General features: G+C 68.4%; 82 protein-coding genes and 1 pseudogene. 34 read left to right on the top strand and 49 right to left on the bottom strand.

The window, feature by feature from the left end; translation table 11 throughout:
• The 3 genes from BUB20358_RS11330 to BUB20358_RS11320 all read left to right on the top strand — a co-directional run.
• Window positions 1-799: FecCD family ABC transporter permease (locus BUB20358_RS11330; RefSeq protein WP_174905073.1), on the top strand; the 799-nt coding region annotated here is incomplete at its 5' end.
• 18 nt (window positions 800-817) lie between these two features.
• A complete protein-coding gene (locus BUB20358_RS11325) occupies window positions 818-1,639 on the top strand; it encodes a heme ABC transporter ATP-binding protein (RefSeq protein ID WP_006766574.1) in 822 nt (273 codons plus the stop codon).
• A 215-nt stretch (window positions 1,640-1,854) separates the two neighbouring features.
• A complete protein-coding gene (locus BUB20358_RS11320) occupies window positions 1,855-2,649 on the top strand; it encodes an aminoglycoside phosphotransferase family protein (protein ID WP_006766575.1) in 795 nt (264 codons plus the stop codon).
• A gap of 93 nt (window positions 2,650-2,742) precedes the next feature.
• On the opposite strand, the gene BUB20358_RS11315 is transcribed toward BUB20358_RS11320, so the two are convergent.
• The 6 genes from BUB20358_RS11315 to BUB20358_RS11290 form a co-directional block, all read right to left on the bottom strand.
• On the bottom strand, window positions 2,743-3,579 hold the full coding sequence (locus BUB20358_RS11315; protein ID WP_035974665.1) for a bifunctional allantoicase/(S)-ureidoglycine aminohydrolase: 837 nt from the start codon (window positions 3,577-3,579) through the stop codon (window positions 2,743-2,745).
• Between the two features lie 170 nt (window positions 3,580-3,749).
• Complete coding sequence (locus tag BUB20358_RS11310) at window positions 3,750-4,118, bottom strand: hypothetical protein (protein WP_123806745.1); 369 nt, start codon at window positions 4,116-4,118, stop codon at window positions 3,750-3,752.
• 296 nt (window positions 4,119-4,414) lie between these two features.
• The gene (locus BUB20358_RS11305; RefSeq protein ID WP_035974666.1) at window positions 4,415-4,849 is read right to left on the bottom strand and encodes a hypothetical protein; all 435 of its coding nucleotides are present in this window, start codon (window positions 4,847-4,849) and stop codon (window positions 4,415-4,417) included.
• A 378-nt stretch (window positions 4,850-5,227) separates the two neighbouring features.
• Complete coding sequence (locus BUB20358_RS11300; RefSeq protein ID WP_035974668.1) at window positions 5,228-5,887, bottom strand: methyltransferase family protein; 660 nt, start codon at window positions 5,885-5,887, stop codon at window positions 5,228-5,230.
• Window positions 5,888-5,975: 88 nt separating this feature from the next.
• Window positions 5,976-6,143 (bottom strand): hypothetical protein, encoded by a 168-nt coding sequence (locus BUB20358_RS11295; RefSeq protein WP_165802977.1) that lies wholly within the window; start codon window positions 6,141-6,143, stop codon window positions 5,976-5,978.
• Window positions 6,144-6,434: 291 nt separating this feature from the next.
• Window positions 6,435-6,854: an HIT family protein gene (locus tag BUB20358_RS11290; protein WP_006766580.1), complete on the bottom strand. Its 420-nt coding sequence runs from the start codon at window positions 6,852-6,854 to the stop codon at window positions 6,435-6,437.
• Window positions 6,855-7,125: 271 nt separating this feature from the next.
• On the opposite strand from BUB20358_RS11290, the gene BUB20358_RS11285 reads away from it, so the two are divergent.
• Window positions 7,126-8,649: a serine hydrolase domain-containing protein gene (locus BUB20358_RS11285; RefSeq protein ID WP_035974671.1), complete on the top strand. Its 1,524-nt coding sequence runs from the start codon at window positions 7,126-7,128 to the stop codon at window positions 8,647-8,649.
• 57 nt (window positions 8,650-8,706) lie between these two features.
• On the opposite strand, the gene BUB20358_RS11280 is transcribed toward BUB20358_RS11285, so the two are convergent.
• Window positions 8,707-9,330, bottom strand: a complete 624-nt coding sequence (locus tag BUB20358_RS11280; protein WP_035975391.1) for a glutathione S-transferase family protein — start codon at window positions 9,328-9,330, stop codon at window positions 8,707-8,709.
• A 249-nt stretch (window positions 9,331-9,579) separates the two neighbouring features.
• Between BUB20358_RS11280 and fabV the strand changes: the two genes are divergently transcribed.
• Window positions 9,580-10,782, top strand: coding sequence for an enoyl-ACP reductase FabV (gene fabV, locus BUB20358_RS11275; RefSeq protein ID WP_006766582.1), 1,203 nt, complete (start codon window positions 9,580-9,582; stop codon window positions 10,780-10,782).
• Between the two features lie 57 nt (window positions 10,783-10,839).
• On the opposite strand, the gene BUB20358_RS11270 is transcribed toward fabV, so the two are convergent.
• Both BUB20358_RS11270 and BUB20358_RS11265 read right to left on the bottom strand, forming a co-directional pair.
• On the bottom strand, window positions 10,840-11,544 hold the full coding sequence (locus BUB20358_RS11270; RefSeq protein ID WP_006766583.1) for an SDR family oxidoreductase: 705 nt from the start codon (window positions 11,542-11,544) through the stop codon (window positions 10,840-10,842).
• A complete protein-coding gene (locus BUB20358_RS11265; protein ID WP_123806744.1) occupies window positions 11,541-11,783 on the bottom strand; it encodes a hypothetical protein in 243 nt (80 codons plus the stop codon). Before BUB20358_RS11265 ends, BUB20358_RS11270 begins: the two co-directional genes overlap by 4 nt.
• 100 nt (window positions 11,784-11,883) lie before the next feature.
• Here BUB20358_RS11265 and BUB20358_RS11260 point away from each other — a divergent pair, with 100 nt between their 5' ends.
• Complete coding sequence (locus tag BUB20358_RS11260; RefSeq protein WP_035974673.1) at window positions 11,884-12,474, top strand: TetR/AcrR family transcriptional regulator; 591 nt, start codon at window positions 11,884-11,886, stop codon at window positions 12,472-12,474.
• Window positions 12,475-12,604: 130 nt separating this feature from the next.
• Here BUB20358_RS11260 and BUB20358_RS11255 read toward each other — a convergent pair whose 3' ends face one another.
• Together BUB20358_RS11255 and BUB20358_RS11250 are read right to left on the bottom strand one after the other, a co-directional pair.
• A complete protein-coding gene (locus BUB20358_RS11255; RefSeq protein ID WP_045552287.1) occupies window positions 12,605-13,198 on the bottom strand; it encodes a membrane protein in 594 nt (197 codons plus the stop codon).
• A gap of 75 nt (window positions 13,199-13,273) precedes the next feature.
• Window positions 13,274-13,804 (bottom strand): GNAT family N-acetyltransferase, encoded by a 531-nt coding sequence (locus tag BUB20358_RS11250; protein WP_006766586.1) that lies wholly within the window; start codon window positions 13,802-13,804, stop codon window positions 13,274-13,276.
• Window positions 13,805-13,968: 164 nt separating this feature from the next.
• Here BUB20358_RS11250 and BUB20358_RS11245 point away from each other — a divergent pair, with 164 nt between their 5' ends.
• The 4 genes from BUB20358_RS11245 (at window position 13,969) to BUB20358_RS11230 (ending at window position 16,276) form a co-directional block, all read left to right on the top strand.
• The gene (locus tag BUB20358_RS11245) at window positions 13,969-14,337 is read left to right on the top strand and encodes an ArsR/SmtB family transcription factor (RefSeq protein WP_035974675.1); all 369 of its coding nucleotides are present in this window, start codon (window positions 13,969-13,971) and stop codon (window positions 14,335-14,337) included.
• The gene (locus BUB20358_RS11240; protein WP_006766588.1) at window positions 14,309-14,794 is read left to right on the top strand and encodes an SRPBCC family protein; all 486 of its coding nucleotides are present in this window, start codon (window positions 14,309-14,311) and stop codon (window positions 14,792-14,794) included. Before BUB20358_RS11245 ends, BUB20358_RS11240 begins: the two co-directional genes overlap by 29 nt.
• 111 nt (window positions 14,795-14,905) lie before the next feature.
• The gene (locus BUB20358_RS11235; protein WP_006766589.1) at window positions 14,906-15,388 is read left to right on the top strand and encodes an SRPBCC family protein; all 483 of its coding nucleotides are present in this window, start codon (window positions 14,906-14,908) and stop codon (window positions 15,386-15,388) included.
• Between the two features lie 249 nt (window positions 15,389-15,637).
• Complete coding sequence (locus tag BUB20358_RS11230; RefSeq protein WP_035974677.1) at window positions 15,638-16,276, top strand: 2-hydroxychromene-2-carboxylate isomerase; 639 nt, start codon at window positions 15,638-15,640, stop codon at window positions 16,274-16,276.
• A gap of 67 nt (window positions 16,277-16,343) precedes the next feature.
• On the opposite strand, the gene BUB20358_RS11225 is transcribed toward BUB20358_RS11230, so the two are convergent.
• Window positions 16,344-17,327: a LysR family transcriptional regulator gene (locus tag BUB20358_RS11225; RefSeq protein WP_035974679.1), complete on the bottom strand. Its 984-nt coding sequence runs from the start codon at window positions 17,325-17,327 to the stop codon at window positions 16,344-16,346.
• A gap of 101 nt (window positions 17,328-17,428) precedes the next feature.
• On the opposite strand from BUB20358_RS11225, the gene BUB20358_RS11220 reads away from it, so the two are divergent.
• Entirely contained in the window at window positions 17,429-18,658 is a 1,230-nt protein-coding gene (locus BUB20358_RS11220; protein ID WP_035974681.1) for an MFS transporter, read from the top strand.
• 141 nt (window positions 18,659-18,799) lie between these two features.
• Here the strand turns inward: BUB20358_RS11220 and BUB20358_RS11215 are convergent, their stop codons facing one another.
• Together BUB20358_RS11215 and BUB20358_RS11210 are read right to left on the bottom strand one after the other, a co-directional pair.
• Window positions 18,800-19,459 carry a glutathione S-transferase family protein gene (locus BUB20358_RS11215; protein WP_006766592.1) on the bottom strand — a complete coding sequence of 220 codons (660 nt, stop codon included), beginning with the start codon at window positions 19,457-19,459 and terminating at the stop codon, window positions 18,800-18,802.
• A gap of 127 nt (window positions 19,460-19,586) precedes the next feature.
• Entirely contained in the window at window positions 19,587-20,657 is a 1,071-nt protein-coding gene (locus BUB20358_RS11210) for an MBL fold metallo-hydrolase (protein ID WP_006766593.1), read from the bottom strand.
• 25 nt (window positions 20,658-20,682) lie between these two features.
• Between BUB20358_RS11210 and BUB20358_RS11205 the strand changes: the two genes are divergently transcribed.
• Together BUB20358_RS11205 and BUB20358_RS11200 are read left to right on the top strand one after the other, a co-directional pair.
• Window positions 20,683-21,927 carry a glycosyltransferase family 25 protein gene (locus BUB20358_RS11205; RefSeq protein WP_223296956.1) on the top strand — a complete coding sequence of 415 codons (1,245 nt, stop codon included), beginning with the start codon at window positions 20,683-20,685 and terminating at the stop codon, window positions 21,925-21,927.
• 137 nt (window positions 21,928-22,064) lie between these two features.
• Entirely contained in the window at window positions 22,065-22,277 is a 213-nt protein-coding gene (locus BUB20358_RS11200; RefSeq protein ID WP_006766594.1) for a DUF1059 domain-containing protein, read from the top strand.
• Between the two features lie 108 nt (window positions 22,278-22,385).
• Here BUB20358_RS11200 and ltaE read toward each other — a convergent pair whose 3' ends face one another.
• Entirely contained in the window at window positions 22,386-23,399 is a 1,014-nt protein-coding gene (gene ltaE, locus BUB20358_RS11195; RefSeq protein WP_006766595.1) for a low-specificity L-threonine aldolase, read from the bottom strand.
• 396 nt (window positions 23,400-23,795) lie between these two features.
• Between ltaE and BUB20358_RS11190 the strand changes: the two genes are divergently transcribed.
• From BUB20358_RS11190 to BUB20358_RS11175, 4 genes are all read left to right on the top strand, one after another.
• A complete protein-coding gene (locus tag BUB20358_RS11190) occupies window positions 23,796-25,208 on the top strand; it encodes a cytochrome ubiquinol oxidase subunit I (RefSeq protein ID WP_035974687.1) in 1,413 nt (470 codons plus the stop codon).
• 34 nt (window positions 25,209-25,242) lie between these two features.
• On the top strand, window positions 25,243-26,250 hold the full coding sequence (gene cydB / locus BUB20358_RS11185; protein WP_006766597.1) for a cytochrome d ubiquinol oxidase subunit II: 1,008 nt from the start codon (window positions 25,243-25,245) through the stop codon (window positions 26,248-26,250).
• Window positions 26,222-26,401 carry a hypothetical protein gene (locus tag BUB20358_RS11180; RefSeq protein ID WP_006766598.1) on the top strand — a complete coding sequence of 60 codons (180 nt, stop codon included), beginning with the start codon at window positions 26,222-26,224 and terminating at the stop codon, window positions 26,399-26,401. The genes cydB and BUB20358_RS11180 overlap by 29 nt, the downstream gene beginning before the upstream one ends.
• Window positions 26,402-26,698: 297 nt before the next feature.
• Window positions 26,699-26,920 (top strand): hypothetical protein, encoded by a 222-nt coding sequence (locus BUB20358_RS11175; RefSeq protein ID WP_006766599.1) that lies wholly within the window; start codon window positions 26,699-26,701, stop codon window positions 26,918-26,920.
• Window positions 26,921-26,972: 52 nt separating this feature from the next.
• Here the strand turns inward: BUB20358_RS11175 and BUB20358_RS11170 are convergent, their stop codons facing one another.
• The gene (locus BUB20358_RS11170) at window positions 26,973-30,809 is read right to left on the bottom strand and encodes a DUF748 domain-containing protein (protein ID WP_035974689.1); all 3,837 of its coding nucleotides are present in this window, start codon (window positions 30,807-30,809) and stop codon (window positions 26,973-26,975) included.
• A gap of 151 nt (window positions 30,810-30,960) precedes the next feature.
• Window positions 30,961-32,397 (bottom strand): DUF1254 domain-containing protein, encoded by a 1,437-nt coding sequence (locus tag BUB20358_RS11165; RefSeq protein ID WP_006766601.1) that lies wholly within the window; start codon window positions 32,395-32,397, stop codon window positions 30,961-30,963.
• 357 nt (window positions 32,398-32,754) lie between these two features.
• Here BUB20358_RS11165 and BUB20358_RS11160 point away from each other — a divergent pair, with 357 nt between their 5' ends.
• Window positions 32,755-35,556 carry a heavy metal translocating P-type ATPase gene (locus tag BUB20358_RS11160; protein ID WP_081293624.1) on the top strand — a complete coding sequence of 934 codons (2,802 nt, stop codon included), beginning with the start codon at window positions 32,755-32,757 and terminating at the stop codon, window positions 35,554-35,556.
• A gap of 162 nt (window positions 35,557-35,718) precedes the next feature.
• On the opposite strand, the gene BUB20358_RS11155 is transcribed toward BUB20358_RS11160, so the two are convergent.
• From BUB20358_RS11155 to BUB20358_RS11130, 6 genes are all read right to left on the bottom strand, one after another.
• The gene (locus BUB20358_RS11155; protein WP_006766603.1) at window positions 35,719-35,955 is read right to left on the bottom strand and encodes a hypothetical protein; all 237 of its coding nucleotides are present in this window, start codon (window positions 35,953-35,955) and stop codon (window positions 35,719-35,721) included.
• Between the two features lies 1 nt (window position 35,956).
• Window positions 35,957-36,442 (bottom strand): tlde1 domain-containing protein, encoded by a 486-nt coding sequence (locus tag BUB20358_RS11150; RefSeq protein ID WP_081293625.1) that lies wholly within the window; start codon window positions 36,440-36,442, stop codon window positions 35,957-35,959.
• Window positions 36,443-36,655: 213 nt separating this feature from the next.
• Complete coding sequence (locus BUB20358_RS11145; RefSeq protein WP_006766604.1) at window positions 36,656-37,135, bottom strand: GNAT family N-acetyltransferase; 480 nt, start codon at window positions 37,133-37,135, stop codon at window positions 36,656-36,658.
• 180 nt (window positions 37,136-37,315) lie between these two features.
• Window positions 37,316-37,471, bottom strand: coding sequence for a hypothetical protein (locus BUB20358_RS11140; protein WP_006766605.1), 156 nt, complete (start codon window positions 37,469-37,471; stop codon window positions 37,316-37,318).
• A 174-nt stretch (window positions 37,472-37,645) separates the two neighbouring features.
• A complete protein-coding gene (locus BUB20358_RS28345; RefSeq protein WP_081293626.1) occupies window positions 37,646-38,086 on the bottom strand; it encodes a hypothetical protein in 441 nt (146 codons plus the stop codon).
• A 1,135-nt stretch (window positions 38,087-39,221) separates the two neighbouring features.
• Window positions 39,222-39,917: an MgtC/SapB family protein gene (locus BUB20358_RS11130; protein ID WP_006766606.1), complete on the bottom strand. Its 696-nt coding sequence runs from the start codon at window positions 39,915-39,917 to the stop codon at window positions 39,222-39,224.
• Between the two features lie 114 nt (window positions 39,918-40,031).
• Between BUB20358_RS11130 and BUB20358_RS11125 the strand changes: the two genes are divergently transcribed.
• A complete protein-coding gene (locus BUB20358_RS11125; RefSeq protein ID WP_006766607.1) occupies window positions 40,032-41,141 on the top strand; it encodes an AGE family epimerase/isomerase in 1,110 nt (369 codons plus the stop codon).
• Here BUB20358_RS11125 and BUB20358_RS11120 read toward each other — a convergent pair.
• On the bottom strand, window positions 41,114-42,742 hold the full coding sequence (locus tag BUB20358_RS11120) for a methyl-accepting chemotaxis protein (protein ID WP_035974693.1): 1,629 nt from the start codon (window positions 42,740-42,742) through the stop codon (window positions 41,114-41,116). The genes BUB20358_RS11125 and BUB20358_RS11120 overlap by 28 nt on opposite strands.
• A gap of 429 nt (window positions 42,743-43,171) precedes the next feature.
• Here BUB20358_RS11120 and BUB20358_RS11115 point away from each other — a divergent pair, with 429 nt between their 5' ends.
• Complete coding sequence (locus BUB20358_RS11115; RefSeq protein ID WP_006766609.1) at window positions 43,172-43,615, top strand: PaaI family thioesterase; 444 nt, start codon at window positions 43,172-43,174, stop codon at window positions 43,613-43,615.
• A gap of 94 nt (window positions 43,616-43,709) precedes the next feature.
• On the opposite strand, the gene BUB20358_RS11110 is transcribed toward BUB20358_RS11115, so the two are convergent.
• From BUB20358_RS11110 to prpB, 5 genes are all read right to left on the bottom strand, one after another.
• Window positions 43,710-44,777 carry a CaiB/BaiF CoA transferase family protein gene (locus BUB20358_RS11110; protein WP_006766610.1) on the bottom strand — a complete coding sequence of 356 codons (1,068 nt, stop codon included), beginning with the start codon at window positions 44,775-44,777 and terminating at the stop codon, window positions 43,710-43,712.
• 30 nt (window positions 44,778-44,807) lie between these two features.
• The gene (gene prpF / locus BUB20358_RS11105; RefSeq protein WP_035974698.1) at window positions 44,808-45,998 is read right to left on the bottom strand and encodes a 2-methylaconitate cis-trans isomerase PrpF; all 1,191 of its coding nucleotides are present in this window, start codon (window positions 45,996-45,998) and stop codon (window positions 44,808-44,810) included.
• A 26-nt stretch (window positions 45,999-46,024) separates the two neighbouring features.
• Window positions 46,025-48,622, bottom strand: a complete 2,598-nt coding sequence (acnD, locus tag BUB20358_RS11100) for a Fe/S-dependent 2-methylisocitrate dehydratase AcnD (RefSeq protein ID WP_094190716.1) — start codon at window positions 48,620-48,622, stop codon at window positions 46,025-46,027.
• A 74-nt stretch (window positions 48,623-48,696) separates the two neighbouring features.
• Window positions 48,697-49,869 carry a bifunctional 2-methylcitrate synthase/citrate synthase gene (prpC, locus tag BUB20358_RS11095; RefSeq protein WP_035974702.1) on the bottom strand — a complete coding sequence of 391 codons (1,173 nt, stop codon included), beginning with the start codon at window positions 49,867-49,869 and terminating at the stop codon, window positions 48,697-48,699.
• A 148-nt stretch (window positions 49,870-50,017) separates the two neighbouring features.
• A complete protein-coding gene (gene prpB / locus BUB20358_RS11090; RefSeq protein ID WP_006766612.1) occupies window positions 50,018-50,911 on the bottom strand; it encodes a methylisocitrate lyase in 894 nt (297 codons plus the stop codon).
• A gap of 169 nt (window positions 50,912-51,080) precedes the next feature.
• On the opposite strand from prpB, the gene prpR reads away from it, so the two are divergent.
• Window positions 51,081-53,072, top strand: coding sequence for a propionate catabolism operon regulatory protein PrpR (gene prpR, locus BUB20358_RS11085; RefSeq protein ID WP_006766613.1), 1,992 nt, complete (start codon window positions 51,081-51,083; stop codon window positions 53,070-53,072).
• Window positions 53,073-53,162: 90 nt separating this feature from the next.
• On the opposite strand, the gene BUB20358_RS11080 is transcribed toward prpR, so the two are convergent.
• The gene (locus tag BUB20358_RS11080; RefSeq protein ID WP_035974704.1) at window positions 53,163-53,780 is read right to left on the bottom strand and encodes a CGNR zinc finger domain-containing protein; all 618 of its coding nucleotides are present in this window, start codon (window positions 53,778-53,780) and stop codon (window positions 53,163-53,165) included.
• Window positions 53,781-53,906: 126 nt separating this feature from the next.
• Between BUB20358_RS11080 and BUB20358_RS11075 the strand changes: the two genes are divergently transcribed.
• The gene (locus BUB20358_RS11075; RefSeq protein ID WP_006766614.1) at window positions 53,907-54,290 is read left to right on the top strand and encodes a VOC family protein; all 384 of its coding nucleotides are present in this window, start codon (window positions 53,907-53,909) and stop codon (window positions 54,288-54,290) included.
• A 90-nt stretch (window positions 54,291-54,380) separates the two neighbouring features.
• Here BUB20358_RS11075 and BUB20358_RS11070 read toward each other — a convergent pair whose 3' ends face one another.
• Complete coding sequence (locus BUB20358_RS11070) at window positions 54,381-55,229, bottom strand: ureidoglycolate lyase (protein WP_035974708.1); 849 nt, start codon at window positions 55,227-55,229, stop codon at window positions 54,381-54,383.
• 664 nt (window positions 55,230-55,893) lie between these two features.
• Between BUB20358_RS11070 and BUB20358_RS11065 the strand changes: the two genes are divergently transcribed.
• Window positions 55,894-56,712 (top strand): IclR family transcriptional regulator, encoded by an 819-nt coding sequence (locus BUB20358_RS11065; protein WP_035975394.1) that lies wholly within the window; start codon window positions 55,894-55,896, stop codon window positions 56,710-56,712.
• 208 nt (window positions 56,713-56,920) lie between these two features.
• Entirely contained in the window at window positions 56,921-57,463 is a 543-nt protein-coding gene (locus BUB20358_RS11060; protein WP_035974710.1) for a hypothetical protein, read from the top strand.
• A 688-nt stretch (window positions 57,464-58,151) separates the two neighbouring features.
• On the opposite strand, the gene BUB20358_RS11055 is transcribed toward BUB20358_RS11060, so the two are convergent.
• The 5 genes from BUB20358_RS11055 to BUB20358_RS11035 all read right to left on the bottom strand — a co-directional run bounded on the left by BUB20358_RS11055 (window position 58,152) and on the right by BUB20358_RS11035 (window position 63,932).
• Window positions 58,152-60,527: a bifunctional acetate--CoA ligase family protein/GNAT family N-acetyltransferase gene (locus tag BUB20358_RS11055; protein ID WP_035974715.1), complete on the bottom strand. Its 2,376-nt coding sequence runs from the start codon at window positions 60,525-60,527 to the stop codon at window positions 58,152-58,154.
• A 570-nt stretch (window positions 60,528-61,097) separates the two neighbouring features.
• Complete coding sequence (locus BUB20358_RS11050; RefSeq protein WP_035974717.1) at window positions 61,098-61,391, bottom strand: H-NS histone family protein; 294 nt, start codon at window positions 61,389-61,391, stop codon at window positions 61,098-61,100.
• A 101-nt stretch (window positions 61,392-61,492) separates the two neighbouring features.
• Entirely contained in the window at window positions 61,493-61,777 is a 285-nt protein-coding gene (locus tag BUB20358_RS11045; protein WP_174484768.1) for a hypothetical protein, read from the bottom strand.
• A 61-nt stretch (window positions 61,778-61,838) separates the two neighbouring features.
• The gene (locus BUB20358_RS11040) at window positions 61,839-62,363 is read right to left on the bottom strand and encodes a hypothetical protein (protein WP_006766620.1); all 525 of its coding nucleotides are present in this window, start codon (window positions 62,361-62,363) and stop codon (window positions 61,839-61,841) included.
• A gap of 90 nt (window positions 62,364-62,453) precedes the next feature.
• The gene (locus BUB20358_RS11035) at window positions 62,454-63,932 is read right to left on the bottom strand and encodes a sigma-54 interaction domain-containing protein (RefSeq protein ID WP_035974719.1); all 1,479 of its coding nucleotides are present in this window, start codon (window positions 63,930-63,932) and stop codon (window positions 62,454-62,456) included.
• Between the two features lie 316 nt (window positions 63,933-64,248).
• Between BUB20358_RS11035 and BUB20358_RS11030 the strand changes: the two genes are divergently transcribed.
• From BUB20358_RS11030 to BUB20358_RS28340, 3 genes and pseudogenes are all read left to right on the top strand, one after another.
• Window positions 64,249-65,652 (top strand): GntP family permease, encoded by a 1,404-nt coding sequence (locus tag BUB20358_RS11030; protein WP_006766623.1) that lies wholly within the window; start codon window positions 64,249-64,251, stop codon window positions 65,650-65,652.
• 396 nt (window positions 65,653-66,048) lie between these two features.
• A complete protein-coding gene (locus BUB20358_RS11025) occupies window positions 66,049-66,300 on the top strand; it encodes a DUF4148 domain-containing protein (RefSeq protein WP_035975395.1) in 252 nt (83 codons plus the stop codon).
• A gap of 39 nt (window positions 66,301-66,339) precedes the next feature.
• Window positions 66,340-66,495 (top strand): annotated as a pseudogene (locus tag BUB20358_RS28340) (DUF4148 domain-containing protein); the annotation flags it as partial.
• Window positions 66,496-66,558: 63 nt separating this feature from the next.
• Here the strand turns inward: BUB20358_RS28340 and BUB20358_RS11020 are convergent.
• On the bottom strand, window positions 66,559-68,154 hold the full coding sequence (locus tag BUB20358_RS11020; protein WP_006766625.1) for a thioredoxin family protein: 1,596 nt from the start codon (window positions 68,152-68,154) through the stop codon (window positions 66,559-66,561).
• Window positions 68,151-68,342, bottom strand: coding sequence for a hypothetical protein (locus tag BUB20358_RS11015; protein ID WP_123806743.1), 192 nt, complete (start codon window positions 68,340-68,342; stop codon window positions 68,151-68,153). Before BUB20358_RS11015 ends, BUB20358_RS11020 begins: the two co-directional genes overlap by 4 nt.
• A gap of 440 nt (window positions 68,343-68,782) precedes the next feature.
• On the opposite strand from BUB20358_RS11015, the gene BUB20358_RS11010 reads away from it, so the two are divergent.
• The 3 genes from BUB20358_RS11010 to BUB20358_RS11000 all read left to right on the top strand — a co-directional run bounded on the left by BUB20358_RS11010 (window position 68,783) and on the right by BUB20358_RS11000 (window position 72,778).
• Window positions 68,783-71,092 (top strand): phosphocholine-specific phospholipase C, encoded by a 2,310-nt coding sequence (locus BUB20358_RS11010; protein WP_006766626.1) that lies wholly within the window; start codon window positions 68,783-68,785, stop codon window positions 71,090-71,092.
• Window positions 71,093-71,361: 269 nt separating this feature from the next.
• Window positions 71,362-71,631 carry a hypothetical protein gene (locus BUB20358_RS11005; RefSeq protein WP_006766627.1) on the top strand — a complete coding sequence of 90 codons (270 nt, stop codon included), beginning with the start codon at window positions 71,362-71,364 and terminating at the stop codon, window positions 71,629-71,631.
• Window positions 71,632-71,785: 154 nt separating this feature from the next.
• A complete protein-coding gene (locus BUB20358_RS11000) occupies window positions 71,786-72,778 on the top strand; it encodes a DedA family protein/thiosulfate sulfurtransferase GlpE (protein ID WP_006766628.1) in 993 nt (330 codons plus the stop codon).
• A gap of 52 nt (window positions 72,779-72,830) precedes the next feature.
• On the opposite strand, the gene BUB20358_RS10995 is transcribed toward BUB20358_RS11000, so the two are convergent.
• From BUB20358_RS10995 to BUB20358_RS10965, 7 genes are all read right to left on the bottom strand, one after another.
• Window positions 72,831-74,303: an OprD family porin gene (locus tag BUB20358_RS10995; RefSeq protein WP_035974724.1), complete on the bottom strand. Its 1,473-nt coding sequence runs from the start codon at window positions 74,301-74,303 to the stop codon at window positions 72,831-72,833.
• A gap of 141 nt (window positions 74,304-74,444) precedes the next feature.
• Window positions 74,445-75,488: an ABC transporter ATP-binding protein gene (locus BUB20358_RS10990; protein WP_035974726.1), complete on the bottom strand. Its 1,044-nt coding sequence runs from the start codon at window positions 75,486-75,488 to the stop codon at window positions 74,445-74,447.
• Window positions 75,485-76,477, bottom strand: coding sequence for an ABC transporter ATP-binding protein (locus BUB20358_RS10985; RefSeq protein WP_006766631.1), 993 nt, complete (start codon window positions 76,475-76,477; stop codon window positions 75,485-75,487). The genes BUB20358_RS10990 and BUB20358_RS10985 overlap by 4 nt, the downstream gene beginning before the upstream one ends.
• 1 nt (window position 76,478) lies before the next feature.
• Window positions 76,479-77,381 (bottom strand): ABC transporter permease, encoded by a 903-nt coding sequence (locus BUB20358_RS10980; protein WP_006766632.1) that lies wholly within the window; start codon window positions 77,379-77,381, stop codon window positions 76,479-76,481.
• Window positions 77,382-77,394: 13 nt separating this feature from the next.
• On the bottom strand, window positions 77,395-78,333 hold the full coding sequence (locus BUB20358_RS10975) for an ABC transporter permease subunit (RefSeq protein ID WP_006766633.1): 939 nt from the start codon (window positions 78,331-78,333) through the stop codon (window positions 77,395-77,397).
• A gap of 11 nt (window positions 78,334-78,344) precedes the next feature.
• Window positions 78,345-79,958: a peptide ABC transporter substrate-binding protein gene (locus BUB20358_RS10970; protein ID WP_006766634.1), complete on the bottom strand. Its 1,614-nt coding sequence runs from the start codon at window positions 79,956-79,958 to the stop codon at window positions 78,345-78,347.
• 179 nt (window positions 79,959-80,137) lie between these two features.
• Entirely contained in the window at window positions 80,138-80,719 is a 582-nt protein-coding gene (locus BUB20358_RS10965) for a cupin domain-containing protein (RefSeq protein ID WP_035974729.1), read from the bottom strand.
• 500 nt (window positions 80,720-81,219) lie between these two features.
• Here BUB20358_RS10965 and BUB20358_RS10960 point away from each other — a divergent pair, with 500 nt between their 5' ends.
• Window positions 81,220-82,737 carry a peptide MFS transporter gene (locus BUB20358_RS10960; protein ID WP_035974731.1) on the top strand — a complete coding sequence of 506 codons (1,518 nt, stop codon included), beginning with the start codon at window positions 81,220-81,222 and terminating at the stop codon, window positions 82,735-82,737.
• A gap of 115 nt (window positions 82,738-82,852) precedes the next feature.
• Entirely contained in the window at window positions 82,853-83,059 is a 207-nt protein-coding gene (locus tag BUB20358_RS10955; RefSeq protein ID WP_035974734.1) for a hypothetical protein, read from the top strand.
• Window positions 83,060-83,106: 47 nt separating this feature from the next.
• On the opposite strand, the gene BUB20358_RS10950 is transcribed toward BUB20358_RS10955, so the two are convergent.
• From BUB20358_RS10950 to BUB20358_RS10940, 3 genes are all read right to left on the bottom strand, one after another.
• The gene (locus BUB20358_RS10950) at window positions 83,107-84,231 is read right to left on the bottom strand and encodes an OpgC domain-containing protein (RefSeq protein ID WP_035975396.1); all 1,125 of its coding nucleotides are present in this window, start codon (window positions 84,229-84,231) and stop codon (window positions 83,107-83,109) included.
• Window positions 84,232-84,613: 382 nt separating this feature from the next.
• On the bottom strand, window positions 84,614-85,513 hold the full coding sequence (gene rarD / locus BUB20358_RS10945) for an EamA family transporter RarD (RefSeq protein ID WP_006766638.1): 900 nt from the start codon (window positions 85,511-85,513) through the stop codon (window positions 84,614-84,616).
• A gap of 17 nt (window positions 85,514-85,530) precedes the next feature.
• A complete protein-coding gene (locus BUB20358_RS10940; protein WP_006766639.1) occupies window positions 85,531-85,827 on the bottom strand; it encodes an acylphosphatase in 297 nt (98 codons plus the stop codon).
• A 211-nt stretch (window positions 85,828-86,038) separates the two neighbouring features.
• On the opposite strand from BUB20358_RS10940, the gene hpnA reads away from it, so the two are divergent.
• Together hpnA and BUB20358_RS10930 are read left to right on the top strand one after the other, a co-directional pair.
• A complete protein-coding gene (hpnA, locus tag BUB20358_RS10935) occupies window positions 86,039-87,046 on the top strand; it encodes a hopanoid-associated sugar epimerase (RefSeq protein WP_006766640.1) in 1,008 nt (335 codons plus the stop codon).
• A gap of 108 nt (window positions 87,047-87,154) precedes the next feature.
• Window positions 87,155-88,372 (top strand): phage tail protein, encoded by a 1,218-nt coding sequence (locus BUB20358_RS10930; RefSeq protein ID WP_174905072.1) that lies wholly within the window; start codon window positions 87,155-87,157, stop codon window positions 88,370-88,372.
• Between the two features lie 168 nt (window positions 88,373-88,540).
• Here the strand turns inward: BUB20358_RS10930 and BUB20358_RS10925 are convergent.
• Window positions 88,541-89,593: glycosyltransferase (locus BUB20358_RS10925; RefSeq protein WP_174905071.1), on the bottom strand; the 1,053-nt coding region annotated here is incomplete at its 5' end.

The raw sequence follows: 89,593 nt of genomic DNA, 5'->3' as shown, positions 1-89,593 counted from the left end.
GGCCGGCGCCGCGATGCAGGCGCTGTTCCGCAATCCGCTCGCCGATCCGGGGCTCGTCGGCGTGTCGAGCGGCGCAGCGCTCGGCGCGACGACCGCGATCGTGCTCGGCCCCGCGCTGTTCGCCGCGCACCTGCACGCGGCCGCACTGCCGGTCGCCGCATTCGCGGGCGCGCTCGCGGTCGCGGCGCTCGTCTACCGGCTCGCCGCATCGCGAGGCCGGCTCGCGCTGCCGTTGCTGCTGCTGGCCGGCATCGCGATCAACGCGCTGGCCGGCGCCGCGATCGGGCTGCTCACGTTCGTCGCCGACGATGCGCAGCTGCGCTCGCTGACGTTCTGGAGCCTCGGCAGCCTCGGCGGCGCGCAGTGGCCCGCGCTCGCGGCCGTCGCGCCGTGCGTCGCGATCGGCTGTCTGGTGCTCGCGCGGGAACGCGACGCGCTCAATGCGCTGCAACTCGGCGAGACCGAAGCGCTGCATCTCGGCGTGCCCGTGCAGCAACTGAAGCGGCGCGTGCTCGTCGCCGTCGCGCTGACCGTCGGCGCGCTCGTGTCGTGCGCCGGCATCATCGGCTTCATCGGGCTCGTCGCGCCGCACTGCGTGCGCCTCGCATGCGGCCCCGACCAGCGCGTCGTGCTGCCCGGCGCGGCGCTGCTCGGCGCGCTGCTGACGCTGAGCGCCGATCTCGCCGCCCGCACCGTGGCGGCACCCGCCGACATTCCGCTCGGCGTGCTGACCGCGCTGCTCGGCGCGCCGTTCTTTCTCGCACTGCTGTGGAAGAGCCGCGCCGCCGTCGGCGGATAACGATTCGTCACGACCATCATGCTCACTGCCCACCATCTCGACGTCGCGCGCCGGCACACCGTCGTTCTCCGCAATCTGTCGCTGTCGATCGAACCGGGGCGCGTGACTGCCTTGCTCGGCCGCAACGGTGCGGGCAAGAGCACGCTGCTGAAGGCGTTTGCCGGCGAATTGACCGGCCGTTCGGCGCCCGGCGGCGTGCGTGTGAGCGGCGACGTGACGCTGAACGGCGAACCGCTCGCGCACATCGATGCGCGGCGGCTCGCATGCCTGCGCGCCGTGCTGCCGCAGGCCGCGCAGCCGGCCTTTCCGTTCAGTGTCGACGAAATCGTCCTGCTCGGCCGCTATCCGCATCGGCGGCGCGGCGATACGGCGTCGCATCGCGATCGCGACATCGCGTGGCGCGCACTCGAGCGCGCGCGTGCCGCCGCGCTGGTGGGCCGCGACGTCACGACGCTGTCCGGCGGCGAACTCGCGCGCGTGCAGTTCGCGCGCGTGCTCGCGCAGCTGTGGCCGGACGATGAAGGCACCGCGCGCAGTGCGCGTTACTTGCTGCTCGACGAACCGACCGCCGCGCTCGATCTCGCGCATCAGCATCGGCTGCTCGACACGGTGCGCTCGATCGCACGCGAATGGCAGATCGGCGTGCTCGCGATCGTCCACGACCCGAACCTCGCGGCGCGGTACGCGGACACGATCGCGATGCTCGCGGACGGCACGATCTTCGCGCACGGCGCGCCGCGCGACGTGATGACGCCCGGCCATATCGCGCGCTGCTACGAATTCGCGGTGAAGATGGTGGACACCGGTGACGGTTCGGCGCCGGTCATGGTGCCGGCATAGTGGAGGTGCAGCTGCGGGCGCGTCGCGCATGGCCGGCGGGATCGCGGATCTTCCCGACGCCGGCGCGGTGATTCGGCTCGTTCGGCGCGATCCCGCCGGTTCAGGAGACCAAGCCGTCCGCTCCGATTCGCCCGCAACCGTATCGATCGGCCGCGATGACCGGATAGCCGGCGACGTCCCGCCTGCGGGCGCGCCGATCCCTGTACCATCTCCGCATGTTCGACACACACATCCGCCTGTGGAACCTCGTGCCCGACGGCGGTCCGATCCTGACCGCGAGCGGCGGCGTATTGCCCGTCGTCTGGCACGCGCGGCCCGCGATGCTGAAGATCGCGACGTGCGACGAAGAGCGTCGCGGCAACGCGCTGATGACGTGGTGGAACGGGCATGGCGCCGCACAGGTCTGGCTGCACGACAGCGATGCGATCCTGCTCGAACGCGCGCAGCCGGCGCCGACGCTCGCCGACTATTCCGCATCGGGCCACGATGACGATGCGCTGCGAATCGCGTGCGACGTCGTCGCGCGACTGCATGCGTATCGCGCGCCGGCGCCGCCTGCGCTCGTGCCGCTGCGCGACTGGTTCGGCGCGCTGCTGTCGTACGCGTCGAAGGACCGCATGCTGGCGCACGCAGCCGCGATCGCACGGCAACTGCTGGCCGGGCCGCTCGTCGATGAAGTCGTGCTGCACGGCGACATCCATCACGGCAACGTTCTCTATTTCGGCGACCGCGGCTGGCGTGCGATCGATCCGAAAGGTCTGCGCGGCGCACGCGCATTCGACTACGCGAACCTGTTCTGCAATCCGACGCACGACATCGCAGTCGATCCTGCGCGGTTCGAGCGACGCGTCGACGTCGTCGCCGATGCGGCGAAGCTCGACCGGCACACGCTGCTGCGCTGGATCGTCGCATGGTCGGGCCTGTCGGCGGTGTGGCTGATCGAAGACGATCTGCCGCCCGACACGCGCATGCAGGTCGCCGCATTGGCCGCGCACGCGCTCGGCCTGTAACGACGCGCATCGCGTCGCACGCTTCAACGAACGACAAGACGAAAAAAACCGCCGGCAACGACCGGCGGTTTTCGGTAGCCGACTGCCCGGCGCTCAGCGTGCCGGGTTCAGCGTCAGGTTCATGTGACGGTTCACGTCCTTGTACAGCAGATAACGGAAGCGGCCAGGGCCGCCCGAGTAGCACGCCTGCGGGCAGAACGCGCGCAGCCACATGAAGTCGCCGGCTTCCACCTCGACCCAGTCCTGGTTCAGCCGATAGACGGCCTTGCCTTCGAGCACGTACAGCCCGTGTTCCATCACGTGCGTCTCGGCAAACGGAATCACGCCGCCGGGCTCGAACGTCACGATGTTCACGTGCATGTCGTGGCGCATGTCGCTCATGTCGACGAAGCGCGTCGTCACCCATGCGCCGTTGGTGCCCGGCATCGGGATCGGCTCGATGTCCTGCTCGTTGGTCACGAACGCTTCGGGCAGCGGAATGCCGTCGACGGCCTGGTAGTGCTTGCGGATCCAGTGGAAGCGCACGGCCGCGTCGCTGACGTTGTGCAGCGTCCAGTCGGCGCCCGGCGGAATGAACGCGTAGCCGCCCGGCGTCAGCGTATGCTTGCTGCCCTGCAGCGTCAGCTCGGCTTCGCCTTCGACGACGAACAGCACGGCTTCCGCGTTCTTGTCCTGCTCGGGCTTGTCGCTGCCGCCGCCCGGGTTCACTTCGACGATGTACTGCGAGAACGTTTCGGCGAAACCCGACAACGGGCGCGCGATCACCCACAGGCGCGTGTGCGTCCAGAACGGCAGCCAGCTCGTGACGATGTCGCGCATCACTCCCTTCGGAATGACCGCGTACGCCTCGGTGAACATCGCGCGATCGGTCAGCAGATCGGTCTGCGGCGGATGGCCGCCATGCGGCGCGTAGTACTTTCTGTCAGACATAAGGCATCCAGGCAATGAGTTGGGCTTGACCCGACGCAAACGGCATTCGCGACGCGCGAGCGAGCGAGCGGGCGATGTACGCGTGCTGCGGCGAACGTCGTCGTCACGGGGAGCTCGAACGTGCTCGGGCGTTCGTTCGATCGGCCGGTTTCGCGGCGGACCGATCCGGTTCACCGCTCGACGCTGTCGACCTCGCTGCGTGCGCGGACCGAGTGGCGACACATGCGGCCGTCGACCGATACGCGCCCGGCGGCGCGGTCCGGTTCCGTACGCGGGCAGTTGACGATAGCGAAGCCGATTCCAATCGGCCAATTAAATGTTGCGATGCGCTCCATTCGATTTCGCACTGCGCGAGCGCGCGGCTCTCGACAGCCGATACGCGGCTGCGCGGCAATCGAATCTCGTGCGGCGATTCGTTTCAGTCGAGCGCGGATCGCCGACACGTGGATAAGCAAGGAAACGAGGAGCGAAGAAGCGAAGAAGCGAAGAAGCGAAGAAGCGAAGAAGCGAAGAAGCGAAGAAGCGAACGGATCGTACATCGCCGAACGCGCGCGGCGATGTCCGCCGATGACGTCAGAACGCCGATCCGGCAGCGCGGATCAAGTCGGTGTCGATCGGGGAAAGAGAAACGACCGGAGACAGATACGGGCTCATCCGAGCGCGTCGCTGGACTGCCGAACGTCGGCGAGAAAGGCCGAAGCCGAAAAGAAGCGTGGGCGTTGCCGAACGGATGTCGATATCGGCCCGGCTCAGACTGGCGGGCCGACCGTCGCGTCAAGTGCGGACGCGATGCGCGCCGGTGCGCGGCTCGCGCACCGTGCCGCGCACGCGGCGATCAGTCCCAGTCGCGATGATGATGGCGATGCTTGCGGTGGCGATAGCCGCGGTCGCCGCGATCGTACGAGTTGCGCGACAGGTTGCCGCCGAGCGCCGCGCCGGCGCCGCCGCCGACCGCCGCACCGAGCAGGCCGCCCGTACGGCCGCCCATCGCGTTGCCGGCCGCAGTGCCTGCGCCGCCGCCGAGTGCGCCGCCGATGATCGCGCCGGTACGCTCGCGACGGTTCGACGTCACCGCGCCGCCGGCCCCGCCGCCGATCGCCCCGCCGATCACCGAGCCCGTGCTGCCGCCGAGCGCACCGCCGACCGCTGCGCCGGCTACCCCGCCGAGCGCGCCGCCGAGCGCATTGTTCATGTCACCGGCCAGTGCCGGCAGCGCAGTCGCGCCGGTCACCGCGGCGACGACGAGAGCGGGTGCGATTTTCTTCCACATTCCCGTATCTTCCTTGTTCGCAATCTGGTTATCGAAGGTCCGCTCGCTATCGCGATCTGAATCGGTCGATGCCGATTCGGGGATTGTGCCGAATCCTGGACCAATTCATTTCAATGAGCTTGCGGCGAAGAATAGCACCGGTCCCGCGTCCTTGCCGTCGACATTCTGGTAACAAGTTGTTTACGGAAAACGATGCGGAAACTGGTCCGGGAGAACGGCCGGAAAGCCGCGTCGGCACGGCCTCCCGCGCGAATCCGGCCGCTCCGGAACCGTGCATCGGCAGCGGCCGGTATCGCGCGATCGCGACACACGCGGCAACACATCGGCACAGTCGCCGCAGCGCGTCGCCGAGCGGCGGCTTGCACGCAACGAGCGGGGTCAGTACACGCCGGGAAGCAGCCGCCAGCTACGTGCGCAGTAAGCGTCGTATTCGGCGCCGAACTGCGCACGCAGCAGCGCCTCCTCCGAGCGGATACGCACGATGAGCGGCACGAGCATCAGCGCGACCAGCAGCACGCCGACGATCGACCGGAACGCGAGCGCCCAGCCCACCGAACCGACGATCAACCCGAGATAGCTCGGATTGCGGACGCGGCGATAGATGCCGTCGGTGACGAGCGTGTGTCCCGGCTGGATCGCAACGAGCCCGCTGAAGCGGCGGCCGAGCACGAACACCGGCCAGATGCGCAGCGCGCCGCCGGCCACGTACAGCGCGACGCCGAGCCATCGCACCCTGTCGCCGCCGAACGTGCCGACATCGACGCGGTCGGTCAGCGCCGGCAGATACGCGAGCAGGAAGCCGAGCACCGCGAACGCGGCGAGCACCCAGCGGTTGCCGCGGTCCTCGCGCTCGCCGGCGCTCAGATTGCCTTCGGTGAACAACGCGACGACCGCCATCGCGAGCGTCGCGAGCGCGACGACGGTCAGCGGCGGATGCGAGAAAAACGCGGCGAATCCGCCGCTGCCGAGCACGGCAAGCGCGAGATAGACGAGCGTCGAGACGATCGACAGGACCGCGACCTTGGGCGCGATGGACATGGCTGCCTCACCGGATGCGTTTTCCCGTGAAGTATAGGAACGCAGGTGGCAACGCGCGGCCGACGGACGCGATTCGACGGCGGCCGGATCAGCGGATGTGGAAGTGGCCGCCGATTCCGACGCTGACCGGCGGCGCGTAATACGCGGGCGCATAGCCGTAATAGACCGGCGCGGGCGCGTAATAGCCGTAAGGCGGTGCGACGTAGCAGCCGGACAGGCCGCCGATCAGCGCGAACGTGACGAGAAGTCTGGACATGGGTCGATTTGCGGCGCGAAAGACCAGGGCACCTTGCGAAGGCCGCGCCGCCGAAGATCGCGGCGGCCGGCACGAAGAGGCAGAGGCGTCCGCCCTTTCCTGTCGCTCGATGAAGCAATGTGCGGAGTCTAGCGCCGCGTTTTGCGCCGCGCGTTTCGGCGGCCGTTACACGTGTTACGCGACGTGAACGGTGAAACGGCCGGTTTCGACGGCACTGTGCAGCGGCGGCGGCCGCCGCCGTTGCGCTGGCGCGCGTCATGCCGCGCGCGCCGTTCGCATCACATCGGACGATCAGACGAAACGAGCGCGAATGCGCTGCGCGACCGATTCGAGCGTCGCCGCATCGGCCACGTCGCGCGCATGCATCCGCAGCTCGACGCCCTCCCAGCGCGGGATCACGTGGAAGTGCACGTGCGCGACCGTCTGCCCGGCGGCCGCGCCGTTGAACTGGCCGATGAACAGGCCGTCCGGCTCCAGCGCCGAGCGCACGGCCGCGGCGACGCGCTGCGTCATGCGGATCGCGGCGGCAGCGGCATCGCCGGACAGCTCGAAGATCTGCGCGGCCGGCTCCTTCGGAATCACGAGCACGTGGCCGTCGGCCTGCGGCATCAGATCCATGATCGCGATCGTCGCGTCGTCTTCCGCGACTTTCACGCACGGCAGTTCGCCGCGCAGGATCTTCGCGAACGGGTTGTTGTCGTCGTAGGGCATGAGGTTTTCCGGTATCGGGTGGGCGGGAACATCGATGCCGGACGATTATCGGCCGACGGCGCGCACGATTTCAACTCGTGCGGGGGTGCGTGGGATGCGCGGATCGCCGTATCGCCGTGTCGGCGTGTCAGCGTGTCGCCGTGTCGGCGCCCACAGCGCGACACCGCGATCGATGGCCGCCACCCGTCACGCCGGCGCGATTGCAGCGCATCGCCCGAACCTGCGACACTGCCGCATCGTTGCCGACCGGCACGCCACAGGATGCCCGCGCATGACGCTCCCGCTCAGACCGTTGATCCGCTACGGCGTAGCAGTCGCGCTCGTCGGCGCGATCGGATACGCCGGCTACATGCTGTCGCGGCTCGCGCCGATCGCCACCGGCTATGCGGCGAAGGCGCTGTGTTCCGGCGTGTTCGTGTCGCGGCGGCCGCCGGCGTCGGTCATCGACGTCGACATCATGGCCGGCGTGCATCCGCTGCTGAACCTGGTGCGTCCGGCGATCGATCCCGAGCATCGTCGCGCGGTGGCCACCTTCGCCGGCTTCGCGCGACGCGAAGCCGACTTCCGGCCCGGCCTCGGCTGCACGCTGGCGCTCGCGCCGACAGACGGCGTGCTGCCGGCCGCGCTGCCGCCGTTCCCCGCTTCACCGGCCGTTTCGCCGACCGATTCGCCGGCCGGGTCTCCGGCTCCTTCACCGGCCGATCCGCCGGCCGTTTCGCCGACCGATCCGCCGGCCCGGTCTCCGGCTCGTCCGCCGGCCGATCCGCCCGCTGCACCGCCCGCCGACATCGACGCACGCAAATTGCAAACCGCACTCGACCGTGCATTCGACGAGCCCGACCCCGCGCGGCCGCGACGCACGCGCGCCGTCGTCGTGATGTGGCGCGGTCGGGTGATCGCCGAACGCTATGCGAGCGGCTTCACGGCCGACACGCCGCTGCCGGGCTGGTCGATGACGAAGACCGTGACGGCCGCGCTCGCCGGCGTGCTCGTCGCGCAGCACAAGCTGTCGCCCGACGCGTCGTCGCTGCTGCCCGAATGGCGCGGCACCGGCGACCGCCGTGCGGCGATCACGCTCGACGAGCTGCTGCGCATGACGAGCGGCCTGCAATTCAACGAGGACTACGACGACCCGCTGTCGGACGTCACCGTGATGCTGTTCACGCAGCCCGATACCGCGCGGTTCGCGTCGGCGAAGCCGCTCGTGGCGGCGCCCGGCACGCTGTGGTCGTATTCGAGCGGCACGAGCGCGATCGTCGCGCGCGTGATGCGCGAAGCGATGGGCGGCAGCGAAGCCGACTATCTGGCGTTTCCGCGCCGCGCGCTGTTCGCGCCGCTCGAGATGCGCAGCGCGGTGTTCGAGCCCGATGCATCGGGTACGCTCGGCAGCGCATCGTTCATGTATGCGAGCGCGCGCGATTGGGCGCGCTTCGGGCAGCTTCTGCTGCAGGACGGCGTATGGAACGGGCAGCGGCTGCTGCCGGAAGGCTGGGTGCGCTATCTGACGCGCGCGACGCCCGAAGCGCCGCGCGGCGAATTCGGCGCGCATCTGTGGGTCAAGGTGCCGGCGCCGTTCGACGATCGCGATCCGCACGCACGCGCACTGCCGGCCGATGCGTTTCATGCGGTCGGCCACGAAGGCCAGTTCGTCAGCGTGATACCGAGCCGCGAGCTGGTGGTCGTGCGGCTCGGGCTGTCGCGGCCGGAATCCGCGTGGAATCACGACGCGTTCCTCGCCCGCGTGCTCGATGCGGTGCCGGCGGCGCCCGCGGCCGGCGCGCGCGAAGGTATGTGACCGACGTCGGCAGCAGCAGCGCCGAGCGCGGAATCGCGCGTCGCCGCGCGTGCCGCATCACGGGTTCGCGCTGCCGCCGTACGTGTTGAAGCCGTCGCGCGTCGCGAGACGCTGCGCATAGCGCGCGACCGCCGGAAGATCGGGCCGCTCGAACGGCGTGCCGAACCAGCGGTTCACCGACAGGCCGATCGGGATGTCGGCGAGCGTGAAGGTGTCGCCGGCCACGAACGCGCCGGTCGCATCGAGTTGCGCGTTCAGCACGCGCATGTGCTTCGTCCATTCCGCAATCGATCGCGCGATCGCCGCCGGATCCTGATGATCGGGCGATTTCCGCACGAGGCCGAGGAACGCGCCGATCCACGCGCGGTTCAGGTCGGACGCCTGCCAGTCGATCCACTGGTCGACGCGTGCGCGCGCCTGCGGCTCGGCCGGATACAGCGCATCGCCGCCGTAGCGGTTCGCGAGATAGCGGATGATCGTGTTGGATTCCCACAGCACGAAGTCGCCGTCCTTGATGACGGGCACGAGCCCGTTCGGATTCAGCGCGAGATAGGCCGGGTCGTTCGTCGCCCGGAAGCCCGCGCCCCAGTCTTCGCGTTCGAACGGCAGGTTCAGTTCGGTGCACAGCCACAGCACCTTGCGCACGTTGATGGACGGGATCTTGCCGAGAATCTGCAGCATGCGGGCTCCTTGCGGGTCGGGATGCGGAGCGTCCGGCCGCACGATGCGCCCGAACGCGCTCACGCGAATTTATACACGAGCGCGCGGCAAACGACAGGACCGCCGAACGCGGCGCGCCGACGAAACGCCGTCCGCCGCGCGGCGGACGGCGGACGGCCTGCGATCGCCGCCGCCGTCGCCCGCTTCCTTTACAATGCGCGGGATTTTTCCGTTTTCAGGCCGTCTCCGCCTTTCAGACAAGAGGTTCCCATGATCATCAAACCGCGCGTGCGTGGCTTCATCTGCGTGACGACTCATCCCGTCGGCTGCGAGGCCAACGTCAAGGAACAGATCGACTACGTGACTTCGCACGGCCCGATCGCCAACGGCCCGAAAAAGGTGCTCGTGATCGGCGCGTCGACCGGCTACGGCCTCGCCGCCCGGATCTCGGCCGCATTCGGCTGCGGCGCCGACACGCTCGGCGTGTTCTTCGAGCGCGCCGGCAGCGAATCGAAGCCGGGCACCGCCGGCTGGTACAACAGCGCGGCGTTCGAGAAATTCGCGAAGGAAAAAGGGCTCTACGCGCGCAGCATCAACGGCGACGCGTTCTCCGACAAGGTCAAGCAGGTCACGATCGACACGATCAAGCAGGATCTCGGCAAGGTCGATCTCGTTGTCTACAGCCTCGCGGCACCGCGCCGCACGCATCCGAAGACGGGTGAAACCCTCAGCTCGACGCTCAAGCCGATCGGCAAGACCGTGTCGTTCCGCGGCATCGACACCGACAAGGAAGTGATCCGCGAAACGGTGCTCGAGCCGGCGACGCAGGAAGAAATCGACGGCACCGTCGCGGTGATGGGCGGCGAGGACTGGCAGATGTGGATCGACGCGCTCGACGCGGCCGGCGTGCTGGCCGACGGCGCGAAGACGACCGCGTTCACGTATCTCGGCGAGCAGATCACGCACGACATCTACTGGAACGGCTCGATCGGCGAAGCGAAGAAGGATCTCGACAGGAAGGTGCTGTCGATCCGCGACAAGCTGGCCGCGCACGGCGGCGATGCGCGCGTGTCGGTGCTGAAGGCGGTCGTCACGCAAGCGAGCTCCGCGATTCCGATGATGCCGCTGTACCTGTCGCTGCTGTTCAAGGTGATGAAGGAAACCGGCACGCACGAAGGCTGCATCGAGCAGGTGTACGGATTGTTCAAGGACAGCCTGTACGGCGCCGCACCGCACGTCGACGACGAAGGCCGCCTGCGCGCGGACTACAAGGAACTCGATCCGCAGGTGCAGAAGAAGGTCGTCGAACTGTGGGATCAGGTGACGAACGACAACCTGTACGAGCTGACCGACTTCGCCGGCTACAAGACCGACTTCCTGCGGCTGTTCGGCTTCGAGATCGCCGGTGTCGACTACGACGCGGACGTGAACCCGGACGTTCAGATCCCGGGGATCATCGACACGACGGCCTGACGGCGCCGGCCGTCGCGCGGGCCCGCACGCTGCGGCGGGCCCGCGGCTCGCGCGCCGTCAGAGCGGCGCCGCCTCGTTCAGATAGACGCTCGCCGACAGCGCGGCCTTCACCTGCCGCGTGAATTCGTCGGTCGACACTTCCTCCGCACCCGCTTCGATCGCATCGTATGCCTGGCGCACCACGTCGGCCGGCGTCGCCTTCGGCACGTCGAGCCCGCGCGTCAGGTCGGTGTCGATGAAGCCGGCATGCAGCCCGACGACCTGCGTGCGCTGCTCGCGCAGCGAGTGACGCAGCCCGTTGGTCAATGCCCACGCGGCCGATTTCGACACGCCGTACGCGGACAGAATCGGCCGGTTCACCCAGCTCGCGACGGACAGCACGTTCAGGATCGCGCCGCCGCCGTGGCGGCCGAGCGCCGGCGCGAATGCGCGCGACATCGCGAGCATGCCGAACACGTTGGTTTCGAGGTGGTCGCGCAATGCGTCGGGCGCGCCGTCGTCGGTCAGGCTGCCGAGCCGCGCGATGCCCGCATTGTTGATCAGCAGCGTCACGTCGCGCGCCGCGTCGGCCGCCGCGGCAACGGCCGCCGGGTCGGTCACGTCGAGCTTCACCGGCACGACGCCCGGCAGCGTGACGGCGGCCGGATCGCGCGCGCCCGCATAGACCTTCCGCGCGCCCCTTTCGAGCGCCTGCTTCGCGAATTCGAGGCCCAGCCCGCGGTTCGCACCCGTGATGAAAACGACAGCACCTTCGATCTTCATGATCGTTCCTTTCGCATGATGAATCGCGTGCGCGCCGGCTCGTCGCGCGCACCTGATCCGGTGGAAAAACTCGCTGCAACTGCGTACCGAACCGTTGCACCGCCGGCCAGCCTTCCGTTGCCGGTTGTCGGCTCGCCCGCGGCGCCGAAGACGCCGGTCGATTTCCACGGTGTCGTCGTGCCGGCCGCTTCGCGCGACGCGCGAAGTCGGCTACACTTGATCTCAATGTCGATCACCATCGTCTTTGCCGCGCATTGTGTCAGTGCGACATGCGCACGTCAATGGTGATCGCCATTGTGTTTTCCAATCGACGCGATTGCCGGAATGAGGGAGGAATCGATGGGCGTATCGAGACAGCAGGCTGCCGAGAACCGCAGCGCGATCGTCGCGGCCGCGGAACGGCTGTTCCGCGCGCGCGGCGTCGATGCCGTCGGGCTGACGGAGCTGATGAAGGAAGCCGGCTTCACGCAGGGCGGCTTCTACAACCACTTCAAATCGAAGGATGCGCTGGTCGCGGCGGTGATGGAGAAGGCGATGCAGGACCGCACCGACTCGCCGGCCGCCGACCGTCTCGACAAGCAAGTGGCCGCTTACCTGTCGCCGACGCATCGCGACAACGTCGCGGGCGGCTGCCCGCTGTCCGGCTTCGCGGGCGATGCGCCGCGGCTCACCGACGCGGCGCGCGCGTGCTACGCGCGCGGGCTGGCCGCGTATCTCGAGCGGCTCGAACGTCTGGTCGCCGCGGACGGCACCGCGCATGCGGATGCACGTCGCGACACGATCGCGGTATTCAGCCAGATGGTCGGTGCGCTCGTGCTGTCGCGCGCGATCGCCGGCACCGATGCAGCGCTGGCCGACGAGATTCTCGACGCGGCGCGGCACGCGCTCGTCGACGGGATCGGCGATCCGGCTGCGTCGGCGCAGGCGTAGGCGGCATCACGCGAACATCGGTGTCTGTGCCGGCTGCGGCGGCAGTCGAGTGGGCGGACGGGACGCAGCGGGCTGCTGACGCGGCCGCCTGACCCAGCCGCAACGCACGAACGACGCGATCGCCGCGCGGCTACTCCACCGCGCGTGCCGCATCCCACAGCGGCTGCGCGCCGAGCGCCGCCCGCCATCCGGCGAAGCGCGCTCGCCACGACTCGAACGGCTCCTTCAGCGGCTCGCGCGGATCGTCGCTCAGCGAATACGCCATTCCTTCGATCAGCCATCGCGGCTTCGTCATCACGGCGACGTTGCCGAGCACTTCCGCCTGCCGGTGATGAATCAGCTCGTGCACGACGAAATACGTGTGCCATCCGCGCGGCGCGATCGCGACGCCGACATTCCCGAGCGTCAGCGCCGCGCGTTCGCCGAGGCCGAACGCGTCCGCACATGTGCGCGTCGAGCAGAACACGACGTGCGGCGCCGCGTGAAACGGACCGACGGCCGCAGCCGCGCGCGCATAGCCGTCGCGGTACAGCCGCTGCGCGGCGTCGAGCTTCGTCGAATCGTCGATGCAGATGCCGGCGCGCGGGCACGTGACGTCGGGAACCAGCGCAGGCGCAACGACGCGCAGCGGCTTGACGACCCCATACGCCACGGTCGGCAGCGCGATCAGCACGCCGGCGCAGGTCAGCGCGACACGCGTACGGACGGGCGAACGACGTCGCATCGGCGAACCGTCCGGCCGACGCACCGCCGATGCCGGTCCGCGCGCAGGCCGGTCGTGCAGAAAGCGCAGCACCGCCTACGCAAGCTGCTTGTGAAAAAACGTCGTCGCGCACAGCGTGCCGTCGGGCATCAGCGCGTAGTTCGGCACGACGCCGACGCGCTGCCATCCCGCGCGCTCGTAAAGCCGTTCGGCGTCGCCGCCCGTCACCGTGTCGAGCACCAGCACCGTCTTGCCGGCATCGCGCGCGGCCGCGTCGGCCGCGGCCATCAACCGCGCCGCGATTCCCTGCCGGCGCGCATGCCGCGACACGAGCATCTTCGCGATGTCCGCGCGATGCGGCTGGTTTTCCGGCTGCGCGGTCACGACCTGCACGGTGCCGACGATCCGCCCCGCGGCGTCTTCGACCACCAGCAGGATGCGCTCGCGGTTCGCGACGCCTTCGGCGACGCGCGTCCAGAACGCGACGGCGGTCGACCGCTCGATCGGCAACATGAAACTGACGGACGCGCCGCCCTCGACGCAGTCGATCAGCACGTCGGCCAGCGCGTCGACGCAGTGCATCGCTTCGCTCGCGTCGACGCGGCGCACGGTAACGGGTTCGGTCATGCGGTCTCCATCCGGATCGGTCGTGCAGCGCGCGTTCGCTCGACGCGCGCGCTTCGGACAGCACGCCGATGCATCGCCGTTGCATGCGCAACGGCGGCCGGCGCGTGCAGCCGCCCTCATGCTACGCGATGAAAATTCCCGCTGCATCGCCTATACTTAGCCGCATGGCTAACTTTCAACCCGGCATCACCGACGTTTTCCACGCGCTGGCCGATCCGACGCGCTGCGCAATTGTCAGCGCGCTCGGCAGCGGCGAGCGCACCGTGTCCGCGCTGGCCGCGCCGTTCGATATGGCGCTGCCGTCGTTCATGAAGCATGTCGCCGTGCTGGAGCGCAGCGGTCTCGTGCGCACACGCAAAGCCGGCCGCTCGCGCACCTGCGAGCTGGTCGGCAGCCGCCTGACCGAGGCCGAGCAGTGGCTCGCCGCGCAGCGCGCGCTGTGGGAAGCGCGGTCCGATCGTCTCGTCGAATTCGTCGAACGCCGTCACCTGGAGGAGCAAGCGCATGTCAGCAAGCCACGTCGAACCCGCTGAAGCCGACGATCTCGTCATCACGCGCACGCTGCGCGCACCGCGCTCCGCGCTGTGGCGCGCGTGGACCGACCCGCAGCTGCTGAAGGAATGGTGGTGCCCGAAGCCGTGGACGACCGAAGTGCGCGCGTTCGAGCTGCGCGCGGGCGGCGCGTTCCACACGTTCATGCGCGGCCCGGACGGCGGCACGAGCGACAATCCCGGCTGCTTTCTCGAAATCGTGCCGGAGTCGCGCATCGCGTTTACGTCGATGCTCGGCGGCGGATGGCGGCCGCAGGTGCCGTGGCTCGGCTTCACGGCGATCGTCACGATGGCCGACGACGAAGCCGGCTGCCGCTACGAGGCACGCGTAATGCATCCGGACGCCGCGACGCGCGAGCGGCACGAGGCGCTCGGCTTCTTCGACGGCTGGAACATCTGCATCACGCAGCTCGACGACTTGGCCGCGACGCTGCGCTGACCGCGGCCGCACGTTGCATGCGCCGGCCGCCGCGCCTACGATTCCTGAACGGACCGCGACGGCGCGCCGGCATCCGGCGCCGCCGCCGCGCGCACTGCGCAGGAGGCGACCATGCTGCACATGCACACGCATTCGACCCGCGTCAGCCGGCACCTGAACGCGCCGCGTTCGCGCGTCTACCGCGCGCTGCTCGATCCGCACGCGGTCGAGCGATGGAAGGTGCCTGACGGCATGACGTGCCGCGTACATGCGCTCGATGCGCGCGAAGGCGGCGCGCTGCGCGTGTCGCTGAGCTACGACGAGCCGTCGGCCGGCACCGGCAAGACCACCACGCACACCGATACGTACCATGGCCGCTTCGTGACGCTCGTGCCGAACGAGCGGATCGTCGAGATCGACGTGTTCGAGACCGACGATCCGATGCTGCGCGGCGCGATGACGGTCACGATCACGCTGTCCGACGAAGCGGGCGGCACGCGCGTCGATGCGGTGCACGACGGCGTGCCGCCCGGTGTGCCGGCCGCGGACAACGAGAACGGCTGGCGCATGGCGCTTGCGAAACTGGCGGCGCTGGTCGAATCGGAGGCCGGCTGAACGCCGGCCGATCTGGAATAACGCGCGTCACGGAAGCGACTCGCAGCCGCGGGCGGAAGTCGTGCCGGTCGAACGGGCGACGCGCCCCTGTCGAGCGTCGCGGCCGTGTCGCAGCCTGCGCAGCAGCCGGCTCGCGCCAGCGCAAACGCGCCTGCATGCGACACTGGCCGCCGTCGCACGCACCGCGCGTCGCGTCGCACGACGCAGCGCCGCCGCCATTCAACCGGACATGCACGAGGGGACATCGCGATGAACGCCGCGCGCACCGCAACGTGGTACTTCGATTTCGTTTCGCCGTTCGCGTATCTGCAGCAGGAACGGTTCGACCGGCTGCCGCCGGCCGCGGCCTTCGAGCCGGCGCCGATCGTGCTCGGCGCGCTGCTCGCGCACTGGGGGCAGAAGGCGCCGGCCGAGATCGCCGCGAAGCGCGTCTTCACCTATCGTCACGCGCAATACCGCGCGGACAAGCTCGGCATTCCGTTCCGGATGCCGCCCGCGCATCCGTTCAATCCGATCCGGCCGCTGCGGCTCGCGATCGCGATGGGCGGCTCGATGGACGCGATCCGGCGGATCTTCCGGCACATCTGGCGCGACGGGCAGGACGTCGCGACGCCGGACGGTTTCGCCGCGCTGTGCGAAGCGGTCGGCTTTCCCGAAGGCGTAACGGCCGTCGACGCGCAGCCGGTGAAGGACGCGCTGCGTGCGAACACGGACCGCGCGATCGCGCACGGCGTGTTCGGCGTGCCGACCTTCGAGCTCGACGGCGATCTGTTCTGGGGCGAGGACGCGACCGACATGTTCGTCGACTGCGCGACGTCTCGCGCGTGGCTCGATTCGCCGGAGGTACGCCGCATCAGCACGCTTCCGGAAGGCATCCGCCGCGGCTGACCGCGGCCGCGCACGCGTCGACGTGGAGCGGCGCGGCGCGACACGGCTGCGGGCAGGCCCCGCTTCGCTACACGTCGCGCCCTTCGACGAGCGCCGGCACCGCGTCGCGCATCATCGCGACGAACCGCACGAGCCGCGACGGATAGAACTGCGCGTGCGGATACGTGATGTAGACCGGCAGCGGCGCGGCTTGCCAGTCCGGCGCGAGATGCACGAGTTCGCCGCGCGCGAGATGATCGGCGAGCATCCACGACGACCCGACGCACGCGCCGACGCCCAGCAGCGCCGCGCTGCGCAGCGCGTACAGGTTCGCGGTCGTGATGCGCGGACGGATCGCGATGCGCCGCGTGTCGCCGGTGACGGCGTGCGTGAGCGTCAGCTCGGTCCGGTAGTACGTGCGCAGCGCGAGCCACGGCAACGCGGCGAGCGCGTCCGGATCGGCCGGCACGTCCGCGCCGTTCAGCACCGACGGCGCAGCGACGACGAAGCGCGGCACCTTCGTCAGCCGGATCGCGACGACGCCCGGATCGGTCGGCTCGCCGACCTGGATCGCGCAGTCGATCCCGCTGCCGACGAAATCGCGCACGTCGTCCTGCAGCAGCCATTCGACCGACACGCGCGGATAGTCGCGCAGAAACTGCGCGAGCGGCGCGACGAAGCGCTCCTGCCCGAACGCATGCGGCACGGCGACACGCAGCAGCCCGTCCGGCTCCTCCTGCGCGCCGCGCAGATCGGCCTCGAACGCCGCCCAGTGCGCGAGCAGTTCCTTCGCGCGCGTGAAGCAGCGCTCGCCGTCGACCGTCAGCCGCATCGCATGTGTCGTCCGCTGCAGCAGCCGCATGCCGAGCGAGCGTTCGAGCGCCTGCAGCCGGCGGCTGATGGTCGGCTGCGTCGTGTGCAACTGCGCGGCCGCGGCCGACAGGCTGCCGGCCTCGACTATGCGCACGAAGGTTTCCATCAGCTCGAAACGGTAGCCGGCGCCGTCCAGCGGCACCGCCTGAACGCGCGCAGACCCGCCAGCAGCGGGCGAAGCGGAAGTTTTCTCGGTCATGCGCGAAGCGTATAACAAATCTGCGCGGCGCGGCACTACCGTCGCCGCCCGCGCGCCATCACACTCGCATCCATTCCATTACCCGAACTAGGATGCACGCCATGTCCACCCCGACCCGTGTCGATGCCGCGCCGCGTATCGCGGCCGGCCCCGCTCATACGACCGCCTTGATGCCCGAGCGCCGGCTGGTCCTGCTGCTCGCGGCGGCCGCCGGTCTCGGCGTCGCGCCGCTCTATTACGCGCAGCCGATGCTCGGCGCGCTCGGCCCCGATCTCGGCGCGTCGGCGCGCGCGATCGGCTTCGTGCCGACGCTCACGCAGCTCGGCTATGCGCTCGGCATCCTGCTGCTCGCGCCGCTCGGCGACCGCTTCGATCGCCGTCGCGTGATCGTGACGAAGGCCGCCGCGCTGGTCGTCGCGCTGCTGCTCGCGGCCGTCGCGCCGTCGCTCGGGCTGCTGCTCGCCGCGAGCTTCGCGATCGGCCTGACCGCGACGATGGCGCAGGACGTCGTGCCGGCCGCCGCGACGCTCGCGCACGACCTGCATCGCGGCCGCATCGTCGGCACCGTGATGACGGGGCTGCTGCTCGGCATCCTGCTGTCGCGCGTCGTCGCCGGCTTCGTCGCCGAGACGGCCGGCTGGCGCGCAATGTTCGCGCTCGCGGCCGCCAGCGTCGCGGCGATCGGCGTCGTGGCCGCGCGCGGGCTGCCGCGCTTCGAACCGACGACGCGGCTACCGTATCGCGCGCTGATCGGCTCGCTCGTCGAGCTGTGGCGCCATCATCCGGCACTGCGCCGTGCCGCGCTCGCGCAAGGGCTGCTCGCGGTCGGCTTCAGCGCGTTCTGGTCGACGCTCGCGGTGATGCTGCACGGCGCGCCGTTCCACCTCGGCAGCGCGGCCGCCGGCGCATTCGGTCTCGCAGGCGCTGCGGGCGCGCTCGCCGCGCCGATCGCCGGCCGCCTCGCCGATCATCACGGCCCGGAGCGCGTCACGCGGATCGGCATCGGCATCGCGACGGCGTCGTTCGCGTCGATGGCCGCCGCGCCGCTGCTGATGCCGCACGCGCAGCTCGCGCTGCTCGCCGCGGCGACGATCGGTTTCGACCTCGGCGTGCAGGCGACGCTGATCGCGCACCAGGCGATCGTCTACCGGATCGATCCCGCGTCGCGCAGCCGCCTCAATGCGGTGCTGTTCGTCGGCATGTTCATCGGGATGGCGGCCGGCGCGGCGATCGGCAGTCTGTTGCTCGCGCAACTGGGCTGGAATGCGGTAATCGTGCTGGCCGTCGCGACGTCGCTCGGCGCGCTCGCCGTGCGCGTGTGGCGTCGATAGATTTCCGCTTGCCGACTGCCGCATCGGCACGCAATCGCGAAGCGGGCGAGTCCATCGGGCTCGCCCGTTTCTTTTTGCGCATGACGATCGCGCAGCGGGATGCCGAACGGGCCGCCGAGTGCGCAGCGCCCCGCGCCCGCGTCAGTCCCGGTCGGGTGCGCCGAGCGGGAAAAAATGACGATAAGGCCGCGCCTCGTCGACGGCGCGCGCAAACGACGGCCGCGCGAGCAGCCGCTTGCGGTACGCGATCACGTTCGCGAACGACGGATCGATCCGGTGCGTCCAGTCCGCGTAGAACAGGAACGGCGCGGCGCCGCAGTCGGCGAGGCTGAAGCGGTCGCCGGCCGCCCATTCGCGCTCGGCCATCCTTTCATCCAGCCACGCGTACGCGGTTTCGAGCATCGCCCGCGCATCGGCGACGCCGCGTGCATCGCGCTCGCCTTCCGGCCGCAGCGCGTCGAACACGATCTTCTGCTGCGGCGTGGCCACGTAGTTGTCGAAGAAGCGATCCATCATCCGCACGTCGAGCGCCGCGTGCGGATCGTCGGGCAGCAGACGCACGGGGCCCGGATGATTCAGCCCGAGATACTCGATGATGATCGTCGCCTCGACCACCGTGCGCCCGGCATCGACGAGCACCGGAAAGCGCTTCATCGGCCACAGCGCGGTCAGTTCCTGCATCGGCCGCGGGTCGTCGTGCGCGAGCACGCGATAGTCGAACGGCGTGCCGTTCTCGTACAGCGCGGTCAGCACTTTCTGGCAGTAGGACGAAAAAGGGTGAGCGTAGAGCGTCGGGATCATCGCGCGGCCTCGTCGTGGTTCGGCGCCGGATCGTTACGGCGCCGCATGGTCGGATACCGTGACGACGCGCGAGCGCGGGCCGATTCGACATCGGCGCGCCGATATTTCCGCGCGCCGGGGGCGGCCGCTATGCGCGGCCGTCGGTCACCACGCGCCCTTCGGCCCGCCAGCGCAACATCCCGCCGCCGAGGTTCGCGACCGCGTCGAAACCGGCGTTGCGCAGAATCACGGTCGCCTGCGCGGAGCGGCCGCCGGCCCGACATACGGTCACGACCGGCCGCTCGCGCGCGAGCTCCCCGATGCGCGCGGCCAGTTCGCCGAGCGGAATCGGCGTCGCGCCCGGCAGATGGCCGAGCGGGCCCGTGAACTCGTCCGGCTCGCGGACGTCGACGACCTGCACGGCCGGCAGATGATCCTCGAGCCACTGCGGATCGATTTCCCAGAACCCGGCGAACGTGTAGACGAGCGGCGCCCAGTCGGCGGCGGCCTGCGTGTCGGGCGCGTTCGCGGCGACGCCGCACTGCAGGTTCGCGGGCACCGCGACGTCGATCTGCCGAGGATGCGCGAGCCCCAGATTGCGCATGTAGCCGGCGAAGTCGTCTTCGCTGAGATCGCCGCCGAGGCGCGGGTTGAAGCGCCGCTCCTCGCCGACGCTCGTCACCGTCAGTCCGCGATAGTCGTGCGCCGGATACAGCAGACAATCGGCCGGCAGCGTGAAGAGCCGGCCGTGCACCGCGCGATACAGCGCGCGCGGGTCGCCCTGCTGAAAGTCGGTGCGGCCCGTGCCGCGGATCAGCAGGCAGTCGCCGGTAAACGCGATCGATTCGTCGTCGAGCACGAGGCTGATGCAGCCGCTCGTATGGCCGGGCGTCGCGTGCACGGTCAGATAGCGCGAGCCGAATGCGCAGCGGTCGCCGTCGTTCAGATAGCGGTCGGCGCCGTGCGCGCCGCTCGCGGCCGAGATCGCGATCGCGCTGCCCGTGCGCTGCTTGAGCAGCCACGCGCCGGTCACGTGGTCCGCGTGCACATGCGTGTCGATCGTCGCGACGAGCCGCAGCCCGAGTTCGTCGACGAGCGCCGCATCGCGGCGCACCTGCTCGAATACAGGGTCGATCAGCACCGCTTCGCGCGACGCGCGGTCGGCGAGCAGATACGTATACGTCGACGATTGCGGATCGAAAAGTTGCCGGAAGATCATTGCGAAGTCGCTCCATCGCGGGTTCATGCGGGTCGTGCCGCGGCCGCCGTCGAGATCGGCACGGCGCGGGCTGGCGGTGCGGGCCCGCTGCGATTTGCGTGCCGCGCACGCTGACGTGTACGCGGAACGCGCTGCAGAGGGCTTCGGAGGTCCCTATAGCGTAGGCGAAAAACGCGGGGGCGCGTCCGGCATCGTATCCGCTGATCGTACGCTCGCGGAAACGGCGCAGACGGCCGACGATGCCGGACTGCAAACGGCGGACGCAACGGTTCGGTCGCGCCGGCTCGACCGCCGGGCACTGCGCGAAACGCTCCGGCTGCTTCAAGGTCCGGCACGCATGTCGGACATCCGCGTTTTGGCATGGTCGCGTGCGGAGGGTCGGCAGGTTCATTCGTCTATACTTCGGCCGCGGCATCGAAGCCCGACGGGCGCCGAAACATCGGCATGGCCCTATACGAAAAAGCGACGGGGGAAAAACGTGCAGTACGTCTGCATTTCGCTGAAAAAATCGACAGATCGGCGGCAAAACATGACCGCCCAATTCGCGAATCACGGCATCGACGGCCGATTCTTCGACGCGATCGAACCGGAAGGCGACGGCCAGAGCGTTCATCACTACAACGCGCGCGCGCGGACATTTCTGTACGGCAAGCCGCTCACCCGCGGCGAGATCGGCTGCTACCTCAGCCATCGCGAAGTATGGAAGCAACTCCTGTCGTCGGGCGACGACGCATGGTGCGTGATGGAAGACGACATCGTGTTGCTGCCCGGCTTCACCGCTGCGACGCGCGAACTCGCGGCGTGCCGCGAACACTGGGACATCGTGCGGCTGTACGGGATCTTCAAGAATCCGCAGATCGAATACGCAGCGCTGCCGAGCGGCACCCGGCTCATGTGGATGGACGTGCATCCTCTCGGCACGCAGTGCTACGTGATCACGCGCGCCGCGGCGCAGCGGATGCTCGCGCACAGCGAAAAAATCACGCATCCGATCGACGACACCATCGATCAGAACTGGAAACACAAACTCAGGCTATACATCACATCGCCCGAATTTGTCGCCGACGGCAATTTCGCGTCCACGATCGGACCGCTCGCCGGGCGGCAATCGCTCGGCTACCGGCTGTGCGTGAAACCGTTCCGGAAGCTGAGAAAGCTCCCGCGGACGTTCTTCAACTGGAGGAATCGGCCGGCCCGTCCGATTCGCGTCGAGCTGCTCGCATCGCGCGCCGATTCGCTGCGGTCGGTGGAACCGATAAGCGGCCGATGATCCGTACCGCGAACGCGGCACGCGACGCGGCGAGCTGCGCGCACCGCGCCGCCTATACTTTTTCCATCGGCCTCGCGAACGCGCGGCGCGGCCGATCATGCAGTTCCGGCCGTTCCCTTTCCTGTGAGGAGAACATCATGTCCCGCCGCTATATCGATTGCCGCGAGTTTCCCAGCGCGATGAATTGCTCGGTCGCGATTTCCGCCGACTCCGACGACGAACTGCTGGAGGCCGCGGTCCAGCATGCGGTCTCGGTGCACCAGCATACCGACAGCGCCGAGCTGCGTACGCAGCTTAAAACGCTCTTCCGCGACGGCACGCCGCCCGTCGACACGCGGCCCCAAGCGTAATCCGCCTGCACGACCGACGTCGACGCACGAATCGCAGCGTCGCGCCGCCCCACCATTCCCCGCTTCGCACCACGCCGCGCCGGCACCCCGCCGGCCGGCGCACTCGCTTTACGCGCGCCGCTGCGCGAAATACGCGCCGACTGCATCGACGAACGTATCGACGTCCGCGCGCGACACGTCGCAGTGCGTGACGAAGCGCGACGCGTACAGCATCTGCGTGAGGATTCCGCGCGCCTTGAGCCACGCCTCGAGCGGCGCGCAGTCGGCTTCGGGGAACTGCGCGAATACCATGTTCGTCGCGTGGGACAGCACCTTCACCGGCTCGATGCGCGCGAGGCCTTCCGCGAGACGCGCGGCGTTCGCGTGATCGTCGGCGAGCCGCTCGACGTTGTGGTCGAGCGCATACAGGCACGCAGCCGCGAGAATGCCCGATTGCCGCATCCCGCCGCCGAGCACCTTGCGCCAGCGCTGCGCGCGCTCGATCAGCGCGCGGCTGCCGACCAGCACCGAGCCGACCGGCGCGCCGAGGCCTTTGGAGAAGCAGATCGACACCGTGTCGAACGGTGCGCTCAGTTCCGCGATCGTGCGGCCCGACGCGACCGCCGCGTTGCACACGCGCGCGCCGTCCAGGTGCGCGGACAGCCCGCGGCTGCGTGCGAACGCGACGGCTTCCTGCACGTAGCCTTCCGGCAGCACCTGGCCGCCGATCGTGTTCTCGAGCGCGAGCAGCCGCGTGCGCGCGAAGTGGTTGTCGATCGGCTTGATCGCCGCGGCGATCTTCGCGATCGGCAGCGTGCCGTCCGGCGCGTTCTCGATCGGCTGCGGCTGGATGCTGCCGAGCACCGCCGCGCCGCCGCCTTCGTACTTGTAGGTATGCGCGAGCTGGCCGACGATGTATTCGTCGCCGCGCTCGCAATGCGCCATCAGCGCGGCGAGATTGCTCTGCGTGCCGCTCGGGAAGAACAGGCCGGCCTCCTTGCCCGCCCGCTCGGCCGTGACCGCCTGCAGCCGCAGCACGGTCGGGTCGTCGCCCCATACGTCGTCGCCGACTTCGGCGGCTGTCATCGCGGCCAGCATCGCCTGGCTCGGACGTGTCACGGTATCGCTGCGTAAATCGATCATCGCTGTGCCCTGAATGGTTGCGAGCCGGAACCGACGCGCCCGGCCCTGCCGAAAACGAGACCAGAGTGTACGCAATTCGCGCATCGCGTGCCGACGGTCGTCACCGCAGGCGCGACGCGATGCGACCGTCCGGCGCCGCATCGTTCCCATGACGCGACGCGCCATATTGACGCACATGCGGCAGACCGCCACGCCGGCGCCGCACCGACAGCGACGCGCGTTCTTGATACGAATCAACGATTTATCGGGAACCCGCGCGCGACGCGCTGGACATCTGCGACGAGTTGGCGCATTTCGCGGCGCAACATCGCATTTCATACTCCAGCCAACCCCGACGCCGTCGGCCGGGGTCCGCCGGCACCCGCCGGCGGGTATCGTCAGCTTCGGTCAACTGGTATGGACACCGCATTTTCGGCCCTCGATCTGGCCCGCCTGCAATTCGCGTTCACCGTCTCCTTTCACATCGTCTTTCCGGCGCTGAGCATCGGCCTCGCAAGCTTCATCGCCGTGCTCGAATATCGGTGGCTGCGCACCGGCAAGCCGTACTACAAGACGCTGTGCCTGTTCTGGTCGAAGATCTTCGCGGTCGCGTTCGGGATGGGTGTCGTGTCCGGCGTCGTGATGAGCTATCAGTTCGGCACGAACTGGTCGGGCTTCTCGAGCTTCGCCGGTTCCGTCACGGGCCCGCTGCTGATGTACGAGGTGATGACCGCGTTCTTCCTCGAAGCCGGCTTCCTCGGCATCATGCTGTTCGGCTGGAACCGCGTGAGCCCGCGCGCACACTTCGGTGCGACGCTGATGGTCGCGATCGGCACGCTGATCTCGACGTTCTGGATTCTCGCGTCCAACAGCTGGATGCAGACGCCGCAAGGCTTCGAGATCGTCGACGGCCGCGTCGTGCCGACCGACTGGTTCGCGATCGTCTTCAACCCGTCGTTCCCGTACCGGCTGCTGCACATGGCGGTCGCCGCGTTCATCGTCGCGGCGCTGGTGGTCGCGGCGACGGGCGCGTGGCATCTGCTGAAGGGCCGCCGCGACAAGAGCGTGAAGAAGATGTTCTCGATGGCGCTGTGGCTGCTGCTCGTGCTCGCGCCGCTGCAGGCGGTGATCGGCGATCAGCACGGGCTGAACACGCTGAAACATCAGCCCGCGAAGATCGCCGCGATCGAAGGGCTGTGGGAAACCGAGAAGGGCGGCACGCCGCTCAACCTGTTCGGCATCCCGGACATGAAGGCGGAAACCACGCACTACGCGGTGAAGGTGCCGCACCTCGGCAGCCTGATCCTCACGCACAGCTGGGACGGCGAAATCCGCGGACTGAAGGCATTCCCGCCGGAAGACCGGCCGAACTCGACGGTCGTGTTCTGGAGCTTCCGGATCATGGTCGGCCTCGGCTTCGCGATGATCGGCCTCGCCGCGCTCGCGTGGCTGCTGCGCCGCCGCGGCAGGCTGTACGAATCGAAGGCGTTCCAGCGCTTCGCGCTCGTCATGGGGCCGACCGGCTTCGTGTCGCTGCTCGCCGGCTGGGTGACGACCGAAGCGGGCCGCCAGCCGTGGATCGTGTACGGCGTGATGCGCACCGCGCAGGCCGTGTCGCCGCTGTCGGTGCAGCAGGTGAGCCTGTCGATGATGACGTTCGTGATCGTGTACTTCCTCGTGTTCGGCACCGGCGTCTACTACATGCTGAAGCTGATGAAGGCCGGCCCCGCGCTGCCGGACGACAAGCACGACCACACGCGCGACGCGCGCGCCGATCACACCGCGCGCCGCCCGATGTCGGCCGCCGACGAGCTGATCGAAACCGCGTAAGCGCCCCTTCCTTGATCCGCATACGAGAAAACCTATGGACGTCACCGTAATCTGGGCCGCGATCATCGCATTGGGGCTCTTCATGTACGTCGTGCTCGACGGCTTCGACCTCGGCATCGGCATCGTCTTCCCGTTCTTTCCGGACGAGAAGGAGCGCGACCTGATGATGAACACGGTCGCGCCCGTGTGGGACGGCAACGAGACGTGGCTCGTGCTTGGCGGCGCCGGGCTGTTCGCGGTGTTTCCGGTCGTCTATTCGACCGTGCTGTCGGCGCTGTACCTGCCGCTGATCTTCATGCTGATCTGCCTGATCTTTCGCGGCGTGTCGTTCGAGATCCGCGCGAAGGCGCGGCGCACGAAGCATCTGTGGGATCTCGCGTTCATCGGCGGCTCGGCCGGCGCGACGCTGTTCCAGGGGATCGCGCTCGGCGCGTTTCTGCAGGGGATCGCGGTCAAGGACGGCGTGTTCGTCGGCGACGCGTTCGACTGGCTCACGCCGTTCAGCCTGCTCACCGGGCTCGGCCTGATCGTCACGTACGCGCTGCTCGGCTGCTGCTGGCTGGTCGCGAAGACGGAAGGCGACCTGCAGCGCCGGCTGCATCGCGTGGTCTGGCCGCTGACCGTCGTGCTGCTCGGCTTCATCGCGCTCGTCAGCCTGTGGACGCCGCTGCAGGATCCGGCGATTGCGCAGCGCTGGTTCGACTCGGGGCTGTTCTGGCGGCTGCTGCCGGTGCCGTTCCTGGTCGCCGGCTGCGCGGTGTGGATGCGCCGCGCGGTGCGCGACCGGCACGACATGACGCCGTTCGTGCTCGCGCTGGCGCTGGTGCTGCTCGGCTACGTCGGCCTGCTCGTGTCGCTGTTCCCGTACGCGATTCCGCAGACGATGACGATCTGGGAAGCGGCCGCGCCGCGCTCGAGCCAGACCTTCACGCTGGTCGGCGCAGCGGTTATCCTTCCGATCATCATCGCGTACACGACGATGGGTTACTGGGTATTCCGAGGCAAGGTGCGCCATGAAGACCAGCATTACTACCACCACTGATCCCGCCGAGCGCCGGCCCGGCGCGCCGCGGCCGCGGATGCGCGGCTGGATGTGGTTCGTCGTGTTGTGGGCCGGCGGCGTGATTGGCGCCGTCACGCTCGGCTACGCGTTCAAGATCTTCATGAATCTGACGCTGTTCGCGGTGAAATGAAGTGCGCCGGGCGGCCGCTCGATGCGAGACGGCCGTCCGGCCTTTCCTGTGAATGACCGCAGCTCACGCCGAACGATGCCACGTGCCGCCCGCGGCACGGCTCACATGCGCTTCATGACCCTATGAATCGTGCCGCGGTCCGACGAGCGGCGGCTTTCGGTTCTCTATCAAACGCAATCGATCGTAAAGCGGCGCACCGACGGCGGCACGTCCAGCATGCGCCGGCGGATTTTTTTCGCAGTTGGCGCGCGACTATTGGCGTGTGATAAAGGGTTTCCCCTGACCCGGAGCACGAGAATGTCGACCCTGGAAGCCTTCCGGTTCGTGCTGGACGACGCACGCACCCCCGAGATCATTCGTCATCACGTCGTCGACGCGCTGCAGTACGCATTGCGCAATTACGGACAGGTGTTCACCGCGAAGGAAGTCGAGTGGCTCGCGCAGTGGGACGATCCGCGCCTGCCGCTCGCCGCGAGAAAGGAACTCGACAAGCGCGAACCGGCGATCGCCGCGCGCTGAAAAAACGCCGCCGCGCGCGAACGAACGCGCAGCGGCGGCAGCGAGCGGCGGCTTATTTCAGCCCGAAATCGACGCGCGTGGTCGCGCCCTTGTCGTCGATGCCCTTCGCATCGAGCTTCGGCGCGACGATGTAGATGCGGCTCGAATCGATCTTGCCGTCGAGGTACTGGCGCACGGCCTGCGCACGCTGCTGCGCGAGCGCGCGCAGCGCGTTGTCGTCGGCCGGCGCGTGATCGGCGAGCGCCTTCTTCATGTCGTCGTCGGGCAGCGTCTTCTGAAAGCCGAACAGGTTGCGCGGCTTCTTGAAGTCGGCGGCCTTGTACGCGCGCGTCAGATACTTGCCGTACTCGGCGGCATCGACCTTCACCGACGTCGGATCGACGCTCTCGCCCTGCCCGATCACGTCCTTCAGCTTCTGCTGACGAACCAGCCGATCGACGTACGCGTCGCGCAGCCCCGGCATGTCCTTCGCCGGATCGACGCGGCCGATCAGGTCGACGCGGATCGACGGCTTCTCGGTCAGCATCTTCACGACGGTGTCGAGCTTCTTCTGCTGCGCGTCGCCGAGCTGTGCCGAGCCCGGCGCGAATTCGACGTAGCCGAGATCCTCGCCGCCACCGCCGAACGCATGCGCGAGCAGCGAGAACGGCGACGTGACGGCCTTCGCGATCAGGTTCAGCAGCGCACGCCAGATCAGCCCGCCGACGCTGAACTCCGGATTCGACAACGAGCCCGACACCGGCACGTTCACGTCGATCTCGCCGCGCGTGTTCTTCAGCAGCGAGATCGCGAGCTTCACCGGCAGCTTCGTCGCGGTGTCGTTCTCGATGTGATCGCCGAACGTCAGCTGATCGATGAAGATGTGATTGTTCGCCGACAGCTGGTCGTTCGCGAGCTGGTAATGCAGGTCGACGTTCAGCTTGCCCTTCGTGATCGGATAACCGGCGTACTTCGCCGAATACGGCGTCAGGTTGGTCAGCTCGATCCCGTGCGCGGTCGCCGTGAGATCGAGCGCCGGCTTGTCGATCAGCGGGTTCACCGTGCCCTTGATCGAAATCGGTCCGTTGCCCGCGAGGCTCGCGCCGACGTCGACCGGCGCGGACTTCGTCGAATCGGTGCCGAACGCGCCGACCGTCCCCTTGATCGCGACGAGGTTCGCCGTGTAGTTCGGCTTGATGAAGTTGTCGGTGTACGTCACGCGGCCGTTCTGAAGCACGAGCTCGCCGACATGCATGCGCACCGGACTCTGCCGCGGCGGCGCAGCCTTCACGACCACCGTCGATGCGGTGCCCGGCACCGCTGCCTCGCGCGCAGCCGCGCTCGACGCGGCTTGCGCGGCAGCCGTCGGCGTGGCGCCGGGCGACAGCGGCACCGGTTCGCCCTTGCTCGCGTCGCGCGTGAGCGACTGCGCGGGGCCCGACTCCTTCGCGATCACGTCGTTCAGGTTCAGCCGCCCCTTCGCGTCGAGCAGCACGCGACCGTAGAAATTCGAGAACGTCACGCGCGCGGCGTCGACGTCGGTGCCCCTGTCGTCGTAGTTCACCCTCAGGTTCGACAGCGCGAGCGAGCGCCAGCCCGCGAACGGATCGGACGTCGCCTTGTCGAGCATCCGCACGTCGACGACCGCGACGTCGCCGCGGTACGTCGCGCGCATCGCGCTTTTCGCCTGCTCGAACGTCAGGTTGCCTCGCGCGTTGAGCAGCGCGCTCGCGATCGTCGCGTTCAGCGCGCTGCCGAAGTACGGCTCGAACGCGGCCGCGTCGACGCGATTGCCGTCGATCTTCAGCCCGAGCTTCAGCGGCTGCGCGGTCACGTCGCCCGACACGTTCAGCGAGCCCTTGCCGTTCAGCGTCGCCTTCAGTTGCACGGGCAACGGCTTCGTCATGTCGTCGCCGAGCTTCTGCACCGACAGATCGAGCGGCTTGATCGCGAGCCTCACCGCGCGCGGCGTCGACAGATCGGTGAAGTTCGCGGACGAGCCCTTCACGTTCAGCGCATCGATCCGGTAACGCCACGCGGGCGCGGCGGCCTCGGCCTTGCGCGCGGCCGCGCGCTGCGGCGCGGCCGGCCTCGCGGGCTCGGCAAGCGACGCCACGTCGATCCGGCCGTCCTTCAGGCGCTTCACGTCGAGCGCGAGCCCGTTCGCGTCGACGCTCGCGATCTCCGCGACGCGCGCGGCAACGTCGACCTTCGCGATCTTCGCGGTCGCATCCGCCAGCGCGATCGCCGGCGCCTTCGCGTCCGGCGCCGCGAGCTTCAGCGATTTCACGCTGATCGTGCTGTCCGCGACCTGCGCGTCGAGCGGCGTCTTGCCCCAATCGACCTTCGCGTCGACCGTCGCGCCGAGCGTGCCGTCGAGCACGCGCGCGCGCGTCGCGTCGCCGAGATACGGCTGGAGCGCAGGCAGCGCGAGCGCGTCGACGTTCAGCTTCGTGTCGGCGCGCTTCGCGGCGACGCTGAACGTGCCTTCGGCCTTCACGTCGCCGCCGCGCGACAGCGACGTCGACAGCGTGTACTTCGCCGGCGCGTTGCCCTGCAGCGTGAAGCCGTCGAGCGTCGCGGCGAGCTTCGTCAGCGACATCGCGGTCGGCGGCGCCGGCATCCGGTCGTCGATGTTGATCGTGCCGCCGTCGATCGCGAAGTGGCGGATCGTCAGGTCGAGCGGCGGCGTCTTCGCTGCGGCCGCGGCCTTCGCGCCGCTCGCGGCGTCGGCGGCACTCGCCGATGCGGTCGATGCGGTCGATGCGGTCGATGCGGTCGATGCGGTCGATGCACCGGACGCGGCAGCCGCCGCCGACGCGGCGCGCTTGCCGGACGCGTCCGTCGGAGCGGCGGCGAGCTTCTCGACGTTCAGCACGCCCTGCTTGTCGCGCGACAGATCGACGACCGGCCGGTCGAGCCGGATCTCGTCGAAGTGCAGCACGTTGCGCAGCGGCTCGAGGCCGGCCGCCGCGACGTGCACGCCGCGCGCGGCGAACAGCGGCTCGGACGCGAGGCCCGTCACCTTCGCGTCGTTCAGATCGACGGTGCCCGACACGCGCAGCGTCGGCGTATCGCCGCTCATCACGAACTTCAGCGTGAGGTTGCTGCTGAGCAGGCCGCTCGTCACGACGACCGGCAGCTTCGCCGGCGCATACGAGATCAGCTTCGGCACGTCGAGCCGGTCGAACTGCAGCGCGATCTCGGATTCGCGCGACTGCGCGAACGGCTTCGTCTTCCCGTCGATCGCGATCGGGCTGCCGTCGAAGCGCGCACGCAGCTTCGGCTCGACGAAGATGTCGGTCTTCGACGGCAGCGTCGCGACGTACGGAATGCCGAGCATCCAGTTGTCGACCACGTGCTTTTCGTTCAGCAGCCGGTCGTCGAAATCGATCCGGCCGTCGTTGATCTGGATGTTCGACACCGAGAAATGCGCCGGCTTGTCGTCCGGCTTCGACGGCGTCGAGAATTTCTCGATCAGGTCGGTGAAGTTGAAGCGCTGCGCGTCGTAGCGAACGATCCGGAAGCGCGGCGCATCGACGCGCACTTCGTCGACGATCGGCGCACCGCGGAACAGCGACGACCACGACGGCCTCACGACGAGCTTGCCGATGTCGATGAAGTCGCCCTGGCCGCCGCGCTCGCCGACGTGAATGCCGTCCGCTTCGAGATTCAGCGTGTACGGGTTCAGCGCGATGCGCTGAATGCTGGCCGGCCGGTCGAGTTGCCTGCTCAGCTGCTGCTCGGCGACATGGCGGATGAGCGGCGGCGCCGCGAAGAATCCGAGCAGGCCGAACAGCACGATGAAGATCAGAATGCCGATGCCGATACGCCGGGTCCGCCGCGATCGTGCAACGCCGCCGAGGGCATGGAGGGAGGAAGATAAGGTTGCTTTGTCTGCGCTTGCCATGCTTGGAATGCCTCGGAAGGGATGCGGGGCATGCCGGACGTCCGGCGCACCCGCGCGCGCTATCCCGAAAGTATAGGCTGAGGAATCGACCGTACGGCGTTCGCGTGCCGCGGCCGCGCCCGGCGAGCGGACGACGGCGGCGGCACAGCGTTCATTTGCGCACCACGGCAGGCGGCGTCCACGAGCCGTCGGTCGCCTGCGGCTTCGGTGCGTACAGGCGCAGCGCGAGCGCGAAATCGGTGCGCGGCGCCGGCAGCCAGTTCGCCGCGTGCGCGCCGCCCGGCGACGCCGACACGACGATGTCGACCGAGCCGTCATGATTGCGGCGCAGCCGGTCGCGATCGCCGAGCGAGCGGCGCGCCGATCCGACGTCGGGCAGCGCGCCGCCGGTCGTGTACGGCGTCAGCGTCCAGAACGCGCGCACCGGCGGCAGCGCGCCCGGCGCGAAATGCAGCACGTAGCGGTTCGCGCCGTTCAGCGGATGGCCGTCGCTGTCGACGCGCACGACCGCGAGCGTCTCGTCGTCGCGCGTCGCGGTGCCGAACTGCGTGTACGCCGCATACGCGCGCAGCGCATAGTCCTGCCCGTATTTGCCGGCCGTGTCGCCGATCCAGCTCCAGCCGTTCGCGCTCAGCAGATTCGGCGGCGGCTCCGCGAGCCGTGCGCGCGCTTCCGCGACGCCGGCCGTCGCGGCGGTCAGGCGATCGCCGGTCCACGCTACCGGGTAGCCCGCCGATACGCCGATGTCGTCGAGCAACTGCTGCGCGTGCGCGTCGTCGTCGGACGGCGGATTGTCCTGCAGCGCCTGCGCGAAGCGCGTGAAGAACGCCTTCGGATCGAGCGCGGCGACCTGCTCGGCCGGCGTGCCGCCGCCGACCGCTTCGGACGGCGCGCTGCCCGCGTGGACCGCGACCGACGCACCGCGCGCCGCGCCCGTATAGACGGACAGCGGCACCACGCGGATCGCGCGCTGCAGCTTCTTCACGTTCGTCAGATCGCGGCCGCCGCTCGTCTGCAGCCGCACTTCGAGCCATGCGTTGCTCGACGGCACGTCGACGCGCACCGCGCCCTTCGGCAACGTGCCCTGCCAGTCCTTCGCGACGAAGGCAATCGTTTGCGACCGGACGCCGCCCCGCGCGCCGCGTCCGGCCGCGCTCGACGACGACCACAGCACGTTCGTCCACATGTCGAGCGCACGCGCGTCCCAGTAGCGGCCGCGCGTGTCCGGCAGCGTGACGATCACGGGCTCCGCGCGGACGTCGAGCCAGCCGGCCGAGTCGAGCGTATCGACGCCCGGCCACGGCGGATTCACCGCGCCGACCGGCGGCAGCGCCTGCGCATGGCGCAGCGTGTTCAGCGGCGCCTGGCCCGGCTGCGCGCCGTCGCCGCCGGTGGCCGCGTCCTTCGCGACGTCCATCAGCACGAGCGGATACGCATAGATATAGGAATCGGCCACTTCGGTGCGCATCCAGCCGGTTTTCCGCTGGATCGCATCCGGCTGCGACGCGCATCCCGCAAGCAACGCCGCAAAGGCCAGCGACGCACACGCGCGCCGCAGGAAAATTGATTCTCGCTGGTTTTTAATCATCGATTACTGGCCGAATATCGTTCTTTTCAGTCAACGCACCGTTTGCCGCACGAGCGGCGAAAACGACGCACCTCAGCTCGCCCGGACGGCCGTTCGGCCAGCCCGGACGCTGACGTCAGGCCGGTATCATAGCGCCTAAGGGCATCCCCCAATATGCCGAATAACGGGCTGAGCGATACCGGCCACGTTCCCGTCCGAAATATTTCGCCGGCGCTCACCGAAAAATTGGGGGCTTATCCGATCGGACGAGATCGACGCGTGCTCATGTCGCATCGCCGCCGTCGCTTGACCTTCCCACGATGGCAATGTTGATACTGGAATCGTTCGCGGCATCGGCCGCGCTTTGGGGAATCGGACATGACTGAACCACTTGCGTCCGCGACGCTGCACAGGATCGAACTGGCCGTCGACGGCATGCATTGCGACGGCTGCACCGGCCGCGTCCAGCGAGCGCTCGCCGCGGTGCCGGGCGTCGTCGATGCGACGGTCGATCTCGGCACGCACGCGGCGACCGTCACCGCGCACGAAACGGTCGAACCCGCGCAGCTCGCCGATGCGCTCGGCAAAGCCGGCTATCGCGCGTCGGTGCGCGACGAAGCGGCCGCGCAGACCGCAGCGGCTGCGCCAGCGCATCGGGATCGCGCGGCCGCGCCGCCGGCACCGGCCGCCGTCGCGCTCGAACTCGACATCGACGGCATGACCTGCGCGTCCTGTGTGTCGCGCGTCGAGAAGGCGCTCGCGAACGTGCCGGGCGTCACGCGCGCATCGGTCAATCTCGCGACTGAGCGCGCCACCGTCGATGCCGCGCCGGACGTTTCCGCGTCGCGGCTCGTCGACGCGGTGAAGCAGGCCGGCTACGGCGCGACGCCGGTCGCCGCGCCCGCAGCGCCATCGGGCAACGTCGCTCCGTCGACCGGTGCCGCCGACGTCGAACTCGAAATCGGCGGGATGACCTGCGCGTCCTGCGTCGGCCGCGTCGAAAAGGCGCTGGCCGCCGTGCCGGGCGTCGCGCACGCGTCGGTCAATCTCGCGACCGAGCGCGCGTCGGTGCATGGCGCCGGCCGGCTCGATCCGGCTGCGCTGGTCGCCGCCGTCACGACCGCCGGCTATCGCGCGTCGCTCGTCGCGGCACCCGAACGCGCCGCCGCCGATGCGCAGCCCGCCGCGCCCGCGCAGGACGCCGACGCGCGCAAGCGCCGCGAAGCGCTCCGCGACCGCAATCTCGTGATCGGCGCGGCCGTGCTGAGCGCGCCGCTCGTCGCGCCGATGCTCGTCGCGCCGTTCGGCATCGATGCGATGCTGCCCGGCTGGCTGCAGTTCGCGCTCGCGTCGATCGTCCAGTTCGGCTTCGGCGCGCGCTTTTATCGCGCCGCATGGCATGCGGTGAAAGCGCGCACCGGCAACATGGATCTGCTCGTCGCGCTCGGCACGTCCGCTGCGTACGGGCTGAGCCTGTGGATGCTGCTGCGCGATCCCGCGCATCCCGGCCATCTGTATTTCGAGGCGTCGGCCGTCATCGTCACGCTCGTGCGCTTCGGCAAATGGCTCGAGGCGCGCGCGAAGCGCCAGACCACCGACGCGATCCGCGCGCTGAACGCGCTGCGTCCCGACCGCGCGCGCGTCGTCGAACACGGCGTCGAGCGCGACGTGCCGCTGTCGCAGGTGCGCGTCGGCACGACGGTCGCCGTTCGCCCGGGCGAGCGCGTGCCCGTCGACGGGAGGATCGTGTCGGGCCGCTCGCACGTCGACGAGTCGCTGATCACCGGCGAAAGCCTGCCGGTGCCGAAGGACGACGGCGATGCCGTGACGGCCGGTTCGATCAACGGCGAAGGCGCGCTCGTCGTCGAAACCACGGCGATCGGCGCGGAGACGACGCTCGCGCGCATCATCCGTCTTGTCGAATCCGCGCAGGCCGAGAAGGCGCCGATCCAGCGGCTCGTCGATCGCGTGAGCGAGGTGTTCGTGCCGGCGATCCTCGGCATCGCGGCGCTGACACTGGTCGGCTGGCTGATCGCCGGCGCCGGCACCGAAACGGCGATCCTCAACGCGGTCGCGGTGCTCGTCATCGCGTGTCCGTGCGCGCTCGGCCTCGCGACGCCGGCCGCGATCATGGCCGGCACCGGCGTGGCCGCGCGCCACGGCGTGCTGATCAAGGACGCCCAGGCGCTCGAGCTCGCGCAGCGCGCGACCGTGATCGCGTTCGACAAGACCGGCACGCTGACCGAAGGCAAACCGTCGGTGACGGCGTTCGAAGCGGTCGACGTGCCGCGCGATCGTGCGCTCGCGCTCGCGGCCGCCGTGCAGCGGCAAAGCGATCACCCGCTCGCGCGCGCGGTGGTCGCCGCGTACGATGCGGACGTCGCGGCCCGCGGCGGCTCGGCTCCGTCGATCGCCGCGACCGATGCGCGCGCGGTGGCCGGACGCGGCGTCGAAGCCAGCGTGGACGGCCAGCGGCTCGCGCTCGGCAGCACGCGATGGCGCGACGAGCTGGGCATCGTCGTGCCGCCCGCGCTCGACGCGCGCGCGGCGGAACTCGAGCGCGCGGGCAACACGATCTCGTGGCTGATGCGCGCCGACGCGCCGCGCACGCTGCTCGCGCTGATTGCGTTCGGCGACACCGTGAAGGCCGGCGCGCACGATGCGATCGCGGCGCTGACCGCACGCGGCGTCGCGAGCGTGCTCGTGACCGGCGACAACCGCGGCAGTGCGGCGGCCGTCGCCGCGTCGCTCGGGATCGGCGAAGTGCACGCGCAGGTGCTGCCCGACGACAAGGCGCGCGTGGTCGCGGAACTCAAGCGCACGCATCGCGGGATCGTCGCGATGGTCGGCGACGGGATCAACGACGCGCCCGCGCTCGCTGCCGCCGACGTCGGCATCGCGATGGCGACCGGCACCGACGTCGCGATGCATACGGCCGGCATTACGCTGATGCGCGGCGATCCGGCGCTCGTCGCCGACGCGATCGACATCTCGAAACGGACGTACCGGAAGATCCAGCAGAACCTGTTCTGGGCGTTCGTCTACAACCTGATCGGCGTGCCGCTCGCGGCGCTCGGCTGGCTGAACCCGGTGATCGCCGGCGCGGCGATGGCGTTTTCGAGCGTCAGCGTCGTGACGAATGCGTTGTTGCTGCGGAGATGGAAGGGACGGGCGCGGTGATGGGGAGCGGCGGCGTGATGGAGGTCGCGCGCTGGATGGAAAGGCCCGCGCTTTTGAGCGGTTCGATCGGAAGCTGCGGCTACGTTAAACGTTGATCGTCACGGCGACGCCTGACACGTGTGCGGGCGAAATAGCCGCGCGGCCAGGTTCCGTATTGCGGATTCATCGACGTCGACGTATCCAGACGCAGTACGCGGCGATCGCGACCAGCGTCGCTCCGTCGATGATTGCGAGCGTCGGCAGCGGGTTCGTCCATTTGTCCATGTTGGTCGTGCGTGCGTAGTACGGCGGTCCGTCGCCGTACGCGTCCTGCAGGTTGATCGCGTTGAACGCGAAAACGAGCACAAGCAGAACGAGGAGTGCCGCACCGATCAACATGCGTAATGGGTGTTTCCGCATGTCAGTATCGAACCGTCAATGGAACGTAACAATCCGGCGCAGCTTTCGTCGCTGCGGCGACATCGCGAACGAAATCCTCCATTCTCGATTGAAGGTCGATGCATCCAGCGGATCCGGCGCGATTGCCGCCATGAATGAAGAATCCGCCACGACCGAAGGTCCGCGTGCCGGGCATCACGTGAATGGTCAATCGGTGGTCCCCCCACGCTGCACGCGAAGCGATGTTGTACCAGCGATTTGTCCACATCTGCGACGGTCGAACCCAGTATTGTCCAGGTGGTATAGGCCCGGCGTTCGGAATCTGTTGCCGAGCACTCGAATAGTCGAAGTTTCCGCGATCGTCCGGACGGCCGGAAACCGCAGGACATGTCTTCCTCGTATCGCCGGCCATGGTGAGAAAACGGCCATCGAACCGGAGCGAAATCGAAGCGCGCGCGCACGCCGGTACGGTGGGATTGCCGCGCTCAGCGGCATACTTGTTCTCCATCGTTCGTGATCCTCGTTTTGAACAATCTGATCGCATCGGCATTGACCGGGCATCATAGGCAATGCCGAGCGGCCCCGGCTATCGTCGGGGCCTGAGCGCGCCATGCTCAAACCGTTAAACGACGCTCGATCGCCGCTCTGACGCGAACCGCGGCCGCCTCCGCCCGTCACGCGAACGATGTCGAACCGTGAACGCCGGCGTTCGAATTCGTCGCTAGCCCGACACGACCGGCTTGATCAGCGTCGTGGTGATCGGCACGAAACCGCATGCGCGGTACAGCGCGCGGGCCGCCGTGTTGTGATTGAACACCGACAGCCCGATCTCCGTGATGCCGTAGCGGCGCGCCTCCGCGTCGAGCGCTTCGAGCGCGCGCGTGGCCCAGCGCTGGCGACGCCGCGACGGAACGATATCGAGGTCGTAGATGAACAGCGTGCGGTTCGGCCCTTCGGGCACGAGCGCGTACCAGAGGTCGCCGACCGTGTCGCCGCTCGCCGTATCGACGAGCGAAACGAGCGTCTGGCCGGGCGTGAGCAGGCCGTCGGGCAGCAGCGTATCGAAGCAGGCGCGGGCGCGGACGGCTGCGTCGTCGACGGTGTTCTGCCCGGATAAAACGAGATCGCGCGCGTAGCCTTCGATGGCTCGCGCGCGGTACGCGTGGAATTCGCCGGCCGTCATCGGCCGCATCTGCAGCATGGCCCGGGCGCCGTCATGGAAGTCGGGCTTTCCAGTTTAGCGGGACGGCCGGGCAATCGCTGCGCACGGCAAAGCGATGCGGCGGGAAAGAATGAAAAGCAGGTGCGGCGGGCGCCGCGCCGGATCAACGGATCAACGGATCAACGGATCAACGGATCAACGGATCAACGGATCAACGGATCAACGACGGTACAGGCACATCGGCACGACGTGCGAGCGGCGCACGCGCTCGGCTTCGGCGTGACGCGCGGCGTACGAGTACTCGGCGTCGAGCGGCAGGTGCGGGGAGACGAACAGGTCGTCGATCTTTTGAAGCAGCGCAAGAATGAAGCTCATCTGAGACTCCTGACGATGTGACTAGGGTTTTCCCTTAGAACATCGCCATTCTAAGGGTTTTCCCTGAATCCCGCCAGAGGGCGCATCAGTTTGCCGCACCGGTCTGCATCCGACGATCCGGCTTCGGCGCACTTCGTCCTTGTATCGTCGCGGTGTTAAGACGGGGTCGGAGCGCTAGTGCGCGCGTCGTGTCCGCTTTGTCGCGATCGCCGCGTCGCGGTTTGCGTTGCGCTGCAGCCGGTCGACCTGCGACAGGAGCGCTTCGTGGCGATCCGCCAGCGTCATCAGCATCGCCTGCTGCGTCGACAGGTCGGCCGCCAGGCGGTCCATCCGCTGCTGCCGGGTTTGCGCTTCCTGCTTCAACTGCGCGATCTGCCGCGTCTGCATCGTCAGCGCGACCAGCGCGGCAAGCACGACGATCGCCAGCGCGAGCAGCAATCGGTTCACGCGGCGCCTTTCGCGATCGGCGGCCAGCGTCAGACGGGCTGTCTCCGCCTGCAGCGCCGCGAGCCCGTCCGACAACGGACGCAGCTGCGTTTCCCGATCGGTTGCAGGCGATGCGGCCGCGTGCGCCGACGCAGTTGGCCGGACGCGATCGGCCGACGGTTTCGTCATGAACGACGCGGAAGTCAAAGGCTGCGTGACGGCCGATCCGGAAGCGGCCGCCGGCCGGGCCGCGTCGCGGATGTTTGCTGCAAGCGCGGGTTCAGCCGAGCGAGTAGTCGTCTGCGGTTCAGCGAGCGGAGAAGAAGTATCGAGCGTCAGGCTGCGCTCGGGCGCGCCGGCCGTTTGAGCTGTTTGAGCTGTTTCAGCCGTTTGAGCCAACTCAGCCGCGTGGGTCGATCGGACCGCTTGAGCGGGCCGATCGGCTTGCGTCGATTGAGCGGCTTGCATGGACTCAGCCGCTTGCGCCGATTCAGCCTCCGCCTCCGCCGCGGCAGAATCCGACGCAACGGGCGCCGACGCGCGGCCGACACCCGCAGTTCCCTTGCGCCGCGTGCCGGACGAAGCGCGGCGCGCCTTCACCGCACCGCCGGGCGCGCGTTCTTCATCGTGCGTCGCCGTTGCGACGGCCGCGGCTGCCGCCTCGTCATCGGCGGTCGATATGCGCTCGCGTTTCACCGCCGGGCCACGACGCACGTTCGTATCGGCTGTCGTCGACAAAACGTCGTCGGAGCCTCGCGCATCAGCGCGCTCCGACACACCGCCGTCCGATGTCGACCCGGCCTCGGAGCCAACGGAATCAGCCATGTCGCCCGCCGCAACCTGCCGATCGTCTGCGCCGGCTCGCTCATCGTCGCCAGCCGGCGCGCCCGCGCGTTCAACATCGCCGGCCGTTTTCGCGCGGCCGGTTTCGGGTACGCCGAACCCGTCGAGCGTCGCCTGCCGGCCGTCGGCTGCATCGTCCGGCACGTCGGCGTCCATCGCGGCGTGCGCGGATGCGTCGTCGCCGGTCGCAGCCGACACACGCTCGTCGGGCTCGAGCACCGGATCGCCGAACAGGTCGAGCGTGCGATCGTCGCGCGGCGCGTTGCCGGCCGGCCGCACGGCGGCCGTCGCAGGCGTGCCGCCGGCGGCAGCGACCGCGCGCCGGCGCGCGCGGGCCGAAGAACGGTTCGAACGGGAAGGCGAGCGACGCGTGGAAACGGATTCGGTCATGGAGTCGGATTGCAAGGCCCGCGAGCGCGGAGCCGGATGTCTAACGGAATCGGCGACCGGCCATTGTCGCACGCCGAATCGCCGATTCGGGCTATTCGTCGCCGGGCAAGCCGTGCCCTTCGTCGAATCGCGTCACGCACGACAGCGCACGCAGCTTGTCGCAGATCGCGCGGTATTCGAGATCGGACACGCGGCCGAGCGCGATGCGCACTTCGTCATGTTCGCCGGTCTCGTCGGAACGCTGCACGATGAACTGCTTCACGCGCGCGCTGTGCGGGCCGAGCGCCGCATGCAGCGAATCGAACGTCAGCGCGCCGCTCACGACGGTCAGCGTGAGCTGGCGTCGCTGGCGCACGGTGAAGTAGCGCCGCTCGAGCGGCTTGATGCCGGCCAGGATGATCAGGATGATGATCGTCGCGGCAATCGACGCGACGTAGAGGCCGCCGCCGACCGCGAGACCGACCGCGGCGACCGACCACAGGCTCGCGGCCGTCGTCAGCCCGCGCACGATCTCGCCGCGCAGCAGGATCGAGCCCGCGCCGAGAAAGCCGATTCCCGACACGACCTGCGCGGCCATCCGCGACGGATCGAGCTCGACGTGATCGCGGCCGAGCACGTCGGCGAAACCGAATGCCGACACGATCATGATCAGCGCCGAGCCGACGCACACGAGCATGTGCGTGCGCAGCCCGGCCGCCCACGACAGCCGCTCGCGCTCGAAGCCGATGACGCTGCCGAGCGCGGCCGCGAGAATGAGCCGCATCACGAGTTCCAGGTTCCCGAGCATCCGATTTCTCTCCTTTTTATGGTGCGGGCCGCGCGGAATGTTTTATCCTTGGCCCCGGCCGCGCCGATCCGGGCCGCGCCGACACGATTCGATCTTCATACGTCCGATCCCGCCATGTCCGTTTCCGACTCCGCTTCCGTCCAGGCCGCGCAGCTGCGCCACCATTTTGCACACATCGTGCTGCCGATCTGGCGCGGTTCGGGGTTCGACCATGCACTGCGGCTGCCGTTCGAAGCGGTCGATCCGGCCACGCACGCTGCGCTGCCGGTCACCCGTTATCGCGCAATGGCGTGCGCGCGGCAACTGTTCGTGTTCGCGCAGGCGGGCGACACCGCGCACGCGGCCACGCTGTTCGACTCGCTGCGCAGCCGCTTTCGCGATCCGCATCGCGGCGGCTGGTTCTACAGCGTCGACGCGCAAGGCGCGCCGCTCGACACGACGAAGGACCTCTACACGCATGCGTTCGTGGTGTTCGCGTGCGCCGCGTGGTATGCGGCGTCCGGCGACGACGACGCGCGCACGGTCGCCGAAGAGACGGCCGCGCTGATCCAGGACCGCTTCGCGCCGCGGCCGGGCGACGCGCTGCTCGACGCCGCCCGCCATGCCGACTTCTCGCCGTCCGGCAGCGGCGCGCTGCAGAATCCGCTGATGCATCTGACCGAAGCGTGGCTCGCGGCCGCCGATGCGTTCGGCGACGCCGCGTTCGACGATGCGCTCGCGCGCACCGCGCAAGCGGTCGAGCGCACGTTCGTCGATGCGGCGACCGGCTGCGTCGCCGAACTGCCGCTCGGTGCGGCGGACAACCGCTTCGAGCCCGGCCATCAGTTCGAATGGTTCTATCTGGTCGATGCAGCGGGCGCGCGGCTCGCGCAAACGGCGCTGCCCGATGCGCTCGCGCGCGCGTTCGCGTTCGCGGAGCGGCATGGCGTCGATGCGCAGACGGGCGGCGTCTGCGCGGCGCTCGACGCGCAAGGCGCGTGCATCGACGGCACGCAGCGGATCTGGGCGCAGACCGAGTATCTGCGCGCGCTGGCGACGCACGGCGGCACGCCGGCGTCCGCGCCGCTCGCGACGCAGATCGCGCGCTTCGCCGCGCGCTTCCTGCATCCGCGCGGCTGGTTCGAGTGCAAGACGGCCGACGGACAGGTGTCGCGCGCGGACATGCCGTCGACGACGCCGTACCACCTCGCGACCGCTTACGCGGCGCTGCCCGCCGGTTCGTAAGCGGCGCCGCCGAACGACCGCGCCGCAGGTTCGCTGCGCGCGGAACGCCCACCGGCCGAATCGCCGAGCTCGAACACCGACACCGCCTGCATCAGGTGCGCGGTCTGATCGTTCAGCGATGCGGCGGCCGCCGCGACTTCCTCGACCAGCGCCGCGTTCTGCTGCGTGAGCTGATCCATCTGCGTGACGGCCTGATTCACCTGCTCGATCCCGACGCTCTGCTCGACCGACGCCGCAGTGATCTCGGACATCGTCTGCGCGACGCGCGTGATCGACTCGGACACGTTTCGCATCGCGTCGCCCGCCCGCTCGACGAGCTCCGCGCCGCCGTTGATCTGCGCGACCGACTCCTCGATCAGCGCCTTGATCTCCTTCGCCGATTGCGCGCTGCGCTGCGCGAGCGAGCGTACTTCGCCGGCCACCACCGCGAAGCCGCGCCCCTGCTCGCCGGCGCGCGCGGCTTCGACGGCTGCGTTCAGCGCGAGGATATTGGTCTGGAACGCGATCCCGTCGATCACCGAGATGATCTCTGCGATGCGCCCGGAGCTCTGCGCGATGCCGCGCATCCGGTCGATCACGCTGTCGACCACGCCGCCGCCGCGGCTCGTCGCTTCGAGCGCCGCGTCGGCGAGCGCGCTCGCCGCACGCGCGCTTTCGGTGTTCTGCTTCACGGTCGCGGTCAGTTCCTCCATGCTCGCGGCCGTTTCCTCGAGCGACGCGGCCTGCGTGCCGGTGCGCGCGGACAGATCCGCGTTGCCGCCCGCGATCTCGCCGGCGCCGAGGTGGATCGCATCGGATGCCTGGCGCACCGTGCGCACGGTGTCCGCGATGCTCGCCTGCATCGCCGCGAGGCCGCGCAGCATCCGGTCGATCTCGAACACGCCGCCGGCGCGCACGGCTTCGTCGAGCCGGCCCTGCGCGATCCGCTCGAAATGGCGGCCCGCGTCGTCGAGCGGCGCGACGACCGCGCGCCGCGCGGCCGCATAGATCGTCGCGCTGGCCGCGAGCATCGCGATCAGCAGCACGATGCCGACCCACTTGAACCACAGCATGCCGCCGTCGACCGTGTCGAGCGCGGTGCGGCTCGATGCGCCGCCGTAGTCGACGAAGCGATGCAGCTCGGCGATGTACGCGTCCTGGAAACGCTGCGTCGGCTGATCGAGGAACGCCTGGATGTTGTCCGCGTCGAGGAACTGCACGAGTTCGCCGAGCGCGCCGCGCAGCGCGCGATAGCGCTCCGCGAGCGCCGCGACGCGCGCGCGGTTCGTGTCGTCGACCGGCTGCGCGGCCGTCAGCACCGCGAACACCTTGTCCGCTTCGGCGAGCGCAGCGCTCGCATGGCGGATGATGTCGTCGGGCTTCGGGCCGCCGCGCACCATCCGCGTGCCCGCACGCGACAGGTTGATGCGCGCGTCGAGCAGCCGCTCGGTCGCCTGGTTTGCCGCGCCGACCTGCGCGACCGCGACGTTCGACAGTGCGTCGACGCCGCTGCGCGTCGACGTCAACGCCCAGAAGCCGAGCGCTTCGATCGCGAACAGAAACAGGCAGAACACGGTCAACACGCCGAGCAGACCCGACGCGAGCTTGATTTTTCCGAACATGGATGAGGAATTCCTGAAGAACCGACGATGGAACGATGCCCCGGCATTAGCGGCAATTCTTCGGCGGACTTTAGTGTGGGCGTGCGGCCGGCGACGTGCGGCCGCGAGTGTGACCGTCGACGAATGCCCGGCCCGAATCGGCGCGCAACGCTTCTGCCGGCACGCATCGGCTGCGACGCGACGCGCTGCCGGCCGGCCATGCACGCCGAACGTGCACGCGCAGCCGCGAGATCGCGCGCGACCACCGCTGCACCGTCTGCCGCGCATTCCCGCGCAATCGTGCACAAACGCCGGCAACGTCGGCGTTCGACACGATAATCGCGTCACATCGCCCGGCCGATCGCGCGCGGCGCGGACGAATTTCCTTGCTTATCGGCAACCCCCTTCCTAGAGTTCAGCGCAAGCGGACACGCATTGCGAGGGAAGTCGATGACGGACATCACGGACCACGCGCGCGGCGCATTGCGCGCGCAACCGTTCAGCATGCTGCTGGGCACCGAGCTGATGCACATCGGCGACAACGAGGTGTCGCTGTGCCTGCCGGTGCGCGACGAACTGCGGCAGCAGCACGGCTTCGTGCACGGCGGCATCATCAGCTATCTCGCGGACAACGCGCTGACGTTCGCCGGCGCGCTCGCGCTCGGCCCGCGCGTGATCACGGCCGAATACAAGATCAATTACCTGCGGCCCGCGGTGAACGGCACGCTCGTCGCGCGCGCGAAGCTCGTGTATGCGGGCCGGCATCAGGCGACGTGCCAGTGCCACGTGTTCGTCATCGACGGCGATCACGAGCGGCTCGTCGCGATCGCGCAAGGGACGATCAACCGCGTCGGCGACGGGAAGGCGCCGGGCGCGCCGCAGGAAACGGCGTAAGCGGCGCGTCGGCCGCGCGAACCCGCAGAAAGCCCATGACGCGGCCAGCGTGCCGAGCGGCCCTGCGCGGCGCGCGGCGCGCCGGACGTCGCGCCTAGTCCCGGTCGTCCGCATCGTTCGGATCGTCCGCCAACGGCAGGAATCGCGGCGCGACGCGCGCACGCACGTTGCCGCTGTCGTCGAAGCGATACACCGCGCGCACCGCGTTGTGCGGATGCCGCGCGGCGTCCGCGATGCCGAGCACCGGTGCGAAGCACGCGTCCGTGCCTTCGAGCAGCGCGCGCCAATGCGCAGACGGATGCTGCGCGAACACCTGCGCGAACCGCGCCTTCAGCGCCGGCCAGCGCGCGCGGTCGTACTGCGACGCCGGGTCGACGTCGGTCAGCCCGAGCCGTTCGATCAGCAACGCATAGAACGGCGGCTCGAGCGCGCCGATCGTCACGTACGCGCCGTCCGCGCAGCGATACACGTCGTAGAACGGCGCGTCGTGAAACACGCTCGGCTGCGCCGCATCGAGCTGACCGTTCGCGCGTGCCCACAACGCGAGCGTGCCGAGCATTGCGACGATGTCGACGATCGCGCCGTCGACCACGCGCCCCGCGCCGCCGGCGCGCACGTCGAACAGCGCGCAGACGATGCCGAACGCGAGGCCGAGCGCACCGCCCGCATCGCCGACGACGGTCGGCGGCAGGCCGGGCCGGCCGTCGCGCGGGCCGGACAGCGACAGCAAGCCGGTGAGCGCGACGTAGTTCAGGTCGTGGCCGGCGGCCTGCGCAAGCGGTCCGTGCTGACCCCAGCCGGTCATGCGTGCATACACGAGCGCCGGATTGCGGCGCGCGCACGCGTCGGGCCCGAGCCCGAGCCGCTCCATCGCGCCGGGCCGCAGCCCTTCGATCAGCGCATCGGCCTGCGCGACGAGCGCGAGCGCCGTGTCGCGGCCGTCCGGCGTCTTCAGGTCGAGTTCGACGATCGACTTGCGCTCGCGCAGCAGATCGCCGTCACGGCCGCGCAGCGCGTCCGGTGCGCTGGTGCGGCCGGGCGGGCGCGCGATCAGCGTCACGCGCGCGCCCATCCCGGCGAGCATCCAGCCGGCGAGCGGGCCGGGGCCGAGCCCTTCGAATTCGACGACGTGAACGCCGTGCAACGGCAAATCGAGCGACATGCGGTTCTCCGCGGCTGCGACGACCCGAACTCAGAACGCGTCGCCCGGCACGCGCACCCACCCTTCCATCAGCACGCGCGCGCTGCGGCTCATGATCGCCTTCGTCACGGTCCACTCGCCGTTCTGCAGCTTCGCCTCCGCGCCGACGCGCAGCGTGCCCGACGGATGCCCGAAGCGCACCGCGTTGCGCTCGCCGCCGCCGGCCGCGAGATTCACCAGCGTGCCGGGAATCGCCGCGGCGGTGCCGATCGCGACCGCCGCCGTGCCCATCATCGCGTGATGCAGCTTGCCCATCGACATCGCACGCACGAGCAGATCGACGTCGCCGGCGTGCACGCGCTTGCCGCTCGACGCGACATAATCGGCCGGCTTCGCGACGAACGCGATCTTCGGCGTGTGCTGGCGCGTCGCGATTTCGTCGAGCGTGTCGATCAGTCCCATGCGCAGCGCGCCGTGCGCGCGGATCGTCTCGAACTTGTCGAGCGCCTGCGGATCGCCGTTGATCGCGTCCTGCAGCTCGGTGCCCGTGTAGCCGATCGCTTCCGCATCGACGAAGATCGTCGGGATGCCCGCGTTGATCATCGTCGCCTTCAGCGTGCCGATGCCGGGCACCGCGAGGTCGTCGACGAGGTTGCCGGTCGGAAACATCGCGCCGCCCGCGCCTTCTTCGTCGGCCGCCGGATCCATGAATTCGAGCTGCACTTCGGCGGCCGGGAACGTGACGCCGTCCAGTTCGAAGTCGCCCGTCTCCTGCACCGCGCCGTTCGCGATCGGCACATGCGCGACGATCGTCTTGCCGATGTTCGCCTGCCAGATCCGCACGGTCGCGATGCCGTCGCGCGGCACGCGCACCGGATCGACGAGCCCGCCCGCGATCGCGAACGGACCGACCGCCGCCGACAGATTCCCGCAGTTGCCGGTCCAGTCGACGAACGCGCGATCGATCGCGACCTGTCCGAACAGGTAGTCGACGTCGTGACCGGGTCGCGCGCTCTTCGACACGATCACCGTCTTGCTGGTCGACGACGTCGCGCCGCCCATCCCGTCGATCTGCTTGCCGTACGGATCGGGGCTGCCGATCACGCGCAGCAGCAGCGCGTCGCGCGCGGCGCCCGGCGTCTGCGCGGCGTCCGGCAGATCCTGCAGCCGGAAGAACACGCCCTTGCTGGTGCCGCCGCGCATGTACGTCGCGGGAATCCTGATTTGCGGAATGTGAGCCATGTTTGCGTTGTCCCTGTGTGACGCGCTCAGGCGGCCGCCTGCGACGATTCGAGAAAATCCTGCGCGAAGCGCTGCAGCACGCCGCCCGCTTCGTAGATCGACACTTCTTCGGCCGTGTCGAGCCGGCACGTGACCGGCACGTCGACGCGCTCGCCGCTGCGGCGATGAATCATGAGCGTCAGGTCCGCGCGCGGCGTGCGCGCGCCGATCACGTCGAAGGTTTCGGTGCCGTCGATGCCGAGCGTCGTCCGGTTCGTGCCCGGCTTGAACTCGAGCGGCAGCACGCCCATGCCGATCAGGTTCGTCCGATGGATGCGCTCGAACCCTTCGGCGACGATCGCCTCGACGCCCGCGAGCCGCACGCCCTTCGCGGCCCAGTCGCGCGACGAGCCCTGTCCGTAGTCGGCGCCGGCGATCACGATCAGCGGCTGCTTGCGATTCATGTACGTCTCGATCGCCTCCCACATCCGCATCACCTTGCCGTCCGGTTCGACGCGCGCGAGCGAGCCCTTCTTCACCGCGCCGTCGACCACCGCCATCTCGTTGACGAGCGTCGGGTTCGCGAACGTCGCGCGCTGCGCGGTCAGATGATCGCCGCGGTGCGTCGCGTACGAGTTGAAGTCCTCTTCCGGCAGGCCCATCTTCGCGAGGTATTCGCCGGCCGCGCTGTCCGGGAGGATCGCGTTCGACGGCGACAGATGGTCGGTCGTGATGTTGTCGCCGAGCACCGCGAGCGGGCGCATGCCCTTCAGTGTGCGCTCGCCGGCCAGCGCGCCTTCCCAGTACGGCGGGCGGCGGATGTACGTGCTCTGCGGCCGCCAGTCGTACAGCGGCGCCGCGCGCTCGCCGGCGTCGGCGGTGCGCGCGAACATCGGCTCGTACACGGCGCGGAACTGTTCGGGCTTCACGCTCGACGCGACGATCGCATCGATCTCGTCGTCGCTCGGCCAGATGTCCTTCAGCGTGACCGGCTTGCCGTCGCGGTCGTGGCCGAGCACGTCCCGCTCGATGTCGAAGCGGATCGTGCCGGCGATCGCATACGCGACGACGAGCGGCGGCGACGCGAGAAACGCCTGCTTCGCATACGGATGAATGCGGCCGTCGAAGTTGCGGTTGCCCGACAGCACGGCGGTCGCATACAGGTCGCGCTCGACGATTTCCTGCTGGATCTTCGGATCGAGCGCGCCCGACATCCCGTTGCACGTCGTGCATGCGAACGCGACGATCCCGAAGCCGAGCTTCTCGAGCTCGGGCAGCAGGTTCGCTTCCTTCAGATACAGCTCGACCGCGCGCGAGCCGGGTGCGAGCGAGCTCTTCACCCACGCCTTGCGCACGAGGCCGCGCGCGTTCGCGTTGCGCGCGAGCAGGCCCGCGGCGATCACGTTGCGCGGGTTGCTGGTGTTCGTGCAGCTCGTGATCGCGGCGATGATCACCGCGCCGTCGGGCATCTCGCCCGGCTTCTCGTCCCATCGGCCGGCGATTCCGCGCGCGGCGAGATCGGACGTCGGCAGCCGCTTGTGCGGATTCGACGGACCGGCCATGTTGCGCACGACGCTCGACAGGTCGAACGTCAGCGTGCGCTCGTACTGCGCGTGCTGCAGCGTGTCGGCCCACAGGCCGGCCTGCTTCGCGTAGGTTTCGACGAGCTTCACCTGCTCGTCGCTGCGGCCCGTCAGCCGCAGATAGTCGATCGTCTGGCCGTCGATGAAGAACATCGCGGCCGTCGCGCCGTATTCGGGCGCCATGTTCGAAATCGTCGCGCGGTCGCCGAGCGTGAGGCTCGCCGCGCCTTCCCCGCGGAACTCCAGATACGCGCCGACCACCTTTTCCTTGCGCAGGAATTCGGTCAGCGCGAGCACGATGTCGGTCGCCGTGATGCCGGGCTGGCGCTTGCCGGTCAGCTCGACGCCGACGATGTCGGGCAGCCGCATCCACGACGCGCGGCCGAGCATCACGTTCTCGGCTTCGAGGCCGCCGACGCCGATCGCGATCACGCCGAGCGCATCGACGTGCGGCGTATGGCTGTCGGTGCCGACGCAGGTGTCCGGATACGCGACGCCGTCCTGCACCTGGACCACCGGCGACATCTTTTCCAGATTGATCTGATGCATGATGCCGTTGCCCGGCGGAATCACGTCGACGTTCTCGAACGCCTTCTTCGTCCACTCGATGAAGTGAAAGCGGTCCTCGTTGCGGCGATCCTCGATCGCGCGGTTCTTCGCGAACGCGTCCGGGTCGAAGCCGCCGCATTCGACGGCGAGCGAGTGATCGACGATCAGCTGCACGGGCACGACCGGATTCACCTTCGCCGGGTCGCCGCCGCGTTCGGCGATCGCATCGCGCAGCCCGGCGAGATCGACGAGCGCGGTCTGGCCGAGGATGTCGTGGCACACCACGCGCGCGGGAAACCACGGGAAGTCGCGCTCGCGCTTGCGCTCGACGAGCTGTTTCAGCGAATCGGCGAGGATCGCCGGATCGCAGCGGCGCACGAGGTTCTCGGCGAGCACGCGCGACGTGTACGGCAGCGTGTCGTATGCGCCGGGCGCGATCGCGTCGACCGCGGCGCGCGCGTCGAAGTAGTCCAGCGACGTGCCGGGCAGGGGTTTGCGGTAGGCGGTATTCATCATGTGGGGCGAACTGGGAGGTGACGTGCGGCGCGCGCCGGCATCCGCGTCGCGGGCCGGCGCGCGCGGCGTGCTCAGCGCTTCTCGATCGGCACGAACTTCAGGTCTTCCGGGCCCGTGTAGTTCGCGCTCGGGCGGATGATCTTGTTGTCGATGCGCTGCTCGATGATGTGCGCGCTCCAGCCGGACGTGCGCGCGATCACGAACAGCGGCGTGAACATCGCGGTCGGCACGCCCATCATGTGATACGACACCGCGCTGAACCAGTCGAGGTTCGGGAACATCTTCTTCGCGTCCCACATCACCGCTTCGAGTCGCTCGGCGATCGCGTACAGCTTCAGGTCGCCCGCTTCCTTCGACAGCTTGTGCGCGACGCCCTTGATCACCTTGTTGCGCGGATCGGAGATCGTGTAGACCGGATGGCCGAAGCCGATCACGACTTCCTTGTTCTCGACGCGGCGGCGGATGTCGGCTTCGGCTTCGTCCGGCGAGCGGTAGCGGCTCTGGATTTCATACGCGACCTCGTTCGCGCCGCCGTGCTTCGGGCCGCGCAGCGCGCCGATCGCGCCGGTGATCGCCGAGTAGATGTCCGAGCCGGTGCCCGCGATCACGCGGCCGGTGAACGTCGACGCGTTGAATTCGTGCTCGGCGTACAGGATCAGCGACGTGTGCATCGCGTCGACCCACGACTTCGACGGCGCCTTGCCGTGCAGCAGGTGCAGGAAATGGCCGCCGATCGAATCGTCGTCGGTTTCGGTCTCGATGCGTTTGCCGTTGTGCGAGAAGTGATACCAGTACAGCAGCATCGAGCCGAGCGATGCCATCAGGCGATCGGCGATGTCGCGCGCGCCCGGCAGGTTGTGATCGTCCTTTTCCGGCAGCACGGTGCCGAGCACCGACACGCCGGTACGCATCACGTCCATCGGATGCGCGGACGCCGGGATCTGCTCGAGCGCGGCCTTCAGCGCGTTCGGCAGCCCGCGCATGGCGCGCAGCTTCGCCTTGTACGCGGCGAGCTCGGTGAGGTTCGGCAGCGTTTCGTGCACGAGCAGGTGCGCGATTTCCTCGAACTCGCACGATTCGGCGACGTCGAGGATGTCGTAGCCGCGGTAGTGCAGGTCGTTGCCGGTCCGGCCGACCGTACAGAGGGCCGTGTTGCCGGCCGTCACGCCGGACAGCGCGACCGATTTCTTCGGCTTGAACGCGCCTGCGGCGGCCGGTGCTGCTGCGTCTTTCGTCTCGCTCATGTTTCCGTTCTCCAAGAATTTTTGTCGACCGGAGTCACCGCTTCAGCGCTTGCTCCAGTCCCATGCAAAGCTGTCGATCCGAGTCGGCGCTTCAACGCTTACCCACACGCGCTGCCAAACCGCTACGCGGCCCGATCGACGCTCCGCGTTACTTCTTCCCCTGCGCGAACAGCTCGTCGAGCTTGCGCTCGTATTCGTGATAGCCAAGAAACTCGTACAGCTCGGCGCGGGTCTGCATCGTCGGCACGGCGGCCTTCTGCGTGCCGTCGCGGCGCACCGTCTCGTAGAAATTCAGCGCGGCCTTGTTCATCGCGCGATATGCGCCGCAGCAGTACAGCGCGATGTCGACGTTCGCCTCGCGCAGTTCGTCGACCGTGAACAGCGGCGTCGAGCCGAATTCGGTCAGGTTCGCGAGGATCGGCACCTTCACCGCAGCCTTGAAGCGGCGGTAGTCGTCGAGCGTCTTCATCGCCTCCGGGAAGATCATGTCGGCACCCGCGTCGACGTACGCGACCGCGCGCTCGATCGCCGCATCGATTCCTTCGGCCGCGGCCGCGTCGGTGCGCGCCATGATCACGAACTGATCGTCGGTGCGCGCATCGACGGCCGCCTTGATGCGGTCGACCATCTCGTCGGTCGGCACGCATTCCTTGCCCGGCCGATGCCCGCAACGCTTCTGGCCGACCTGGTCCTCGATATGCACGGCCGCGACGCCGGCGTTGATGAACGAGCGCACGGTACGCGCGATGTTGAACGCGCCGCCCCAGCCCGTATCGATGTCGACGAGCAGCGGCAGGTCGGTCGCATTGGTGATCCGGCTCGCGTCGATCAGCACGTCTTCCATCGTGCTGATGCCGAGATCGGGAATGCCGAGCGAATTCGCGGCGACGCCGCCGCCCGACAGATACACGGCCTTGAAGCCGACGGCCTGCGCCATCTTGGCCGCGTACGCGGTGATCGCGCCGACCACCTGCAGCGGCTGCTCGGCCGCGACTGCCGCGCGAAACTTCGCGCCGGCGCTCTGAAGATGCGTGTTGCTCATGAACGGCCTCCTGATCGAATGCCCTGTAACAGCAAGGAGCGGGCCAGCTCGCGGAACTCCGCTAACCCGCTGATTTATAAGCGCCGCGGCCCGGCAACGAACGCGACGGATATTTCATTTCAGAAATTTCATGTTTCAAAAATGAAATCTCGCGCGCATAATCGCCGTCATGGATCTGTCGTCGACCCGTCCCGTCAGCCCCGCCGATCGCACGGTGCGCCCGCGCATCTGGGCGATGGGCATCAGCCGCCTGCGCGACCTGTTTCGCGAAATCGCCGCCGAATTCGACGAGCGTGCGGACGTGCGCATCGTCACCCGCGCGTTCGAAGACGCGCTCGGCGCGATCGCCGAAGCCGGCACCGCGCGGCCCGACGTAATCGTCGCGGCCGGCTCGAACGGCGGCTTCCTGAAAACCCGCGCGCCGGTGCCCGTCGTGGTCGTATCGCCGACCGGCTTCGACGTGATGCAGGCGCTCGCGCGCGCACGGCGCGACGCGACGCGCATCGCGCTCGTGAGCGCCGGCGACACGCCGCCGGAAGTGCGCCGCTTCGTCGCCGCGTACGGGCTCGACGTGCAGTTTGCGTCATATCAGTCCGCGCAGGAAGCCGAAGCGGTCGTGCACGATCTGCACGATCGCGGGATCGAGACGATCGTCGGCCCCGGCCTCGTGACCGACCTCGCGGCGAGCGCCGGCATGGGCGCGGTGTTCCTGTACTCGCATGCGTCGGTGCGCAAGGCCGTCGAGACCGCGCTCGAGGTCGCGTACGCGACGCATGCGGAGGCGCTCCGGCGCCAGCGGCTCGACAATCTGCTCCAGCATCTGCGCGACGGCGTCGTCGCGCTCGACGCGCACGGCCGCGTCGAAGCGATCAACGAGCGGCTCGCGTCCGCGCTCGGCGTCGATCCGGCGGCGGCCGTCGGTCGCGCGCTCGTCGACCTGCGGCCCGAGCTGCGCACGCTGCGCGGCGAGGACGGCGACGCGCTCGCGACGGTGCGCGGGATCCGCTACGTCGTGCATCGCGGGCCGCTGGTCGACCGCGGCGTCACGTCGGGCAGCGTGCTGACGTTCCAGGAATCGCGCGCAGTCGAGCGGCTCGATCGCGCGCTGCGCTCGCAGCCGACCACGCAGCAGTTCGCCGCGCGCTATACGCTCGACGACGTGATCGGCGCGTCCGCGCCGATGGCGCGCGTGCGCGATCTCGTCCGCCGCTACGCGAAATCCGACGCGACCGTGCTCGTGCTTGGCGAGAGCGGCACCGGCAAGGAAATGATCGCGCAGAGCCTGCACGGGCTGTCGACGCGAAGCAGCTATCCGTTCGTCGCGATCAACTGCGGCGCGTTTCCGGAGGCGCTGCTCGAGAGCGAACTGTTCGGCTACGACGAAGGCGCGTTCACCGGCGCGCGGCGCGGCGGCAAGACCGGCCTGTTCGAGGCCGCGCACCGCGGCACGCTGTTTCTCGACGAAATCGGCGAAATGCCGCCGTCGCTGCAGAGCCGGCTGCTGCGCGTGCTGCAGGAACGCGAGGTGATCCGTCTGGGCTCGACCGAGCCGATCCGCATCGACGTGCGCGTGATCGCCGCGACGCACCGGCCGCTGCTCGCGGCCGTCGAGGCCGGCACGTTCCGCACCGACCTCTACTACCGGCTCAACATCCTGAACATCGGGCTGCCGCCGCTGCGCGAGCGCGCGGCCGACATTCCTGCGCTCGCGGCCGCGCTGCTCGTGCAGGCTGCGCGGCGCGAACCGCGCCTCGCCGAGCGCGTGCGCGACATCGACGAAGCCGCGCGCGTACTCGGCGCGGCGCAGGCGACGCTCGCGCGCTACCGGTGGCCGGGCAACGTGCGCGAACTGCAGAACGTGATCGAGCGAATCGCGGTGGAACTCGCCGAGGAAGTCGACGAGACCGGTCCGGCCGCCGCGTGCAACGTGCTGGATCCCGATGCGCTGCCGACGATCGCGCCTGAACTGTTCGCACACGCCGCACAGGCCGACGCCGGCGCCGGTGACGACAACGCGCAGACGCTTCATGCGCGCCGCCGCCGCGCCGAAGCCGACGAGATCCGCGCAGTGCTCGACGCATGCGGCGGCGATCGCGACCGCGCGTGCGCGATGCTCGGCATCAGCAAGACGACGCTGTGGCGCAAGCTGTCCGCGAAATAGGTTCGATGGCCGTGCGCGGTGCGACGAAGCCGTGACGCGTTCGCCAATGCAGAGGAAAGGTTCGCGTTCCGCGACGGGCGAACCGCGCCATCATCCCGCCTTGTGATAGTGGCGGTACGCCTTCGCGCGATTGCCGCACGACGACATCGAGCACCAGCGACGGCTGCCGTTCTTGCTGTCGTCGACGAACAGCCACTGGCACGCGTCGTTCGCGCAGCGCTTGACCTTCGCGAGCCGCGCACTGCCGAGCAAATCGGTCGCCGACCACAACACCGGACTCAGCAGCGTCGCGAGCGACGCAGCGTGTTCGGCGATCCGCCACGCATAACGGCCGTCGATCCGCGCGAGCGCGACGCGCGGCGCCGCTTCCGCAAGAAAACCGCCGAGCAGCGCGAGATCGTCCGCATGCGGCTCGCGCTGCTCGGCTTGCGCATGAAACAGCCGGTACAGCGCCTCGCGCAATGCGAGCGCGTGCGCGAGCATCGCCGGTTCATCGTCGTGCCGGCCGGGCACGCGCGATGCGTCGAGCAGCTCGGCCGGCACGCCCGCCTGCTGCCCGCACCATGCGCGCAAGTCGTCGATCGACGCGAACGTCTCCGTCGGCGCGTCCGTTCCGCGCCAGTACAGCGTGTTTGCGAAGTCGATGCTGAGCGTGTCGGCCGGGGCCGGAATCAGCCAGCCTGTGACGGAAGGTTGCGTATTGTGCATGCCGGCGATCGTATCTAACCATCATGCCGGTTGACAACTGCCGCGGACGATTCCTAACATAACCAGCATGGTGGTTAAACGAAGTCTGCTGCACCGATGTCCCCGTTCAGTTCAAGGAGTCAACAGATGATCGATCACCTTTCCTTCGGCGTTGCTCAACTCGACCGTAGCCGCACGTTCTACGACAGCGCCCTCGGCGCGCTCGGCTACAAACGGCTGTACAGCGGAGACGGCTCGCTCGGCTACGGCGCGACCGAGCCGGTACTGTGGCTGCAGCCCGCGGCCCGTCCGGTCGTCCCCGATCCGGAGTCGGGGCTGCATGTGTCGTTCAAGGCGGCGTCGCCCGCGGAAGTCGATGCGTTCTACCGCGCCGCGCTCGAGCACGGCGGCCGGGACAACGGCGGGCCCGGCAAGCGCGAGCAGTACGGCCCCGGCTATTACGCGGCGTTCGTCGTCGATCCCGACGGATATCGGCTCGAAGCGCATTGCGAGCTCGACAACATCGTTTGATCGGCGCCCGTTCACGCGACAACGGCCCGATTCCGCGTCGCGCCGAATCGGGCCGTTGCATCGCGCACCGGCGCGACGAGCCGCCGGTCGCTATCGCGCGCCGCGCGTGTGCTGCAGCTGCTCGCCGAGCCCTTCGATCCCCAAGCGCACCAGCTGTCCGGGCTTCAGGAAGACCGGCGACGGCTTGATGCCCATCCCGACGCCCGGCGGCGTACCGGTCGTGATCACGTCGCCCGGTTCGAGCGTCATGCAGGTCGACAGATACGCGACGAGCTGCGCGACCGTGAACACCATCGTGCGCGTATTGCCGTTCTGATAGCGGTGGCCGTCGACTTCGAGCCACAGGTCGAGGCGCTGCGGATCGGGCACTTCGTCGCGCGTGACGAGCCACGGGCCGATCGGGCCGAACGTATCGAAGCCCTTGCCCTTGTCCCATTGACCGCCGCGCTCGAGCTGCCATTCGCGCTCGGACACGTCGTTCACGACGCAGTAGCCGGCGACGCAATCGAGCGCCCGTGCTTCGTCGACGTCCTTGCACCGCGTGCCGATCACGACGCCGAGTTCCACTTCCCAATCCGTCTTCACCGAACCCTTCGGGATGTCGATGCCGTCGTTCGGGCCGCAGATCGAACTCGTCCACTTCGCGAATACGACCGGCTCCTTCGGCACCGGCATGCCCGCTTCGGCCGCGTGATCGGCATAGTTCAGACCGATGCCGATGAACTTGCCGACACGCGCGACGCACGCGCCGATGCGCGGCTCGCCGTGCACGAGCGGCAGCGTCGTCGGGTCGATCGCGCGCAGCCGGGCAAGGGCCGCGTCCGACAGCGCATCGCCGGCCAGATCCGGCACATGCGCGGACAGATCGCGAATCCGGCCTTGCGCGTCGAGGATGCCGGGTTTTTCGTGGCCGGGCGGGCCATAGCGAAGCAGTTTCATCGTGCTCAACCTCTGTTGTCGAATGTGACAGGTTACCGGCCGACGCAAGCGGTCGCGGTTGCGCCGGATCGATCGTCGGTCGTCGGCCGTGCGCGTCGCATCCGCACGGCCGCGGACGGTCGACGCGCGGAAGGGCGCGGGCTGCCGAAATGCTGCGCGCAAGGATGACGCACGCATGTTCGGCGAGCCGCCACCCGGTACGCGCAGCCGCGATTGCCGCCGGCTTGCGCCGATCGCGCCGGCGCCGATGCCGCGTCGATCGGCGCGTGTTCGAGTCGCGCAACCGCCGGCCGGCCAGAGCTTTGTACCACCGCGTGCGGCAGAGGAAATGACGTGCGGCAGATACCCACTATTGGTGTGCCCGCCGAGCACGCGCCGCGATATCGGCGCCCCGAATGCATCCGGCAGCGGCGGCGGCGGCCGCGATGAACGGCCACTCTTCGACGCGCGGATATCAAATATTCAATATGACCCTGTCATCGCGAATCGCCGTCGATCCGTTCTTGTCTGGTAACGATCGGTAAAAAAACACGGCATTGAACACTGAAAGTTTGTTGTTAAGCTCGAACGCCTGGTCTTCGTTCCGTGCGGACGCGATACGCGCGGCATGGCCGGCCAGCATGCGTCGCCCGTCGATCGACACTACTCGAACCCCACGCCCCTGATGCAAACGCCCAACACCCCGTTTCCCGACAGCGACGCACGGGAATCGACCGCAGCCGACCGCTATCGCGCCCCCGCACTCGACAAGGGCCTCGACATCCTCGAACTCCTGTCCGAACGGAAGGAAGGCCTGACCCGCACGCAGATCACGAAGGAGCTCGGGCGCAATGCGAGCGAAATCTACCGGATGCTCGAACGTCTCGTCGCGCGCCGCTACGTGATGCGCTCGACCGGCGGCGACCGCTACACACTGAGCCTCAAGCTGTTCGCGCTCGCGCATCGGCATCCGCCGATGAACCGGCTGATTGCCGAGGCACTGCCGCCGATGCAGCGCTTCGCCGATGCGGCCGAGCAGTCGTGCCATTTGGCCGTCTACGACCGCGGCGATCTGCTCGTGATCGCGCAGGTGGACGGGCCCGGCCCGTGCGGCGTGTCGGTGCGCCTCGGTTCGCGCATCGGGCTCGCCGACACGGCATCCGGCCGCGTGATGCTGTCGTTTCAGAGTGCCGAGCACCGCGCGCACATGCTGGCCGAGCACCGCAAGCTTCTCGACGACACGGCGCTGAACGAACAGGAACTCGCTCATGCGTGCCAGTCGATCCGGCAGTCCGGCTACCTGCGCCAGGACAGCCGTCACGCGTACGGCGTGACCGATCTCAGTGCGCCGATCCTCGGACCGTCCGGCCAGGCCATCGCCGTGCTGACCTGTCCGTACATGCGCCGCGTCGACGCGCAACCCGCGCAGTCCGTCGATGCCGCGGCCGAAGCACTTCGCGAAATGGCAGCGCACCTGTCGATGTGCCGCGCGGAAACCGGCTGACGCGTACGCGTTCGGTCGTCCGGTCGATGCGATGTCGGCCGCCGAATGCGCGTGCCGCACGTTCGGCGGCGCGTGACGACGCCGCGACGACGCCGCGGCGACCGATGCGCACCGCGCGATCGCTGCGCATATCGCGCTACGCTAGAATAGCGGCCCCCTCAAAAACTACGGCGGCACGTTGTCGCGGCCGCCGTATCCAGTGGATGTCATGGCCAAACTTCTGAACGATCAAGAATTCCAGCGTTTCTCCGAACTTCAGCAGAAGCAGGCAAGCTTCACGATCACGCCCGAGGAAGCGGACGAACTGCGCGACATCGTCGCGCGCGCGCAGAAAAAGCGCGACGATCGTGCCGCGGCGATGCAGGCGATCGAGAACTACATCGAGCAGTTCGACATCACGCCCGACGAACTCTTCTCGCCCGAGCAGATCGGCGAAGCCGCGCGCACTTACGGGCTCATCACGGCAACGAAGAAGGAACGGACGCTGCCGCCGTCGATCACGTTCAACGGCAAGCCGTACCAGTGGACGAAGACGCTTCCGGACGACGTGCGCGGCGCGCTGTTCGACGCCTTCACATCCGGCGAATCGGTCAAGCGTTTCATCGCGATGCCGAAGGACACCGCGCGCTGCGCATTGACGATCGCGCGCCTCGAACGCGAAACCGGCGCCGTGTACGCGGAAGCGCACCTCGACGAACTCGCGATCACGCGCGAGCAGGTGAACGACGCAGCATCGAAACTCGCCGCGTAAACACGCCGCCGCTAACGTTCGCGTTCACTGCATGGGTGCAGACGCCGGCAAAGCCCGGCGTCGCACATGCGATGCTCCACGCTGCCGCGATTCCCGAAAAGGCTCACCTCCACGTTCCGTAAGCGGCCATCTCGCTATCCCGGAAAGTCTCACCCAACGCATCCGCGAACACGCGCGAACGCCTCCCGAACCTTCTCACCTTTATCTGTTCCCTGCTCTCCCGACGCGTGTCGGAAAGCGTCGCCGAGGCTTCCCGAAAGCACTCACCGACCGCCTGCCGGAAGATCGGTCGAGCGTTCCCGTATCGGCTCACCACGCACTTCCGGGATGGCTCGTTCGCCGCTCCCGAAAAATCTCACCTTTGCGGTTCGTCTCCATGTCGCGCATCGCGCGGTGCGAAAGCGCGTACCAACACATCGACGGGAACCCGTTGCGGGCCGCACATCGCGGTAGGCGGCGCACGTCATCCGCGCGGCGATGCGATCAGCGGAGCGTGGTTTTAGCGCCGACGTGCCGTGCCGCTTCGTGCGGTGCGCGCGTTCGAATGTCGTTCGTCGTTCGGCCGCGTCCAAATGGCTCTGCGCATCGCGGCAGCACATCGTGTCAGTTCGATAGCATGCGCAGACGGCGGCTCGCTGCGATATCTTCGGCTCTTCGGCTCTTCGGCATTCGACGACGACGATGCCCGCTAAGGTTGCAGCTTCATCCGGAAGCCCACGACGCCGGGCTCCTCCGTCGTCGTGACCGCAAAGCCGCACGATTTCGCGAGCGAAATCATCGCGGTGTTCTCGCGCAACGCCTCGCCGATCATCCATGCGGTTCCGCGGGACCGCACGTATTCGATGATCCGCGTCATCATCAACCGGCCGAGCCCTTTGCCCTTCTGATCCGGCCGCACCGCGATCGCGAACTCCGCAGTCTCGTTGTCGGGATCGGTCACTGCGCGCGCGACCGCGAGCGTATGCGACCGCCCCGACGCATCGGTAACCGACACGATGAAAGCCATCTCGCGGTCGTAATCGATTTGCGTCATGCGCGCGATTTGCGAATGATCGAAGCTGCGCACCGCGCCGAAGAAACGCATCCGAAGATCGTCCGGCGTCATCGCGCCGAGCAGTTCGTTGTGCGCCTGCTCGTCCTCCGGACGAATCGGGCGGATCGTCACGGTCTCTCCGCGCCATTCGAGCGTCTGTTCCAGATGACGCGGGTACGGCATGATCGCGAGCCGGCTGCGCCCCGCCGCGAACGTGATGCGCGGCGCAACGATTTGCGTGCGGTCTGACAGCACGCGCAGCGTGACGGACATCGCGACCACTTCGCGAACGTCGCATACGACCTGCGACAGCGCCGTCAACGCATCGAGCGTAGGGCCGACCGGCGCGTGGCGCGCATACGGCGAACGCTCCATCACCGCACGGGCGAGCACGGTGTTCAACGGCGGCAGCCCGTAGACGACGAACGGTGCCGATACGCCGTCCGCCGGCGGCACGACGTAGCGAAACACCGGACCGAAATTCGCATCGTCGTACATGTCGACGGTGACGTCGACGACCTTCGCGGAAGCCGGCTCGCCGTCGGTCTCGCCAGTCTCGCGGGTCTCGCCGTTCAGCCCGAAATGCGACAGCCAGCGCAGCGCGACGTCGCCGGCCAGCTCGTGCTCGCCGGCCGCAACCATTCGGCGCGCGTCGGCCTGCGCGGCCGCGATGCACGCCGCCGGCTGCTGCGGCGTACCTTCGGGCGTCTGCATCAGCAGTTGTCGTCCGAGGTTGTAGTCGACCAGCCGCGCATACGCGCGCGCGAGCCGCCGCGGCGTCGTGTGCACCGGGATGCCGTTTGCATGCAGCGCATCGCGGGTCGCCGCATCGACCGCACCGAAGAAACACGCGAGGATGCCGCGATGTGCATGCTGCCGCGCTGCGATCAGCGTGCGCGCGACCGCATCGGCCGGTGCGCTGTGCGACGTCGAATGGACGACGAACAGCGTGCCGGTTTGCGGGAACGGCGCGAGTGCGCCGATCGCCGCGCCGAAATGCTCGGGACGCGCATCGTCGCCCAGCGTCAACGGATTGCCGTGCGCCGCGAGATGCGGCAACGCGGCCGACACGGCAGCTGTTGCGGCCGGCGGCCAGTCGGCCAGCGCGACGCGCACGTCCGTGACCGCGTCGATCGCGAGTTTCGCGACGCCCGCGTCGCTCGTCACGAGCGTTGCCGAGCCGCGTGCGGCCACGCGCCCGACGCCCAGCGTCTCGATCTCGTCGAGCAGATCGTCGAGCGCGTCGACGCGCACCATCCCCGCGCGCTGGAACGCGGCCGTATAGAGCGCATCGCCGGGATCCGTCCGCCCTGTGCGCAGCGCCAGCACCGGCTTGTTGCGCGCTGCCGCGCGTGCGGCCGACATGAACTTGCGTGCAGCGGACACGGTATCGAGTTCGAGCAGGATCGCGCGCGTGCCGGGGTCGCTGGCGAGATAGTCGAGTACATCGCCGGCGTCGACGTCGGCCTCGCTGCCGAGCGCGACGACATGCGAAAAGCCGAGGCCGCGTGCATCGGCCCAGCCCAGCACCGCGTTCGTCAGCGCGTTCGATTGCGATACCCACGCAACGCCGCCCGGCCGCACCGTATAAGCCGGCGCGCCGAAATGCGCACGCCGCGCGGGCGTCAGCACGCCGAGGCTACCCGGCCCGACGATACGCAGCACAAACGGCTTCGCAGCCTTCAGCGCGCGATCGAGCGCCGCGCGATCGGATTCGGTGCGCGCGTCGCCGACGATCACCGCCACGCGCGTGCCGAGTTCGCCGAGCTTGCGCACGATGCCCGCCCACGTAGCCGGACGCGTGCACACCACCGCGACCGACGGCGCCGCAGGAAGCCGGTCGACATCCGGAACGACCGTGTGCCCGTTCAGCTCGCGATATTTCGGATTGACCGGCCACACGGGCCCGTCGAACGCGCCGTCCAGCACGCGGGACCACACCATCGCGCCGATACTGCCGGCGCGCGACGACGCGCCGACGACCGCAACGGACCTGGGCTGAAACAACGCGTCGAGATGGCGAACGGTCACGGGTGCTCCAGACGGTAATGAAGGACGACCCGGACGGCACGCGGCCCTGCAGCCGGTGCGCCGGTCGATGCGAACTCCAAGCATAGGCGAACGGGATGCGGCTGCCTATATGCCGAACGGCCGACTGTCCGACACGCGTCAACGCTCGCAACATGGGCGATCTCGACTGTCTTTGCATCGCACATCCTGCGAAGGCAGTGCGTCGCGGCCGTCAGGTCGTTTCGTCAACGGTGAGGCTTTACGGGAGCAAAGGTGAGTCAATTCGGGAATGACGTGCCGCGCGATGCGGACGAGCGAAAGGTGATCGGAAACCGGAGCGGACGTGCACCGCGGCGTTCGCGAATGTTGGCACGTATGCATCGCGCAATCGCGCGCGCGTTTACCGAAATTCGCCGCGATATGCGGGCGAATCAATGCGAATTCGGAAAGCGGCACGCATCTGTCGAATGGCGGCGCACCGCGATTCGCGTACCGCGATCACGTGGCGATTGCGCAAAAACAAAACGGTGCGACGGCCGAATGGCCGCTCGCACCGTCAGTCAACGCGCGAAAGGTGAGGTTTTTCGGGAGTCAGTCCTTGATCAGGAAACGCGCGCGGTTCTTGCCGAGCCAAGCGGGCGCTCGTCCGCGGCCGCTCCAGGTTTCACCCGTCTTGGGATTCCGGTATTTCGGCGGCAACGGACGTTTCGCTTTGGTCGCCCGCGCGGCACGCGGTCGGAAACCGAGCTCTTCCGGCGTAATGTCGAATTCTTCGATTTTCGCGCGGATATCGGCAATCGCATCGGCAATTGCCTTTTCACGTTCCTTTTCGATTTTTTGCTGAAGCCTTTCGAGCTGCGCTGTCAGTTGCCTGTAGGTCGCCATATGGATGGGACTCCGTAAACGTTATTCACGAAAAATAGCTGACTCTAAGCAAATAGAAAAGCGACTCACCCGGTTACCGTCTCCTCATCCGGTCATTTGGGTCAATAACCGCTTTTCTTCTTGCATGCGAAGAGAAGATTTCGCACGGCGTCATCGGTCGATTGCTGAATCACGTCGAACTCGCCGTTGCAGATCGCGCGGGCATTGTCCGTGCAATTGCTCCAGTCGTTGCCCGTGCACTGCACCTGCGTAGTGGGACGCCCGTCCGAAGTGAACAGCGGCGCCCCGCCGCCGCACCCGCCGAGCCCGGCAATCAGAGCCAACAATCCGGCCCGGCGCCAATGCGCCAAAGGCCACCGACAGACCGACGCAAGCATGTGTTTCATTGTTCTTTCCGTCAACCCTTTTTTAAATGTCGCGAGTATGCCATGCACGGCCCTCCAAGGTTCAATTCGGCATGCGGTCGGGATCCGCGCGCGTCTTGTACGGCAACGACCTTCGCGGATCGTCGGTGATGCGAATGAAAACCTGCTCGACATCGGGAAGCGCGTCGAGTTCGCGTTGCAATGCATCGCGATCGAATGTCGGCTCCGCGCATCCTTCCGCATAAATGAAGCGCCGCTGCACGGTGATCCACAGGCTCGTCCCGCGCAGTCGATCGGAACCGGCGAAATGCGCTTTCGCGGCCTCGGCGATCGGCGCGTCATACAAATAAGCGTTCGGTTTCGAACAGCGATGAGCGAGCCAGCACGTCGTACCGCGTTCGACGCGGTAATGCGCGTCGTCCTCCATCTCCGCGTGCGTCATCCACGGGCCGAGCGGCAGCGGACATTCGGCAATGTCGTGCGACAGCACGACAAACGGATCGTTGTACCAGTTGCGCCGTGCGCCGGGCGCATCGTCGCCCGACTGCGCAACCGCCGACGCACTCAGCAATACAGTCAGCCAGGCAGCCATGCCGGTTCGCTTCATCATCGTCTCCCGTCGGCCGGACCCGAAGCATGCGTTGCGGCGCGAGCTCCGGCTTCCCGCTTCGCGATCGATCGCACCGGCCGCACCGTGCTACCGGTCGATCCCCAACGCCGCCAGTTTCTTGTAAAGCGTTGCCCGCCCGATGCCGAGACGCGCGGCCGCTTCGACGACCTTTCCGCCGCACGCGGCGAGCGCGTCGGTCAGAAACCGGCGCTCCCACGCGGCCAATGCATCGGCATACGGAACGATCGGCACGCTGCCCGCTTCACGCATCTCGTCGCGCGGCGGCGACGCACCGGCTTGCGGTGCGGCGGGCGCGACGTCCGGCGTCGCACGCACCGGCCCGAGGAACGGCGCGAGCGCACGCGCATCGATCACCGAGCGGTCCGACAGCATCAACGCGCGCTCGAGCGTATTGCGCAGCTCGCGCACGTTGCCCGGCCACGGATACGCGCACAGCATCCGCAACGCATCGTCGGTCAATTCGCAATGCGCGGCGCGGCCGTGCTGCGCTGCGAGTTCCTCGAGCGTCGCATAGACGAGCGCTGCGATGTCCGACGCGCGCTCGCGCAGCGGCGGCGCGTGAATCGTCAGCACATTGAGCCGGTAATAAAGATCGGCGCGAAAACGTCCGGCCGCGACGAGCGCCGGCAGATCGGCCGACGTCGCGGCGATGATCCGGACGTCGGCGCGCACGATCCGGTTCGAGCCGACCGGCTCGAATTCCTTGTCCTGCAGCACGCGCAGCAGCTTGCCTTGCAGCGGCAGCGGCATGTCGCCGATCTCGTCGAGAAACAGCGTGCCGCGGTCGGCGAGTTCGAACTTGCCGACCCGCCCCTTGCGGTCGGCGCCCGTATACGCGCCCGGTGCCGCACCGAAGAACTCGGTTTCCAGCAGCGTGTCGGGAATCGCGGCGACGTTGACGGTCACGAGCGGCTGCAACGCGCGCGCCGACGCCGCATGGATCGCATGCGCGAGCAACTCCTTGCCGGTGCCCGTCTCGCCGAGCAGCAGCACCGGCGAATCGACCTGCGCCGCGCGGCGCGCCTGGCGCTTCGTTTCGAGGCTCGCGGCGCTCGTGCCGATGAAGCTGGCGAACGTGTATTTCGCGCGGCGTGCCTGCGCGAGCGAGCGCTGCGTCGCGATCAGTTGCTGCTGCAACTGTGCATAGCGGGAAAAAATCGGCGTGAGCGTCTTCAACTGATCGAACAACGCGAAACCGATCGCGCCGACCGTCTCGCCCGCCTCGTTCTTCAGCGGCAGGCGCGTGACGACGAGCGGCTCGCGGCCCGTCTCCATGATGTCGAGCAGGATCGGCTGCCCGGTCGACACGACCTCGCGCATCAGGCTGTTCGGAATCACGGCCTCGCAGTCGAGACCGACCGCCTGCTGCGGATCGGCGAAACCGAAACGCGCCGCATAGCGCTCGTTCATCCATACGACGCGTGCGTCGCGATCGACGACCACCGTACCCGCGCTCGAATCCTCGAAGGTCCGGAACAGCGATTCGGCAGCGCGCCGCAGCACGTCGCCGTAGTTGACGGGCAGCCGAGCCCAGTCGTTCATCATCGTGTCGTCGTCTCCGTCTATTCTTGGCCGGATGTCTCCGGAACGAGACGGATTATCTCACTCCGGAGACGGGTCGCAATGCGTTGTCCGGGAAAGCCCTGCGCCGCCGCGTCGCTCATTCGGGCAGCAGATTCGTCTCCGGATCGAGACGTTTTCTGTAGAATCGTCAGACCTTGGCCGGCAAGGGCCGGCCGGCCGGCGGCGAATCCGCGTCCGGCGGTGCGATGCGGCCGATGGCACGAAACCTGCACGAACCCGAGCCGGTCCGCGGCGCGTCGCGCGATCGAACAACAACCAAAGCCATTAGGAGACTCCCTTGTCCTTCGTGATCGTCCTCGCCGCGCTGGCGTTTCTGATGTTCGCCGCGTATCGCGGCTACAGCGTGATCCTGTTCGCGCCGATCGCCGCACTGGGCGCGGTGCTGCTCACCGACCCGGCCGCCGTCGCGCCGGTCTTCTCCGGCATCTTCATGGAGAAGATGGTCGGCTTCGTCAAACTGTATTTCCCGGTGTTCATGCTCGGCGCCGTGTTCGGCAAGGTGATCGAACTGTCCGGGTTCTCGGAGTCGATCGTCCATGCGGCGATCCGCTACATCGGCCGCTCGCGCGCGAATGCGGTGATCGTCGCGGTGTGCGCGCTGCTCACCTATGGCGGCGTGTCGCTGTTCGTCGTCGTGTTCGCGGTCTACCCGTTCGCCGCCGAACTCTATCGCCAGAGCAATATTCCGAAGCGGCTGATGCCCGGCGCGATCGCGCTCGGCGCGTTCTCGTTCACGATGGATTCGCTGCCCGGCACGCCGCAGATTCAAAACATCATCCCGACCACGTTCTTCAAGACGACCGCATGGGCCGCGCCCGCGCTCGGCACGATCGGCTCGCTGTTCATCATCGTCGTCGGCCTCGCGTATCTCGAATGGCGTCGCCGCTCCGCGATGGCGAAGGGCGAAGGCTACGGCACGTCGCTCGTCAACGAGCCGGAGCGCGTCGAGGCGAAATCGCTGCCGAATCCCGCGCTGGCGATCCTGCCGCTGATCGTCGTCGGCGTGTCGAACTTCGCGTTCACGAAGCTGATCCCGCAGTGGTACGGCGCCGCGTCGTACACGGTCGCGCCGGAAGTACTGCCGGGCGTGCATGCGCCGGTCACGACGTCGATCAAGACGGTCGTCGCGATCTGGTCGGTCGAAGCGGCGCTGCTGCTCGGCATCGTGCTGGTCGTGCTCACGACATTCAAGCGCGTCAGCGAGCGTTTCGCGGCCGGCTCGAAGGCCGCCGTCGCCGGCGCGCTGCTCGCCGCGATGAACACCGCGTCGGAATACGGCTTCGGCGGCGTGATCGCCGCGCTGCCGGGCTTCCTCGTCGTCAGCGACGCACTGAAGAGCATCCCGAACCCGCTGGTCAACGCTGCCGTGTCGGTCAGCTCGCTCGCCGGCATTACCGGTTCCGCATCGGGCGGCATGAGCATCGCGCTCGCCGCGATGTCGGATCTGTTCATCAAGGGCGCGCAGGCCGCGAACATTCCGATGGACGTACTGCACCGGGTCGTCGCGATGGCGAGCGGCGGCATGGACACGCTGCCGCACAACGGTGCGGTGATCACGCTGCTCGCGGTCACGGGGCTCACGCACCGCGAGTCGTATCGCGACATCTTCGCGGTCACCGTGATCAAGACGCTCGCGGTGTTCTTCGTGATCGCCGTGTACTACGCGACGGGGCTCGTGTAACCGTCTGCATCGGCGGCGTCGCGCACGCCGCCGTTTGGCGCCCGACCGTATCGACGCGGCCGGCGCCCGGGCGGAGAGTTGCCCTCGGCCCGCGAAGCGGATGCGCGCCGGAACGGATTCCGGCATGCGCTATCCGTCACCCGGCTCCCACATTGGACAGCTCGCCGCCGGGTTCACCCATCGGGCGCGCACTCGGCGGAACGCTCAGCCGCCGTATCAAGCGCATCACGCCCCTCCGCACCACGATCCGCTTCAAACGTATTGTTGTCGACCGCAGAACACTGCGTTGGGAGCGGTCGCATTTTTCGCGCGCGTTGTCCGGCCTACACTGCCTTCAACCCGACGCCCGATCGCCTCACGCGACGGCGAATCGTCGGCAACATGGAGATCCCGACCATGAAGCGCCCAATCCATGCGATCGCAATCGCCATCGCGCTGTCCGCCCCGCTCGTCGTCCATGCGCAATCGGCCCAGCCGCTCACGCGCGCGCAGGTGCACGCTGAAGTCAAGGCACTCAAGCAAGCGGGCTTCCAGTCCAGCGACTGGTTCTATCCGGCCAGCATCGTCGCCGCGGAAGCGAAAATCGCGCAGCAGCGCGCCGCCGGATACGGCAACGATCGCGGCGCGTCTTCGGAGTCGGGACGGTAGTGGTTTCGTCCGACCGGTCGCGCTTGCTCAGCCACGCTCGTGCCCGCTGAAGTCAAGGCACTCAAGCAAGCGGGCTTCCAGTCCAGCGACTGGTTCTATCCGGTCAGCATCGTCGCAGCGGAAGCGAAAATCGCGCAGCAGCGTGCCGCCGGATACGGCAGCGATCGCGGCGCGTCTTCGGAGTCGGGACGGTAGTGGTTTCGTCCGACCGGTCGCGCTTGCTCACTCACGCGCACGCGTGTTTGCGCGTTCACGCCTTCACACCCTCACGGACTCGCTCAACCGCGCACACGCCGCTGCCTGCGGATCGCCGGCCGGCAACTTGCCGCATAGACCGTCGAACCGCTTCGCAACCGACCGGACCGACGCATCGTGCGCGCCGCGGCCGCGCCAGCGGTTCAACTGCGCGACGACCTTCGTCAATGCCCGCAGGTTCGCGCCGTAGAACGCATCCTTCGTCTTGCCCGCCTGCGCGAGCACGCTCGCCGCAATCGCTTCGATCCGCGTCGCGTCGTCGGGCGCCAGCTCGACCGCGTTCGCGAAGTAAGTCGCCCCCCAGCGCAGTTTGGTCGCCGAGCCGCTCGCCGCTTCGTATGCGTTGCGGTACCAGTCGAGCGCCGCGGTCTTGTCGCCGCGCGCCTTCGCATTCGCGGCCAGCCCCGACATGAAGTAGTACGGCGTCGACGAACGCGGCAACTCCGCCTTCAGCAGCGCATCGGACTCGTCGTACAGCCCGGCGTCGGTGAGCGTGTCGGCGCCTTCGCTGACGAGTGCCTGCCGCTCGTATGCATTCGCGGCGCCGCTCACGGAAGCAGCGATCTGCTTGCGTGCAGTGTCGACGAGCGCCGGTGCGGCGAGCGGTGCGCCGTTGCGAACGTTGTCGCGCGCGAGCAGCACACGACCATGGAGCGCCATCAACCGATCGATCGACGACAACGTGGCGTCGACCGACAGCCGCGCGAGCGCCGTGCCGTATGCGCCGCGCAACGCTGCGCGCTGCGTGTCGTCGCTGCCGAGAAACGCAACGACGCGCGCGGGCGCTGCGACGAGCACGTCGGAATCGGCGCGCGACAGCGCAGCGTCGCGCAGCACGCCGCGCAGCGCATCGGCGAGCGCCGCCTTGTCGATCGCACCCGTCTGCGACGGATCGCCGGATGCGGCAACCACCGCCGCTTTCAACGCGAGCCGCGCGGCGTCCGCCGACGCGCCGGCCGCCCGCGCGCGTTCCGACAGCGTCAGCAACGTCTGCGCGACGCGATCGGCGGGCACCGGCAGCGCGCCGTCGGTATCCCACGAATAGTCGGCCAGCAGATGCCATTCGGCCGCGGTCGGCGACGCGCCGCTCTTCAACGCGTTCGCGAGCGTCTGCCGTACCGGATGCGCGGCCGTCATCCCGAGCGACAGCGCCTGCATGTAACGGTCGAGATCGGCTTCGCCCGGCAGCCGCGTGACCTCGGTACCGTCCGGGCGGAACAGAATCATCGTCGGATAGCCGTGCACGTTGAAGCGCTCGCCGAGCTTCTGCGCACTGTCGGTATCGCCGTCGAGATACACGGGCACGAACAGCGCGGAGCGCGCCTTGAAGGTCTGCTGGCTGAAAATCGTCGACTTCACCTGATTGCACGACGGGCACCACACGGCGCCCCAATACAGCAGCAGCGGCTTGCCGGTGCGCTTCGCGAGCGCGAACGCGGCGTCGACGTCGCCTTGCTGCCACGCAATGCCGGGCGGCAGATGCGCGCGCTCGGACGACGGAGCGCCGCCCGTCGCGGGCTGCGACGCAACCGTGGCAAACGCCGCCCCGGCGGCAGCGAACAGGCAAGCGGCAAACAGGTTCCGAAGCACGGTTTTCATCGAAGCGGATTCCGTTTGAAAGAGACGTTGTGAAAAGCGGCATCGCGGCGGCCGCTACGATCGACAAATCGTCCAACGATACGACGCGCACCGCCGGCGGAAAACGAATCGATTTTCAGATGAATATGACGTGCTGCCACGCTGCCCGACGATGCCGTTGCCTGCGCAACGACTGCGGCGATCGTCACGATCGCGACTCGATGCAACCGGCAATTCCTTCTCCGCGCCGCGCGCGAAACCGGTAATTCCTTACCTCTCCGCGCGTGCGCATCGGCGTGCGGCATTCGTTGCGTACGCAACGTCGTGCACGTCGCACGCACTGTCACGTCGCCATCACGTCCGCGTCATGTCGGTTCCCTAGACTGAGCGCCGCCCAGCCCGGCTGCCGTCGGGCGCGCGTGTGCCGACTTCCCGTCTTCGTATCGCGAACGCAGCGCATGCAGGATTCCGACGAACGATCGGAATGTACGCTCGACGCGGCCTGTTTCACGAAATGCGAAGACGACGAACGCCGGCATGCGACGCAACACGCACGCGCATCGCCGCGGTATCGCGAAGCGGAAAGCGCGCACGCCCGGGCACGACCCGACGAAGTCACGAACGCTCCCATCATGAGGATCCGAACGCCATGACATCACGCCGCAAATTCCTTCAGCAAACCGCCACGTCCGGCCTCGCGGCCGCCGCACTGTCCGCGTTTCCGCCGAGCATCCGCCGCGCGCTCGCGATTCCGGCGTTTCACGAGACCGGGACGATCCGCGACGTGAAGCACGTGGTGCTGCTGATGATGGAGAACCGCGCATTCGACAGCTATTTCGGCACGTTCAAGGGCGTGCGCGGCTACGGCGACCGCTTCGCGGTGCCGTCGCCGAACGGCCGCAACGTGTTCTATCAGACGTACACGAAGACGACGCCGGCGACCACCTTCACGCCGTACCACCTCGACGAGAGCCGCGGCAACGCGCAGCGTGCGGGCGGCACGCCGCACTCGTGGGCCGATTCGCAGGCCGCATGGGACCACGGCCGGATGAACCGCTGGCCCGACGCGAAGACGCCGCTGTCGATGGGCTATTACGATGCGGCCGAAGTGCCGTTTCAGCGCGCGCTCGCCGATGCGTTCACGCTGTGCGACCACTACCACTGCGGGATGCACACGGGCACGATCGCCAATCGCCTGTTCTACTGGAGCGGCACGAACGGCCCGAACGGCATCAGCCCCGCCGACGGCCGCCGCGTGAAGATCGCCGCGCTGAACAACCAGTTCAACGGCGGCAACGACGTCGGTCCGTCGAGCCAGGGCTGGACGTGGACGACCTATGCGGATCGCCTGCAGCAGGCCGGCGTGAGCTGGAAGGTCTATCAGAGCCTGATCGACAACTTCGGCTGCAACGAGATGATGGGCTTTCGCCACTGGCGCGCGGCGATCGAGCAGATGCCGGCCGCGCGCCGGCCCGTGTACGTCGCAGCGACGGACATCAAGCAGCCGGTGACGGCCGCGGGCCCGTTCTACGATCCGGCGATCGACGATCCGCTGAGCCCGCTCGCGAAGGGTTTCGGCAACACGATGCCGTACGGCTTCCTCGAAACGTTCCGCGACGACATCCGCAACGGCACGCTGCCGGCCGTGTCGTGGATCATCCCGCCGTCCGCGTACAGCGAACACCCCGGACCGTCGAGCCCCGCGCAAGGCGGCTGGTACGTGCAGGCGGTGCTCGACGCGCTGACGGCGAACCCCGACGTGTGGAGCAAGACCGTGCTGCTGATCAACTACGACGAAAACGACGGCTTCTTCGATCACATGCCGTCGCCGGCCGTGCCGTCGCGCAATCCGGACGGCACGCTCGCGGGCGGTCATACGCTGTCGGCTGCGGACGTCGCGGTGGAGTACCACGACTTCACGCCCGCGACGTCGAGCCAGCCTGCAGCCGATGGCCGTCCGTACGGCCCCGGCCCGCGCGTGCCGATGTGGGTCGTGTCGCCGTGGAGCCGCGGCGGCTGGGTGAACTCGCAGGTGTTCGACCATACGTCGACGCTGCTCTTCCTCGAGAAGCGCTTCGGCGTCGTCGAACCGCAGATCAGCGCGTATCGCCGCGCGGTCTGCGGCGACCTGACGAGCGCGTTCAACTTCCGCTCGCCGAACGACGAACCGCTGCCGACGCTCGCCGGCCGCACGACGAAAGACGCGGCCGACGCGCTGAGCGCCGCGCAGCAGGCCGCGCCGAAGATCTCGCCGCCCACCGCGCCGTCGCTGCCCGCCCAGGCCATCGGCGTTCGGCCGTCGCGCGCGCTGCCGTACGAGCTGCATGCGAGCGCACGCGTCGACGCGGTCAACGGCACGGTCACGCTGAAGTTCGCGAATACGGGCCGCGCCGCCGCGGTATTTCACGTCTACGACAAGCTGCACCTCGATCGCGTACCGCGACGCTACGTCGTCGAACCGGGCAAGGCGCTGCACGGCGACTGGGCGGCACGCGCCGACGACGGCGGCAAATACGACCTGTGGGTGCTCGGTCCGAACGGCTATCACCGGCGCTTCACCGGCGATCTCGCACGGCTCGGCGGCGCACGCGCGCCGAACCCGGAAATCCGCGTCGGCTATGCGGGCGCGAGCGGCAATCTGCATCTGCGCTTGCGCAACGACGGCGGCGGCACCGTGCGCTTCACCGTGCGATCCAATCAGGTGTACGGGCCGCTTTCGGGCCGCGGCCCGCACGACGATCATCGCCACGGCAACGACGCCGGCACGACGTGGACCGTCACCGTGCGCGCCGGCGATCAAGCGGAACTGCACTGGAACCTCGACTCGACCGGCCACTGGTACGACTTCATCGTGACCGCCGACAGCGATGCGAGCTTCTCGCGTCGCGTGGCCGGTCGCGTCGAAACCGGTCGCCACTCGGTCAGCGACCCGGCGATGGGACTCGCCGATCGCTTCTGACGCCGCTGCATCGGCGCGCGTGTCCACGCGCGTCGATGCGCGCGCCGGCTCGCGCAACGTGCGTGCCCGACGCCGGCCGCACCCGCTTCGAAAGCCCGCCGCGACGCGCGTCCGGCGCGCATCAAACATCTGACGGATCGGTGGTGCAGCCCTCATTTCACTCCACGAAAATGCTCGGAGTCGCGGCCCGTTCGCGTTAAACTTCGTCAGGCTGTATTCAACAACGACATCTTCCCCATCACGGCATCAACGACACGAGGATAGGTTCGATGCGCACTACCGGCTCATCCGGGGCAATGACCCTGCTCACCGAACACGACCCGGCCGACGGCCGCGAACTGCGCTCGCTGAGGCTCGAAGCCACCGGCGACGGCAAGAGCGTGCTGCTGATCGAGATCGACGAACGCAAGCCCGGCGTTCACCGCGAAGTCCGCTACGAGATCACGCCGGCCGAACTGATCGCGGCGATCCGCTCGCACGGCGCCGAACTTCCCGGCGAAAGCCACGGCGCGACCTCGCTCGCGCGCACCCCTTCCTGATTTCCGACGGTGAGCGGCGTGCAGCACGCCGGCTCACCGACATCTCCCTGCTGCCGTCAGGCACTTTCGATCATTCCCGCCGCTGTCTCGAAAATGGCCGATAATCGGCGCATCTGCGTGCGTCGCGCACGCGTTTCCTTTTCGGCCTGCCGTCATGCTTCGTGACCTCGTCGCCCAGTACGGGCCGCTTCTCGTCTTAGCCAACGTGCTCGCAGCGGCAATCGGCCTGCCGGTGCCGGCGATGCCGACGCTCGTGCTGTTCGGCGCGATGTCCGCGATGCATCCGGCGATGATCGGCTCGCAGCTCGCGACCGTGGTCGCACTGTCGGTGCTCGGCGCGCTGATCGGCGATACGGTGTGGTACGTCGCCGGACGGCGTTACGGCGGCGCGACGCTGAAGACGATCTGCCGGCTGTCGCTGTCGCGCGATACCTGCGTGAAAAAGACCGAACGCTTCTTCGGCCGCTACGGCGTGCGTGTGCTGGCGGTCGCGCGCTTCATTCCGGGGCTGTCGCTCGTATCGGTGCCGATGGCCGGCGCGCTGCACACGCGTTACCGCACGTTCGCCGGCTACGACGCGCTCGGCGCCGCGCTGTGGACGATCGTCGGGCTACTGGCCGGGTTCGTGTTCTATCGGCAGATCGACTGGCTGTTCGCCGGCGCGAGCCGGCTCGGCCGCGCGGTGCTGGTGGTGATCGTCGCGCTGCTGACCGTCTATGCGGCCGTGCGCTGGATGCGCCGCCGCGCGCTGATTCGCCAGCTCGCGAACGCGCGGATCGGCGTCGACGAACTCGACACGCTGCTGCGCGACGCAGCGGCGCCCGTGATTCTCGACGTGCGTTCGCCCGAGCACCGCAAGCTCGATCCGTTCGCGATTCCCGGCGCACAGTTCGCCGACGAACGGCACATCGGCGACATCGTCGCGCGCTATCCGCTGACGCAGAAATTCGTCGTGTATTGCTCGTGCCCGAACGAGGTGACGGCCGCGCTGATGGCCAAGCGCCTGCTCGATGCAGGCTTCACCGATGCACTCGCGTTGCGCGGCGGCCTCGACGCATGGCGCGACACCGGCCGTCAGCTGACGTCGCTCGTGGAAGAGATGCCCGCGGCAAACGACCCCGTCGCGGGGCTGCACAAGCCGGCCTGAGCCCAGGCCGGCCGTGCGAGGCGGGAGCATGCGCTCCCGGTCCGACCTCAGATCAGAACGCGTGCAGCGGCACGTTCACGACCAGCCGATACTCGCGGTTCGTCGCATCCGAGTAGTGAGCCGAACCGTTGTGCCACATCGCGATGAACGTGACCTTCGTATCCTTCAGCTTGCCGCTCTGGAACGTATACGACGGGATGAAGCCGAACTCGTGGTGACGGCCCTGCACCGGCGCGCCGTTGCTCCAGTAGATGCTCGACCTGCTCGGATCGTTCGCGGCGCCCGCGCTGCCGTCCGCGCCCCAGCCGGTCACGCCCCAGATCATCGCCTTGAAGCCCGGCAGGCCGGCTTCCTTGCCGTAGAACGTGTAACGCAGCTGCAGCGATTTTTCGTGCGGCGCGTTGTAGTCGACGTCCATCGAGTTCGCGAGGAAGATGCCGTTCGTTTCGTTCAGGTAGTCGAAGAACTGATCGCCGAGCACCTGCTGGTACGCGAGCATCAGCTCGTGCGGGCCGTGCTGCGCGGCGAGCGACAGGCTGTACGCGTTGTTGTCGATCTTGCCCTGCAGCGCGTCGCCGGTGTCGTGCGTCGAGTACACGTTGCCGAAGCCGGTCCACTTGATCGTCTGCGGGCTGCCGATGCTGTGCTTCACCGACGCGTAGTACTGATGCCATACGTCGTCGGCCTGGTTCGCGTACAGCGCGACTTCGCCGTTCGGCGAATAGTCCCACGTGCCGCCGACGTACGTGATCCGGTTCACGCGCGTGCCGCCGTACTGCGTCGTCAGATTGGTGAGCGTCGTGTGGCCGCGCGCGTCGGTCTTCGTGAAGCTGCCGGCTTCGAGCATCACGTTCTTGAACTCGTTGCTGACGATCGTCGCACCGAGGAACGTCGGCGGCAGCGCGCGGTTGTCGTGCTGCTCCATGAACGGGTTGTCGACGGCCTGCAGACCGTACTTGATCACCGTGTTCGAGATGCGCGCCTTCACGTCGTAGATGCCCGGATACGCCCACGCGAGCTGGTTCGATCCGCCGCCGCCCTTCGCGATGTGCACCATGTTGCCGGCGCCCGCACCACCGTCGAGCTTCAGCGCCGCGTACAGCGACGCATCGACGCCGAAGCCGATCAGGCCGGCCGTGTAGCCCGACTCGAAGTTCGCCATCACGCCCTGAATCCACGCGTGGCGGTGCGGGCCGCCCTTGCTGTCGAGGACGTCCGAATAGTTGCGGAACAGGAAGTTGAGATGGCTGTCGGCGATGAAGCCTTTCGACTTCGACTGTGCGGACGGCTCTTCCGGCGGCGTGACGGCCTGCGTCGCCTCCGCGTTCACGACCGCGTTCGGCGTCGTTGCCTGCGCAACGGTTGCGCCCGTGCCTGCCGACGGCGCGGCCTGCGCGATCGTCAGCGGCACGGAAGCCGCGTCGTCGGCATGCGCGACGCCGGTCAGCGACACGCCGGCGAGCGCCGGCAGTCCCCATGCAAGCAGCATCTTCGATGCCGTCCCGCTCCTCTTCTGCTTTCTCATCGTGGTTCTCTTCTTGTGTTGATGTCGTTCCCGCCGGTCGCGACCCGCTTCCGGCCCTACACCGGCGTGTCCGCAGAAGGACACGCCATACGCTCGGCGCGAAGGTCGTTCGCGCCGCTCCTGCCCCTGTCGGCCAGCCTCTTATGTTTGATGCGTCACGTCGAACGCCGCCTCGCCCGCGCGGATGCACGCGACGCGCGCGGCCGAACCGTGCCGCACTTCCGGCCGCGGCACGTGCTGCGCGCACGCATCGATCGCGATCGGGCAGCGCGTACGGAACGCACAGCCCGACGGCGGATTCAGCGGCGACGGCATCTCGCCCGCGAGCAGCATCGGACGGCGGCTGCGCTCGCGCGCCGGCTCCGGCGTCGGCGCCGCATCGAGCAGCGCCCGCGTGTACGGGTGCTGCGGCGCGCCGTACACGTCGTGCCGCGCGCCGAACTCCATCACGCGGCCGAGATACATCACGAGCACGCGCCGGCTGATCGCCTTGACCACCGCCAGATCGTGCGCGACGAACAGATAGGACAGCGACAGCTCGCGCTGCAGATCGCGCAGCAGATTCACGATCTGCGCCTGGATCGACACGTCGAGCGCGGACACGGGCTCGTCGCAGATCACGAGCTTCGGCTCGCCGATCAGCGCGCGCGCAATACCGACGCGCTGGCACTGCCCGCCGGAGAATTCGTGCGGATAACGGAGCAGGTGATGCGCGTTCAGCCCGACGCGCTCGAGCATCGCGACCACGCGACGGCGCACTTCGGTACGGCCGATGCCCGCGTGATGCGTGACGAGCGGCTCCGCGACGATCTGCTCGATCGTCATCCGCGGATCGAGCGACGCGAGCGGATCCTGGAAGATCATCTGCACTTCGCGCCGCATCGCGCTGCCGCGCAGCCGCTCCGGTGCGACCGCTTCGCCCCGCCAGCGCACGGTGCCCGCCGTCGTCGGCACGAGGCCGATCAGCGCGCGCGCGAGCGTCGATTTCCCGCATCCCGATTCGCCGACGAGCCCGACCGTCTCGCCGCGCTTCACGTCGAACGACACGCCGTCGACTGCGCGAAGCGTGCCCTTCGGCGACCACGGATAGCCGCCGAGCGGCACGCGGAAATGCACCTTCAGATCGTCGACGGCCAGCAGCGTGTCGCTCGCCGCGCCGGTATCGCGACGTTGATCGACGCTCATCGCAGCCCTCCGGTCAGATCGGCGGCCGGCCGGTGGCATGCGCGCACCGCGCCCGCGGCGCCGTAGGTTTCGAGTACCGGGCGCGCGGTATCGCAATGCGGCTGCGCGTACGTGCAGCGCTTCGCGAACGCGCAGCCGGCCGGCGCGCTGCCGGGCAACGGCGGGTTGCCGGGAATCGCGACGAGCGGCGCGTCGTCGGCGTCGGTGAGCCGCGGCAGCGCGTTGAGCAGGCCGATCGTGTACGGATGCGACGGCGCGGCGAAGATCGAATCGGCCGGCGCGTATTCGACCGTGCGACCCGCATACATGACCATCACGTCGTCCGCGAGGCCCGCGACCACGCCCATGTCGTGCGTGATCAGCACGATCGCGGTGCCGCGTTCGCGGTTCAGCTCGCGCAGCAGGTCGATGATCTGCGCCTGCACCGTCACGTCGAGCGCGGTGGTCGGCTCGTCGGCGATCAGGATTTCCGGTTCGGACAGCAGCGCCATCGCGATCATCACGCGCTGCCGCATCCCGCCGGAGAACTCGTGCGGATACATGCGGATGCGCCGTGCGGCGTCCGGAATGCGCACCGATTCGAGCGCGTCGATCGCGCGCTTCGTCGCTTCCTTGCGCGACAGCTTGCGATGCAGCTGCAGCGTCTCGGTCATCTGCCGCTCGATCGTCAGGAACGGATTGAGCGACGTCATCGGATCCTGGAAGATCATCGCGATCCGGTCGCCGCGTACCGCGTTCAGCGCGCGCGTGTCCATCTCGAGGAGGTTCGCGCCGCGATAGCGGGCAGCGCCGCTCGTCGTGCCGTTCGCGGCGAGCAGCCCGAGCAGCGCCATCACGGTCTGGCTCTTGCCGGACCCCGATTCGCCGACGATGCCGAGCGTCTTGCCGGCTTCGAGCGAGAACGACACGCCGCTCACGGCGTCGATCGGCGACGCGTCCTTGCGCGTGAAGCGCACGCCGAGGTTGTCGACTTCCAGCAGTGCAGCCATTTCAACGGTCCTTCGGGTCGAGCGCATCCCGCAGGCCGTCGCCGACGAAATTCACGCAATAGAGCGTCACGCACAGCATGACGGCGGGACACAGCAGCAGCCACGGCATCGATTCGAGCTTCTGCGCGCCGTCCTGGATCAGCACGCCCCAGCTCGTCATCGGCTCCTGCACGCCGAGGCCGAGGAACGACAGCACCGATTCGGTCAGCACGATGTTGGGCACCGAAACGGTTGCGTACACCACGACGACGCCGAGCAGATTCGGCACGACGTGACGCCGCACGATCGATGCGGGCGACACGCCGATCGCGCGCGCCGCATCGACGAACTCGCGGTTGCGCAGCGACAGCGTCTGACCGCGCACGACACGCGCCATGTCGATCCACGAGAACGCGCTGATCGTCAGCACGACGAGCATGAACGAGCGGCCGAACAGCGTCATCATCAGGATCGCGATCAGCAGGTACGGAATCGCGTACATCATGTCGACGATGCGCATCATCACCGCGTCGACGCGGCCGCCGGCGAAGCCCGCGGTCGCGCCCCACGCGACGCCGAACAGGCCCGACACGAGCGTGCCGAGCAGGCCGACCTCGATCGATACGCGTCCGCCGATCAGCGTGCGCACGAGCAGGTCGCGGCCGAGTTCGTCGGTGCCGAACCAGTGCTGGTTCGCGAGCGTCGGCGGCAGGCTGATCGACGCCCAGTCGCTCGCGGCGGGGTCGGCCGCGAGCAGCCACGGACCGGCGAAACACGCGAGCGTGATCAGCGCGAGCAGCACGAGGCTGAACAGCGCCGCGCGGTTGTGCAGGAAGCGCGCGAACGCGAGCGCGAGCGGCGAGCGCGAACGCGGCGGCGTGTCGGTCGGCACGGGCAGACCGACGGCGGGAGTGGTCGGAATCATCGCTGCGCCTCGCTCAGTAACGGATGCGCGGATCGAGCCACGCATACGCGAGGTCGACCAGCAGGTTGAACAGCACCGCGCAGACGGTCGTCAGCACGACGAGGCCGAGCACCAGCGTGTAGTCGCGGTTGATCGCGCCGTTCACGACGAGCTGCCCGAGTCCCGGCAGCGCGAACACCGATTCGGTGACGACCGCCGCGGTGATCGACGTGATGCATACCGTGCCGAACAGCGACACGACCGGCATCAGCGCCGGCTTCAGCGCGTGGCGCAGCACGATCGTCGAGCCCGGCAGGCCCTTCGCGCGCGCGGTGCGGATGTAGTTGCTCGACAGCGTCTCGATCATCGAGCCGCGCATCACGCGCGCGAGCAGCGACACGTTGATGAAGGTCAGCAGCACGATCGGCAGCAGCCGGTACTGCCAGCCGCCGTCGCCCCAGCCGCCCGCCGGCAGCCAGCCGTTGCCGGCCGACGTCTTCAGCAGGATCGCGAAGATCCACACGAGCACGGGACCGAGGACGAACGGCGGCACGACGTTGCCGAAGTTGCCGATCAGCATCACGAAGCGATCGATCACGCTGTCGCGGCGCACGGCCGCGACCGTCCCGAGCAGCACGCCGAGCACGATCGACACCGGAATCGACACGCCGCCCACGCCGAGGCTCACGGGCAGCGCGCGCTTCACGAGATCGTTGACCGACCAGTCGACGTAGCGGAACGACGGACCGAGATCGCCGCGCAGCAGCGAGCCGAGATACAGCAGGTACTGCTTCCACAGCGGCTCGTCGAGGTGGTACTTCGCGTTCAGGTTCGCGAGCGTCGCCGCGGACAGCTGCTTTTCCGTATCGAACGGGCCGCCGGGCGTGAAGTGCAGCAGCAGGTAGCAGACGGTGACGACCGCGAGGATCGTCGGCACCGCCCACAACGTGCGCCTCAAGGCGTAGGCCAGCATGATCGCTCCGCTCAGTGCTTGATCAGGTACATGTCCTGCGAAGCGCGCATGTCGATCACGTTCTTCAGCGAGTAGCCGCCGACGTACGGCTTCACGAGACGATCGGCCGAATACTGGAACAGCGGCACCATCGGCGTGTCCTTCATCGCGGCATCGTGCGCCTGCGTGAGCAGCGCCGCGCGCGCGCTGTCGTCGAGCTTCTGGTTGCCGTCGTCGACGAGCGTATCGACCTGCTTGTTGCAGTAGCCGACGGTGTTCTGCGAGCTGCCGCAGCGGATCAGGTCGAAGAACGTCATCGCGTCGTTGTAGTCGGCGAACCAGCCGTCGCGCGCGATCTGCACCTTGCCGTCGTGGCGCTCCTTCATCAGCACCTTGAACTCGACGTTCTCGAGCTTCGTGTTGATGCCGAGCTTCGTGCGCCATTCCGATGCGGCGAACAGCGCGACCTTCTTGTGCAGATCGTTGGTGTTGTACGTGAGCGTGAACGACAGCGGCTTCGCGTCCGAATAGCCGGCCTGCTTCAGCAGATTCTTCGCGGTCTCGACGCGTCTGGCCATCGGCCACGACGCCCATTCCGGCGTGAACGGCTGCACGCCCTTCGTGCCGTTCGGCATCAGCCCGTACATCGGCTTCTCGCCCGCCTGCGTGAGCTTCGACGTCAGCACGTCGCGATCGATGACCATCGACAGCGCCTGACGCACGCGCTTGTCCTTCAGCGCCGGATCGCTGTTGTTCAGGTAGTAGTAGTACGTCGCGAGCTGCAGGCCCGGGCGCAGTTCGCTGCCGAACTGCTTGCTGACCTGCTGGAAAATCCCCGACGGAATCGAATAGCTGTAGTCGATCTGCCCGGCCTGGTACATGCGCATCGCGGTTTCGTCGCTCTCGATCGGCAGGTACGTGACCTTGTTGATCACGACCTTCGGCGCGTTCCAGTACTTCGCGTCCTTCGCGATCACGATGCGGTTGTTCGGCTGCCAGTCGACGAGCTGATACGCACCGTTGCTGACGATGTTGCCGGGGCGCGTCCATGCGTCGCCGAACTTCGCGACGACGTCCTTGTTCACCGGCGCGAGCGGCGCCATCGCGGTGAGCTCGGGGAAGAACGCGACCGGCACGTCGGTCGTGACCTCGAGCGTGTACGGGTCGACCGCGCGCACGCCGAGCGTCGACGGCGCGGCCTTGCCCGCGATGATGTCCTTCGAGTTCTTCACGAACTCGACGAGGATCGTGTACTTCGAGCCTGTCTTCGGATCGACGAGGCGCTGCCACGAATAGACGAAATCGGCGGCCGTCACCGGCTGGCCGTTGCTCCACTTCGCATCGCGGCGGAGCTTGAAGATCCACGTCTGCGGCGTCTTGCGCTCCCACGACAGCGCGACGCCCGGCACGAGCTGCCCGGCCGCATCGATACGCGCGAGCCCTTCGAACAGGTCGAGGCCGATCGTGTTGCCGGTCCACGATTCGATGTGCGCGGGATCGAGCGACTCGACTTCGGCCGGCACCTGGCGCGTCAGGTCCTGTTGCGGCGCGAGCGTGACGTTCGACGGGACGGTAACGGCGCGCGCGGCGGGCGTCGTCAGGACGAGCGCGGCCAGCACGGCCGACATGGCATGCAAGGATTTCATCGTGGCAGTCTTGAGAAAGTGGTTCGGTGAGCGTCGCGCGGCGAACGCCGCGGATTACGCGTGAGACGCTGACGGGTGCAGCGAGTGAGGAGGCCCGTGATTCTCGTATTGCATCTCAGTATTCCTTACGTTTCTTTCGACAGGTATCCCCGTCCTGGAAACGAAGGAATACCCGTGCGTTAGAACAGCCGCGGCGTGCCGACCCAGACCACCACCGACTCGATCTTCGCGGTGTTGACCCAGCTGTGCGGGACCGTCGACTGATAGTGCGAACTGTCGCCGGCCTGCAGGACGAACGTCTTGCCTTCCAGCGTCAGCGACACTTCCCCTTCAATCACATACAGGAACTCCTCCCCTGCATGCGTCGTCACTTCCGACCGCTTCTGCCCCGGCGGCATCCGCACGAGGATCGCCTCGAGCTGACGCCCTTCGGACACGTTCGTCAGCCTCGCGAACAGGTTCGCCGAATCGGCGAACCCGAAGAAGCGCAACTGCTCGCCCCGGCACACCGAGCGTTCCTCGCTCGGCGTGTCCACGAAGTACTGAACCGTCACGCCGAGCGCATGGGCGATACCGGCCAGCGACGTCAGCGACGGCGACGCGAGCCCGCGTTCGACCTGTGACAGAAACGGTTTCGAAATCCCCGCGGCGGTAGCGGTTTCGTCGAGCGTGCGCTTGAGTCGCTGGCGCAACGCGCGGATCTTGCCGCCCAGTGCTGCGGCAGCGTCTGCGGGCCGCGAGTTTTCAGTGGAGGGAACCATAGCAGGCCGAAAAGTGGTCGTCAAAAATTGTTTGATGGAAAATAACTAAGTTAGATCGATATGGCTTAGTCTTCGGGTTCGCGCCCGGATTCGATGTTCGGTCCGGCCAACTAAACAGGGCCGGACACGAGCGAAACGACGCGCTATCTTGCCAGACTCGCCGGCTTCACAGGCACGCTGCAAGCGGCTCTCCGGGATTTTGCGGAGGCTGGAAGCGAAGTTTACAAATAGATGATGAGACAAATGTTCCTGAAAGCTGTTGCCATATCGGGAATTTCCCTATGTGGCGCGAAGCAAACGCAGCGGGCCGGCAAACGTTGTCGTCCGCGCGCCGGTCGAGGGCCGGCGCCGTCCGTCGCGGCGGCGTCCGAGCCCGCATCGGGCTGACCGCCCGGCCGTAGCCATCGCCTTGCGCAGCGGCCTACCCGGCCGACGTTCGAGGCACCCCGTTCGACCCCCAGGCGACGCGCGATCCGCGCCGTCCGTTTCAACCGAGATTGATGATGCACGCACCCGTTTCACAAACCCGATCGTTCACGACGGTCTTCCTCATCGAATTGTGGGAGCGCTTCGGCTACTACGGCATGGCCGCGCTCCTGGTCCTCTTCATGGTCGACAGGCTCGGCTTCACCGACAGCCATGCGAACCTCACGTGGGGCGCGTTCACCGCGCTCGTCTACGCGTCGCCGTCGATCGGCGGCTGGATCGGCGACAAGGTGCTCGGCGCGCGCCGCACGATGATCATCGGCGCGGCCGTGCTGTCCGCCGGCTATCTGATGCTCGCGGTGCCGAACGACGCGCTCGCATACATGTATGCGTCGCTCGGCGTGATCGTCGTCGGCAACGGGCTGTTCAAGGCCAACGCGGCGAACCTCGTGCGCCGCATCTACGAAGGCGACGATGCGCGCATCGACAGCGCGTTCACGATCTACTACATGGCGGTCAACATCGGCTCGACCGTGTCGATGCTCGCGACGCCGTGGATCAAGGATCACTGGGGCTGGCACACCGCGTTCGCCGTCTGCTGCGGCGGGATGCTGCTCGCGATCCTGAACTTCATGCTGATGCACCGCACGCTCGCGCACATCGGCTCGCAGCCCGACGACGAACCGATCCGCTGGAAGCGTCTCGGTGCGGTCGCGGCCGGCGGCGTCGCGCTCGCGCTGATCACGCTGTATGTGCTGCAGCACAAGCAGCTCGCGGTCGCGAGCGTATGGGGCGCCGCGTTCGCGATTCTCGCGATCTTCGCGTACATGATCGTGAAGTCGGAGCGTTCGGAGCGTGCGGGCCTGATCGCGGCGCTCGTGCTGACCGGCCAGGTGATCCTGTTCTTCATCTTCTACGTACAGATGTCGACGTCGCTGACGCTGTTCGCGCTGCGCAACGTCGATCCGCGCTTCATCGTGTTCGGCACGACGCTGTTTACATGGAGCGCCGCGCAGTTCCAGGCGCTGAACCCGATCTGGATCATGCTGCTGAGCCCGGTGCTCGTGTGGATCTACAACGCGTTCTCGAAGGGCGGCCGCGATCTGCCGGTCGCCGCGAAGTACGCGCTCGGCTTCGGCGCGGTCGCGGCCGGCTATCTGGTGTTCACGATCAGCGGCCGCTATGCGGTGGACGGCCGCGTGTCGTCGTGGTTCATGGTGTGGGGCTACGGACTGTACTCGCTCGGCGAACTGCTGGTCAGCGGCCTCGGTCTCGCGATGGTCGCGCGCTACGTGCCGGCGCGCATGAGCGGCTTCATGATGGGCGCGTATTTCGTCGCGACGGGCGTGTCGCAGTATCTCGGCAGCGTCGTCGCGAACTTCGCGCAGATGCCGTCGCACGAACTGCCGGCGACCGAATCGCTGCCGCTCTACCTGTCGCTGTTCGAAAAGCTCGGCTGGCTCGCCGCGATCGGCATGCTGCTCGCGTTGCTGCTGCTGCCGACGATGAACCGTCTGTCGCGCCGGCATCAGCGCTGCGTCGACGAGCGTCGCGACGAAGCGCCGGATGCGCAGGCCGTCGCGACCCGGTAAGACTACCCCGCGGCGTGCGGCGTGCACGCCATATTCTCCTGGCGATTGCGCCGTTGCGTCCTACACTGGTTGCAGGACGCGCAGCCGTCGAGTTGCGCATTGGCGGGGGAAGACCATGAAAAGCAAGACGACACGGCTGCTGCGGATACTGTCGGACATCCGCCATGCGCAGCGCTGCACCGCGCTGCGCGCCGCGCGCGCGGCAGCCGAAGCCGACGCGGTGCTCGCGCAGCGGGACGAGCGCGCCGCCGACGAACGCGACGACGCCGAACCGGACGACGACGCTTCCGTCCCGCGCTCCCGTATCGGCTCACCTCACTGACGACGCGCGGCACGTCACGTGCCGCACGCGCGTCGCCGTCGCACCGCTCACGCGGCGGCACCACGCCAGCGCGCGATCCACGTTCCCGAACCGGCGACGGCGATCATCAGCCCGAGCGCGCACGCGTCGGCCGCGAGGCCCACGCCGACGTGCCGCAACGCGGCGCCCTGCGCGACCGGATGCAGCAGCGAATCGATGACGAGCGAGATCGCCGCGCCTGCGACGAAGCAGATCAACCCGCGCTGACCGACCGCGACGACGGGCCGCACCGCCTGCGCGATCCGCGCGATCCAGCCGTAGCGCACGCAATCGGCCATCAGCCACGCGACCGCCGCGAAACTCACGATGCGCGGCAACGCGAGATCGCGCTTGAACACGCCTTCGGGCACCGGCAGCCCGCTGAACAGCTTGTAGCTCGCGCAGCCGAGCACGATCGCGCACGCGACGCCGGTTGCCGCCGCGCCCCATCGGCCGAGCGCGACGCGCCGATAGAACGGCTGGCAGCGCGCGAGCACGCCGGCGACGAACATCAGCTGCCACGCGAACGGATTGAAGCTCCACCGGAATCCGTCGGTGTCGAGCAGTTCGGGGCCGAGCCAGCTCGCGGCGATCCACGACGCCGCGCTGAACGCGACGAGCAGCCACGGATGCCGGCGCGCGAACGGCACGATCACTGGCGACGCGAGCGCGAACAGCACGTACATCGGCAGCACCGACGCGAGATACGGCTGGCGCTGGAACGTCAGCAGTTCGGCAAGGCCGGTGAGCGGCGACGCGAGCATCACGCTGACGTCGTCGAGCGCGAGGTTCGGCGCGTCGATCCCGTAGTGGTCCAGCACCGCGGACACGACGAGCATCAGCGTCGACGTCGCGAGAAACGCGCGATAGATCTGCATCGCGCGATGCACGAACCGCCGCTGCGCGGCGCGCGCGCCGTGCCGTTCGGCGATCGCGCCGTACGCGCTCGCCGTCGCGAATCCGCCGAGAAACACGAACACTTCGGCTGCGTCGCACAGCGCGAACGCGTGCAGCGTCACGCGCGACAGCACGCTCGCGCCGATGTGATCGACGACGATCATCAGCAGCACGATCCCGCGGAAGAAATCGACTTCGATCAGGCGGCCGCTGCGCGGCGCCCGCGTCGGCACGGACGACGATGCGTTCACCGGCATCGCGGCACCTGCGCAACGGCGGCGCGACGTGCGCCGATGGAACGAGCGGAAGGAAGGCGGCCGGCGCGATCGGCAGCGATGCGCGTATGCTCGCATCGCGCCCATCCGGCCGGCCCGGCACGGAAATGACCGTTCATTGGAAAGCTGCATACGAAGGAAAGCGGTCAGATCAGTCTAATGGCCGATCGGGGGATACCCTAAGTAACAAAGTGCAACCGAATCTTCTGTCCGATTACAAGGGACAGGCCGCAAAGCCTTGTGGGATGGGCCCGACAGCGTGATGCCAGCGCGACGTCAGCTGGCGGTCAGCATCCGCTCGCGATGCGATGCGGATGGGCGGGCGGCGCGCGTCTTGCTTTGCGCCGCAAACCGCGATGCGGCTTTATCCGCGCATCGGCAGACGTCGCATCAGCATCGCGCTGTGCCATGCGGTCAGCGCGACGGCGATCCAGATCGGCCCGTACGTCGCGAGCTGCGCGACGGTCAGCGTCTCGCCGAGCAGCAGCAGCGACACCGCGACGAGCAGCACGGGCTCGACATAGCCGAGGATCCCGAACAACGCCATCGGCAGCATCCGGCTCGCCTTCAGGTAGCTCGCGAGCGCGAGGGTGCTCAGCACGCCGAGCCCCGGCAGCAGCGCCGCCCACAGCAGCGGGCGATCGCCGATCTGCGTCGTGCTCGTCGCGACCATCGCGAGCGCGATCGGGCACAGCAGCACGATCTCGAGTGCGAACGCAGCGAGCGAATCGGCGTTGATCCGGCGCCTCAGCACGAAATACGGCGGATAGCCGAGCGCGACGACGAGCGTCGGCCACGCGAACGCGCGCGTCGCCCACACCTCGTGCGCGACGCCGAGCGCCGCGCATGCGACCGCCGCCCACTGCAGCGGATCGAGCCGTTCGTGATAGTAGAAGCGGCCGACGAGCACCATCGTCAGCGGCAGCAGGAAATAGCCGAGCGACACTTCGAGCATGCGCCCGTGCAGCGGCGCCCACAGGAACAGCCACAGCTGCAGTCCGAGCAGCTCGGCGCTCACGGGCAGCGCGATCAGCAGACGCCAGTCCCGCACGCTGCGCGACACGAGCGCGACGAGCGCCGGCCAGCGGCCGCGCAACGCGATCAGCGCGAGCGCGCCCGGCGCGGTCCACAATATGCGCCACGCGAAGATGTCGAGCCCCGTGAGCGGCGCGAGCAGCTTCGCGTAAACGGACAACAGCGCGAACATCGTCGACGCCGTCGCCGACAGCAAGATGCCGCGCCCGGCCTCCGGATACCCCGTCATATGGATTCGTTGTCGTGTTATTGCTGCTGGAAGCGTTCGAAGCGCTTGTCGATCGGCCGCTCCTCGAACGTCACTTCCGTGACGCGCGCGGACGGCGGCCCGTGACGCAGCCACGCGAGCATCCGGTCGATCTGCGCGGCCGGGCCCTGAATCATCGCCTCGACGCTGCCGTCTTCCAGATTCGCGACCCAGCCGCGCAGCTTCAGCGCATGCGCCTCGCGCACCGTCGCATGACGGAAGCCGACGCCCTGCACGACGCCGCGCACCCGTACGTAGTAGGTCTCGATTCGTTCGTCCAGTTCATTGCGGCTCATCGCCCAGCCCTCCGGTTGCGTTCAAGCCCGGCATTGTAGTCGCGTCGGCGGCTTCTCACATGCGGCCGGCCGTTCGTCGCGCGGCGGCGCGAAGCTGCGGCCGCGGGCGCTCCGCCACGTACGCGACGTACGTCGCCGCGCACGCCGACCACGTACAATCTCGCCGACGCTCAACCGCCGCGCGGCCCGCGCGCGGCCCAGAAGGAATGGCATGACTGATACCTCCCGCGATCTCGTTCTCGTCACCGGCGCGTCCGGTTTCGTCGGCTCGGCCGTCGCGCGCATTGCGCAGCAGAAAGGCTTTGCGGTACGCGTGCTCGTGCGCCCGACCAGCCCGCGCACGAACGTCGCGGATCTCGACGCGCAGATCGTCACCGGCGACATGCGCGACGAGGCGTCGATGCGCGCCGCGCTGCGCGGCGTGCGCTATCTGCTGCACGTGGCGGCCGACTACCGGCTGTGGGCGCCCGATCCGCACGAAATCGAGCGCGCGAATCTGGAAGGCGCGGTCGCGACGATGCGCGCGGCGCGCGCCGAAGGCGTCGAACGGATCGTCTACACGAGCAGCGTCGCGACGCTGAAGGTGACGAGCGCCGGCGACCCGGCCGACGAGAACCGCCCGCTCACGCCCGAGCACGCGATCGGCGTATACAAGCGCAGCAAGGTGCTCGCCGAGCGCGCGGTCGAGCGGATGATCGCCGACGAAGGGCTGCCGGCCGTGATCGTCAATCCGTCGACGCCGATCGGCCCGCGCGACGTGAAACCGACGCCGACGGGCCGCATCATCGTCGAAGCCGCGCTCGGCAAGATTCCGGCGTTCGTCGACACGGGGCTGAACCTCGTGCACGTCGACGACGTCGCGCACGGCCACTTCCTCGCGCTCGAGCGCGGCCGCATCGGCGAGCGCTACATCCTCGGCGGCGAGAATCTGCCGCTGCAGCAGATGCTCGCCGACATCGCGCAGATGACCGGCCGCAAGGCGCCGACGATCGCGCTGCCGCGCTGGCCGCTGTACCCGCTCGCGGTCGGCGCGGAAGCCGTCGCGAAGCTCACCAAGAAGGAGCCGTTCGTCACGGTCGACGGTTTGCGGATGTCGAAGAACAAGATGTACTTCACGTCCGCGAAGGCCGAGCGCGAGCTCGGCTACCGCGCGCGGCCGTACCGCGAAGGGCTGCGCGACGCGCTCGACTGGTTCCGTTCGGCCGGCTACGTGAAGTAGCACGAAGCGGCGCCCCGCGCGCCGCGCTGCGCACTTTGTTACACGTCGCGCGCGAACCGGCACCGGCGCAGCGGGTAAAATCGCGGGTCTTACGCAGAGAAAGTACGCATGAACCTGAACGATCAGATCGACGCGCTGAACGCGGGCGTCGATCAGCTCCTCCACGATCACCACGCCGCACAGCAGGCGGCACGCAGCGCGGAAGCGTTCGCGCGCGCCGCCGCCGCGCAGGCCGAAGCCGCGGTGCAGCGCCACGCGGAAGCGACCGCGCTGACCGAAGCGCTCGCGCAGCGTCACGCGGATGCCGAAGCCGCATCGCAGCGCCACGCGGCTGCGATCGCCGAAGCAGAAGCGGCCGCGCAGCGCCATCATGCCGCCGCGAACGAAGCCGATGCGGCCGCGCAGCGTCACGCGGCAGCCGCGGCGGAAGCGGAAGCCGCGGCGAAGCGTCATGCGGAAGCGACCGCCGAAGCGGAAGCGGCGACGCAGCGCCATGCGGCCGCGATCGCCGAAGCCGAGGCGCTCGCGCAGCGGCATCGGCAGGCGATTGCCGAAGCGGAAGCGGCCGCGAAGCGCCACGCGGATGCGACCGCCGACGCGGAAGCGGTCGCGAAGCGCTACGTGGAGGCGATCGCCGAAGCGGACGCAGCCGCACAGCGCCACGCCGACGCCACCGCGCAGGCCGAGGCCATCACGCAGCGCCATACCGAAGCGATCGCGGAAGCCGAAGCGGCTGCGCAGCGTCATGCGAAGGCCGTCGCCGAGGCCGAGGCGCTGGTCGAGGCCGTCGTGAAGGAAGCCGCGACGACGCAGACGAACGGCACCGACGTCGCAGCGGAGGTCGTCGAGCCGGCGGCGGCCAACGCGTCCGCGCCCGCGGCCGCCGTCGCAGCAGCAGCCGCGAGCGACACCGCAACCGCGATCGTCGCGACGGCGGCTTCGGCAGCCGGCAACACGGCGCAAACCGACGCGGCCGCCGGAACTGCCGACGCGCCCGCGGAAAAATCGACGCTGCACGTGTCGCGTCCGTCGCAGAACGAGCTCACGCTGACCGTGAACGGCGAATCGATCACGCTGCATCCGGAACAGCTCGGCCAGCTGATCGAGGAACTCGCGCATGCGCGCGCGTCGATGCAGCCGGAACCGCCGCCGGGCATTCCGCCGGGCTGGCGCTTCGTGTCGACGAAGAACCCGATGATGGCCGTGCAGAAGCAGTCGAACGGCGACCGTCTGCTCGTCGCGCGCCACACCGGCTACGGCTGGGTGCCGTTCACGTTCTCGCCGGACGTCGTGATCCAGATGTACATGATGCTGACGCAGCGGTAACGCCGCCCGCATCGGCCGGAAACGACACAGCCCGCGATCGGCTTGCACCGATTGCGGGCTGTGTCGTTTTCCGGCGATCGAAACGCGAGCTTCGCGCGCGGCGATTCACGTGCAGCGACTATGAAACCCGCGGCGGGCGCGGCATCACCGCGCCGTGCCGCACGGAACTCAGCGCTCGACCGGCGCCTGCACGCGCGCCTTCCACTGGCCGCCCTTGCCGCGCCAGTACCGCCACGCAGACGCGAACGTCGCGCCGACGTAGAACAGCGCGACGAGCGGCAACGCGGGCGCCCACAGCGGCGAACGGCGGTAGTAGCGCAGCATCGGCGCATACGCGGTGCACATCGACGCCCACGCGAGCCACGCCGGCCACGCGCGCGCGCCGTACGCGAGCGCCGCGACGGGCGGCACCAGATAGATGATCGTCATGCCGAGCAGCGTGCCGGCAAGCAGCCACGGCGAATAGCGGAGCTGCGTGAACGCGGTGCGCGCGATCATGTTCCAGATGTCGCGCCAGCTGTCGTACGGACGCAGCGACACGCTGCGCTCGGCGAGGTCCAGGCGAATCGGATGCCGGCCGCCGCCGCGATGCTTGATCTGCGCGGCGAGGCTGCAGTCGTCGATCAGCGCGCCGCGGATCGACTCGATCCCGCCCGCCTCCTCGAGCGCGGTGCGCTTCACCAGCATGCAGCCGCCGGCCGCGCCGGCCGTCTTGTTGCGCGGATCGTTGATCCACGAAAACGGGTACAGCTTCGCGAAGAAGAACACGAACGCCGGGATCAGCGCCTTTTCCCAGAACGAATCGCAGCGCAGCCGCACCATCAGCGACACGAGATCGCGATTCTCCGCCTGCGCGCGCGTGACGAGCTGCGCGACGGCATCCGGCGGATGGCCGATGTCGGCATCGGTCAGCAGCAGATAGTCGGCCGGCAAGCCGAGCGTGCGCACGGCCGCGATGCCCTGCGACTGCGCCCACACCTTGCCCGACCAGCCGGCGGGCAGCGGCTTCGCCGCGAGCACCGTCAGGCGGTCGGCGCGGTTCGCCGCGAGCGCGGCCGCGCGGGCCGCGTCGGCGGTGCCGTCGTCGCTGTGGTCGTCGACGATGATCAGGTGGAAGTCGCCCGGATAGTCCTGCTCGAGCAGCGACGTCGCCGCGCGCGCGATCACGTCGGCCTCGTTGCGCGCCGGCACCACCGCGACGACGGCCGGCCAGCCGGCCTC

Origin of the sequence: Burkholderia dolosa, assembly GCF_902499135.1 — a bacterium.
In the GTDB taxonomy this organism is placed as follows: domain Bacteria; phylum Pseudomonadota; class Gammaproteobacteria; order Burkholderiales; family Burkholderiaceae; genus Burkholderia; species Burkholderia dolosa.
The sequence above is the reverse complement of the archived record's forward strand: the minus strand, read 5'-3'. Positions and strand labels throughout refer to the sequence as shown.

What these genes read in the sequence shown, in the direction of transcription:
- BUB20358_RS11175 (WP_006766599.1), top strand. Translation starts at nt 26,699, where the DNA reads ATGTCGACCCTGGAAGCCTTCCGGTTCGTGCTGGACGACGCACGCACC.
- hpnA (WP_006766640.1), top strand. Translation starts at nt 86,039, where the DNA reads ATGACTGATACCTCCCGCGATCTCGTTCTCGTCACCGGCGCGTCCGGT.
- ltaE (WP_006766595.1), bottom strand. Translation starts at nt 23,399, where the DNA reads ATGATCGATTTACGCAGCGATACCGTGACACGTCCGAGCCAGGCGATG.
- BUB20358_RS11010 (WP_006766626.1), top strand. Translation starts at nt 68,783, where the DNA reads ATGACATCACGCCGCAAATTCCTTCAGCAAACCGCCACGTCCGGCCTC.
- BUB20358_RS11230 (WP_035974677.1), top strand. Translation starts at nt 15,638, where the DNA reads ATGAACGCCGCGCGCACCGCAACGTGGTACTTCGATTTCGTTTCGCCG.
- BUB20358_RS11240 (WP_006766588.1), top strand. Translation starts at nt 14,309, where the DNA reads ATGTCAGCAAGCCACGTCGAACCCGCTGAAGCCGACGATCTCGTCATC.
- BUB20358_RS11170 (WP_035974689.1), bottom strand. Translation starts at nt 30,809, where the DNA reads ATGGCAAGCGCAGACAAAGCAACCTTATCTTCCTCCCTCCATGCCCTC.
- BUB20358_RS11110 (WP_006766610.1), bottom strand. Translation starts at nt 44,777, where the DNA reads ATGTCGCTCGATTTGCCGTTGCACGGCGTTCACGTCGTCGAATTCGAA.
- BUB20358_RS10970 (WP_006766634.1), bottom strand. Translation starts at nt 79,958, where the DNA reads ATGAAATCCTTGCATGCCATGTCGGCCGTGCTGGCCGCGCTCGTCCTG.
- prpB (WP_006766612.1), bottom strand. Translation starts at nt 50,911, where the DNA reads ATGAGCAACACGCATCTTCAGAGCGCCGGCGCGAAGTTTCGCGCGGCA.
- BUB20358_RS10975 (WP_006766633.1), bottom strand. Translation starts at nt 78,333, where the DNA reads ATGCTGGCCTACGCCTTGAGGCGCACGTTGTGGGCGGTGCCGACGATC.
- BUB20358_RS10940 (WP_006766639.1), bottom strand. Translation starts at nt 85,827, where the DNA reads ATGAGCCGCAATGAACTGGACGAACGAATCGAGACCTACTACGTACGG.
- BUB20358_RS10990 (WP_035974726.1), bottom strand. Translation starts at nt 75,488, where the DNA reads ATGAGCGTCGATCAACGTCGCGATACCGGCGCGGCGAGCGACACGCTG.
- BUB20358_RS11140 (WP_006766605.1), bottom strand. Translation starts at nt 37,471, where the DNA reads ATGAGCTTCATTCTTGCGCTGCTTCAAAAGATCGACGACCTGTTCGTC.
- BUB20358_RS11180 (WP_006766598.1), top strand. Translation starts at nt 26,222, where the DNA reads ATGAAGACCAGCATTACTACCACCACTGATCCCGCCGAGCGCCGGCCC.
- BUB20358_RS10980 (WP_006766632.1), bottom strand. Translation starts at nt 77,381, where the DNA reads ATGATTCCGACCACTCCCGCCGTCGGTCTGCCCGTGCCGACCGACACG.
- BUB20358_RS11305 (WP_035974666.1), bottom strand. Translation starts at nt 4,849, where the DNA reads ATGTGGAAGAAAATCGCACCCGCTCTCGTCGTCGCCGCGGTGACCGGC.
- prpF (WP_035974698.1), bottom strand. Translation starts at nt 45,998, where the DNA reads ATGGCTCACATTCCGCAAATCAGGATTCCCGCGACGTACATGCGCGGC.
- BUB20358_RS11130 (WP_006766606.1), bottom strand. Translation starts at nt 39,917, where the DNA reads ATGCTCGGGAACCTGGAACTCGTGATGCGGCTCATTCTCGCGGCCGCG.
- BUB20358_RS11205 (WP_223296956.1), top strand. Translation starts at nt 20,683, where the DNA reads ATGCGGGTCGTGCCGCGGCCGCCGTCGAGATCGGCACGGCGCGGGCTG.
- BUB20358_RS10965 (WP_035974729.1), bottom strand. Translation starts at nt 80,719, where the DNA reads ATGGTTCCCTCCACTGAAAACTCGCGGCCCGCAGACGCTGCCGCAGCA.
- BUB20358_RS11045 (WP_174484768.1), bottom strand. Translation starts at nt 61,777, where the DNA reads ATGAAACACATGCTTGCGTCGGTCTGTCGGTGGCCTTTGGCGCATTGG.
- BUB20358_RS10985 (WP_006766631.1), bottom strand. Translation starts at nt 76,477, where the DNA reads ATGGCTGCACTGCTGGAAGTCGACAACCTCGGCGTGCGCTTCACGCGC.
- BUB20358_RS11125 (WP_006766607.1), top strand. Translation starts at nt 40,032, where the DNA reads ATGTCCGTTTCCGACTCCGCTTCCGTCCAGGCCGCGCAGCTGCGCCAC.
- BUB20358_RS10995 (WP_035974724.1), bottom strand. Translation starts at nt 74,303, where the DNA reads ATGAGAAAGCAGAAGAGGAGCGGGACGGCATCGAAGATGCTGCTTGCA.
- BUB20358_RS11150 (WP_081293625.1), bottom strand. Translation starts at nt 36,442, where the DNA reads ATGGAGAACAAGTATGCCGCTGAGCGCGGCAATCCCACCGTACCGGCG.
- BUB20358_RS10930 (WP_174905072.1), top strand. Translation starts at nt 87,155, where the DNA reads ATGAACCTGAACGATCAGATCGACGCGCTGAACGCGGGCGTCGATCAG.
- BUB20358_RS11160 (WP_081293624.1), top strand. Translation starts at nt 32,755, where the DNA reads ATGACTGAACCACTTGCGTCCGCGACGCTGCACAGGATCGAACTGGCC.
- BUB20358_RS10955 (WP_035974734.1), top strand. Translation starts at nt 82,853, where the DNA reads ATGAAAAGCAAGACGACACGGCTGCTGCGGATACTGTCGGACATCCGC.
- BUB20358_RS11285 (WP_035974671.1), top strand. Translation starts at nt 7,126, where the DNA reads ATGACGCTCCCGCTCAGACCGTTGATCCGCTACGGCGTAGCAGTCGCG.
- BUB20358_RS11270 (WP_006766583.1), bottom strand. Translation starts at nt 11,544, where the DNA reads ATGAAGATCGAAGGTGCTGTCGTTTTCATCACGGGTGCGAACCGCGGG.
- BUB20358_RS11265 (WP_123806744.1), bottom strand. Translation starts at nt 11,783, where the DNA reads ATGGTGATCGACATTGAGATCAAGTGTAGCCGACTTCGCGCGTCGCGC.
- BUB20358_RS11295 (WP_165802977.1), bottom strand. Translation starts at nt 6,143, where the DNA reads ATGTCCAGACTTCTCGTCACGTTCGCGCTGATCGGCGGCCTGTCCGGC.
- BUB20358_RS10950 (WP_035975396.1), bottom strand. Translation starts at nt 84,231, where the DNA reads ATGCCGGTGAACGCATCGTCGTCCGTGCCGACGCGGGCGCCGCGCAGC.
- BUB20358_RS11300 (WP_035974668.1), bottom strand. Translation starts at nt 5,887, where the DNA reads ATGTCCATCGCGCCCAAGGTCGCGGTCCTGTCGATCGTCTCGACGCTC.
- BUB20358_RS11210 (WP_006766593.1), bottom strand. Translation starts at nt 20,657, where the DNA reads ATGATCTTCCGGCAACTTTTCGATCCGCAATCGTCGACGTATACGTAT.
- BUB20358_RS11075 (WP_006766614.1), top strand. Translation starts at nt 53,907, where the DNA reads ATGATCGATCACCTTTCCTTCGGCGTTGCTCAACTCGACCGTAGCCGC.
- BUB20358_RS28345 (WP_081293626.1), bottom strand. Translation starts at nt 38,086, where the DNA reads ATGACGAAACCGTCGGCCGATCGCGTCCGGCCAACTGCGTCGGCGCAC.
- BUB20358_RS11040 (WP_006766620.1), bottom strand. Translation starts at nt 62,363, where the DNA reads ATGAAGCGAACCGGCATGGCTGCCTGGCTGACTGTATTGCTGAGTGCG.
- BUB20358_RS11190 (WP_035974687.1), top strand. Translation starts at nt 23,796, where the DNA reads ATGGACACCGCATTTTCGGCCCTCGATCTGGCCCGCCTGCAATTCGCG.
- BUB20358_RS11005 (WP_006766627.1), top strand. Translation starts at nt 71,362, where the DNA reads ATGCGCACTACCGGCTCATCCGGGGCAATGACCCTGCTCACCGAACAC.
- BUB20358_RS11020 (WP_006766625.1), bottom strand. Translation starts at nt 68,154, where the DNA reads ATGAAAACCGTGCTTCGGAACCTGTTTGCCGCTTGCCTGTTCGCTGCC.
- BUB20358_RS11315 (WP_035974665.1), bottom strand. Translation starts at nt 3,579, where the DNA reads ATGTCTGACAGAAAGTACTACGCGCCGCATGGCGGCCATCCGCCGCAG.
- BUB20358_RS11245 (WP_035974675.1), top strand. Translation starts at nt 13,969, where the DNA reads ATGGCTAACTTTCAACCCGGCATCACCGACGTTTTCCACGCGCTGGCC.
- BUB20358_RS11155 (WP_006766603.1), bottom strand. Translation starts at nt 35,955, where the DNA reads ATGCGGAAACACCCATTACGCATGTTGATCGGTGCGGCACTCCTCGTT.
- BUB20358_RS11290 (WP_006766580.1), bottom strand. Translation starts at nt 6,854, where the DNA reads ATGCCCTACGACGACAACAACCCGTTCGCGAAGATCCTGCGCGGCGAA.
- BUB20358_RS11070 (WP_035974708.1), bottom strand. Translation starts at nt 55,229, where the DNA reads ATGAAACTGCTTCGCTATGGCCCGCCCGGCCACGAAAAACCCGGCATC.
- BUB20358_RS11215 (WP_006766592.1), bottom strand. Translation starts at nt 19,459, where the DNA reads ATGATCCCGACGCTCTACGCTCACCCTTTTTCGTCCTACTGCCAGAAA.
- BUB20358_RS11000 (WP_006766628.1), top strand. Translation starts at nt 71,786, where the DNA reads ATGCTTCGTGACCTCGTCGCCCAGTACGGGCCGCTTCTCGTCTTAGCC.
- BUB20358_RS11260 (WP_035974673.1), top strand. Translation starts at nt 11,884, where the DNA reads ATGGGCGTATCGAGACAGCAGGCTGCCGAGAACCGCAGCGCGATCGTC.
- BUB20358_RS11115 (WP_006766609.1), top strand. Translation starts at nt 43,172, where the DNA reads ATGACGGACATCACGGACCACGCGCGCGGCGCATTGCGCGCGCAACCG.
- BUB20358_RS11080 (WP_035974704.1), bottom strand. Translation starts at nt 53,780, where the DNA reads ATGCACAATACGCAACCTTCCGTCACAGGCTGGCTGATTCCGGCCCCG.
- BUB20358_RS11200 (WP_006766594.1), top strand. Translation starts at nt 22,065, where the DNA reads ATGTCCCGCCGCTATATCGATTGCCGCGAGTTTCCCAGCGCGATGAAT.
- BUB20358_RS11165 (WP_006766601.1), bottom strand. Translation starts at nt 32,397, where the DNA reads ATGATTAAAAACCAGCGAGAATCAATTTTCCTGCGGCGCGCGTGTGCG.
- acnD (WP_094190716.1), bottom strand. Translation starts at nt 48,622, where the DNA reads ATGAATACCGCCTACCGCAAACCCCTGCCCGGCACGTCGCTGGACTAC.
- fabV (WP_006766582.1), top strand. Translation starts at nt 9,580, where the DNA reads ATGATCATCAAACCGCGCGTGCGTGGCTTCATCTGCGTGACGACTCAT.
- BUB20358_RS11035 (WP_035974719.1), bottom strand. Translation starts at nt 63,932, where the DNA reads ATGATGAACGACTGGGCTCGGCTGCCCGTCAACTACGGCGACGTGCTG.
- BUB20358_RS11050 (WP_035974717.1), bottom strand. Translation starts at nt 61,391, where the DNA reads ATGGCGACCTACAGGCAACTGACAGCGCAGCTCGAAAGGCTTCAGCAA.
- BUB20358_RS11280 (WP_035975391.1), bottom strand. Translation starts at nt 9,330, where the DNA reads ATGCTGCAGATTCTCGGCAAGATCCCGTCCATCAACGTGCGCAAGGTG.
- BUB20358_RS11065 (WP_035975394.1), top strand. Translation starts at nt 55,894, where the DNA reads ATGCAAACGCCCAACACCCCGTTTCCCGACAGCGACGCACGGGAATCG.
- BUB20358_RS11060 (WP_035974710.1), top strand. Translation starts at nt 56,921, where the DNA reads ATGGCCAAACTTCTGAACGATCAAGAATTCCAGCGTTTCTCCGAACTT.
- BUB20358_RS11325 (WP_006766574.1), top strand. Translation starts at nt 818, where the DNA reads ATGCTCACTGCCCACCATCTCGACGTCGCGCGCCGGCACACCGTCGTT.
- rarD (WP_006766638.1), bottom strand. Translation starts at nt 85,513, where the DNA reads ATGACGGGGTATCCGGAGGCCGGGCGCGGCATCTTGCTGTCGGCGACG.
- BUB20358_RS11235 (WP_006766589.1), top strand. Translation starts at nt 14,906, where the DNA reads ATGCTGCACATGCACACGCATTCGACCCGCGTCAGCCGGCACCTGAAC.
- BUB20358_RS11320 (WP_006766575.1), top strand. Translation starts at nt 1,855, where the DNA reads ATGTTCGACACACACATCCGCCTGTGGAACCTCGTGCCCGACGGCGGT.
- BUB20358_RS11310 (WP_123806745.1), bottom strand. Translation starts at nt 4,118, where the DNA reads ATGTACGATCCGTTCGCTTCTTCGCTTCTTCGCTTCTTCGCTTCTTCG.
- BUB20358_RS10960 (WP_035974731.1), top strand. Translation starts at nt 81,220, where the DNA reads ATGATGCACGCACCCGTTTCACAAACCCGATCGTTCACGACGGTCTTC.
- BUB20358_RS11145 (WP_006766604.1), bottom strand. Translation starts at nt 37,135, where the DNA reads ATGCTGCAGATGCGGCCGATGACGGCCGGCGAATTCCACGCGTACCGC.
- BUB20358_RS11225 (WP_035974679.1), bottom strand. Translation starts at nt 17,327, where the DNA reads ATGACCGAGAAAACTTCCGCTTCGCCCGCTGCTGGCGGGTCTGCGCGC.
- BUB20358_RS11120 (WP_035974693.1), bottom strand. Translation starts at nt 42,742, where the DNA reads ATGTTCGGAAAAATCAAGCTCGCGTCGGGTCTGCTCGGCGTGTTGACC.
- BUB20358_RS11220 (WP_035974681.1), top strand. Translation starts at nt 17,429, where the DNA reads ATGTCCACCCCGACCCGTGTCGATGCCGCGCCGCGTATCGCGGCCGGC.
- BUB20358_RS11250 (WP_006766586.1), bottom strand. Translation starts at nt 13,804, where the DNA reads ATGACCGAACCCGTTACCGTGCGCCGCGTCGACGCGAGCGAAGCGATG.
- prpR (WP_006766613.1), top strand. Translation starts at nt 51,081, where the DNA reads ATGGATCTGTCGTCGACCCGTCCCGTCAGCCCCGCCGATCGCACGGTG.
- cydB (WP_006766597.1), top strand. Translation starts at nt 25,243, where the DNA reads ATGGACGTCACCGTAATCTGGGCCGCGATCATCGCATTGGGGCTCTTC.
- BUB20358_RS11255 (WP_045552287.1), bottom strand. Translation starts at nt 13,198, where the DNA reads ATGCGACGTCGTTCGCCCGTCCGTACGCGTGTCGCGCTGACCTGCGCC.
- BUB20358_RS11025 (WP_035975395.1), top strand. Translation starts at nt 66,049, where the DNA reads ATGAAGCGCCCAATCCATGCGATCGCAATCGCCATCGCGCTGTCCGCC.
- prpC (WP_035974702.1), bottom strand. Translation starts at nt 49,869, where the DNA reads ATGAGCGAGACGAAAGACGCAGCAGCACCGGCCGCCGCAGGCGCGTTC.